The organism is Allobosea sp. 2RAB26 (assembly GCF_052115465.1).
Classification (GTDB): domain Bacteria; phylum Pseudomonadota; class Alphaproteobacteria; order Rhizobiales; family Beijerinckiaceae; genus Allobosea.
The window spans coordinates 1-112,320 of record NZ_JBFRGS010000005.1 but is presented as its reverse complement, the minus strand read 5'-3'; the positions used below and the strand labels follow the sequence as shown (position 1 = coordinate 112,320).

The window sequence follows — 112,320 nt, the reverse complement described above, 5'->3', positions numbered from 1 at the left end:
CGCGTAGCGTAACGCAGATTTAGCGCACTAAATCCACGACGTTCAGCTCTGTCAGATAATGGAATATGCTCTAGGCAGCGGTCTCGAGCCGCAGAAACTCTTCCATCCTTGATATTTCCTCGGAGTCATTTTCTTATTGGATTGGGGCTAGCATTGCTCAGAATATTTAACAGCGCAAGGGGCGCTGAGCAGGCAAGCGCTGCAGGCTGCGCGGATCAGGTCGCAGGCATTGCGTGATGGAACGAAGACGGGCGGAGACCGGTCATGAGTTTTGACGTGGGTGGAAGATTGAAGGAAATCAGGGCGTCTGCCGGGCTTTCGCAACGTGAATTGGCAGCTCGCTCGGGCGTGACGCACAGCCTGATCTCGCTGATCGAGCAGAATCGGAACAGTCCGTCGGTCGCTTCCTTGCGCAAGATTCTCGACGGCATCCCGATGTCGATGGTGAATTTCTTTGACGAGGAGCGCGTGCCGCGCGGCAAGGTCTTCTTCGAGGCCGGCGACCTTCTGGACCTGACATCCCGCCTGCATCAGGTCAGCGGCGGGAGCGGCGAGGGCCGCATGTCGTTCCGCCAGGTCGGCGACGCCAAGGCGCATAACCTGCAGATCCTGCATGAATCCTACGAGGCCGGCGCCGATACCGGCGTGACCATGCTGAAGCACGATTCCCATGAAGGCGGGGTGGTCCTGTCGGGAGAGCTCGAGATCACCGTCGGCGACCAGATCAAGATCCTTGGCGTCGGCGATGCGTATCTCTTCGACAGCCGCACCCCCCACCGCTTCCGCAATGTCGGCGCGACGCGGTGCGAGGTCGTGAGCGCCTGCACGCCGCCCTATCTTTGACGTCCGAGTGCGATCGACCGCGCCTCGCCGGAGCAGAATCCAGGATCGTCGATGGCCGTTTTCAAACGCCTCTGCGCGCGAGATCAAAGGACCTCGGCCGCTTTGCTGCCGCCGCGTTGATCGATCGCGCAGGCGAAGGGCGGCTTGGCAATCTCGTTACTGCTTGAAGCAGGTCTCGCGGTGCCAATTGAGGAAGTGAGGATGCGGACGCTCAACGGGCCGCGCGGGCGCAAATGCGCGGCCGCTTCGGTTCACGAAGGCGCGGATGCCTTCGACGTCGTTCGCATGTCGCGAGACCAGAATGTCCAGGTCATCGGACAGACTGATCAGCCCGCGATCGAACATCCAATGCGCCGTTCCCGAAAGCGCAAGCCCATTGCTGACGATGTCCGGCCCGTTCGCCTCCACGGGGCGAATATGGGCGGCAGCGACCTCGGCACGACCGCCGCCATTGATCAGCCTGAGTCCAGTGATCGCACAGCGCTCACCATAGGCCCGCAGCACCGTTCGGCGAAATGCTCGATCGCGCACGATCCGTGAAAGCGCGATCGTCAACCGCTCTCGGGCTTGATCGAAGACAAAGGGAGCCTGCTCTTCCGCAAGCCCGGCGGCAGCGTTCAGGTCATCGCTTCGCGGCAGGAGTGGCTCCGCATCGTCGAGGCCGAGGGCGAGAACACGGTTGAAGTCGGCCGATGAGATCGGCCGCACTGCGGCTTGTGCTCGCCCCGATATCCGGCCCTCGTCGTTTAGCACGCCGCGCTCGATGACACCGCTCTCGTCAGCGAAGGGGACCGGATTGGCGAAGTCGAGATAGCTGTTAGGCTCGATCACCGCGATGAACATGTCGTGTGCGGCGGGGTCGGGAATGACCTGCTGAACTTTGGCGATGGCAAAGTATCCGCGCGTATTCGCCACTTTGCGCGGCTCGTAATAGACGATCCAGTCACCGACGCAGGCTTGAACGCGACCAAGATATTGCCGCGGGAACTGATATCTCTCAGCCGGGCTGTCATCGTAGATCGAATCGTATCGGTGGATGAAGACGCCAAACCCCATGGCCGTTGATAGCGCTGTGTGACGCCCCGACGCTAGTCTCCTGTCGGGAGCGGCGCGCGAAGAGCGGTGTTGCCGTACCCCTCAATGAAGGCATCGTAGGCCAGCCGGCGGACATCCCTTTGGATGGCAACCAGACCTGAACAGCTGAGCTCTTGGATCTTCAAAGAAAGCCACTGGAAAGTGGCTGGGGGACTAGGATTCGAACCTAGACAACCAGAGTCAGAGTCTGGGGTCCTACCGTTAGACGATCCCCCAACGGCGTGAACGCCTTCGTTGGTGAGGCGCGGTCTAAACAACCCGCGCCCGCATGGCAAGCCCATTGTGAGCAATCTTGTGCATGAAGGCGACGGGGCCACCTGTCAGCCTGTACTCAGCGTCCTCCGCACGCTGTCGCGCCAGCCCATGACCAGCTTTTCGCGCTGGCTTTTCGCCATTCCAGGCACAAAGCGCCGTTCCAGCCGCCAGAGATCGGCAAACCGATCCGGCTCCGGCAACAGCCCTGCATCGAGCCCGGCGAGATAGGCGGCTCCCAAAGCCGTCGTCTCCAGCACCTCCGGCCTGTCGACAGGCAATGCGAGAATGTCGGCGAGCCGCTGCATGGTCCAGTCGGACGCGACCATGCCGCCATCGACGCGCAGCACCGCAGCGCCCTGCCCGGCGTCCGGCCAGTCGGCGCGCATCGCGTCGAGCAGATCGAGCGTCTGATAACAGACGCTTTCCAGCGTCGCCCGCGCCAGCTCGCGCGGACCGCTGTTGCGGGTGAGCCCGAAAATGGCGCCACGCGCCTCGGCGTCCCAATGTGGCGCGCCGAGCCCGACGAAAGCCGGCACCAGGTAGACCGCCTGGGTCGGATCGGCCGCTTCGGCAAGCGGCCCGGTCTCGCTTGCCGTCTCGATGATTCCAATCCCGTCACGGAGCCATTGCACCGCCGCCCCCGCGACGAAGATCGAACCCTCCAGCGCATAGGTGCGCTCGCCACCGAGCTGATAGGCGATGGTGCTGAGCAGACGGTTCTGGGACGCCACCGGCGTCGCACCAGTGTTCAGAAGCGCAAAGCAGCCGGTGCCATAGGTCGACTTCACCATGCCGGGCGTGAAGCAAGCCTGGCCGATCGTCGCCGCCTGCTGGTCGCCGGCCATGCCACGCACCGGGATCGCCGCGCCGAAATGTTCGGGCAGCGTCTCGCCGAACAGGCAGGCGCAATCGCGAACCTCCGGGAGCAATGAGCTGGGAATGTCGAACAGCTTGAGCAGGTCCTCGTCCCAGACGCCGCGCCCGATATCGAACAGCATGGTGCGCGCCGCATTGGTCGCGTCGGTTGCGTGGACGGCTCCACCCGTGAGCCGCCACAGCAGGAAGCAATCGACCGTGCCGAAGGCGAGTTCGCCGGCTTCCGCCCGCCGGCGCGCGCCCGGCACATTGTCGAGCAGCCAGGCGATCTTGGTCGCCGAGAAATAGGGATCGATTCGCAGGCCCGTCCGGCTCGAAACCAGCGAATCATGGCCTCGCTCGCTGAGCTCGGCGCAACGCGGCGCCGTCCGCCGGTCCTGCCAGACGATGGCGCGGTGGATCGCCTGCCCGGTCCTGCGGTCCCAGATCAGCGTCGTCTCGCGCTGGTTGGTGATGCCGATCGCGGCAATGTCCGCGGCTGAGAGCCCGCCCTTGCTGACGGCCTCGCGGCAGGTCGCCAGAACGCTCTCCCACAGATCCTCGGGCTCATGCTCGACCCAGCCCGAGGCCGGAAAATGCTGTGGGAACTCGCGCTGCGCCGATGCCACAGCCCTGAGCGCACCATCGAACAAAATCGCGCGCGACGAGGTCGTCCCCTGATCGATCGCGAGAATATAGCGTGCTCCGGCCATGGCAGCAGTGGTCCTTCCCAGTGGCGGCCCGTCCGATCCGGGCTTTCCCCGAACTTGGCCGAAGCGTGTCGCCGCAGGCAAGCACTCCACCGACAAATGAACAGCGCACAGGTTCCGCTTGGCATCTTCATCAGGCTCTTGTTACGCTTCACCCGAAGCAAGCGGCCGGAGCGTGCAAACCGCGGCCGACGAGGGGTCAAAACACGGTGACGGTCGAGGACCGCCAGGATCGGGATATCGCGCTCGCGGTATCCCCAGGGGTTGATGGCGCCGATCCGCGCCCGATCGGCTCGTCTCCCCTCGGCCCTGCCCCCGTCACGCAAACTTATTTCGCGCCCTCACGCCATCCGGTCGCGACCTATGCCGCCCTCGATCTCGGCACCAATAACTGCCGGCTGCTGATCGCCCGCCCGGCCCAGCATGGCTTTCGCGTCGTCGATGCCTTTTCCCGCATCGTGCGCCTGGGCGAAGGGCTGACAGCGAGCGGGCGGCTTGCCGATGCGGCGATGGACCGGGCGGTCGAAGCCTTGAAGATCTGCAAGAGCAAGATGACCCATCGCGGCGTCAGCCGCGCGCGCCTGGTCACGACCGAGGCCTGCCGGGCCGCCACCAACGGGCTCGACTTCGTCCGCCGGGTCGCTGCGGAAGCCGATCTCGAGCTTGAGATCGTCGACCAGCGGACCGAGGCGTCCCTGGCCGTCACCGGTTGCGCTGCGCTAGCCCATCCCACAGCGGAAGGTGTCATCGTCTTCGATATCGGCGGCGGCTCCACCGAGATCGTCTGGATGGGCGGGCGCTCGCAGGCGCGCGACCCGGCCGGGCGCATCCGCGAATGGGCATCGCTGCCGATCGGCGTCGTCTCTGTCGCCGAGCGCTATGGCGGCGTCGATGTCGGGCGTGAAAAATTCGAGCGCATGGTCGATGATTGCAGCGCTGCCTTGAAGCCATTCGCGACGCGCGCTGCGGCGGCAAAGGACGCCGCCGGGTTCCATCTGCTTGGCACGTCGGGCACCGTCACCACCGTCGCCGGCATCCATCTCGGCCTGCCGCGCTATGACCGGCGCCTGGTCGACGGGCTGTGGATGGACGAGACGGATATCCTCGCCGTCATCGACCGGCTGGTCGATATGGACTATGCCGCCCGCTCGGCCAATGCCTGCATCGGCCGCGAGCGGGCCGATCTCGTGCTTGCCGGCTGTGCGATCTTCGAGGCGATCAGGCGCGCCTTCCCGAGCCGGAAAGTGCGCATCGCCGACCGCGGCCTGCGCGAGGGCATCCTGCTCCGGATGATGCATGAAGATCGCGCCTGGTGGCGCCGCAGGCAGGCATGACGTAAGTCCACGGGAAGGAAGCCCCGTAGCCATGAGCACCACCAAGAGATGAGCACCACCCAGCAATGAGCACCACCAAAGGCGGCACCGGCGCCCGCGATATGCGGGTCAAGGTGAAGAAGGCCGGCAAGCTCAAGCATTCCTCGCAGCTCTGGCTCGAACGCCAGCTCAACGACCCCTATGTCAAGCGGGCGAAGGAGCGCGGTTTTCGTTCGCGCGCGGCGTTCAAGCTCGAGGAAATGGATGACCGCTACAAGTTCCTGAAGACCGGCCAGAAGCTGATCGACCTCGGCTGCGCGCCGGGCGGCTGGTGCCAGGTCGCGGCGCAGCGCATCGGGCTCGAGCGGGGCAAGGGCGCGATCGTCGGCATCGACCTGCTGCACGTCGATCCGATCCCGGGCGTCGATCTCATCGAGATGGATTTCATGGCCGACGAGGCCCCTGCCCTGCTGACCGAGCGGCTCGGCGGCCGGGCCGACGGCGTGATGTCCGACATGGCGGCCAACACCACCGGCCACAAGAAGACAGACCATCTCAAGATCATCGCGCTGGCCGAGGCGGCGCTGGAATTCGCCTATTCGATTCTGGCGCCCGGCGGCTTCTTCCTGGCAAAACTGTTCCAGGGCGGCGAAAGCGCGGAACTGCTGGCCATGCTCAAGCGCGATTTCACTACGGTGCGCAATGTCAAGCCGGCAGCGAGCCGGGCGGATTCCTCGGAGCTCTACGTGCTGGCGACCGGCTATCGTCGCAAGGAACAGCCGGCAGCGGACACCGAGGGCTGATCTGCCTTCCAAATATGCGAGGGGGAGGTCGAGACGGCGCCCCCTGCTTACCCCCTCGCCTGAGCGCTGGAGTTGCCGGCCAGCCCTTCAGTCCAGCGGCTTCTGATCCTCGATTGCCTGGGCCGTTGCCTTGCGCGCGCTGAGCGGTGCGTGACCGGAAACCTCGGCGCCGGCATCGGGGGCAAGCCGCGTCATCCAGAGCGCCGACGAGGCCGAAATCAGCCCGACCAGCACGAAGGCCGGCCAGAAATCATGCGCACCCAGCGCCTTGCCGCCGTTCAGCATGTTCGCCGCCTCCAGCGCGAATGCGCCGATCGTGATCCCGAGGCTGAGCGACAATTGCTGCGCCACGCTGGAGAGGCTGGTCGCGCTCGACATGTCCCGGTTCGAGACATCGGCATAGCTCAGCGCATTGATGCCGGTGAATTGCAGCGAGCGGAAGCACCCACCGATCAGCAGCACGCTGAGCATCAGCCATTGCGGTGTCGTCGGCGTGAACAGCCCGGATGCTGACAGGAAGGCCGATCCGATCAGCGCATTGAAGATCAGGACATGGCGGAAGCCGAACCGCGCGAGGATCGTCTTGGCCAGCGTCTTCATGATCATGGCGCCGGCGGCGGACGCAAACGTGATCAGGCCGGAATGCAGCGCATCATAGCCAAAGCCGAGCTGAAGCATCAGCGGCAGCAGGAAGGGGATCGCCCCGATGCCGACCCGGAAGATCGAGCCGCCGAGCACGCCGATCCGGTATGTCGGGATCTTGAAGAGCGAGAGATTCAGAACCGGATAGGCCGTTCGGCGCGCATGCCAGAGATAGGTCATCAGCGAGGCCAGGCCCGCGATGACGAAGCCGATCGAGGCCTCGATCGGCACCAGATGCCGGCCGCCGGTCGCAAGCCCCAGCATCAGCGCCGCGAAGCCGAAGGCCGACAGCAGGAAGCCCCGGAGATCGAGCGGCGCGACGTCCTCCTCGCGGACATCCTCGAAGAAGCGGCTCGCCAGAACGATGCCGATCAGCCCGATCGGGATATTGATGAAGAAGATCCAGCGCCAGTCGAAATAGGTGGTGATGAAGCCACCGAGCGGCGGCCCGACCACCGGCCCGACCAGGGCCGGCACGGTCAGATAGGCCAGCGCACTGACGAGCTGCGATTTCTCGACGCTGCGCAGGATGACCAGCCGACCGACGGGCACCATCATGGCCCCACCCATGCCCTGAACGAAGCGCGCGCCGACGAAAGCCCCGAGCGAATTCGAGATCGCACACAGGATCGAGCCCAGCATGAAGACGCCAAGCGCCGTGCGGAAAATCGTGCGGGCGCCGTAGCGATCGGCCATCCAGCCCGAGATCGGGATGAAAACCGCGAGGCTGACGAGATAGGAGGTCAGCGCCAGCTTGAGCGCGATCGGGTCCTCGCCCAGCGATTGCGCGATCACCGGCAGCGAGGTCGCAATCACGGTGGAGTCGGTGTTCTCCATGAACAGCGCGCAGGCGACGATCAGGGGCAGGAGTTTGGCGCGTTGCACGGATAAGGAACCTTGCGGCCCGGAGCGGGATCGGAGAGTTTTGTTCTTTGCCACGCCGGATGTGGCATGAACACGGCCATTTTGCCTGGATCGCGAAGAGACGCTCTGCGCCTGTCGCATGAGTCGCGTTATCGCAGCGCAGCATAATCCGCCTCAATTTCGGCTGAGGCCACTAGCGGCGATGCCGCACGCATGATATCGGGCCTCGTCAACTCGGTAGCGGGCGCATGTTGTCGCCCACCCTGAAATGCCCCGCATGGGCTTGGAGTTGGCGATGGCAAGCATCAGTGACACCCTCATCCGCGACGGCCTGACCTTCGACGACGTCCTGCTCGAGCCGGGGCCGTCCGAAGTGATGCCGGCCGACGTCAATATCTCCACCAAGCTCACCAAGACGATCTCGCTCAACCTGCCGATCATCGCCTCGGCGATGGACACGGTGACCGAGGCCAGGATGGCGATTGCCATGGCGCAGGCCGGCGGCCTCGGCGTCGTCCACCGCAATCTGGAGGCCGACCAGCAGGCCGCGCAGGTGCGGCTCGTCAAGAAATTCGAATCGGGCATGGTCGCCAACCCGATCACGATCTTCCCGGACGAGACACTGGGCGACGCGCTTGCTCTGATGCGGCACCATTCGATCTCGGGCATCCCCGTGGTCGAGCGCGGCCCGCAGGGACACAAGGGCAAGCTCGTCGGCATCCTGACCAACCGCGATGTCCGCTTCGCCGACCGCCCCGAGCAGCCCGTCGCCGAGATCATGACCAAGGATCGCCTGATCACGGTGCGCGAAGGCGTGACCCAGGAGGAGGCACGCCGCCTGCTCCACCAGTTCCGCATCGAGAAGCTGCTGGTCGTCGATGATCATTTCCGCTGCATCGGCCTGATCACCGTCAAGGACATGGAGAAGCAGGTCGCCCACCCGCATGCCGCCAAGGACGCGCAGGGTCGTCTCCTGGTTGCAGCGGCAACCACGACCGGCGATCTCGGCTTCGAGCGCTCCGAGCTGCTGATCGACGCCGGTGTCGACATCATCGTCGTCGACACTGCCCATGGCCATTCCGCCAAGGTGCTGGAAGCGGTCACCCGGGTGAAGAAACTCTCCAATACCGTTCAGATCATTGCCGGCAACGTTGCCACCGCGTCCGGTGCGCAGGCTCTCATCGATGCCGGCGCCGACGCGATCAAGGTCGGCATCGGACCGGGCTCGATCTGCACCACTCGCATCGTCGCGGGCGTCGGCGTGCCGCAGCTCACCGCGGTGATGGACGCAGCCTCGGCGGCGAGCAAGGCGGGCATTCCGGTCATCGCCGATGGCGGCATCAAATATTCCGGCGACCTCGCCAAGGCGCTGGCCGCCGGCGCCTCCTGCGCCATGGTCGGCTCGCTGCTTGCTGGCACAGACGAAACGCCGGGCGAAACCTTCCTCTACCAGGGGCGCTCCTACAAATCCTATCGCGGCATGGGCTCGGTCGGCGCGATGGCGCGCGGCTCGGCCGACCGCTATTTCCAGCAGGACATCAAGGATGCCCTGAAGCTGGTGCCGGAAGGGATCGAGGGTCAGGTCGCCTATAAGGGGCCGGTCTCCGGCGTGCTGCACCAGCTCGCGGGCGGCTTGCGGGCTGCGATGGGCTATGTCGGCGGGCGCGATCTTGCGGACTACCAGTCCAAGGCCCGGTTCATCCGCATCACCAGTGCCGGCCTGCGCGAGAGCCATGTCCACGACGTCACCATCGTGCGCGAAAGCCCGAACTACCCGACGCGGTCCTGAGGCCTCGTCGATACCATCGTGACGCCGATTGGCCCTCATCCCGCGAAATTGCCCCAAGAGCATGCTGCGAAAAAGTGGCAACGGTTTTTCGCACTGAGCATGCTCTAAACTATGAGAATCGATCACGTTTTCTGCGTTTGGACGATTTCGTCCAAACGCAGCGTGATCTACCGGCAGCCTACCGGGGTGAGGGCTTTCCTTTGCATGAACAGCGAGAGGCGAGCCGCCCATGACGATCCAATTGGTCTACCCCGCCCTGGCGCAGATCCTGTGGACCTTCGTCGTGCTCGGCATCCTGTTCCAGCGCCGTCGTGTCGCCTTCCGGAACAAGGAGGTTGGGATGGCCGATGTCGCGGTCTCGACCGAGCGCTATCCGGAGCGTGCCCGCCTCGCCGCTGCAAACTATGCCAATCAGTTCGAGACGCCGGTCATTTTCTTCGCGTTGATCATGCTCGCCATGGAGGTCGGCGCGACCGGCACGGTGATTGTTGCCCTTGCCTGGGCCTTCGTGCTGACGCGCGTCGTGCACACCTTGATCCATACCGGGTCCAACCGGGTCCCAGTGCGCGCGGCTGTGTTTGCTCTCGGTGTCGCCTGCCTGTTCTGCATGACGGTCGGCATTGTCGTTACGGTACTTTGACATGCTCGTGCGGCGTGCAATGTTCGCAGACGCACGTCCGCAAGATATACTCTGTCACATCCTCGCTACATCGTGAGACAAACGCTGTTTCGCGCTTGCGCCCAAAACCACCTGCCGGCATGCTAAATGCTTGCGGCTAGGACGGTTTAGGGACGACCGTTCCAAATGGTACAGAGTCTGTCCCGCTCTGGCGCAAGGTTTCGCATGGCTGTCTTGTCTTTCGGGCGCGTTGTTGTCGTGGCCGCCGTCGGCGCGGTCGCAGCTGGCGCGGGTCTCCATTATTCCGGCCGATCAGTCCCTCCTCCGCTCGATCGCATTCCTTACGGAAAGATCATCCCGCCCTATGCCCAGCCGGCCCAGCAGGCCGCAGCTCCATCATCACGCGCTTCGGGACAACAACGCCCGCCCGTGACGATCGTCACGGCCAAGGCTGAACGCCGGCCGATGCCGGTCAGGCTCGACGCGATCGGCACCGTGCAGGCGCTCTCAAGCGTTGCGGTGCGCTCGCGCGTCGATACGCAGATCATCGAGGTCGGCTTCCCCGATGGCGGCTATGTGAAGAAGGGCGACATGCTCTTCCGCCTCGACTCCCGCCTGGCGGAAGCGCTGCTGAAACAGGCCGAAGCGGGTGTCGCCCGCGACAAGGCCTCGCTCGCCTCCGCCGAAGCCGATCTGCGCCGGGCGGAAGAACTCGCCAAGCGCGATTTCGCCACCGACCAGCGTCTCGACACCGCCCGCACCCAGGTCGCGACGCTCAAGGCCAGCGTCCGTGGCGGTGAGGCAGCGGTCGACGCCCTCAAGGTCCAGCTGACCTATTACACCATCACCGCCCCGGTTTCGGGCCGGATTGGCGTAGCCGGCCTCAAGGAAGGCAATATCGCCAAGACCGGCGACAATTCGACCACGCTGGTGACGATCAACCAGATCGACCCGATCTATGTCAGCTTCGCCCTGCCGCAGCGCCAGCTGTCCAGCATCCGCGAAGCGATGAATGCCGGCACGGCCGTGGCGGTTGCCACGCAGCAGGGTGCGAGCCGCGGCGTCGAGGGCAAGATCGCGGTCATCGACAATCTCGTCGATGCGACGACCGGCACGATCCAGATGCGCGCGATCTTCAACAATCCCGACGAGACCCTGTGGCCCGGCGCCCTCTGCCAGGTCCGCCTGACCCTGCGTGTCGAGCCCGATGCGCTGACCGTGCCCCGCGAAGCCGTCCAGAACGGTCAGAACGGCACCTTCGTCTTCGTGATCGAGGACGGCGTCGCCCGCGCCCGCCCGGTCACCGTCGACCGCACCATCGATGACCGCGTCGTACTTGCGTCGGGCCTGAAGGGCGACGAGACGGTGGTCATCGACGGCCAGCTCCTGCTGACCGATGGCGCCCGCGCGGTCGAGCGCAACCGCGGCGGCCAGAGGCCGCCGCCCAACCAGACCTCGCAGCGCGGGAGTGCTGGCTGATGAACCTCCCGGAGGCCTGCATCCGTCGTCCTGTGATGACGACACTCCTGATGGCAACCTTCCTGATCTTCGGGTTTTTCGCCTTCAAACAGCTTCCGGTCGCAGCATTGCCGCGGGTCGATTTCCCGACGATCAATGTCAGCGCGCGCCTGCCGGGCGCGAGTCCCGAATCGATGGCCTCCTCGGTCGCCGCACCGCTGGAGCGCGAATTCGCCTCGATCTCGGGCATCACCTCGATGTCCTCGGTCTCGCAGCTCGGCGCGACCTCGATCACGCTGCAATTCGACCTCAACCGCAATATCGACGGCGCAGCGCTCGACGTGCAGGCCGCGCTGAGCGCCACCGCGCGTCGGCTGCCGCCGGAGCTGCCTTCGCCGCCCAGCTTCAGGAAGGTCAATCCGGCCGACCAGCCTGTGCTGTTCATGGTGCTGACCTCGGCGACGAAACCGCTCTACGAAGTCCATGAATTCGGCGAGAACATCCTGCAGCAGCAGATCTCGCAATTGCCTGGCGTCGCGCAGGTCAACATCTTCGGCGCGCAGAAATACGCCGTGCGCGTGCAGGTCAATCCCGACGCCGTCTCGGCTCGCGGCCTGGCGCTGAGCGATGTCCGCAATGCGATCGCCGCCGCCAACTCCAATTCCCCGGTCGGCACGCTCAATGGCGAGAACCAGCGCCTGACGCTCGGCGCCACCGGCCAGATGGAGCGCGCCGCGGAGTACGGCAACCTCATCATCTCGCAGAAGAACGGCGTGCCGATCCGCCTCGAGGACGTGGCACAGGTCTACGACTCCGTCGAGAACAACCAGACCGGCAGCTGGTTCAACGGGCAGCGGTCGATCATGCTGGCGGTCTATCGTCAGTCCGACGCCAACACCGTCGAGGTCGTCGACAGCATCAAGTCCAGGCTCGAGGCCTATCGCGAGCAGCTTCCGGCCGCCATGGAACTCAATGTCCTGAACGACCGCTCGATCCCGATCCGGGAGGCGGTGGAGGATGTCGAGGTCTCGCTGATGATCGCGATCGCGCTCGTGATCATGGTGATCTTCCTGTTCCTGAAGAGCCTGGCCGCGACGCTGATTCCGACGCTCGCCCTGCCGATATCGCTGGTCGGCACCTTCGCGATCATGCACGCGCTCGGCTATTCGCTCGACAACATCTCGCTGCTCGCACTGACGCTCGCGGTCGGCTTCGTCGTCGATGACGCCATCGTCATGCTGGAAAACATCATCCGGCATATCGAGATGGGCAAGAAACCGTTCCAGGCGGCCCTCGACGGCTCGCGCGAGATCGGCTTCACCATTCTCTCGATCACCATTTCGCTCGTTGCCGTCTTCATTCCCGTCTTCTTCATGGGCGGCGTCGTCGGCAAGGTTTTCACGGAGTTTGCCGGCACGATCGCGGCCGCGATCATCGTCTCGGGCTTCGTCTCCCTGACCCTCACCCCGATGCTCTGCGCCCGGTTCCTCAAGGCGCATGATCACCACAAGAAGCCGAACCTGATCGAACGCGTCTTCGAGGCCGGTTTTCAGGGGATGCTCGGCGCCTATCGCTGGACGCTGGACTGGGTGCTGAAGGCACGCGTCCTGATGCTGATCTTCACGCTGGCGACGGTCTATATCTCGGCGCAGATGTATATCGACATCCCGAAGGGCTTCTTCCCGACCGAGGATACCGGCCTCCTGCGCGCATCGACCGAAGGCCCGCCCGACACGTCATTCGAGGCCATGGCAGCGCGCCAGATCCGCATCGCCGAAATCGTCAAGGCCGATCCGGCAGTCGATTATCTGACGTCGAATATCGGCGGCTTCAATGCCACCAATAACGGCTTCATGTTCATCGCGCTCAAGCCCAAGGATCAGCGCGAGAAGGCCGAGGTGGTGATCTCGAGGCTGAGGCGCGCGACCGGCGACGTGCCGGGTATCACTGCGGTGTTCCAGCAGGTGCAGAACATCAACCTCAACGCCGGCCGCTCGTCACGCGCGCAATACCTCTATTCGCTGCAGGGACCGGACCTGAATGCGCTCTTCACCTATGCTCCGCTGATGCAGCAGCGGCTCGCGCGGCTTCCGCAGCTGCGCGATGCCAATATCGATCTGCAGTTGCGCAACCCGCAGCTCTCGATCGACATCGACCGCGAACGCGCCGCGAGCCTGGGCATTTCCAGTGACCAGATCCGGCAGGCACTGGGCAACGCTTTCGGCTCGCGCCAGATCGCAACGATCTTCACCCCCTCGACCGATTATCAGGTCATCATGGAGGCCAATCGCGCCTATCAGCAGGATCCCGCCGTACTCTCGCGGTTGCTGCTCAAGGCTGCGAACGGCCTGAACGTGCCGCTGGAAACGGTGGCGACGATCAAGCCCAGTGTCGGCCCGCTCGCGGTGAACCGCATATCGCAGCAGCCGGCGGTGACAATCTCGTTCAACACGGCGCCGGGCATCTCGCTTGGCGACGCCGTCAACGCCATCCGCGCGGCCGAGCGCGACGTCAATCTGCCGGCCTCGATCGTGACGAGCTTCGCCGGTTCCGCCCAGCTGTTCCAGGATGCGCTGAAGGGGCAAGGCCTGCTGATCTTCGCCGCAATCCTGGTGATCTACATCATCCTCGGCATTCTCTACGAGAGCTTCATCCACCCGATCACCATCCTCTCCGGCCTCCCCTCTGCCGGCCTCGGAGCGCTGCTCGCCCTGCAGTATTTCAACATGGACCTGTCGGTGATCGCGATCATCGGCATCCTGATGCTGGTCGGTATCGTCAAGAAGAACGCGATCATGATGGTCGATTTCGCGATCGAGCGCCGTAAACAGGGGGACGACGCGTTGACCGCCATCCGCGAGGCGGCGCTTGTCCGCTTCCGTCCGATCATGATGACGAGCTTTGCCGCGATCTTCGGCGTGCTTCCCATCGCACTCGGCGCGGGCGCCGGCGCCGAGCTGCGCCAGCCGCTCGGCATCGCCGTGGTCGGCGGATTGATCGTTTCGCAGCTGCTGACGCTCTACATCACGCCGGTGATCTATTTCTACCTCGACAAGGTCGACACCTGGCTCTCCGGCCGCAGTCGCGGCGAGCGCGAGAGCGTGCCCAGCTCCGCTGTGCCCGTAGCCATCCCGCAGGCGGTGCGCGGCCCGGACCTCTGAGGGCGGTCAAAGCCTCCCTCTCAATCGTCCCTGCGCCACGAGCTTCGCATCTCCTGCAGTTCGTGGCGTATTTCTGCAGAATGCATCAAAGGCAACCTTGCGCCTTAAAGCGGAGAGAACGGCGGCTTGCATAACGCTGGGTGAGTGATCCCTGCCATAAGCAAAGTCGTCGATGTTCCGCATAAGAAATGCCGTGCCGCTGTCGGGCCATACTCCGCCCGGAATCCATCCATCTCCTTCCCGAAGGGCCGCTCTGACGCGGTACGCAGCCATGGTGCTGCTCGGATTGGTTCTCGGAGCGAGCGGCACGGCGCTGACCGTCACCCTCGTTCGGGCTGGCGATGACGCCGGCGTTCGTGCCTTCCATCTTCAGGAAGCAGCGAGACGTGCGCCCATTGCCGCGGCCTTGACCTATGCTCCGGTCAGTTCAGGCTGGAGGCTGCCGCTCTTCGGCTCATACCCAGATGGCCGGATCGAACATCCCCCCGTCCTGCGCGAACGCGGCAAGCCGCGCGATGGAGCGACCGTAAGCACTCTCCGTGCAACGGCCCGTTACGATTCCGGATCAGGCGCCTCCCGCACCATTTGCGTACGGATGTGCGACGGCTATCACATGCCGCTTGGCCATTTGCGATCGCAAGCTGACTGGCCGGCGCATGAGGTCCTTTGCACGGCGATGAATCCCGGCATCCCGGTCAAGGTCTTCCGCGTTCCTGCGGGCGCCGCGGATATCGACGGCGCCGTGGCCTCCGACGGCAGGACCTATGGCTCCCTGCCCGTTGCCTATGGTCACGAGACATCGTCCGACCCGGGCTGCAGGCCCACCGTCCCATCTGCCGGTGATCGTCGTGTCTCTCTTCTGCGGGATTTCACCCTGCGCCCAGGCGACTCGGTGGTGCTTGATGGCAAGGTGACAACCTTCGAGGGCTCTTCCACCTGGCCTTACAACCCGAGGAATTTCCGCGATTTTCGGTCGTCGAACGAACTCAACGCCAATCAACGCCGGATGATCGACGACACGGTCGGCGTTTCCAGCCGTGAAGGCCAGATGCTGGCCCTGCGCCGCGACATGACGGTACGGGAGGCGAAGATCGATGATGCCACCACGATCGAGCTGCGCGGCCGTTTCGAGAGCGGCTCGGGTGAAACCGCAACCGCCTCGAACATGCAGCGCATCGTCATCTCGCCCGAAAGCTGAACCCCTCTCCAGGCATTTTGGCCGGGCGCGCTGCGTTAAGCATCGCGCCCGTTTTGCATGCGCGAACGCCGACGGGCCGTTGATGATTAACGAAAAGTAAACTAAACCCCAAGGGCGGCGGACGAAGAACAAGCGCGAGTGGAGTTGACGCGATGTTTCGTGTCCGTGAGATCCCCGACGGGGAAAACCCGCCATTAGGCAGCCCTGTCTCCGTCGTTGCGCTGGAGCGCAATGCTGACGGCAAGAAACGCGCGGGCCGCTTGGCAGCGATGACTGCGCTTGGCCTTGTGCTCGGAGCGGGTGGCGCGATCGGCACGATCTCGCTCGTCCAGGCTGGCGACGATGCCGGCGTCCGCGACTTTCAGCTCCAGGAAGCGGCGAACCGCCGTGCTATGCGCGCCCCGCAAGCCGGCGCCTATCATGCCCCCATCGCCTATGCGCCCGCGCGTGGCATCTGGAACCTACCCCTTGCGCGCAGCGTACCGAACGGGCGCATCGCGCACCCGCCCGTGGTCTTGAACCCTTTCAGGTCGGTCGAACCTCCGCGTCAGGCGGCCCGGCGCCCCACGACGCAGCACAGCGTTGCACGCCTCGATACCGTCTCCGGCAGTGGACATGGCGCGCGCACCATCTGCGTGCGGCTCTGCGACGGCTTTCATGCGCCGATCGGCAATCTGAATGCCCAGTCTGACCTCGCGGCGCACGACGCCCTCTGCCGAGCCATGAACCCCGGAATCCCGGTCAAGGTCTTCCGCGTTCCCGCCGGTGCCAGCACGATCGACGGCGCCGTTTCGGCAGATGGCAAGACCTATGACTCGCTCCCCGTTGCCTATGGCCACGAGAAATCCTCTGATCCAGCCTGCCGGCCGCCGATTGTCGCCAGCGGCGAGCGCCGCGTCTCGCTGTTGCGCGATATCACGCTTCGTCCCGGCGACAGCGTCGTGCTGGACGGCAAGGTCACGACCTTCACCGGCTCGTCGCAGTGGCCCTATAGCCGGCGCGATTTCGTCGATTTCAGATCGGCGCGGGAACTCAGTGCCGGCGATCGGCGCGGCATCGACGAGCGGGTCGGCATTTCACGCGTCGAAGCGCAGATGCAGGCGCTGCGCCGCAAGCTGCGCACGCGCGAAGCCTCGCTTCGTGACGAGACCGTGATGAGCGATGCAATCGAATTGCGCGGCTCGATCGATCCGCCAACGCGCGGGCCCGTCCGCGTGATCGCCGGGCCGGCGTTCCGGCTTTTGCCTTAGCTCCATCGACTGGCTTCGGCGAGCCGATAACAATCTTGGGCGCTGGTTCGGAGGTGCATCTTCTTTGAATTAATCTAAAGAGACTGCAATTTAGAAAACCTATAAGCAATTGATCTATAACGCTTTTCAATTGACCGCCCTAGCGTCAGGCACTACCGCTCCAGCACCACGAACGTGCAGAGGGCATCTACGCCCGAAGGAGCGAACCATGATCGACAAAACTCGCCTGTCCCTCATCGCCCTGGCGTCCTGCCTGCTCGCTACCCCGGTCCTGGCCCAGAGCGTCAATCTCTACACGACGCGCGAGCCGGCCCTGCTCAATCCCGTCGTCGAGGCCTTCACCAAGGACACCGGCATCAAGGTCAACACGGTGTTCCTGAAGGATGGACTCGAGGAGCGCATCAAGGCCGAGGGCGCAAACAGCCCGGCCGATGTCATGATCATGGTCGACGCCGCGCAGATGATCTCGGCCGCCAATGCCGGCGTCACCCAGCCGATCAAGTCGGCGGCCGTCGACAAGATCGTCCCGGCGCAGCTGCGCGATCCGCAGGACAACTGGGTCACCCTGACCAAGCGCGCCCGCATCGTCGTCGTCTCGAAGGATCGCGTGCCGCAGGATGCGATCACCTATGAGGACCTCGCCGACCCGAAGTGGAAGGGCAAGTTCTGCATCCGCGGCGGTCAGCACCCCTACAACAACGCTCTCTTTGCCGCCTATCTCGCGCGCAACGGCGCCGAGAAGACCGAGGCGTGGCTCAAGGCACTCAAGGCCAACACCGCGCGCAAGCCCGGCGGCGGCGACCGTGAAGTCGCGCGCGACATCCAGTCCGGGCTCTGCGATATCGCAGTGATCAACACCTACTATATCGGCCTGATGAGCACTGCCGCGAACGAGCAGAAGGGCTGGTTCGAGGCGATCAAGCCGCTGAAGACCACCTTCGCCAATGGCGGCACCCATGTGAACATCTCGGGCGCCGCCATCGCCAAACACGCCCCCAATCGTGAAAACGCGGTCAAGCTGATCGAGTACATGCTTGGCGACAAGGCGCAGACCATCTATGCCGACGGCAATTTCGAGTTCCCGGTCAACCCGGACGTCAAGGAAAGCGCCGCTGTGAAGCTGCTCGGCAAGGTCAATGTCGACACCACCCCGCTGACCGAGATCGGCAAGAACCGCAAGGCGGCCGCTGACCTCGTCGACAAGGTCGGCTTCGACAATTGAGCCCGTCTCCCACGGCTGGAGAAATGCGACGGTCGCCACGCGCGTGGCGGCCGTCGAGCCGTTTTGTCTGGGCCTCGGTTGCGGGTGCCGGGCTTGTCGCGCTGCCAGTTCTCGCGCTCGGCCTGACCGCGCTTTCGCCGGCAGCATCGTCGATCTGGCCGCATCTTGTCGCCAATGTCATTCCCGATGCGCTGGCGAACACCGCCATGCTTCTTGCCGGCGTCGGCCTGCTCTGCAGCCTCATCGGCGTCGGCACGGCCTGGCTCGTCACCCAATATGAGTTTCCCGGCCGTCGCGCCTTCGAATGGCTGCTCGTGCTGCCATTGGCGATCCCGACCTATCTGACGGCCTATATCTACGTCGAGTTCCTGGGCTTCCAGGGGCCGCTGCAAACGGCCTTGCGTGCGGTGACGGGCTATCGCAGCCTGCGTGACTACTGGTTTCCCGACCCGCGCAATCTGGCGGGCGCGATCTTCGTCATGGGGATCGTGCTCTACCCTTACGTCTATCTCAGCGTCCGGGCGCTGTTCGGCCTACAGAGCGCGACGATCGTCGAGTCGGCGCGGACGCTCGGAGCCGCGCACGGCACCTTGTTCTGGCGGATTGGCTTGCCCATGGCGCGCCCGGCGCTCGTTGCAGGGTTGACCCTGGCACTGCTCGAAACACTCAACGATATCGGCGCGACCGAATATCTCGGGGTCCGCTCCCTGACCCTGTCGATCTACACGACCTGGCTCAATCGCGGCTCTCTGGCGGGCGCAGCCCAGATCTCCTGCGTGATGCTTCTCCTCGTGGTCGCCCTGATCGCAACCGAGGCGAGACTGCGCGGCGCACGCCGCTTCACGCTCTCGGTGCGCCAGCCCCGTGCCGTCGGCCGCCGGCTCCTGTCCGGGCGCATTGCGCTCGCAGCCAGCGCCGCCTGCGCCCTGCCCCTGCTGCTTGGCGCGCTTCTGCCGATGGGCTTTCTCCTCCAGGAGGTCCTGACGCGCGGCCTGCTGCATCAGTTCGACATGGCCCTGCTGCGCAATCTCCTGAATGCCCTGCTGCTGTCGGCTGGCGCCGCGCTGATCGTGGTGACGCTTGGCCTTTGCATCGTGGCTGCAGGCCGGCTCGGCCGCGAAACCTGGCTGCCGGCGCTCGCGCGCATCGCCTCGCTTGGCTATGCGCTGCCCGGCACGGTGCTCGCGCTTGGACTGCTCGTCCCGCTTGCCGCCTTCGACAATCTCGTCGCCGACACCGTCTCCGCATTGTTCGGCGCCAGTCCTGGTCTCATCCTGATCGGCTCGGGTGCGGCTCTCGTGATTGCCTATGTCGTACGCTTCCTGTCGATCGCGATCTCCGGCATCCAGAGCGGTCTCGCCCGGATCTCGCCGAGGATCGACGATGCCGCGCGCGCCCTCGGCTCAAGCTCGGGCGAGGTGTTGCGGCAGGTGCATTGGCCGCTCGCTCGCCCTGCCATCGCTGCGGCCGCCTTGCTCGTATTCGTCGACTGTCTGAAGGAGCTGCCCGCGACGCTGCTGCTGCGACCGCTGAACGTCGACACGCTCGCAACCATCGTCTACGGACATGCCTCACGCGGCATGTTCGAAGACGGAGCGCTGGCCGCGTTGCTGATCGTGATCGCCGGCCTCTATCCCGCCATCATTCTGGCACGAGCCGGTGGCACGAAGGGGTGACACCGTAAGGCGTTGCGGCTCTCTTTGCCGATCCACAGGTTGTATGCCGGAAATAGGCTCCTCAACTCGACAAGCCGCCCGGCATCGTCATAAACAATTTTAGCTTGACCTCCGGTTCGATTCCGGTTGCAGCCCGGCCGAAGGCCCATGACACGACGCGTTTCCATTCTCGCCTATTCGCTCGCCATCGGCCTGGTGCTGCTTGGCCTGCAATCCTGGGGCGTTGCCGTTGGGCTGGTCGAGCGACATGTCGTTGCCCGCATCGAGGATCGCACCGGCCTCAAGGTGACCAGCCTCGAGCATGCGAGCATCGTCCTTCTGCCTTTGCCGCGGGTCGAGCTCTCGCAAGTCAGCTTCAAGCAACATGACGGCCTGCTCTCCGGCAAGGCGTCGCAGCTCAAGGCCCGCGCCCGCCTGCTGCCGCTTTTGGCAGGGCGCCTCTCCTTCGACCGGATCGATCTGATCTCTCCCCAAATCGATGCCACAGTTTCAGGCAGGGACGATGAGCTCTCGGAATGGCTCGCGCCGCCCCTTGCCTATCTCACCAGCCTCACGAACCAGAGCCGGATCGTGATCATTTCGGGTTCGGTCTTTGCGCGGGCCGAAGGCGCGATCCGCACCATCCTGCGCGATGTCAATCTGATCATCGAGGACCGCGACCCCGAGGAGCCGATCATCGCCTCGGGCTCCGTGACCTGGCGCGGCGTCGCGACCAATCTCAGTGTTGTCTGGCCGGTCGCCGGGGAAAGCGCCAGGCTCTCCTTGTCCGCGACCTCCGAACGGATGAACCTGCGCCTTGACGGCATACGATCCGGCCTGCGCGAGCCGGTCTTCAATGGGCAATTGAGCCTCTCGACGCCGTCGCTCCCGGAACTGTTCGACTGGTTCGGTGAAACGCCCCGCCTCGCGCCTGCCATCGGACAGCTCAGCATCGCCGCTGAAGCCCAGATCAAGGCCAACGAGATCTCGCTCAGCAACGCAAGCGCCATCTTCGACGGGGACCGCCTCGACGGCGCGATCATGCTCGGCGAAGCCGGCCAACGCTGGTCCCTCTCCGGAACACTCGCCGGCGCGACGCTCGATCTTGGCCGCATGACCAATCGGCTCGGCCTGCCCAAACCCGGCACCGGGCTCGCCAACCCGACGCCGCTCGAATTCGAGGCCTGGACGGCCCATGACATCGACCTGCGCGTCTCGGTGGATGCCGCCCGCCTCGGCGGCGCCCGTCTCAGTGATGTCGCGACCCAGTTGCTCGTCAAGAAGGGCCGCTTCGAGGCCGGGTTGCTTCGCGCGACTGCCTATGGCGGCAGCGTCAAGGGCCGCCTGCTTGCGAGTGCGACCCCGAACGCCATCGACGTGAAGCTGCAAGGCAATCTCGACCGGATCAATCTCGGGCAAAGCGCAACCGACCTGCCCGAACTGCCGAGACTGAGCGGGCAAGGCAATCTGCAGTTCGCGCTGGATGGCACGGGCACCACGGCCGAGGCCGTTCTCGCCTCCTTGAACGGAAAGGCGAGCCTCAGTCTGCGTCAAGGCGAGCTTGGCGGCTTTGCTTTCATCGACTTGCTGCGTCGTGCCGAGCGCAATCCTGTGGCGGCCCTGCGGGAATGGCGGCAGGGCAAGACACCATTCGACAGCGCGAGCGCTACGGCGAATGTCGCCGATGGCATCGCGACAATCACTGATGCCCAGATGACGGGCCCGACCTATCGTCTCGCGCTCGCAGGCCAGGCATTCCTGCAGCAAGGCTGGATCGAGATGGCCGGCCAGCTGGCCCAGCAGAGCGGCTCCCTGACGGTGCCCCTCGTCCTGCAGGGCCCGCTCGAAGGTCCATCGCTGGCGCTCAACTCGGAAGCCACCTTGCGTCCTGCCGGCAGCACCCTGCCAAATCTCCTGACGCGCTGACGGTCGCCCGGCTTAGTCAGCACCCGCGCAGATTTGAGCCGCGGCTTGCCCCCGCAGCCTCGCAATTGACCTGTCCACGGACCGGGTGTTTCCTCATCGCAGTCAGCGCGGAAACCACGCCATGCGTGCACCAACGGGATCGATCGTCGGGCTCTGTTCCGCCTCAGCCACCATGTTTGCAATGGGGATGGCGTTCCTCGGCTACTGGGGTGTGCATGAGCCGGTGCCATGGCGGCGGCTCGACATCGTCATCGTCACCCTGGCCTTTGCCGGCTTTGCCTCACTGGGCTCGGTCACCTGGATCGCAACCACACCCGTAGCAGCAGATAGTGACGAGAAGGTCGTACCGGCCCGGCGGGCCTTCGCCCTGGGCGTGTTTGCGATCTGGCTGTCGGTTCTTGTCGCGGTCCTGGCGGCATGACGTCGAGAATGTTCGACATCATGCCTCGGTTGTTCCACAGCCCGAGCTTCAGGTCATTTCAAACCTGAAACAAGCCGGCCTCAGCCTTCCTGAGGAGGCTCGTCCGCAGGCGCAGGGCCTTCGTCCTCGGCCTCGTCGTCCCCTGCATCACCGATGCATTCGACCGAGACGACCTTCTCACCGGCTGCGGTGTTGAACACCGTGACACCCTGGGTCGAGCGGCCGGCAATGCGGATGCGGTTGTCCGGTCCCTTGTCGACCGGCACGCGGATCACCTGCCCGCCATCGGTCACGAGCATGATCTGGTCCGTATCGACCGCCGGGAAGGAGGCGATCAGCTTGCCGTTGCGCTCGTTCACCACCATGGCGACGATGCCCTTGCCGCCGCGTCCGGTGACCCGGTACTCAAAGGACGAGGTGCGCTTGCCGTAGCCCTTCTCGGACACCGTCAGGATGAACTGCTCCGCAGCACCCATCTCGGCATATTTCTCCTGGCCGAGTTCGATATCGCTGGCGGCCTCCTCGCCCTCGCTCGCCTGGACCGGCTCGGCGGTGTCGTCGCCTTCGCCATTCAGGGCCTTGCGGGCAGCAGCGGCGCGCTTGAGATAGGCGGCGCGCTCATCCGGTGTCGCGTCGAGATGGTGCAAGATGGCGAGCGAGATCACCTCATCGCCATCGGCGAGGTTGATGCCGCGCACGCCGGTCGAGTCGCGCCCCTTGAAAACGCGCACTTCCGGCACGGCGAAGCGGATGCACTGGCCGGCCGCCGTGGTCAGCAGCACGTCGTCATGTTCCGAGCAGATCTGGACGTCGACGATGGAGTCTCCCTCGTCGAGCTTCATCGCGATCTTGCCGTTGCGATTGACCTGCACGAAGTCGGAGAGCTTGTTGCGGCGGACATTGCCCGTCCGGGTCGCAAACATCACATCGAGCCGCTCCCAGCTCTCCTCATCCTCCGGCAGCGGCATCACCGTGGTGATGCGCTCATCCTTCTCCAGCGGCAGCATGTTGTTGAGGAACTTGCCGCGAGCATTCGGCGCCGCCAGCGGCAACCGCCAGACCTTCTCCTTGTAGGCCTGGCCGCGCGAGGAGAAGAAGATGATCGGTGTGTGGGTGTCGGCAACGAAGAGCCGGGTGACGAAATCCTCGTCCCGGGTCGACATGCCCGAACGGCCCTTGCCGCCGCGCTTTTGCGCCCGATAGGTCGAGAGCGGCACGCGCTTGATGTAACCGGCATGGGACACGGTCACCACCATGTCCTCGCGCGCGATCAGGTCTTCGTCGTCGAGATCGGAACCCCAGTCCTGGATCACCGTGCGGCGCGGCGTGGCGAAGGCAGCCTTCACCTCGGTGAGTTCGGTCTTGATGATCGACTGGATGCGGGCGCGCGAGCGCAGGATTTCGAGATAATCCGCGATCTCGGTGGCAAGCTTGGCGAGTTCTTCGCCGATCTCGTCGCGGCCGAGGGCGGTCAGGCGAGCAAGGCGCAATTCGAGGATCGCCTTGGCCTGCGCATCGGACAGGCGATAGGTGCCGTCCGGATTGAGCGGATGACGCGGATCGTCGACCAGTGCGATCAGCGGCGCGATATCCTCGGCCGGCCAGTTGCGATCCATCAGCGAGGCGTGCGCAGCGGCCGGGGTCGGCGCGGTGCGGATCAGGCGGATGACCTCGTCGATATTGGCGACGGCGGTGGCAAGGCCGCAGAGCACATGGGCGCGTTCGCGCGCCTTGTTGAGCAGGTAGCGCGTGCGCCGGGAGACGACCTCCTCGCGGAACTCGATAAAGGCCGAGATGAAGTCCTTGAGGTTCAACACCTCCGGCCGACCGCCATTGAGCGCGACCATGTTGGCGCCGAACGAAGTCTGCAGCGGCGTATAACGGTAGAGCTGGTTCAGCACGACATCGGCCATGGCGTCGCGCTTGACCTCGATGACGACACGCACGCCCTCGCGGCTGGATTCGTCACGCAGATCGGAAATGCCTTCGATCCGCTTCTCGCGGACCAGATCAGCGATTTTCTCGACCATCGAAGCCTTGTTCACCTGGTAGGGAACCTCGGTGACGATGATCGCCTCGCGCTCCTTGCGCAGCTCCTCGATATGCGTCTTGGACCGCATCACGATCGAGCCACGACCGGTGTGATAGGCGGAGTGGATGCCGCTCTTGCCCATGATCGAGGCGCCGGTCGGGAAGTCCGGACCAGGCACGATCTCGATCAGGTCGTCGATCGAGAGCTCGGGATCGTCGATCAGCGCGATGCAGGCATCGATCACCTCGCCGAGATTATGCGGCGGAATATTGGTCGCCATGCCGACCGCGATGCCGCCGGCCCCGTTGACGAGCAGGTTCGGATAGCGCGCCGGCAGAACCCGCGGCTCATGCTCCTTGCCGTCATAGTTCGGCTGGAAATCGACCGTGTCGAGGTCGAGATCCTCGAGCAGCGGCATCGCCGCCTTGTCGAGCCTGGCCTCGGTATAACGATCGGCCGCCGCGGAATCGCCATCCATCGAGCCGAAATTACCCTGGCCGTCGATCAAGGGCAGGCGCAGCGAGAAATCCTGCGCCATGCGGACCAGCGCGTCATAGACCGCCATGTTGCCGTGCGGATGGTACTTACCCATCGTATCGCCGACGATGCGGGCGCATTTGGTATAGGGCCGGTCCGGCAGGTTCTTGTTCTCGTGCATCGAGAACAGGATGCGCCGGTGCACCGGCTTCAGGCCGTCGCGGACGTCGGGAAGAGCGCGGCTGACGATCACGCTCATGGCGTAATCGAGATAGCTCTTCTTCATCTCGTCAGTGATGGCGATCGGCTTGATGTCGCCGCCGAAATGCGCGTCTTCCGGCTGGCCGCCGCGCGTGCCGTTGTCGTCTTCGCTCAAGGGATGAGGTCCCGTTTTCTACGATTTTTCAAGCTTCTAGCTATCCGATTCCGCCCCGCGAAGCCAGCAAAAGACGAATCTCTCCAGAGAAATTAAAACCGTTCTTTGTCAACGCATTACGAGTCTTTGACTCACTTTCCGAACCCTCCCACATTGCCGCCATGTTTGACTGGCGCGAGCGCGTGACGGAGCCGGAAAACCGCTCGGCAAATTTCGCTCCTACGCCTAGTGACGCGGGCTCGGCAGCATGCCTAAGCTCCACGATGTTCCTGGAATATCTCACCTCCGCCCTCGTCACACTGCTGGTCACCCTCGATCCGCCGGGTCTCGCACCGATCTTCCTGTCCCTGACGCGCGGCATGTCGGCCGACGAGCGCAGGCAGGTCGCGGTGCGCGCCTGCATCATCGCCTTCGGCATCATGGCCTTCTTCGGACTTGCGGGCGATATCGTGCTGAAGGCGCTCGGCGTCTCGCTGCCGGCCTTCCGCATCGCTGGCGGGCTGCTGCTGTTCTGGATCTCGTTCGAGATGGTGTTCGAGCGCCGCAACGAGCGCAAGCAGGCGACGGCCGAGACCGCAATCACTCTCGACCACATCCGCAACGTTGCCGCCTTCCCGCTCGCCATCCCGCTGATGGCAGGCCCCGGCTCGCTGACCGCGATGATGCTGCTCGCCGGACGCGCCAATGGCGATCTCGCCATGCTCGGCTCGCTGGCGGTCATCTGCGGGCTGGTGATCGCCTCATGCCTCGTGACCTTCCTCATGGCGACGCCGATTGCGCGCCTCCTCGGTGTCACCGGCAATGTCGTTCTGACCCGCCTGCTCGGCGTGATCCTTGCCGCGCTCGCCGTGCAATTCGTCATCGATGGCGTGCGCGCCGTGATCGGAGGCGGTTAGGACGTGCCCCCTTGAAACGGGCATCACCGACATGGCCAGGCTTGCCCGTTCATCGGCGCATGTGCCGCTCATCATCGTTCAAAGGCCCATGCCCTGTGCAGGACCGAGCATGAGACGCTGACGCGCCTCACTTCTCCAGGAAGGCCCGGATCGCCCCTTCGGCCTGCTTCATCGAGATGACGCCGTCGAGATGCCCACGCGAGCCCTGGATGGTGATGTGGGAGATGTCGACGCCGCTCTGCTTCATGCCATCGACCGTGCTGGCGATCGTATCCGCAGTGAAGACCAGATCCTTCGGCTGCGTGATCAGCAGCACCGGCGCCTTGATCTTCGACGCGCCATTGGCGAGCGAGGTTCCGCCAGCGGCAAAAAGCTGGTTGGCCTTCACGAGATAGAGGAAATGGTTCGCGTCTGACAGCTTGGCGCGCGCCTCACCGGCATTGTCGAGAATGCTCTGGACCTGGAACCTGTTTCCGAGCGCTTTGGCGGGGTCCTCACCTTCCTTGGCGGGCCTGCGCCCGAAGGTGCCATTGGTCCAGTCACGGTGGTTCGCCTGCAGCGTCACCACTGCCAGTGCCTTGGCGAGGCCGGCATTGGGCGGGGTGCCACCGTAATAGTCGCCCTTGTTCCAGTTGGGATCGACCAGGATCGGCGCCGCCCAGACATCGAGCCAGGCGATGAGCTGCGCATCGGCTTCTGCCGCGCCGATCACCGGCATCGCCTTGGCGACCATCTCCGGATGGCTTGCTGCCCATTCCCAGGTCTGGAGCGCGCCCATGGATGGGCCGGCGACCAGCGCCAGCTTCCTGATACCCAGGCTCTCGACCAGTGCCTTCTGGACATTGACGAAGTCGCCGACCGTGACGATCGGGAAATCGAGCGCATAGGGCTTCCCGGTATCGGGATTGAGCGAAGCCGGGCCGGTGGTCGTCGTCTTCGGATCGCCGGTGTTGAGGTTCACCAGCGTATCGGAGGACAGGACGAAGTACTTATTGGTGTCGATCGCCTTGCCGGGACCGACAATCGCATCCCAGTAGCCTGGCGCGGCATCCCTTGCGTCGTACTTGCCGGCGGCATGCGAATTACCGGAGAAGAAATGGCAGATCAGGATCGCATTCGACTTGTCGGCATTGAGCGTGCCGTAGCTCTCCCAGCCGACCTTGACGCTCTTGAGTGTGCGCCCGCCTTGCGTCGTGAAGCTCGGCAGCTCGAACACCTTCTTCTCGACCATCAGGTCCTGTGCCGCTGCCATTCCCGCCACCACCATGCAAGCAGCGCCAAGGGCACCTGCGATCCAGTTCTTCATGCCGCTTCCCTTCCCAAGGACAGCCGTCGCGCGGCCTTGGGAAGCATCAGAGCGGATTTCGGGCAGAAGCGGAAGCGGGAAGCCGAGCGCTCAGACCGTTTCGAGCAGCCCCTTGATCAGGGCTCGACGCGGTGCGATCGAGGAGATCAGGGCGTATTCCTCGAGCGTATGGGCGCCATTGCCGTCGATGCCGAGACCATCCAGCGTCGGCACGCCGAGCGCCGCCGTGAAATTGCCGTCGGAACCACCACCGGTCATCGGGCAGTCCTGAAGATCGAAGCCGACCTTCGCCGCAACGCCGCGCGCTGTCTCGAACAACTGCGCGACCGTACTCGACTTCTCATAGGGCGGCCGGTTCATGCCGCCCGTCACCGTGATCTTCACATCGGGATCGCGGGGCGTGAGCCCAAGGATGCGGCTCTCCATCATCTGACCGTCGGCAAGCGTGGTGACGCGCGCATCGACGCTAAACCAGGCATGCTGCGGAATCACGTTCGCCGCCGTGCCGCCGCCGATCAAGGCGACCGACGTGGTGATGCCGCGCGCATAGTCCGTCATGCCCTCGATGGCGAGGATCTGGTGCGCCGCCTCGCGGATGGCGCTGCGTCCGTCAGCATGGCGTGAGCCTGAATGGGCCGGGCGGCCTTCCAGCCTGACGTCGAAGCGGCCGACACCCTTGCGGGCCGTGACAATGCGGCCGCCTTCGCGCGCGGGCTCGGTGACCAGCACCGCCGCCGACTGACGCCCGATATCCTCGATCACCGAACGGGTGGTCGGCGAGCCGATCTCCTCGTCGGGCGTGAACAGGAAGATCATCGGCCGCTTGGCCGAGCCCGCCTTGGCCACATCCTTGAAGGCTTGCAGGGCGAGCCAGGCACCGCCCTTCATATCATAGACGCCAGGACCATAGAGCCTGTCGCCCTCGATCCGGACAGGCAAATCCTTGGCACTCGTCCCAACCGGGTGGACCGTGTCGAGATGCGACATGACCGAAACGGCCTTCTCGCCATTATCAAGCCCGGCCCTCAGGATGACACTGTCTCCGAGGCCGTCGCGCCCCGGCAGGCGCTCGACCGCGATCGGCAGGCCTTCGACCTCCTTGGCGACGAGGTCCATCATGCCGTTCACGCCAGGAGCGTGATGGGTGGGGCTTTCCAGCGCGATCCAGACGGACAGGGCTGAGGCGGCGGGATCTGTGTTGCTCATGAGCGCTGCACATACGCCCGTTGCCCCGGTCCGCACAAGGATTTCACGCGCCAGGGCGGAGATGCCTGCCCCGCATGACGAACCTATCGGGAGGCCCACACCTCGATCTTGACAACCGCGTCGGCCCGGCAAATAACAATATAGTTATATAACCAATTGGTAATTCAATGACACCATCCAGCCGGCTCGACACCACCTTCGCGGCCCTGGCCGATCCGACCCGGCGGGCGATCCTGGCACGGCTCGCGCTGGGTGAGGCTTCGGTGACCGAACTGGCCCAGCCCTTCGCGATGAGCCAGCCGGCCATCTCCAAGCATCTCAAGATGCTGGAGCGCGCCGGACTGATTTCGCGCGGGCGGGACGCGCAACGTCGCCCTTGCCGGCTCGAGCCCCAAGCTCTCGCCGACGCAAATGGCTGGCTCGAAGGCTACCGCCAGTTCTGGGAGACGACCTTCCAGCGCCTCGACCTCCTTCTCGACGAGATGAAGGCCGAGACTGGACAATCCGCCATGAACCCCAAAGGCCTGACCCCCAAAGGAGAGTGACGATGCTGACGACCGCCGATCTGTCCGTCTCCACGCCCAGCGACCGCGAGGTCCTGATGACCCGCCACTTCGACGCACCACGCGAGCTGGTCTTCGAGGCCATGAACCGGCCTGAGCTGCTGAAGAGGTGGTTGAGCGGCCCTCCAGGCTGGTCACTGCAGCATTGCGAGGTCGATTTTCGGGTCGGCGGCAGCTTCCGCCATGTCTGGCACGGACCGGACGGCGCCGTGATGGGTATGGGCGGCATCTACCGCGAGATCGCGCGCCCTGAGCGTATCGTCCGGACCGAACTGTTCGACCAGGACTGGACCGGGGGCGAGGCCATCGCGACGCTGGTTCTTACGGAGCACGCGGGCAAGACCGAACTCACGCTGACCGTACTCTATTCCTCGCGCGAGGCCCGCGACGGCGCGCTCCGGAGCGGCATGAAGGAAGGCGTCGCCGCAAGCTACGGGAAGCTCGACATCCTGTTCGCTAAAAGGCGGCAGGCCGCCTGAGCCATTCCACCTGAGCCGTTTCACCGATCAGTTCCGGAAGCCCTGCACTCGCAGCATTCGGGCGACCGCCCCGTGCCCCCCAAGCAAGAGGAGGAGACGACCATGCAGAAGATCACCCCGTTCCTGTGGTTCGATGGCCAGGCTGAGGAGGCGGCAAAATTCTACACCTCCATCTTCAAGAATTCGAAGCTCGGCGGCGTCTCGCCCATGGCCGCCTCCTTCGAGCTCGAAGGCCTGCAATTCACGGCACTCAATGGCGGCCCACGCTTCAAGTTCACGGAAGCGATCTCGCTCTATGTGAACTGCGAAACCCAGGACGAGGTCGATTACTACTGGGACAGGCTCGGAGACGGTGGACAGATTCAGCAATGCGGCTGGTTGAAGGACAGGTTCGGCGTCTCCTGGCAGGTCATCCCGTCAGTGCTGCCCAAGCTGTTGAGCAGCCCCGAACAGGAGAAGGCCGGCCGGGCCATGCAGGCGATGATGCAGATGCAGAAGATCGACATCGCCGCGCTTCAGAGGGCCTATGACGGCTAAAGCATCGGCCCGAAAAGTAGATTGCGGTTTTCGGGAAAGCCGATGCAAACACAGAAGGTTAGAACATCGGACCGGATGTGATATCCGGTCCGATGTTCTAAGCGGCGCGCAGTCACGGCTAGGCCCGGCGCGCGCGTCAGACGCGCCTGACGTTCCAGAAGGTCGGGAAGCTCCGCGCTCAAGTCCGTTCCTCAGCTTGCGCGACAGCGCAGCTTCAGCCCACTCGTTATTGCGGGTGCCCGATAGACGGTCCTTCGCGCCTGGACGGCGGTCGGGTCTGACTGCTCGAGCGCGAATGAATGCAATCTCGCACCGAGATTCGCGATCTAAGTCATCGAATGCCGCTTGCCGCTCTTGGCAATGATGGAGGGAGAGCCGCCCCGTCCTTCGGATACCAACAAAAAGGCCGCTCCGAACGGGTCGGGAGCGGCCTTCTGATCCTGAGGAGATTGCGATCCGCAAAGCGGTTCGCCCTCGCTTGCCCTAGAACGGGATATCGTCGTCCAGGTGGGTGCTCGACGAACGCCCGCTGCCGCCGCTGGACATGGCCGGCTGGCGCGAGCCGCCACCGCTGCCCATCGGGCTCGAACGCCCGAAGGAACCGCCGCCGCCCGAACGGTCCTCGACCGAACCGCCGCCCTCGCCATACTCGTCAGAACCGCCCTGCCCGCGGCTGTCGAGAATGGTGAGTTCGCCGCGGAAGCGCTGCAGTACGATCTCGGTCGTGTACTTCTCGACGCCCGACTGATCCTGCCACTTGCGCGTCTGGAGCTGGCCCTCGATGTAAACCTTCGAGCCCTTCTTCAGATACTGCTCCGCGACCTTGGCGAGATTCTCGTTGAAGATCACCACCGAGTGCCACTCGGTCTTTTCCTTGCGCTCACCGGACTGCTTGTCGCGCCAGGTCTCGGACGTGGCGATGCGCAGATTGACGACCGGCTCGCCGCTGCCGAGCCGGCGCACCTCGGGGTCGCGCCCGAGATTACCGACCAGAATGACCTTGTTGACGCTACCAGCCATGAGAGGCTCCATTTCCTGCGCACATCTGCAAATCCGATCGACGACCGGAGCCGGACCCTAGCGCCCGCAGACGTCACTATCAACAATGTTCTTGCTTTGTTCAAGTCCGTTTTGCAGAGTTGTCCCCTGTCTTCATCAGGATTCGCGAGGCGGCCGCCGGAGGTCGGACGAGCCTCGGCGGACGGCGGCACCGATCGCCAAACCGGACGCCCTACTCCTGACGCGAATTGTCAGGAGAAAGACAGCAGCCTATCCCGCTGCATGATATTCATGCCTGCCAGACCGCCGTGAGGCTGGCATGGCCGGGCATTTGCCCTATCTCTACGCCTTACCCGAACGGACGCCCCGATGGCCCGCAAGACCTCTTTGGCTGAACAAGCCGCCACGCTTGAGGACATGTTCGACCGCAACCGCGCGGCCGATCCGAATGCACGCGTGATTTCCGTGCGCGGCGCGCGCGAGCACAATCTCAAGAACGTCGACCTGGCGATTCCGCGCGACAAGCTCGTGGTCTTCACCGGCCTTTCAGGCTCGGGCAAATCCTCGCTCGCCTTCGATACGATCTACGCCGAGGGCCAGCGCCGCTATGTCGAGTCCCTCTCGGCCTATGCCCGCCAGTTCCTCGAGATGATGCAGAAGCCCGATGTCGACCAGATCGACGGGCTCTCGCCGGCCATCTCGATCGAGCAGAAGACGACCTCGAAGAACCCGCGCTCGACAGTCGGCACCGTCACCGAGATCCACGACTACATGCGCCTGCTCTGGGCACGTGCCGGCATCCCCTACTCGCCGGCGACGGGCCTGCCGATCGAGAGCCAGACGGTCAGCCAGATGGTCGACCGGCTGCTGGAGCTGCCGGAGAAGACGCGCGGCTATCTGCTGGCGCCCGTGGTGCGCGGTCGCAAGGGCGAATACCGCAAGGAACTGGCCGACTGGCTGAAGCGCGGCTTCCAGCGCGTCAAGATCGACGGCCAGTTCTACGAGATCCCGGACGCTCCCGCCCTCGACAAGAAGTTCAAGCACGACATCGACGTGGTGGTCGACCGCATCGTCATACGCCCCGACCTCGCCGCACGCCTGTCCGACTCGCTGGAACAGGCTCTGGAGCTCGCCGAGGGTATCGCGGTCTTCGAATATGCCGACGAGAAGGAGGAGAGCGGCGAGGCCAGGCGCATCACCTTCTCCTCGAAATTCGCCTGCCCCGTCTCCGGCTTCACCATCCCCGAGATCGAGCCCAGGCTTTTTTCATTCAACAACCCGTTCGGCGCCTGCCCGACCTGCGATGGTCTCGGCCACGAGATGCGCATCGATGCCAATCTGATCGTGCCCGACAATTCCATCTCACTGAAGAAGGGGGCGATCGCGCCCTGGGCCAAGTCGACCTCGCCCTATTACGGCCAGACACTGGACGCGCTCGCCAAGCATTTCGGCTTCTCGATGACCAAGCCCTGGTCCGAGCTGCCGAAGCAGGCGCACGATGCCATCCTGTTCGGCACCGGCACCGAGCCGGTGCGGTTCGCCTATAATGACGGGCTGCGCGCCTATGAGGTGAAGAAGCCCTTCGAGGGCGTCATCACAAACATGGAGCGGCGCTGGAAGGAGACGGAGTCCGACTGGGCGCGCGAGGAAATCGGCCGCTTCATGTCCGAGACGCCCTGCGCCGCCTGCAACGGTTTTCGCCTGAAGCCCGAGGCGCTGGCGGTGAAGATCGCCGGTAGTCATATCGGCGAGATTTCCCGCCTCTCGGTTCGCGATGCGCTGGCCTGGGTCTCCGATCTGCCGCGCCATCTCACGCCGAAGCAGACCGAGATCGCGACGCGCATCCTCAAGGAGATCCGCGACCGCCTGACCTTCCTGCTCGATGTCGGGCTGGAATATCTGACGCTGGCGCGCGGCTCCGGCACGCTCTCGGGCGGCGAGAGCCAGCGTATTCGTCTCGCCTCGCAGATCGGCTCGGGCCTCACCGGCGTCCTCTATGTGCTGGACGAGCCCTCGATCGGCCTGCACCAGCGCGACAATGAGCGCCTGCTCGGGACGCTGCGGCGCCTGCGCGACCTCGGCAATACCGTGATCGTCGTCGAGCATGACGAGGACGCGATCCTGACCGCCGACTACGTCGTCGATGTCGGTCCCGGAGCCGGCATCCATGGCGGCGAAATCGTCTCGAAGGGCACGCCGGAGCAGATCCTGGCCGACCCGAACTCGCTGACCGGCCGCTACCTCACGGGCGAGCTCTCGGTGCCGGTGCCGGCCAAGCGCCGCAAGCCGCAGAAGGGGCGCTCGCTCAAGATCGTCGGCGCCCGGGGCAACAACCTCAAGGACGTATCGGTCGAGATCCCGCTCGGGCTCTTCACCTGCATCACCGGCGTCTCCGGCGGCGGCAAGTCGACGCTGGTCATCGACACGCTCTACAAGGCCGTCGCCCGCAAGCTCAACGGCTCGATCGAGCATCCCGCCCAGCATGATCGCATCGAGGGCATGGAGCATCTCGACAAGGTCATCGACATCGACCAGTCGCCGATCGGCCGCACCCCGCGCTCCAATCCCGCGACCTATACCGGCGCCTTCACGCCGATGCGCGAATGGTTCGCCGGCCTGCCCGAGGCGAAGGCGCGCGGCTATCAGCCGGGGCGCTTCTCCTTCAACGTCAAGGGCGGGCGCTGCGAAGCCTGCCAGGGCGACGGCGTCATCAAAATCGAGATGCATTTCCTGCCCGACGTCTACGTCACCTGCGATGTCTGCAAGGGCAAGCGTTACGACCGTGAAACGCTCGAGGTGAAATACCGCGAGCGCTCGATCGCGGATGTGCTCGACATGACCGTCGAGGAGGCGAAGGACCTGTTCAAGGCCGTGCCCTCGATCCGCGACAAGATGGAAACGCTCTCCCGCGTCGGCCTCGGTTATGTCCATGTCGGCCAGCAGGCGACGACGCTGTCCGGCGGCGAAGCCCAGCGCGTGAAACTGTCGAAGGAACTCTCGAAGCGTGCCACCGGCCGCACGCTCTACATCCTGGACGAGCCGACGACCGGCCTGCATTTCCACGATGTCGCCAAGCTCATGGAAGTGCTGCATGAGCTGGTCGAGCAGGGCAATACGGTGGTGGTGATCGAGCACAATCTCGAGGTCATCAAGACCTCCGACTGGATCATCGACATGGGCCCGGAAGGCGGCGATGGCGGCGGCGAGGTCGTGGCTCAGGGCACGCCCGAAGACGTGGTCAAGGTCAGCCGCAGCCATACCGCCCGGTTCCTCAAGGAGGTGCTGGAGCGCCGACCGCTGAAGAAGCCCGCCAAGGCCCCCGCACAAGCGGCGGAATAGGCTTCGTGGAAACGCCGGTTGGCGCCTTGGTTCGCGTGAAATTGCACGACCGGCCATGTGCCTGCCGGTGATTTCCGGTCGTTCCAATCATCGAGCGCGGATGCGGCCCCTCCGCTCTGCGTACGGCCCGCGGGACGTAAGGCCCGAAGGCTGACGCACCGAGGCGCACAGCCACGTCTCGCAGTCAGGGTAGACCGGCGCCAGTGTGTCCGTAGCCTGCGACGGCAACTTCGCGGAGCGCCGCGTTCCTCAACGATTACGCATCTCGCGACATTCCGCCGACTTTCGCCCCGCCGGGCGATGCCGAAAGCAGCCGCGGGCGCGTGCCGCTGCGCCGCAAGGTCGCACGCGCTTTCCGCCGCCTTGTTTACGCCTCGTTAGGCTTCAGGTTCCATCCCTTGCGAACACAAAAGGAGATGAAGCAATGATGAGACTGGCGATCCCGGCGACCTTCGTATTCCTCGCGGTTTCGACCGGAGCAATGGCGAATCCGGCCAAGCCGCTCGGTCAGTTCAAGAACTGGAATGCCTCGTCTTATGCGAGCGGAAATAGCCAACGTTGCTATATCTCCAGCAACCCGATCGCTGAGAAACCTGCCGAGCTTCGCCATGGCGACGTGTATTTCTTCGTCCAGAGCGGCGAGAGCGCTGGCCGCACGGAGTCGAGTTTCCAGACCGGGTACGACTTCGCCAAGGATTCGACCGTCGAGGTCACGATCGGCGAGGAGCGCTTCCGCATGCTGACCGCCGGCCGCAATGCCTGGCTCCAGCGCGTCGAACGCGAGGGCGAGCTCTTCGCGGCGATGAAGGCTGGCGACGAGATGGTGCTCGCAGCGCGCTCCGCCCGCGGCAACGAGACCAGCTACACCTTCTCGCTGGATGGCGTGACCGCCGCCTCGCGGCAACTGCAGCAATGCAGCTGATGGCGGCAGCCGACGCTCACGGCAGCGAGCCCATCAGGCAGCGCGTCTCGGCGCCGGACCGACATAGGTTGACTGCGGGCGAATGAGCCGACCGCGGGCAACCTGCTCCTGGGCATGGGCGATCCAGCCGATCGTCCGTCCCATTGCGAAGACGCAGGTGAAACTGTCGGGCGGGAATGCGAGCGCTTCGAGCAGGAGGGCGGTGTAGAATTCGACATTCGTCTGCAATGCGCGGTCCGGCTTCCGCTCACGAAGAATAGCCAAGGCGGCCTGCTCGACCGCCTCCGCGTAAGCGAGGCGGCCGGAATCCGTATCGAGCTGGCGTATCGCGCGCTTCAATGCGTCGGCACGTGGGTCACGCACGCGATAGACGCGGTGACCGAACCCCATCAGGCGATCACCGCGCTGCAACGCGGCTTCCAGCCAAGCTCGTGCGTTGCCCACCTCGCCGATCTCGTCGAGCATGTCGATCACCGGCCCGGGTGCGCCGCCATGCAGCGGGCCCTTCAGCGCACTGAGTCCGGCCAGCACGGCCGACCCCAGTCCTGCCTGCGTCGACGCGACGACACGGGCGGCGAAGGTCGAGGCATTCAGTCCATGATCGCAAACCGTGACGAGATAAGTATCCAATGCCGCGGCCTGCGCCGGGCTGGCTGCCTCGCCGCGCATCATCCGCAGGATATCGGCCGAATGGCCCAACCGCCCATCGGGCATGATCGGTGCGAGCCCGCGCTGCAGCCGTATGATCGCCGGCGTGAAGACGGCCGGTGCCGCCAGGAGGCGCAAGGCGGTCGCAGCATCATCGCCATCGGCCAACCGCGCCATCAGCGCGCGAAGCGCTTCGACCGGAGCTCGCCGGACAAGCGTCTCATCGAGACTGGCCACCTCGCCGAACACATCCACCCTGCCCTGGCCGAGCGCAGCTTCGAAGGCATCACCGGGCGGCAATGTGTCGAAGAAGCCAGTGAGCATCAACTGCGCCGCCTCGGCGAAGGTCACGCGGCCGGCAAGGTCGTCGAGACGATGACCCCGGATGACCAGCTGGCCAGCTGCCCCGTCCACATCCGACAGGATCGTCTGTGCTGCAACGACATTTTCCAACCCATCCGACATCAGGCACTCCCTTGAAGAACTGCCTTGAGGATCGGTTCGGACCGAACTAGAATCAATCTTGAACAATAAAATCAATATATGGCAATGAGCGACTGGTTGACCGCGCAGGAGGTGATGACGCGTCTGCAGCTGAAGCCGCAGACGCTCTATGCCTATGTGAGCCGGGGGCGGATCGAAGCACGGGCCGATACCGGCGACCCGCGACGCAGCCTCTACCGCGCCGCCGATGTCGCACGGCTGGAATACCGGAAGTCACGAGGGCGACGAAACGCGGCGATTGCCGAGGACGCCATCGCCTGGGGCGAGCCGGTGCTGGCATCGAGCATCACGACGATCGCGCATGGGCGGCTGTGGTATCGCGGCCAGGATGCCGAAGCCTTGGCCCGGACCGCCCGGCTCGAGGATATCGCACGCCTGCTCTGGGCCTGCGGCGACGCGCGCTTTCCGCCCCAATTCAATATCGTCGGCCCGGGAACCGGCAATCAGCGGATGTTCGCGATGATTGCGGCTCGCGCCGCAGCAGACCCGGTGATCGGCAGCCGGACCCCGAAGGCCTTGTATTTCGAAGCAGCCTCGGTGCTGGACGCACTCGTCGATGCGGTTGCCGGCCGTCCCGGCGAAGGCCCCATTCATGACCGCATCGCGCGCGCCTGGGGTTGCGACCCGACGGGCGCCGATTTCATTCGCACCTGCCTCGTCCTGCTGGCGGACCATGAGCTGAACGCATCGACCTTCGCGGTCCGCGTCACCGCTTCGACACGGGCGTCGCTCGCTGCCTGCGTCCTGGCAGGCCTGTCCGCGCTGTCAGGCCCCTTGCACGGCGGCATGTCGGCCCGGGTTCGCGCCTTCTTCGGCGAAGCGCGGCGGGAGGGTGTCGAGGCCGCGGTCCAATCGCGGCTGGCACTCGGAACGCCGGTGCCGGGGTTCGGGCACCCGCTCTATCCCGAAGGGGATCCCCGGGCGCGGGGGCTGCTGTCGGCTTTCCCTCTTCCCGCCGAATACCAGGAGATCCGTCGCGTCACGGAAGCGATCACCGGCGACGTTCCGAACATAGACTTTGCCTTGACGGCCCTGGCTTCCACACTGGGCCTGCCGCAGGACGCCCCCTTCCAGATTTTCGCTGCGGCACGGTGCACCGGCTGGATCGCCCATGCCCTGGAGCAGTTTCAGACTGGCCGCCTCATCCGGCCGCGAGCGCGCTATGTCGGGGTGGCGCCGGGCTCGGCGTGACCCGAAACGGAGGTGCCCGCTAGAGCACACCGTGCCGTTCGAAAACCGAGCGCAAGCTCGCGCCGGCGAGAAGCTCCTCGCGCGTCGTGTCCTCTGCCTCGATCTTGGCAAGGGCGAGCTTCACCACCTCCTCGGCAATGCGCTGAGGCACGACCACCACGCCATCGGCATCACCGAAGATGAAGTCACCCGGCTCAACCCTTGCTCCGCCGACTTCGACGGCCTCGTCGACCGCCATCATCTCAGCCCGCCCCCTGGTGTCGAGCGGGCCGATGCCGCCATGGAAGAGCGGGAAGCCGAGCTCGCGGATGCGGCGCACGTCGCGAACCAGCCCGTCGGTCAGGCAGCCGGCGGCGCCGCGCACCATCGAGGCCGTGGTCAGGAGCTCGCCCCAGGGCGCGATCCGGTCGGTCGGCCCGTCGCAGGCCAGCACGGCAATCTCGCCGGGTTTCAGGCTGTCGATCAGATCCATCTCGAGCGCGTAGGGATTATGGCCCTCGGCAAGGTGATAGCGCTTCATGTAGAGCCCCGTCCGGGCGAAGCCGCAGAGCATCGTCGCGTCGTCGAGTGGCCGCACGAACGGTTTCACCGCCTGGTTGGGAAAGCCGAGCTGATCGAGCACGTCGGAAAGGACAGCGGAGTACAGCCTGCCCTTCAAGGTTTCCAGGTCAGGCAGGACGGTCAAGGCTGACATCGCGATCTCCTCATGCGGTGCCAGCTTCCGTCCGCCATTCCGGAGCGTCAAGCCGCTCGGAGTTCTGCTCGTGGAACAGGGCGGATTCCATTCGACAGAAAATCGCTCTGGCGGATCTATAGCTGCGACTGGATCGGCAAGAGGCCGACGATGAACGCCAGCGCGCGGCGGGACGGGCTTGCATCCGGCTCATGTCCGAGACGCCGCGGCTTGCCGTCGCGCATGCCGTTCCAGTGCAGGCCGCCATCCTCGAGCGAGAGCTCGTAACTGACTTCAGGCGCCGTATCAGCCCTGAAGAGCTGCCGCATCTCGGCCACCAGTGCGGGTTGTTCGAACAGCACCCCCATCTCGGTGTTCAGCGAGGCCGAGCGCGGGTCGAAATTGAACGAGCCGATGAAGCCGGTCTTCCGATCGACCGTGAATGCCTTTGTGTGGAGGCTGGCGCCGCTCGAGCCGAATACGGAGATCTGCTGCCGGCTCGCATAGCGCTGCAGCTCGTAGAGACGCACGCCTCCCTTCAACAGACGCTCGCGGTACTGGGCATAGGCCCCGTGGACTGCAGCGACATCCGTCGCCGCCAGCGAGTTGGTCAGGATCGCGACATCGACCCCCCTTGCGACCAGACCGCTCAACTGCGCCGTCCCGTCGCTGCCGGGAATGAAATAGGGAGACGTGATCTCGAGCACATCCCGGCTGGCGGCGATGCTGGGCATGAGCGCGCCCAGCAACCAGTTCTCCCGCTTGCCGCCGAAAGCCTTCTCGGGTGGATCCGAAATGATCTTGGCCTCGCGTGCCCAGTGGATCTTCTCGGAGAGATTGAGCGTGTCCGTCAGCGACATGCGCTCGCGGACACGCTCGATATAGGGACGCGCGCGAGCGCTCTTGAGCAGCTTCGCGAGTGCGTTGCGCAAGCGCGCCAGCTTCGGTTGCCGCCAGGTCACCAGGGCATCGATCGGGATCACCACGTCGCTGTTCCAGAAGGCGTCGAAGACAGCTTCCGTCTGCTTCACCGCGGCTCCGACGAGCAGAACGTCGAGGTCTTGGAAGTTGGAGGATTTGGCAGCGGCGAAATATTCATTGCCGATGTTGCGGCCACCGACGATTGCCAGCCGACCATCGCTGATCCAGGCCTTGTTGTGCATCCGCCGCGTCACGGAGACCGCGCGCAGCACCATCTCGATGCCGCGCCGCAAGCCACCGCGCCGAGCCCGGCTCGGATTGAACAGTCTGACCGAGATGTTGGGATGCCCATCGAGCGAGAGATAGGCACCGTCCAGCCCGCGGGTGTTGATGTCGTCGATCAGCAGCCTCACCCGCACGCCACGATCGGCGGCAGCCAACAATTCGTGGGCGAGAAGCAGTCCGGTCAGATCGTTTTTCCAGACATAGTACATAAGGTCGAGGCTGCGCCCGGCACTGCGGGCCGCAACCGCCCTCGCCGCAAAAGCGTCGAGATTTTCAGAGAGCAGCAGGAGGCCGGTTTCGTTCTCGCGCCCGGCGACGAGCTGCGAGAGGATCCTGTCCAGCAGCGTCTCGTCATCGGCGACGGCCAGGGCGCTGGACGGCGGCCCCTTCGCACGCCGGGCGAAATGGCCATAGGAATAGGTTGCGATGGCCGATGCCAGGGCGAGCAGGCCAGCGAATGCAACGATGATCAGGAGCAGGTGCATCATGGTCGAGGAGAGGCCGGGTCGTCGCAGCGAGGAGCCACCAGGGCACTCGCGGCGAAGGTTGGATCCATCTCTCCTCTGCTAGATCTGGACGACAGATGAACGACCGCTTGCCGGACACAGTATCGAGAACAGCCCGGGACAGGTTGAACAGACTGCATTACGAATCGTTCTGTTACAAACAAACCTCTGCCCATCACCCTTCCGCCTAACGCCTCAGGAAACCGTTGTTCATGTTCCGGAAACGTCGGCTCCCGCGGGGGCTCAAATCCCTCGGACCGCTGATGGCCACGGCTTTGCGGCAACAGCGCAAATCCTATTCCAACGGCGATCACCGCGCGAGCCGCGGCAACACGCTGGTCGCCTCCTATAACATCCACAAATGTGTGGGCCGCGACCGGCGTTTCAATCCTTGGCGCACGATGAACGTCATCAAGGAGATCGATGCGGATGTGATCGCGCTGCAGGAAGTCGATCAACGCTTCGGAGAGCGCCTGGGACTGCTCGACCTTCACGCGCTGGAGCGTGAATGCGGGCTCACGGCCGTGCCGCTCCGGGCCACCCGCAACGGGCATGGCTGGCATGGCAATCTGGTGCTGTTCCGAGACGGCGTGGTCGACAGGGTCGAGCAACTCGTGCTGCCGGGTGCCGAGCCTCGCGGCGGCCTGGTCGTCGACCTGACATTGCGCGCCGGTCCGGTACGGATCATTGCCGTGCATCTTGGCCTGCTGCACCGCTCGCGGACGCGCCAGGTCCGGAGCATCCTCGCAGCCTCGGAGCCTCCCGACGGCCGCCCGGTCGTGGTGATGGGCGATTTCAACGAGTGGCGGATCGGCAGGCACTCGTCCCTGCAGGAGCTTCATCCGGATTTTGGACCGCTCGACGGTGCCGTGGCGAGTTTCCCGACGCGCTTTCCGGTCTGGTCGCTCGATCGCATCATCGCCAACCCGCATGATCTGGTTTCGCTCATCGAGGTTCACGACAGCCCTCTCGCCCAGATCGCCTCCGATCATCTGCCGATCAAGGCCGCGCTCAGCCTCGGACAGGCGGCTCGCCCCGAGCGTTCCCCCTCCCCGGGCGTGGTGACGGCTGGCCGGATAGAGCACGCCGCCCAGAGGCCGGGCGTGAAGAGCCCCGTTTGAAGAACGGCTCCGGGGGCTCGCCCGTGACGCCCCGCCCCCTGGACTGAGCAACCATCATCAGCAAGAATCGCCTGTATCGCTGGGTAAGCACCCCCGCCATGCATCCGGGCGCGCCGCCTGCGGTGGCATCATCCGACATCTGACGCTAGCTTGCACAACAATCGGTCGCTCAGCCCGTCACGCGGTTGGCACCATGCAAGGGGCGAGAGGACTTCATGACTGCGACAGCCACCGAGCCGGCAGCGTTGATCGAGGATGCGGTTGAACTGCGGACGCATATCGGCCCGGTCAACCCGATCGCCGACAGCAAGGTGCTGAAGCATCTTGATCAGTTCTGCTGCGACTTTATCGCGCTCTCGCCCTTCCTTGTCATCGCCAGCGGTGACGGTGCAGGTGGTGCCGATGCCAGCCCGCGCGGCGATGCACCCGGCTTCGTCAGGGTCCTCGACGACAGGACATTGCTCATCCCGGACCGGCGTGGCAACAACCGGGTCGACACCTTTGGCAACATCCTCGCGTCGCCCGGCATCGGCCTGATCTTCATGGTACCCGGCATCAACGAGACGCTGCGGGTGAACGGCCGTGCCAGAGTCACACGCGAGCAGGGTCTGCTGGAACCCTCGACCGTCCAGGAACGCACCCCCGTCACCGGCATGCTGGTCGAGATCGACGAAGCCTATTTCCATTGCGGCAAGGCGTTGATCCGTTCGAAGCTCTGGGACCCCGCGACGCAGGTTCCGCGGCACAGCTTCCCTTCGCTCGGCCGCATCGTGGCTGAACAGACCAAGGCGATCGGAGTGGCGGAAGCCGAAGCGAATCTCGCGGAGGGTTACAAATCGCGACTTTATTAGAGTTCAAGCGGCGGGAGCTGCGGGATGCTTAGGGACAGGCGCCGCTTGATCGTCAAAGCTCGCTCGGCCCTGTTCGCCGGCCTGGTCGGGATCTGCTCGCCTGTCATTCCGGCGAGGTCTAAAGTCGCTGGCCCAGATTTCTGGGCCGTCACCGGCGTTGCCGGACATGATGTCCTCGCCCTGCGCGCAGCGCCGAAGCCGTCAGCCGCCAGAACGGGGGTGGTTCCGTCCGACGGCCGACGGCTGCAGAATCTTGGCTGCACCGGCGTGCCATCTCTGGCGGAATGGCAGCGAATGAGCCCGAAGCAGCAACGGGTGGCTCGGGCCGGGCGATGGTGCAAAGTCCGCTACAACGGCCGCACGGGTTGGGTCCGGGGGAAATTTCTGCGCGAGGACGGCGGTTAAGGCAGCGGCCGGGGCTTGCGGTTTTCGGGAAAGCCGCCGCAAACACAGAAAGTTAGATCATCGGACCGGATACGAGATCCGGCCCGATGATTGGGACCGCTCGGCCACCGCCTTGAATGAAGCGGCCGAAGCTGCCGGGCGGGCGCCAGGGGGCACACCACCCGGCGTAGCCGACGTCAGCTGCGCTGCGAGTCGAGCTGCTCCTGGTTCTTCTCGACCTCCTGCGCCTTCATGTAGCTCTCGATCAGGAGTTGATAGGGCGGGAAGATCCTCGTGTAGACCTCCGCCCATTGCTGGGCGTCGTCGCGATGCCAGGTCTTTTGGAGCTCCGAGGCAACGGCCGCCGTGTCCATCGGCACGACCCCGGCCTGGACGACACGAGCAAGCGTGATCTCCTGCGCCATCTTCGAATAGGTGCCGGACGCGTCGATGACCGCGAAGACCTTGTAGCCATCGGCAACCGCGCTGATGCTCGGGAAGGCCATGCAGACGCTGGTAATGGTGCCGGCGATGATGAGCGTCTTGCGCCCGGTCGCTTTCACCGCAGCGACGAAGTCCGGATTGTCCCAGGCATTGATCTCGCCGCGACGCGCCACATAGGTCGCATGCGGAGCGTTCTGGTGGATCTCCGGAATCAGCGGACCATTCGGCCCCTGCGGCACCGAGGCCGTGGTGATCACCGGCATCTTGCTCAGCGTTGCCATCCTGGCCAGCGCAGCGGCATGGGCGCGCAGCGTCGTCATCGGCATGTCCGCGACGGTCTGGAACAACCCGCTCTGATGGTCGATCAGCAGCATCACGGCATCGTCGGGATCGATGACCGGCCGCTGGCCGTTGAAGTTCGCGATATTCGCAAAGGTGCTCATGGCTATCCTCATGTGATCTGGATTGATGCGGTTGCGAAGCCGGTCACTTCGACGCCTTCACCGCGCTGTAGCTGGAAATCAGATTGCGATAGTCGGGGATGTGGTTGGAGAAGAGCGCCCCCAGGCCTTCGACATCGTTGCGCCAGTCGCGATGCAGCTCGCAGGCGACACCGAACCAGGTCATCAGCTGCGCCCCGGCTTCCGACATGCGATCCCAGGCCGAGTGCCGGGTGATCTCGTTGAAAGTGCCCGAGGCGTCGGTCACAACGAAGACCTCGTAGCCCTCGGCCAACGCCGAGAGCGCCGGAAATGCCACGCAGACCTCGGTCACCACGCCCGCAATGATCAGTTGCTTGCGCCCGGTCGCCTTGACCGCCTTCACGAAATCCTCGTTGTCCCAGGCGTTGATCTGGCCCGGGCGCGGGATAAAGGGGGCCGAGGGGAAGATCTCCTTCAGCTCCGGAACCAGAGGTCCGTTCGGCCCATCCTCGAAGCTCGTCGTCAGGATGGTGGGCAGCTTGAAGTATTTGGCGAGGTCGGCGAGCGCCAGGACATTGTTCTTGAACTGATCGGGGCCGATATCGCGAACGAGCGACAGCAGGCCGGCCTGATGGTCGACAAGCAACACCGCAGCATTGTCCTTGTCCAGGCGCGTATAGGGCTTGGTCATTGTCATGATCCTTGCTGGTCTTGTGGTTCCGCTATTGGGGCGGCGATGGCGCCGCCCCTCCAGGGCCCCGGCGCGGACATCCGGAGCCTCCTGTCCTCAGCGCCCGTCCGCCGCCTGCGGGATGGCGCCGAACCGGCCGCTCTGGAAATCGATCATCGCCTGACGGATCTCCTCGGCCGTGTTCATGACGAAGGGGCCATGCATGACGACCGGCTCGACGATCGGCGCGCCGCTGACGATCAGCACCGCGGCATCGCTGTCGGCCTCCAGGGTCACCTCGCCACCCAGACGGTCGAACAGGATGAACTGTGCTTCCCGCGCCTTGTCCGCGCCATTGATCAGGATGTTGCCGCGCAGGACGACGACGCCGAGGGTGTGGCCTTCCGGAAGGACGAGCGAAGTTGCCCCGTCACGCAGCAGCTGCAGGTCCCAGATATTCATGGGCGTGAACGTATGCGCCGGCCCGACATGTCCCTGGTAATTGCCCGCGATCACCCTGAGCGTACCCGCCCCATCGGGCAGCTTGACTGCAGGGATCTCCTTGTCGAGCAGCGTCTGGTAGCCGGGAGCTGCGCTCTTGTCCTTGGCCGGTAGGTTGACCCAGAGCTGAACCATCTCGAGCGTGCCACCCTTGCGGGTGAAGGCTTCCGAGTGGAACTCCTCATGCAGGATTCCTGACGCAGCCGTCATCCACTGCACGTCGCCAGGGCCAATCAGACCGCCCTTGCCGGTTGAATCGCGATGCTCGACCTCCCCCTGATAGACGATGGTCACCGTCTCGAAGCCCCGATGCGGGTGCGTGCCGACACCACGGGGCTGAGCGGCCGGCGCGAACTGTGCCGGCCCGGCATAGTCGAGCAGCAGGAACGGACTGACATGCTCGCCCTGACCGGCATGCGAGAACATCGAGCGGACGGGAAAGCCATCCCCGATCCAATGGGGATGCGGGCTGCTGAAGACCCCGAGAACCTTTCTCATTGCGTTTCTCCTTGGGAGCGTTGCAAAGGCGTTGCGTTGGCCAGGAGAATAGAAATGAGACAAAATGGCCGGTAGACGGCATTATCTCGCCACTGTGTCCTATCAGAAGGACAATGGAGCATCCGATGCAGGACCTGAACGATCTCTATTTCTTCGCTCAGGTCGTCGACCATCAGGGTTTCGCTGCGGCAGCCCGAGCGCTGGGAATGCCGCGTTCGCGGCTGAGCCGCCGGCTGGCGCTGCTTGAGGAGCGACTGGGCGTGCGTCTCGTGCAGCGCTCGACGCGGCGCTTCGCCGTCACCGAGATCGGCCGCGAGTATTATCGCCATTGCGTCGCGATGCTGGTCGAGGTCGACGCCGGCCAGGAAGCGATCGAGCGGGCCCGGGCCGCACCCCAGGGCATCGTGCGCGTCGCCTGCCCGTCAGCCGTGCTCTATTTCCAGATCGGCGGCATGGTCGCCCGCTTCCTTGCCGCCTGGTCCAAGGTCGAGGTGCAACTGGAAAGCACCAATCGGCGCGTCGACGTCATTCGCGAAGGCTTCGACATCGCCATCCGGGTTCGTTTCCCCCCACTGGAGGAAAGCGAGCTGGTGATGAAGGTTCTGGCCGAGAGCACCCAGCGGCTGGTCGCCGCGCCCCGCGTGCTGAAAGACCTCGCACGGCCTCTTGTTCCCGCCGACCTCAGCGCATTGCCCAGCCTGTCCTGGGGAGATCCGCATCAGGAGCATGAATGGCGCCTCAGCGGGCCCGGCGGCGCCACGGCGATCATCCGCCACACCCCTCGGCTGGTCACGGAGGACATGGTCGCGCTGCGGCTTGCCGCGCTCGAGGGCGTTGGCGTCGTCCAACTCCCGACCATGGTGGTCCAGGACGACCTGCAAGCGGGAACGTTGGTCGAGGTCCTGCCGCACTGGACGCCGCGGGCCGGCATCATCCACGCCGTTTTTCCGTCGCGACGTGGTCTCCTGCCATCCGTCCGTGCCTTGCTTGATGTCCTGGCCGCCGAATACGCGGTGCTTGACCGGGCTGAGAAGGAGGCCTTCGCCGTCGCGGGCGGGCTGTGATCCCGCAATGCCCGGATCGCATCAATTCGCCGAGGGTCGATCGATCGCCGCACGCAGCAACAAATAGAGCACCAATGCGTTCAGCAGGTGCCAGAGCCAATGCGTGCCGAAGGGGACGCTCTGGCACAGAACCTGGTCCAGCGTGCGCAAAGACCAAACCGGCGAGGCCGAGCAGACGTGCCGCCGCATCGCCCTCACCGCGCATCCGCACCGCGAACGCGACCCCAAACAGCGCCAGCACGAAGGAGGCATATCCGCCGGAGCCGCGCATGCCGGGCGGCAGCAGCGCGCCGAGCCTCGACACGAGCAGGAAGGACGCAAGCAGGAAGACCAGTGTACCGCCGGCCGCGACCGCTGGCCGCGCCCCCATGAAACGGACGAGAGCCAACCCGAAATAGGAGAACGCGAAGAACTGGATCGGAAGCATATCGGCCAGCAGCGTCCAGCGTTGCGGCATGGTGTGGAACAGGAACGAGCCGATACCGATCATGACGACGAGAGCAATCAGCGCGGCAGCTGGCCAGTCGCGCCGACCCGAGCGCCGATAGAGCAGAAGGCCCGCGATCGCGGCCAGGAGGAAGGCGCCATTGCTGAGCGCGTTCATCGGCTCTGCCCAGAAGGCCTGGCTGGCGCGTTCGCAGTAGCCAAAGGACATGATCGCTTGTGACGGCAACAGCAGCTTCTCCAGCGTCAGCCCAGCTTGCCACAGCGCCCCGGCGACGGCGACGCAAGCGCGACATTGCGGCGCAACATAAACCTTGACGCAAGAGCGTGACGACCGCGGAGAACCGGCCCGTGCTGGGCTTTTCCGTTTCGAGTCAGGCGCGCATGGCAAAACACTGCATATCGCCCAATTGCGCGCCACACCGGAATCGACCCCTCGATGGCGAACCGAAACGGCCTACAATTTAGGCACTCGACGGTGCTTGGTTAATAGTTTCCTACGCAACAGACGCGGGGCGTGGCAAAAATGTAAAGGGCTGGTTAAATCGCCATGCGCAAATCGCATAACGGAACTGATATCCTGCCCCTCCAATTAGCAGCCAGCCTCCCTTATATGCAGTGCACAACGAATTCATCGTTGTCGGGCCAGAAATGACCCGGCACCCAGGAGCCAAACCAATGTTCGTCACCATGATTGCTGCTAAAATCCGCGCCTATCTTCGCTATCGCGAAACCGTCCGTGAACTCTCGCGTCTGACCGACCGTGAGCTGGACGATCTCGGCCTGTCCCGCTCGGAAATCCAGTACGTCGCCCGTTCGCACGCTGCCTGATTACTGTCCGCGCCTACCGAGATCATAGTTTCTCCTGGACCTGCGTCCTCCCCGCGGTCCGGTCGAAGAGCGAATGCCCGCCTCCTCCCAGGCGGGCATTTTGCGTTTCAGGGCTGCGTCACTGACGCCTCTCTCTTGACCTTCGGCCCGCCTGCGGACACATCGCAGGCATGAGCACGAAACCAGTCCATGTCATCGGCGGCGGCCTCGCCGGTTCTGAAGCCACCTGGCAGATCGCGGAAGCCGGAGTCCCGGTCGTCCTGCACGAGATGCGCCCTGTTCGCGGCACCGACGCGCACAAGACCGAGGGGTTGGCGGAGCTCGTCTGCTCCAACTCCTTCCGCTCGGACGATTCCTCGTCCAACGCCGTCGGCCAATTGCATTGGGAGATGCGCCGGCTCAGCTCGCTGATCATGGCCAAGGGCGATGCCCATCAGGTCCCGGCCGGCGGAGCCCTCGCGGTCGACCGCGACGGCTTCTCGCAGGCGGTCACCGCCGCATTGGAAGCCCACCCGCTCGTCACCATCGAACGTGGCGAGATCGCCGGTCTGCCACCGGCAGACTGGGACAATGTCATCATCGCGACCGGCCCCCTCACCTCGCCGGCGCTCGCTGACGGGATCAAGTCCCTGACCGGCGAGACCGAACTCGCCTTCTTCGACGCCATCGCCCCGATCGTCCATTTCGACTCGGTCGACATGAACCAGGCCTGGTTCCAGTCGCGCTACGACAAGGCCGGCCCCGGCGGCACCGGCGCCGACTACATCAACTGCCCGCTCGACCGCGACCAGTACGAGGCCTTCATCGACGCGCTGCTGGCGGCCGAGAAGACCGAGTTCAAGGAATGGGAGGGCACGCCCTATTTCGATGGCTGCCTGCCGATCGAGGTCATGGCCGAGCGCGGGCGCGAGACGCTGCGCTGGGGGCCCATGAAACCGGTCGGCCTGACCAACAAGCACAACCCGACAGTGAAGGCCTATGCGGTCGTGCAGCTGCGCCAGGACAATGCGCTCGGCACACTGTTCAACATGACAGGCTTCCAGACCAAGCTGAAATACGGCGAGCAGGCTGCCATCTTCCGGATGATCCCCGGGCTGCAGAATGCCGAATTTGCTCGCCTGGGCGGCATCCACCGCAACACGTATCTCAACTCGCCGAAGCTGCTCTCTCCGTCCCTGCAGCTCAAGGCCGATACGCGCCTTCGCTTCGCCGGACAGATCACCGGCTGCGAAGGCTATGTCGAGAGCGCCGCCATTGGCCTGCTGACCGGACGCATGGCCGCGGCCGAGCGGCTCGGACGCCCGCTCGAACTGCCCCCTGCGACGACGGCGCTTGGCGCATTGGTCAACCACATCACCGGCGGGCACATCGTCACCATCGACGAGGGGCCGCGCTCCTTCCAGCCGATGAACATCAATTTCGGCCTGTTCCCGCATATCGAGGACGCACCCAAGACGGGACCGGACGGCAAGCGCCTGAAGGGCCCTGCCAAGAGCGTGGCCCGCAAGCAGGCGCTGACGGCACGCGCGAAGGAGCATCTCGATATGTGGGCGGGCGCCGCTGCGGCTGAGGCGGCAGAGTAGAGAGCCTTCGGCGTGGGGTAATCCATTCCAACCTTCTCCTTCCGGGAGAGGGTTTTTTCTCGGCCGACGCGGCGTCCTGCGAATTATTGCTTCGGCCCGAAACGTGGATTGCGGCTTTCGGGAACGCCGATGCAAACGCGCGCGATCTAACCCCGCATTGCCTTTCGGGCTGCGCGCCAGAGAATCCATTGCCGCTGCCAGGCTGGTAGCGTGATGATGCTCCGGAACGGATCGTAGCCGTTGCGCTCCATCTTCCTCAGATAGGTTTCGACCAGCGCGACCGGCAGGAAGGCCGGAACGAGCGTAGGCGGAATAGTCTCGCGCAGCTCCCGCAGCTTGGCGAGGTGCTTGCGCGCGATCGCCCGGAGTTCCTTCAGGCTATAGAGCACGCCGGGCCCGCCGCGCCCCCGCACGATGTCGTCGCGGATTACACCGTTTTGGGCGAGAATCTCCGCCGGCACGTAGACCTGGCCAGCCGCCGCATGCCAGGGGAAAGCGCGCAACAATCCGGTCAGCGCATAGGCGACGCCGGCATGGCCGCAAGCCGCCGCGCCACCCGGATCACGCCCCTCGGCCAGGATGATCGACGCAAGCCGGAAGAGCGCACTTGCCGTTTCTCCGGCATAGCCCTCGAGATCGCCGAGAGAGGGCATCGGATCGTCATAGAGATCGAAGATGCGCGCCTCGATCAGCCCGGTCAGCGGCGCGATCGGCAGGCGGTAATGCAGAATGGTGTCGAGCAACGCGGCGGCAACAGGATGCGAATGCACCTCGCCCTTGGCGTCACCCTCCAGCAGGTCGCGCCACCATTGCAGCCTGACCTCGCCGGGCAGCGGCTCGCTCACCGCGGCGCGAACCCTCGCGATCTCGTGGCTGAAGGCATAGAGCGCGAAAAGACCGGGCCGCACGGCCTCCGGCGCGTACAGACTGGCGATATAGCGATCGTGATCGGCCTCGCGCACCAGTGCGGCACAATGAGCATAAGCCTCCGGCAGGGCCTCGGGCAGCGTCTCGCGGCGATCGTCAGTTCTGGTCGTCATGCGGATCGTCCCGCCCAGGCAGTCGCCTCACAGGCGCGGCCTTGGATCAAGTGTCAGTCTAGGCCAGGCAAGGCCGGGCTGGCTACGCCCCACGAGCATGATCGCCGCGCGCCCTGCTACTCAACCGCGATCAGCGCCGCCGCTACACGCCGGTCTTCGCCGACGAGAACATTGTAGGTCCGCGCCGCAGCCCCCGTCGCCATACCCTCGATGGTGATGCCGGCCGCGCGAAAGCGCTCGCGCAAGGCTGCGGGCACGAAGGCGATGTCGTGTCCGGCGCCGATCAGCAGGAAGTCGATCGTATCGGCAGCATCGAGAACGGGCTGGAGGCTCTCGATCGTCACCTCCGCGAAAGACGAGACCGGCCAGATATGGACTCCAGCCGGCAAGGCCAGGATCGAGCCGCGATGGCTCATATCGGCAAACCGGAACCCGCCCGCTCCGAAGGCATCGATCTGATGCCGCCCGGGAACGAAACCTTCAAAGCGTGGCATGATCAGGGCGCTCCGCCCGCTCAGCTCGCCTTCGGCTTGGCTCCGGCCGGAACCTTCTCTTCGACATCCGCATCAAGGCGCCCGGCGCGCACATCGAGATAGAGCAGCACGGGTGTCGAGATGAACATCGCCGAATAGGTGCAGACCACCACGCCGAAGAGCATGACGAGCGCAAAGCCTTCAATCGCCGTGCCGCCGAAGAGCACCAGCGCGATGAGCGAGAGAACGGTCGTCGTGGCGGTCATTGCGGTGCGCGACAGCGTCGAGTTGACCGAGAGGTCGAGCAGTTCCTGGACCGGCATGGTCTTGTAGCGGCGCAGCAATTCGCGCGTGCGGTCGAACACCACCACGGTCTCGTTCAGCGAGTACCCGACGATCGTCAGAATCGCCGCGATCGAGGTCAGGTTGAATTCGAGCTGCGTGATCAGGAAGAAGCCGACGGTCAGCACGATATCGTGCAGGGTGCCGACGATCGCGCCGATCGCAAGCTGCATCTCGAAGCGGAACCAGAGATAGATCAGCACGCCGACAATGGCGAGCACGACGCCGAGCGTACCGGCCTGGACTAGCTCGCCCGACACGCGCGGACCGACGGTCTCGACCCGACGGAAATCATGCGTACCCGCGAAAGCCTCGCGTGCCTTCGCGACCACGGCCTGCTGGGCCGTTTCGCCGCCGGGCTGCAGCGCAAAGCGCATCGAGATGTCGCCGGCGCTGCCGAATTCCTGGACCTCGACTTCGCCGAAGCCGAAACCATTGGCCGTATGGCGGACCGAGGCGATCTCGGCCTTGCCGGCCTTGGACTGCATCTCGATCAGCGTACCGCCGCGGAAGTCGATGCCGAAATTCAGCCCCACCGTGAGGAAGAGCACCAGGACGAGAATCGAATAGGCCGCCGAGAACGGATAGCTGAAGCGCCGGAAGCGGACGATCTTGAAACGGGTATTGTCGGGAACGATGCGAAGCAGACGCATGCGCGTATCTCCTGTCGGGTCGGCAGCGTCAGAACGGAAGGGCCTTGGGCCGAGCCCAGCGATACCACAGCGCGATCAGCATCCTGGTCAGCGTCACGGCCGTGATCACGGTCGTCAGAATGCCCAGGATGAAGACCACGGCGAAACCGCGCACCGGTCCCGAACCCAGTGAGAACAGCGCAACCGCTGCGATCAGCATGGTGACGTTCGAGTCGATGATCGTCGCAAAGGCTCGTTGGAACCCAGCTTCGAGCGCCGAGACCAATGAGCGGCCCATATGCGATTCCTCGCGCATTCGCTCATAGATCAGCACGTTGGAATCGACCGCCGTGCCAATGGTGAGCACGATGCCGGCGATGCCCGGCAAGGTCATGGTTGCCCCGAGCAACGACATCAGTCCGAAGATCAGGCAGACATGGACGAGCAGCGCCACGCTCGCGATGACCCCGAAGACCCCATAGGTCAGGACCATGTAGAGGATCACGAGCGCGGTCGCGATCAGCGTCGCCATCTTGCCCGCCTGGATCGAGTCCTGACCAAGGCCCGGGCCGACGGTGCGCTCCTCGACGATCGTCATCTTGGCCGGCAGGGCGCCGGCGCGCAGCAGGATCGCCAGGTTGTTCACGGACTCAACCGTGAAATTGCCAGAGATCTGGCCAGAGCCGCCGGTAATCGGCGACTGGATGACCGGGGCCGAGATCACCTTGTTGTCGAGCACGATTGCCAGCGCCCGCCCGAGATTCTCGGTCGTCGCCTGGCCAAAGCGCTGGGCGCCACGGATATTGAAGCGGAAATTGACGATTGGCTGGCTAGTGCGCTGGTCGAAGGCAGGCTGCGCGTCGATCAGGTCTTCGCCCTCCACGATGACCTGACGGCTCACCGGCACAAGCTGACCGCCGGCGTCCTGCGAGGGCAGCAGGTCGACATCACCGCTGTTCTGGTCGGCGACCATGCGGAACTGCAGTTTGGCGGTGTCGCCAAGGATGTGCTTCAGCCGTTGCGGGTCCTGCAGGCCCGGTACCTGGACAAGAATGCGATCAAGTCCCTGGCGCTGGATATTTGGTTCGGTGGTGCCGAGCGCGTCGACGCGTCGGCGTAACACTTCCATGGCCTGCTCGACGGCACGACGCACGCGCTCATTGGCCCCCGCCTCTGTCAGCTGGAGCTGAACGAGGCCGTCAGGCTGCTCGGAGACCTCGATCGACTGGGTGCCCGAAGGACCGAAGGCGCCGAGCGTACCGACCGGTTGCGCCAGCTCGCGAAGCTTCGGCATCAGCTTGGCACGGTCGCTTGCCTCCGGCACACGCACCTGCACGCCACGCGCGGTCAGGCCGATACCGCCCTGAAAGGCGATGCGCTCCTCGCGCAGGATGCGCCGCATATCGTCGCGAAGCTGCGTCACCTGCGTCTTGATCAGGTCCGCCCTGTCGATTTCAAGCAGAACATGCGAGCCGCCCTGCAGATCGAGGCCAAGCGTCACGGCATGGATCGGCAGCAGGAACCGCGGAATCCAGGACGGGGCGCCCTGCTCGATCGCCTTTCGGGTCTCGGGCGAAAACAGGTTCGGCAAAGCCAGCCCGCAACCGAAGAGCAGGACGAGGAGAACCGCGATGACCTTGCGGGCCTGGAAACGAAGCATCTGCGTGAACAGCCTTGTTGTCGCGCGCCGACCCCGTCAGGGCCGGGACGCCATTCAGCTCTTGACCGGCTCGCTCTTGGAGCGGACGTCCTGGATCATGCCCTTGACCAGCCGGACGCGAACGCCATCGGCAATCTCGGCCTCGATCTCGCCGTCGTCGATCACCTTCGAGACCTTGGCCACGATACCGCCCGAGGTCACGACCGTGTCACCACGCCGCACGTTCTTGATCATTTCCTGATGCGTCTTCACCCGCTTCTGCTGCGGGCGGATGATCAGGAACCACATGATCACGAAGATCAGCACGAACGGAACGAAGCTCATCAGCATTTCGGGCGTTCCGCCGCCGATACCTTGGGCAAATGCAGGGGTAATCACAAAAAGGCTCCTTCACAGCGGCGGCGCGGGCGCGCCTGCCGTCGATGCGGTTGCGGCTTCGTCAGGTCAAAAATCGCGCGGACTATAGCCAGAGACGCCGTTAAATCAATTGTTGGCGCGGCGACGAACCGACCGCGTCGCTTCACCTATGAGCTTGCCGGCATGCGCGCAATGGCCTTGTCCGATTCAGCTTGGCATATTCCATAGAGTTCGTTCCGAAGAATGGCTGTCATGGCTCTCTGACAGGAAACCCCGAACATTGAGCCGCGCCTCCCCTGGGTCGCCTGGCTCGACGTCTCAGCTTGAACACCGCTCGCGCGATAGGCTTTGTCCCGATGACCACCGGCTCTCCCGATCTGAACCTCGAAACTCTCCTCCGCATCGCCTCGGCGCTGGAGCGCCTCGCGCCGCCGGCGCGAAGGGCAGCGGACCTGACGGCCGCCGACGCCTTCGTCTGGCATCCGGCGGCGGCGGACCTGGCTCCCGTCGCGAGGGTCAACCGGGTCGAACTCTCGCTGCTGCGTGGCGTCGACCGGGTCCGAGACACGCTGGCAGAGAACACGGAGCGCTTCGCCCATGGACTGCCTGCCAACAACGTATTGCTCTGGGGCGCGCGAGGCATGGGCAAGTCGTCGCTGGTCAAGTCGGTCCATGCCGACACCAACAAGCGCCTAGCCGGCAAGGCCCTGCCCCTGAAACTGATCGAGATCCACCGCGAGGACATCGAGAGCCTGCCGGCTCTGATGGCCATGCTGCGGCAGGACAAGCACCGCGCCATCGTCTTCTGCGACGACCTCTCCTTCGATGGCCAGGACACCTCCTACAAGTCGCTCAAAGCGGCGCTGGACGGTGGCGTCGAGGGCCGCCCGGACAATGTCGTATTCTACGCCACCTCGAACCGTCGCCACCTGCTGCCGCGCGACATGATGGAGAACGAGCGCTCGACGGCGATCAACCCCGGCGAGGCCGTCGAGGAGAAGGTCTCGCTCTCGGACCGCTTCGGCCTCTGGCTCGGCTTCCACAAGTGCAGCCAGGACGAGTACCTGGAGATGATCAACGGCTATGTCAGCCATTTCAGCCTGACGATCGCACCCGATGAGCTTCGTCGCGAAGCGCTGGAATGGGCGACCACACGCGGATCGCGTTCGGGGCGCACCGCCTGGCAGTACATCCAGGACCTGGCGGGCCGGCTCGGCCAACGGCTCGACGGCTGAGCCGCGCAAGACCATCGCCGCGGGCGGCATGCCCGCGGCCTGATGGAAATAAGCCGGTGTTCTCCGGTGGATAGACGGCGTTCCGGATTCAATCTGGCAGCGTCGCCAGGCTCGGGCCGGATGTTCGGCGCCATGGGGGCGTAGGCCGAGCCACAGAATGAAAACGGCGGGACGGCCTTTCCTGGGACCGTCCCGCCTTGTTTCGATCAGCGGGGTCTCGCGGGAACTGATCGAAGGTGAATGCTTCTACGTGTCTCCGGACGGAAGTGAGAGCTCAAACCCTGAGGCGGCGTCAGACCAATTCTGGATCAGTTGTTCAGGTAGGGAACCGGATCGACCGGCGACGATCCCTTGCGCAGCTCGAAATGCAGCTGCGGCGAAGAGACGTTGCCGCTCTGGCCCGATTTGGCGACGACCTGGCCGCGCTTCACCGTCTCGCCGCGCTTCACGTTCAGCTCGCCGTTATGGGCGTAGGCCGAGACGTAGCCGTTCGGATGGCGGATGAGCACGAGATTGCCGTAGCCCTTGAGTTCGCTGCCGGCATAGGCGACGACGCCGCCTTCAGCCGCCTTGATCGGCGTTCCCTCAGGCACGGCGATGTTGATGCCCTCATTTGACCCCTTGCCGCCATAGCCGGCAATGACACGGCCGCGGGCCGGCCAGCGGAAATCGGCCTTGGCGGAGGCATCCTCCTCCTTCGGCAGGCTTGCGGTGGTCTTGGGATCGGGCGTCGGCTCCGGAGCCGACTTCGGCACGGCGCTGACCTTCTCTTCGGCCGGAGCGCTGGCAACCACGACCGGCTTGGTCTTCGTCGGAGTCGGCGTCGCGACAGGAGCAGGCGTCGGCGCCTTCGCCTCGACCACCGGCTTCGTCTTGGCCTTGGCTTCGGCCTTCACCTTGGCCTCGGCGGCGAATTTGGCGCGGGCGTCACGCATGGCCTGTGCATCGGCCACAGCCTTTGCCTTGGCGTCGGCCGCAGCTTGCGCCTTGGCTTCGGCAGCGGCCTGGGCCTTCGCCTTGGCGTCGACCGGCACCGCAGCGACGCGTGCCGGCACCACAGGCGCACGCGGCGCCGCCACTGGAGCGGGGCCAGGCACGAAACGCGGCGCTTCGGTGCGCGCATCGCTCTGCGGCGACGCCACCTGGGCCATCTGCTGCGGCGCAGCACCACCACCGGCATTGTAGACCGGGATCGTCAGCCGCGAGCCGGGAGCAACGTTCGCGCTCGAAAGCCCGTTCGCCGACATCAGCGCTGAACGCGGCACGCCGTAGCGCGAGGAGAGGACATCGAGCGTTTCGCCCTGGGCGACGACGATCGGCGTGCCACCCTGGGCCGACCAGCCATTGGCGCTACCGACGACAGGCGCCGGAGCTGCGCTACGCAGCGCAACGGCCGATTGCGGCGGCGGCAGGGGCTGGGCGCGGACCGCCCCGACAGACGGAGCCGGCGAAGACATCGGCGCGCTGGCGCTGCGCCCGATCGAGCCGGTCGTTGCCGGATCACGCATGGCAGGCGCCTGCGCGGTCCTGAAGGGATTGCTGAAGGGTGCCTCAGTGAAGCGCATCGTGTCCGACGAACACGCGCTGACACTCAAGGCGAGCGCGCAGACCGTCGACAGGCGAAGGGCAACGCTGGACTTGAATCCGACTTGGCTACGCATGGACAAGATACTCGCGAACAACGCAACTCGATGAAGGGGATTAAAGCCCCGTTCAGGTTACGAAAACGTTTCGCGCGTGCTTTGCCTCTTCACATTTTTGAGCCGGGGCCGGCTTTCTTCAGCCGCGGTTCAGAGTGCCCGGGCCAAGCCCGGGATCAGCGGCGGCAGGCGCAGGACCGGGCCGAGCGCATGATCATAGGCACTGTCATCCGTCCGCGTGACCACCACCCGACGTGATACGCCTTCAACCCTGAGCGCCCCGACCAGCCGCCCGCCGACCGAAAGCCGCGCCAGCAGGGCCTCGGGAACGGAATGGGTGACGCCATTGACCAGGATTCGGTCGAATCGGCCGAGCGTTCGGTCCGGCTGGAAACCGTCAGCGTGCCGGAGATCGACCATTTTTGCGTAGCCGCTGCCGCCGATGCGCTCATGGGCAGCAAGCGCAAGCGTGCGGTAGCGCTCCAGCGAGACCACCTCTCCGCCCATGGCGGCAAGCAGAGCCGAGACATAGCCGGAGCCGGTGCCGACCTCGAGCACACGGGCGGAGGGCTCCATCTCCAGGGCACTGACGAGATTCGCCACCGTATGCGGGGCGGTCATCGTCTGCCCGCAGGCGAGCGGCACGGAAACGTCCTGGCGGGCGAGGTCGGCAAAGCGGGTCGGCGCGAATCGCTCGCGCGAGACCTTTTCCATCGCCCGGAGCACGGCGAGATCGCGCACGCCCCGTGCCCTCAGCGATAGCAGGAATGCGACGGTTCGCTCACCCTCGCTGCCAGGCGCCTCCTCGGCCTCGCTCATCGCCGCCCCCAATTACCCCCGGTTCGGAATCAGGCAAAAACCTGTGCGAATCGGGTCAGCGTCGGCTCATGCGTGAGGTCGAGTTCGAGCGGGGTGATCGAGATCTTCTGCTCGGACAGCGCCCTCAGATCGGTGCCGTTGGCGGGCTCCTTCCGGCTGCGCTGGAAGGCGATCCAGAAATAGGGATTGCCGCGTCCGTCATGGCGGGGCTCGAGCCGCACCAACTCCTGGTCGCGCCGGCCCTGGACCGTCACCGCCACGCCCGCAACCTCGCTCGGCGCGACATTCGGGAAGTTGAGGTTGAACAGCACGCCCTCGGGAATCCCCTCCTCCAGCAGCCGGCGGATGATGCCTGGAGCATGGTGCTCGGCGCAGTCCCAGTGGATCTGGTGCCGCCCGTCCGGCCCGTAGGCCTGGCTGACCGCGATCGAGGGAATGCCGAGCAGCGTACCCTCCATCGCCGCTGCGATGGTGCCGGAATAGGTCACGTCCTCGGCGACGTTCTGGCCGCGGTTGACACCGGACAGCACGAGGTCGGGCCGCGCATCGAGCATGATCGAGCGCGCCGCCATGATCACGCAATCGGTCGGCGTGCCGGCGACGGCGTAACGCTTGTCCGAGATCTTGCGCTGGCGCAGCGGATTGCTGAGGGAGAGTGAATGCGCGACGCCCGACTGGTCCGTCTCGGGCGCCACGACCCAGACATCGTCCGACAGTTGCGCCGCGATGCGCTCCAGCACCGCAAGGCCTTCGGCATGGATGCCGTCATCATTGGTGACGAGGATACGCATGGAGTCAGGCCGCCTTCTCGATGCGGGTCACCCCGCGCATGTAGGGAACCAGCGCGTCGGGTACCGTGATCGAGCCGTCGGCGTTCTGGTAGTTTTCCATCACCGCGATCAGCGCGCGGCCGACCGCCGTGCCCGAGCCGTTGAGGGTGTGCACGAAGAACGGGCCCTTGCCGTCCCGTGTCTTGTAGCGCGCGTTCATGCGCCGGGCCTGGAAATCGCCGCAGACCGAACAGGACGAGATCTCGCGATAGGTCTTCTGCCCCGGCAGCCAGACCTCGATGTCCCAGGTCTTCTGGCTGGCAAAGCCCATATCGCCGGTGCAGAGCGTCATCACCCGATAATGCAGGTCGAGCTTCTTCAGGATCGCCTCCGCCGAGGCGAGCATGCGCTCGTGCTCCTCGCGCGACTTTTCCGGCAGCGTAATCGAGACGAGCTCGACCTTCTCGAACTGGTGCTGGCGCAGCATGCCGCGCGTATCGCGCCCGGCCGAGCCGGCTTCGGCCCTGAAGCAGGGGGTCAGCGCGGAATAGCGACGCGGCAACTCCTCCTCGGAGAGGATCGATTCGCGCACGAGATTGGTAAGCGGAACTTCGGCAGTGGGGATCAGCCAGTGATCCTCGCCCGCCCGGAACTGGTCGTCGCGGAATTTGGGCAGCTGCGCGGTTCCGAACATCGCCTCATCCCGCACCATCAGCGGCGGGTTGACCTCGGTATAGCCGTGCTCCTCGGTATGGGTATCGAGCATGAACTGGCCGATCGCGCGGTTGAGCCGCGCCAGCCGCGCGTTCAACACGACGAAGCGCGAGCCCGAGAGCTTGGCCGCCGTCTCGAAATCCATCTGGCCGAGCGCTTCGCCGAGCTCGAAATGCTCTTTCGGCTGGTTGACGCCAATGAGACGCTTGCCCTCCTCCGGCTTGGTGCCATGGACATGCAGCACGACGTTGCCGTGCTCGTCGGCGCCCTCGGGGACATCGGCATTCGGTATGTTGGGGATCGCCGCGAGCTGTTCGCTCAGAGCTTCGACGGCCGCCTTCTCCTCCGCTTCGAGCGCCGGCTGAGCATCCTTCAGCGCCGCGACCTCGGCCTTCAGCTTGTCGGCAAGCGCGACGTCCTTCGCGCCCATCGCCTTGCCGATCTCCTTGGAGAGCGCATTGCGGCGTTCCTGCGTGGCCTGTGCCTTGGCGATGGCCGAACGACGGGAATCGTCGAGCGCAAGCAGCGAGGACGAGAGCGGCGCAAGGCCCCGCCGCTTCAGCCCGGTATCGAACGCCTCGGCGTTCTCGCGAATCCATTTAATGTCGTACATCGCTGCTCAACCTATCGCGCATCCCAATCGATGCGCGCGAGCCGCGATCGGATCAGGCTTCGCCTGCTTCCTCGGCCGCTTTCGCAGCCTGCCGCTTCTTCTCGACATAGCGCACCGAGAACACCGAAAGCTCGTAGAGGAGCAGCATCGGCACGGCAAGCATGAGCTGGGAGATCACATCCGGCGGCGTCAGCACGGCGGCGACCACGAAGACGAAGACGATGGCGTAGCGCCGCTTGTCCTTGAGGAAGGCCGAATCGATAATTCCGGCCTGACCGAGCAGGGTCAGGATCACCGGCAGCTGGAACGAGATGCCGAAAGCGAAGATCAGCGTCATGATCAGCGAGAGATACTCACTGACCTTCGGCAAGAGCGCGATACCGGCCTGCCCGTCCGTCGCCGCCTGCTGCATGCCGATCGAGAACTTCATCAGCACGGGCATGGCGAAGAAAAAGACCAGCGCGGCGCCAAGGCAGAAGAAGATCGGCGTCGCCGCCAGATAGGGCGCGAAGGCCTGTTTCTCGTTCTTGTAGAGGCCCGGCGCCACGAACTTGTAGACCTGCGTGGCGATCACGGGAAAGGCGAAGAAACCTGCGCCGAAAGCCGCCACCTTGATATGGGTGAAGAGCAGTTCGAGCGGGCCGGTATAGATCAGCTGCGCGTTGCCATTCGGCCCGGCCGCCCAGACATAGGGCTGCACCAGCACGTTGTAGATCTGCGTCGAGAACGCGAAGCAGATGAAGAACATGATCAGGAAGGCGATCAGCGACTTGATCAGCCGCGCCCTCAGCTCGATCAGGTGCTCGATCAGCGGTGCGCGCGAGGCCTCGATGTCGTCCTCGCCTTCCCTCGGGTTGGCGACGCTCATGCCGGGCTCCCTTCATCCGGCTCACTGACCTTGGCCTTCTTGGTCGAAGCGCGCTTGCGCGGCGCCTTCGGCTTGACCTCGGGTTCAGGCTCCGGTTCCGCAATCGGCGCGGGCTCGATGACGATTTCGGGCAAGGGCTCAGGCCCCGGCAAGGCCGCGAGCGTAGCCTCCGCTTCCTTCAGCGCCGCGTCGTCGCGGGCACCGGAGGCGGGTGTGCTGAAATCGTCCTTGATCGGATCAATCGGTTTGAAATCGGTATTGAGCGCGCTCTGCACCGAACCACCGACATCCTCGACCTGCTTCTTCAGATCGTCCAGTTCAGCTTCGCGCATCGCGTCGTTGAACTGGGTCTGAAACTCGCCGGCCATACGGCGAATCTTGCCGATCGCCTGCCCGGCGGTCCGCATGGCTTTCGGCAGATCCTTGGGGCCGATCACGACGAGCGCAACCGCCCCGATCAGCATCAATTCGCTCCAGGCGATGTCGAACATCGACGGCTCGTCCTCTCAACCCCTCGCCGCTCGCTGGCGGCGCGGCGTCAGGCCTTGTGTTCGGCCTTCGCCGTGGCGGAATTGGCAGGCTGCGCGTGATCGATGATCTTCGGGTCAGCCGTGGTCGCAGCAGGCGGCGGCGTGGTCGGCTCGTCTTCGGCCATGCCCTTCTTGAACGACTTGATACCCTTGGCGACGTCGCCCATCAGTTCGGAAACCTTGCCGCGCCCGAACAACAGCATCACGATGACGCCGACGACGATCCAGTGCCAGATACTGACGCCACCCATGGCAAACTCCTCCGAATTCCAGTGCGGCGCAGGCTCCCCACCCGCGCCAAGTGCTTGTGCCGGAACCTATGTGTCCCCCGAGGCGAACACAAGAACTTCGTCCGACTGAATATCGATACCGATGTCCTCGCCTTCCCGGATCGAGCCCGGCAGCGAGACCCGTCCGACCAGCGGCTTTTCAAGCCCGCCGACGGCCAGCAGCAAATGGTCGACCTCACCCAGAAAGCGCCGCATCACCACGCGCGCCGGCAGGCAGAACCCCTTTGGCACCAGCCTGATCGCATGCGGCCTGACGCAGACCACGGCCTCCTGCCCATCGGCAAGGCCCGGTGCCGCAAATCTCCCGACCGGCGTCTCCACCGCGCCACGCTCGGCTATGCCGCTGATCTCGGTAAAATCGCAGAAAAATCGGGCCGCAAAGAGGCTGACGGGCCTCCGGTAGAGCTCCTCGCCAGTCCCGATCTGGACGATCCGCCCCGATCGCATCAGCACGATCCGATCGGCGATCCGCATTGCATCCTCGGGATCGTGCGTGACGATGATCGAGGTTGCCCCGGTTTCCTGCAGCAATGCGGCGGTTTCGTCCCGCACCACATCGCGCAAGCGCCGGTCGAGATTGGAGAAGGGCTCGTCCATCAGGAGCACGCCGGGGCGCGGCGCCACCGCTCGCGCCAGCGCCACGCGCTGCTGCTCCCCGCCTGAAAGCATATGTGGATAAGCCTCGGCCAGATCCGCGAGGCCGACACGGGCAATGGCACGCAGCGCCGTCGCCTTCGCCGAGGCATCGTCATAGCCGCGCAGACCGAAGCGGACATTCTCGAGCACATTGAGATGCGGGAACAGCGCGTAATCCTGGAAGACCAGACCAACGCCGCGCTTCTCCGGCTCGACGAAGGCGTCGGGAGCCGAAACGTCCTGACCTTCGAGCAGCACTTTGCCCGAGCTGGGCCGTTCGACGCCCGCCGCGAGGCGGAGCAGCGTCGTCTTGCCGCAGCCCGATTGCCCAAGCAGAGCCACGATTTCACCCGGCGCGATCGCGAGCGTCACGTCCTCGAGCGCCGTCACATCACCGAAGCGCTGGGTGACGCCTTCGAAGGCGAGCGACATTGGAATGGCTGCGCCCGCTGTCCCGCGCCTGCCCCAACTCAGCCACCGCGCCACGCCCTCGCTACGCGCCAAAGAATGCTCCATCGAAACCACGCGTCATCCCGGCGAAGCGCGGCGGAGAACCGGCACCCATGCCGAACCTCGGTCGCAAGCGCGCGGCCATGGACCCCATGGATCCCTGCGGTCGCCCGGGACGACAATCAGGGACTGTCCCCCGATTTCACTCGTCCGGGGTGTGGGGCGGCCCGTCGCCGTCGTCAAGCGGGGTAAAGAGGTCCCCAAGCGGATCCTCGTCCTCCTGCAGGTCGAGACCATCATCGGGGATTGGCACGGTCAGGTCCTTCGAGAGCCGCCCCTCGATGAAGCCCGAGCCCTTCAGTTCGTCCAGGCCAGGGAGGTCGTCGATGCGGTCGAGCCCGAAATGATCAAGGAAGCCCGGCGTCGTGCCGTAGGTCACAGGCCGGCCCGGCGTCCGACGCCGCCCGCGCAGCCTGACCCACCCGGCTTCGAGCAGGATGTCGAGCGTACCTTTGGCGGTGGCAACGCCCCGGATCTCCTCGATCTCGGCCCGTGTCACCGGTTGATGATAGGCAATGATCGCCAACACCTCGAGCGCCGCCCGCGACAACTTGCGCGGCGGCTCCGCCTCGGCCGCCAGCAGGTAGCCGAGGTCCGGTGCGGTCCGAAACGCCCATTTTCCGGCGACCTGCCGCAGATTGACGCCACGCGTCGCGTAGATGTCTGTGAGTCGGGCAAGGAGCTGCCGTACGGCGACGCCGGACGGCACGGAATGGCTGAGTTCCTCTTCCGAGAGCGGTGCAGCCGATGCGAAGAGCAGCGCCTCGACGATGCGCAGCGACTGGGCGAAGAGCTGCGCCTCGCTCCCCTCGTCATCGTCGATCCGCTCAGGCGCCGCAGACATCGTCACCGAGCCATCATAGCGGCAGGGTCGGCGGCCGCGCCGAGCGCCGCCGGATATAGAGCGGCGTGAAGGCACCATCCTGGCGCAGATCGAGAATTCCCTCGCGCACCATCTCCAGCATGGCAGACAGCGCGGAGGCACGAACGGTCGCGCGCATTTCGCTTTGCGACAGCCCGTGGCTCGCCATGTAGCGGGTCAGGTAGGGGTCGATCGCCGTCCAGTCCGCCGCCTCGCCGACCAGTCGCTGCAGGACCTCCCGCGCCTCGACCAGGGACCAGACCATGCGATGCCCGACGGAGATATGGCTTTGCGCCCGCTTCTGGCGCTGCTGGCCATAGGCCGAGAGCAGATCGTAGAGTTCGGCCTCCCAGACCGGGCGGGCGCCGGCAACGATCGGCTCCGGCGCACCACGGGCGAAGACGTCCTGTCCCAGCCTTTCCCGGGACGCCAGCCGCCGCGCCGCCGCGCGGATCGCCTCCAGCCGGCGCAACCGCAAAGCCAGCGCCGTCGCCAGATCCGCGGCACTCGGCTCCTCTCCCTTCGGTGGTTCGGGCAAAAGCAACCGCGACTTCAGATAGGCGAGCCAGGCCGCCATCACGAGATAGTCCGCGGCAAGCTCAAGCCTGAGCGCTCTCGCCTGCTCGACGAAGGCTAGATACTGCTCGGCAAGCGCCAGGATCGAGATGCGGTGCAGATCGACTTTTTGCCGCCGGGCCAGGTCGAGCAGCAGGTCGAGCGGGCCTTCATAGCCGTCGACATCGACGAGCAGCGCCGGCTCGCCGTCAGTGCGCGCCGGCCTGGCCTCGTCCTCGAACGGCAGTTCGGCGTCCATTCCCGCCGCGTCCCCAAGCTGTCACCCCTGAGAACGCAGGTTCCGACTATCGGCCGCCCAACGCAAGGGCGCTGGTCAACTGGGCGCGCGCAGCCTCCACATCGAGCGGTTCGGGCTCATGCCGGATCCGGGCGAGCGCCATCGCGGCGCGGCGGGCCCGTGCCCCCGTCATGTCCGGCACAGCGCCGGCAACGGCGATCATCTCCTCCATGATGCCGTGGCAATGCAACACGACGTCGATCCCGGCGCGGATCGCCGCCCGCGACTTCTCGGCGAAGCTGCCTGAGAGCGCCTTCATCGAGATGTCGTCGGTCATGATCAGGCCGTCGAAGCCGAGTTCGCCGCGCATGATCTCTTTGACGACCCGACGCGAAACCGTGGCCGGATGCCCTTGATCGAGTGCCGTGAACACGACATGTGCCGTCATTGCCATCGGCATGTCGGCGAGATGTCGGAACGGCCGGAAATCATGCCCGCGCAGCGCCTCGAGCGAGGCGTCGACGACCGGCAGGTCATGATGGCTGTCGGCCCGCGCCCGGCCGTGGCCGGGCATATGCTTGACCACGGGGATCACCCCGCCCGCCAGGAGTCCCTCCGCCGCCGCGCGGCCGAGGCGCGCGACCATGTCGGGGTCATGGGCATAGGCGCGGTTGCCGATCACGTCATGGCTGCCGGAGACCGGCACGTCGAGTACCGGCAGGCAATCGACATCGATGCCGACGGCCTTGAGATCATGCGCCATCAGCCGTGCCGAGAGCCGCACGATCTCGCGCTGTTGCACGGGGTCGTTGATCCCAAGGAAGGCTTGCGCCGGCGGATAGGCCGGCCAGTGCGGTGGCCCCATCCGCTGCACCCTGCCACCCTCTTGGTCGATCAGGATCGGCGCATGCCAGCCCACGGCCTCTCGCATCTGCGCGGTCAGCGCCGCGGTCTGTTCCGGAGTCTGGGTGTTGCGTTTGAAGACGATAAAGCCCCAGGGCCTGGCATCGCGGAAGAAGGCGCGTTCGTCAGGGGTGAGGCTGGTGCCGAGGCAACCGGCAATGAAGGCGCGGGATTTCATGAAGCAGGCCCGAGGCGGATTGCAAAGCAGCGGAAGCCGTCTTGTCGCATGATTCCCGCTCTGGCGCCTTAACGGAAGAAGCCCGGGACCAACTGGCCCCGGGCTTCGCTCTCGACCTATTTGGCAGAGCCCAGGAGGCTCAGCACATCGAGGCTCAGCGCATCTGCTGCGCCATGCCGGCGTTGAACGCGTCGAAGGGCAGTTCTGCGACACGGAACCAGAGCTGTTCCTTGCGCCAGTAAGGCAACCACGAATCATAGAAGGTCCTGAAGGCCGGATTGCTGGCCGCAAGCTCGCCATAGAGCGCCTGCGCTTCCTTGAAGGCGGCGACCATCACGTCCTGCGGAAACGGCCTGAGCTCAGCGCCGCTGGCGACGAGGCGCAGCAGGGCGTCGGGATTGCCGTGGTCATATTTCGCGACGCAAAGCGCGTTGGCCTCGGCGCAGGCCGCTTCCACGATCGCCTTGTACGAAGCGGGCAGCGCGTTCCACTTCTCCAGGTTCACGATGAAGCTGACATTGGCGCAGCCCTCCCAGAAGCCGGGATAGTAGTAGTACTTGGCGACGCGCTGGAAACCGAGCTTCTCGTCGTCGAGCGGACCTGAGAATTCGGCTGCGTCGATCGTGCCGCGCTCCAGCGCAGGATAGATATCGCCACCGCCGATCTGCTGCGGCACGACGCCCAGCTTCGCCAGGATCGTGCCACCGAGGCCGGCAATCCGGAACTTCAGGCCCTTCAGATCCTCGACCGTCTTGATCTCCTTGCGGAACCAGCCACCCATCTGCGCGCCGGTATTCCCCGAGGGGATGGTGTGGAGGTTGTAGGTCTTCATGAAGGCGCGGCAGAGCTCGAGCCCACCGCCCTGATAGAGCCAGGCATTGTGCTGGCGGGTGTTCAAGCCGAAAGGCAGCGAGGTCTCGAAGGCGAAGGCCGGGTTCTTGCCGATGTAGAAACTCGACAGCGTGCTGCTGCACTCGACGGTACCGTTCTGGACCGCATCGAGCGCCTGCAATGCCGGCACGATCTCACCCGGCGCGAAGACCTGGATCTGGAACTGGTTGTCCGTCGCTTCCGCGACGCGCTTGGCGATCTGCGTGCTGATGCCGAACAACGTGTCGAGGCTCTTCGGGTAGCTCGAGGTCAGGCGCCAGCTGACCTTCGGCTGGGCCTGCGCGATGGCCGGCGCAGCGATGGTCACGCCACCGGCTGCGACTCCGGCGCCTGAGGCCTTGACGAAAGTACGGCGATCCATGGATGTCCTCCTGAGTTCGGTGTCATCGTTTCAGGGCATGCCCTACCCGGATTCGACGCGTGCGTCTTTGACCGCGATCCCGGACGCCCAGCCCCTGCCAACACAGCACGACATAACACCGCCCCCTGTCCGCGACACACGGCAAAGGAAAACCGCCGGTGGCAGAAGCCACCGGCGGTCTGATCATCTCGAAGTTGGCAATCAGTTCTTGGCGATGAAGCACTGGCCGCCGGCAGCCTGAAGCTGCGTGCACATCGTTGCCGCATCCTCGCGGGAATACGGCCCGATGCGCAGGCGATAGACGGTCTTTCCGCCAGCGAGATCCGTCTTCTTGACGATCGGCGACTGGCCGCCGAGCTGGCCAGGATATTTGCGCTGCAGGGCCGCGAATGCGGCGCGTGCCTCCGCTTCGCTGCCGGGAGCAGCGAGCTGCACGGCAAAGTCGCCGGTGCCGCTACGGATCGCGGCGGTCGCCGGAGCAGGCGTCGCAGCGGGAGCCGGTGTCGGAGCAGCACTTGCAACACGCACCGGCGCGGCAGGGGTGGTCGCCGGCGCAGGTGTCGCGACGCGCTCCTGAGCCTTCGGAGCCTCAGGCGCCACGGCCGGCGTAGCAGCCGTACGCTGCCGCGGCGGATTAGTGCTCGCGGTCGAGGATGGATTGAGCGGCAGGTTCCCGCCGAGCCTGGTTGGCGCTGCGCCGGTCGCGAGCCCTGACGCACCGTTGCTATAGGCCGCGCTCGCGCCGGGCGGAGGCGCCGGCGTGCCATCGGGACGGATCGAGACGGTACGCACCCGGCGCGGCTCGCCAAGGCCTGGTACGCTGGACGTTGCGATCAGACCAGCTTCGGCCGGCGAGACGGAGCCGCGCTCAGGAGCCGCCGGAGCCTGGGCCAGCGGATTGCCATTGGCGCCTGCCTGCGGCGTCGAGCCGAGCCCCGGCATGACCATCCGGCCCGGCATCGTGCGTGCCGCCTGCTGGATATCGACCGGCTGCTCCTCCCGGCTGACGACCTTGGTCGGGTTCGACGGGCTGTCCCCAGCACGCTCGTAAATCTGCTTGTTCTGATTCGGAATCTCGGCGCCGCCGGGATTGGTTGGCGCAACCTTGCTCGGGCCGCCATCGGCCGCGATGACCGGCGGCTGGCCGTCGCTTGTCACGGACGGACCGCGCAGGCCCATATAGCCGCCGACGCCGATCACTGCGACGGCAATCGCGGCAGCGGCAGCCCAAAGGCCCTTGCGCGAGCGCCGCGGCGGCAGATCCTGATAATCATCTTCGGCCATCAGCGGCGGCTCGGGATAGTCCGCCTGCGTGTCGTGGCCGTAATCCTGATATTGCGCGTTGCCACGCTCCTCGTCGAGGTCACGCGCATCATGCGCGGCAGGCCGGGCGGGCTCCGAACGTGCAGCGCGATAGGGCTCCGGCTGTTCGACCGGCGTCGGAACATAGACCGCAGCCTGCCGGACCGGTTCGGCGGCAGGTGCCGGGCGGGCGATATCCCCGCGGCGAAGCAGCGCCTCGAACTCATCGAGCGCCCCCAGCATATCGGCCGGCGGCTGTGCATTGTTGGCGGCAACAGGCTGCTGAGCCGGTGCCTGAGCAAAAGAAGGCTCCTGGCGCTGCCGGGCGCCCGGCCAGGCTGCAGCGGCGGCCGCTTGCTGCTGCACCGGAGCGGCAGCGGCCCGCGGCGAGAAGAGTTCCTTCAGGGGGTCATCCTGACCGACGATTCGGGTCAGCTCGACAAGCGGGTCGACAGACGCCCCTGCCTTTGGAGGCTGAGCCGCGCCGCGCAGCTGACGCTCGAGGTCATCGAGGTCGAGGGCGAAACGGTTCCTAGCTGGCTCACTCATGGTATGATCCATTCCAGCGCTGTCGGCGCCCGAATGGAACGCCGAACTCTACGCAAGGTCAATCTGACCGACTTTGCGCGCCGCCGGCGATCCTGGCCGTCAACGCATTTCTTCCGGCGCCGCAACCCCGACGACAGCCAGACCGGAGGCAAGGACGCTGCGCACCGCGTGCACGAACGCCAGTCTTGCTACCGTGGATTCTCGATCAGTTTGATTAACGAACCGTAATTGCGGCGAGTCTTTGCCCTTGTTCCAGAGCGAGTGGAACGCGCTCGCCAGCTCATGGACGAAGAATGCCACGCGATGCGGCTCATGTGCGCTGGCCGCTGCATCGATCATTCTTGGATAGGCAGCGATCATCTTGATGATGCCGATCTCCGCCTCGTCAGTCAGGCGCGACAGGTCCGCCTGCGCCAGCACCGCGGGCGACAGATCGATGCCCGGGAACGCCTCGCGCGCCTGCCGGAAGATCGAAGCGCAGCGTGCATGGGCATACTGGACGTAGAAGACGGGATTGTCCTTCGACTGCTCGACGACCTTGGCGAGATCGAAATCGAGCGTCGCGTCGTTCTTGCGGAAGATCATCATGAAGCGCACCGCATCGCGGCCGACTTCGTCGATGACTTCGCGCAGCGTCACGAAATCCCCGGAGCGCTTCGACATGCGCACCTGCTCGCCATTGCGCAGCAGCCGCACGAGCTGGCAGAGCTTGACGTCGAGCGAGCCCTCGCCATGCGTCACCGCCTTCACCGCAGCCGACATGCGCTTGACATAGCCGCCATGATCAGCGCCCCAGACATCGATCATCTCGGCGAAGCCGCGAACGAATTTCGACCGGTGATAGGCGATGTCATTGGCGAAATAGGTGTAGCTGCCGTCCGACTTGAGCAGCGGCCGGTCGACATCGTCGCCGAACAGCGTGGCCCGGAACAGGGTCTGCTCGCGGTCTTCCCAGTCCTCGTCCTTCTGCCCCTTGGGTGGCGGAAGCCTGCCTTCATAGATCAGGTCGCGCGAGCGCAGGTCCTCGATCGTCTCGCGCACGGCATCGATATTGCCGTCGACCGCCTGAAGCGAGCGCTCCGAGAAGAAGACGTCGTGAACGACCCCGAGTGCAGCGAGATCGTCCCGGATCATCGCCATCATGCCATCGATCGCGGCAGCGCGCACCGCCACCAGCCATTCGGACTCGTGCTTGCCCCGCAGGCTCTCGCCATAGGTCTTGGCCAGGCTCTCGCCGACCGACTTGAGATAGTCGCCGGGGTAGAGTCCCTCCGGGATCGCCCCGATCTCCTCGCCCAGCGCCTCGCGGTAGCGCAGGAAAGCGGAGCGGGCGAGTACATCGACCTGCGCGCCGGCATCGTTGATATAGTACTCGCGGCTGACCGCGTGGCCGGCAAAGGCGAGCAGGCTCGACAAGGCATCGCCGAAGACAGCGCCGCGCCCGTGGCCGACATGCATAGGCCCGGTCGGATTGGCCGAGACATATTCCACATTGATCTTCGGATCGGGCCGGAGCGCACCGCGGCCGTGATCCAGTCCGGCCTCGATCGCGGATTTCAGAATCCCCGTGAAGACGGCCGGCTGCAGCGTCAGGTTGATGAAGCCCGGCCCCGCGATCTCGGCCTTCGCCACGTCCGGATCACGCGCGAGCTCATCAACCAGCAAGGCTGCCAGAGCGCGTGGGTTGGTGCCGGCCTCCTTGGCGAGCACCATCGCGGCATTGATCGCAAGATCGCCATGGGCCGGGTCCCGCGTCGGCTCGACGACGACACGGGCGAAGGACAGCCCGGTCGGGATGGCGCCGCGATCTGCAAGCAGGGTCAGGGCGCTGTTGATGCGCGCGGAAAAGGTCTCGAACAGGTTCATTGCGACCGCAAGAATACGAAAACTGGAAGGAAGAAGTGCCCGGGCCTATCGCAGCGACGGGGTCGCGTCAAACAGGCGGCGATGCTCGTCGAGCGCGTACCAGTCGGTCATACCGGCAATATAGTCGGCAATCCGGCGGGCCTTGCGGGGCTCGTCGAGCTCCGTCATCCCAGCCGCCCAGTCGGGCGGCATCGCCTGCGGCGCCGCAGCAAAGCGCGTGAAAAGGTCGCGCACCACGTCGGCTGCCTGCTGGCGAATGACCCCGACCCGTGGGTGCCGGTACATGTTGGGATAAAGGAAGGCCTTGATCTGGCGATCGGCCGTCGTGATCGTCTCCGAGAAGGCGACAACCGGCGCTCCCGCCCGGCGGATCGCATCGGCATCAGTTGGCGCCAGCGCGGCAATGAGCTCCTCGGAGCGCCCGATCACATCCTCGACGAAGCGCGTGATCACCCGGCGCACCAGCTCGTTCGTGGCGCGGGATGTCTCGAGGCCAGGATGCAACCGCTCGATCTCGTCGAGCAGATCCGCCAGGAACGGCACGACGCGAAGCTCCGCATGCCCGAACAGCCCTGCCCGCAAGCCATCATCGATGTCATGGGCGTTGTAGGCGATGTCGTCGGCGAGCGCGGCGACCTGCGCCTCCGCAGAGGCATGGCTGTCGAGCCAGAGATCCTGCCGCTCCTGATACTCGACGATCGCCGCTGGGACACCAGTCTTCGCATAGCGGGCAGTCGGCACGCCGTCGGGGCCGATCAGCGGGCCGTTATGCTTGACCAGCCCTTCCAGCATCTCCCAGCTGAGGTTGAGCCCGTCGAAACCGGCATAGCGATGTTCAAGCCGGGTCACGATTCGCAGCGTCTGGGCGTTGTGGTCGAAACCACCGAACTTGTGCATGCAGGCATCGAGGGCATCCTCACCGGTATGCCCGAACGGTGTGTGGCCAAGGTCATGCGCCAGCGCCAGAGCCTCGGCCAGATCCTCGTCGAGGCCGAGCGCCCGGGCGAGTGCGCGCGCGATCTGCGCCACCTCGATCGTATGCGTCAGGCGGGTACGGTAATGATCTCCCTCATGCGAAACAAAGACTTGCGTCTTGTGCTTCAAACGGCGGAAGGCTGTGGAATGAATGATCCGGTCGCGATCGCGCTGGAAATGGCTGCGCGTCGGTGACGCCGGCTCCGCGATCAGGCGGCCGCGGCTCTGGCTCGAACGACAGGCATAGGCCGCGCGCCAGCGGTCGCCGGGCTCGCGGTCGGATGAAGGGCTCTGTGGCTGCGGCATGGCGGACCTATCGACGCCCCCTGCTTGTACAGGCGCTGCGGCGCAATTACCTTCGCAGACAACAAAGGTGCAAGGAGCATCTGCCTATGACGACCGATCTTCAGGTCAATCCGCGTGGCATCGCCGTCACCGGCAAGGCCGCGAATCGCATTCTCGCGGTGATGGCGAAGGAGCCGCCCGGCTCGATGCTGCGCGTCAGCGTCGCCGGTGGCGGCTGCTCGGGCTTCCAGTACATCTTCGATGTCGACCACGAAAAGGCGCCGGGCGACCTCGTGATCGAGCGCGACGGCGCAACCGTCCTGATCGACGAGACCTCGCTGGACCTGCTCGAAGGCTGCACGATCGATTTCGTCGATGATCTTGTCGGCCAGTCCTTCAAGATCACCAATCCGAACGCGACCAGCTCCTGCGGCTGTGGGACGTCGTTTGCGCTCTAGCGGGTCGGCAATGGGCAGCAGGGCCTGATGACGGGCCGTGCCTGACGCCATTCTCCCGAAGCAGCTGACGATTCTCGGCGAAACGCGCAGATCACCTCGGGCGCGAGAGGCGAGTTCATGGCCGCCGCTGTCCGACGCCGGGCGCTCGGCGCCCACAAAAAGGAAAAGGCGCCCTGACGGCGCCTCTTCCTTGGTCTGCGATCTGATTGTCGGCGCTCAGTGCGAGCTGATCGCGCCGCCCTGCTCCAGCCTGATCTCGGCCGCCATCAGGCCCTTCGGTCCAGGTCCGTAGCGCACCAGCACCGTCTGGCCGGGGATGAGCTCCACGATGCCGTAGCGGCGCAAGGTTTCCATATGGACGAATATGTCCGGAGCGCCCTCGCCCTTCGAGACGAAACCGAAGCCGCGCAGGCGATTGAACCACTTCACCACCATGCGCTCGAGCCCGCTCGTCGGAGCAACCGAGACATTGGTGCGTGCCAGCGGCATCTCCGCCGGATGGCGCCCGGCCGAGGTATCGATCGACATCACGCGCACCGCCTGACGTCCGCGCGCCTTCGCGATCGCTTCCAGAACGATGCGGGCCCCTTCGGCGATGGCGTTGAAGCCATCGCGCTTCAGGATGGTGACATGGACGAGCACGTCGGCACCGCCATCCTCAGGAACCACGAAACCGTAGCCCTTGCTGACATCGAACCACTTGACGTAGCCCACGACCTCGACGCTTGCGTCGTGATCGAAGCCTTCGCCTCCGTCCAGCCGCATGATGCGGTTGAGTGATTGAATCGGACCGACCGGTGGCCGCCCGCTCTCACCGAACTCGTCGGACATGTCCCGCTCATCTCCGCGCGAACTGTTTGATTCGTGCCGATACGATACCATCGGTTCGAAGGCGCGATACAGCCGGCTTGGCGTCATCCACATCATCGCGATGGACACCGCGGCAGATTGGCAACGCTTTTGGCGCGCTCAGCCTGCCAGCCGGCCAAGCGCGGGGCCGATCTCGGCCCGCACCACGAGATCGGCGATCGCGTCGGGCTCCGTCGGTTCGCGATTGATGATCACGAGCTTCGCTCCATTGCGCTTGGCGATCGCCGGAAACGTCGCAGCCGGAAACACCACCAGCGACGAGCCCGCAACGAGGAAGAGATCCGCCCGCATGGTCAGCGCATGCGCCCGTCGCATCGCCGCTTCCGGCATGGCCTGGCCGAACGAGATCGTCGCTGACTTCACGATGCCGCTGCAGATGATGCAGCGCGGCGGCTCTCCGCTTGCCTCGAAGGCCGGGCGGATCGCGGCCAGTTCATGCCGCCAGCCGCAGGTCAGGCAGGTGGCATAGGTGCCGTTGCCGTGCAGTTCGATGATCCTGTCCTCGGGGATGCCGGAATCCTGATGCAGCCCGTCGATATTCTGCGTGATCACTCCGGGAGAGCGACCCTGGGCCACCAGATTTGCAAGTGCCTTATGGCCGCGATTGGGCATCGCACCGGCAAAATGGTCATCCATCGCGAACTTGCGCCGCCAAGCTTCGACGCGGGCCTCGCGGCTGGCAACGAAAGCGTCGAACGGGATCGGTCTGTGGATCATCCAGGGCGAGCCGGGCGACCGGAAATCCGGCACGCCGGATTCGGTCGAGATCCCGGCTCCGGTGAAACTGACGATCACGGCAGCGCGGTCGAGCAGCGCGTGGAGTTCGTCGATCGCGTCGTTGGTCTCGTCCTGCATGGGCCCACTCGTCCGCCTTTGCCGCTGCCTATATGAGCGCTGCCCCGTGCTGCGGCCAAGCCGATTGACGCGGAGCCGGACGCGCCTCAAAGCTGCCGTCATGCTCCAGACTGTCCGCCCCACGCTGAACCCCGACCTTCTCGACACCGGCACGCCGCCGATCCCGCAGGCGCAGGGCTGGGCTCGTTCCTATGACGGCCGCTCCGGCCCGCTGATCGATCTTTCGCAGGCTGTGCCAGGCTCGCCACCACCCACGTCCCTGCTGCAGCGCCTAGGCGAGGCCGCCGCCCTGCCCGATCTGACACGCTATGGCGCGATCACCGGCGATCTTTCGCTGCGTGAAGCCTATGCCGCCGAGATCGGCAGGATCTATGGCACTCCATTTGCGCCGACCGAGATCGCCATCACCTCCGGCTGCAATCAGGCCTATGTCGTGACCATGATGGCGCTCGCCCGGGCAGGCGACAATGTGCTGCTGCCGACGCCTTGGTACTTCAATCACGAGATGACGCTGACAATGCTCGGCGTCGAAGCGCGCCCGCTCCCCTGCGATCCGGCTTGCGGCTTCGTTCCGGATGCCGAGCAGGCGGAAAGCCTGATCGATGCGAAGACCCGCGCGATCGTGCTGGTGACGCCCAACAATCCGACCGGCTCGGTCTATCCGCCCGAGACCATTGCGGCCTTTGCCGCGCTCTGCGCGAGGCGCGGAATCTGGCTCGTCATTGACGAGACTTATCGCGACTTCCTGCCGGACGGAGTGAAGGCGCCGCATGAGATCTTCGCGACAAGCGGCTGGCGGGATTCCGTGATCGGCCTCTACAGCTTCTCAAAGGCCTATGCTGTGCCAGGCTGGCGCCTTGGCGCCATCACCGCCGGAGAGGCGGTCGTAGAGCAGATCGGCAAGGTGCTGGACTGCGTCCAGATCAGCCCCGTGCGGGCCGGCCAGCAGGCGGTTGCCTGGGGCATCGACGGCATTCGCGGCTGGCGCGAGACCAACCGTGCCGAGATCAATGCGCGGGCCGGCGCCTTCCGTGCCGCGATGGCGCCGCTGAACGGCTGGCAGGTGCTCGCAGCCGGGGCCTATTTCGCCTATGTCGCGCATCCATTCGCAGACGTGCCCGCGGCAGAGGTGGTGCGGGCCCTGGTCGGGGAGCGTGGCGTGCTCGCCCTGCCCGGCCCCTATTTCGGCCCCGGGCAGGAACAGCATCTGCGCATCGCCATCGCCAATGTCGGCAAGGAACGGATCAGCGAGATCGGCGAACGGCTCGCGGGCTTTACGCTCTGAATGAAACTCGGGGGGCATCCCGGGTGGCCGATGGGCGACCGGGACGACCATTGGCCAGAACCTTACCGAAGCAGGGCGGCGTAGCGCTCGCGATAGGCGTAGAACAGCAGACCACCACTGACGATCAGGATGAGTGCGACCGGCAGGCCTTGCGGATTGATGGTGAGGTGGAACAGCACGATCACGGCCATCACCGGCACAATCAATGCGAGCCCCAGGGCCGGCACGATATTGAGAAGCAGGCTGAGCGCCCCGACAAGATTGACGCTTTTCAGAAAGGGCCAGAAGAAGCCGGAATTCTGCAGAGCGAGCTCGAATTCCATGCCCTTCGGCGAAGTCGGCGGATGGATCAGATGGCTCCCCGTCGCCAGGAACCAGAAACCGTCGACTGCGCTGACCAGGAAGATCAGGCCGAGCAAAAGCCGCGGCACGGTGACAAGCAGAATGTGCTTCATGAGAGCGCCCCCCAGCGCTTTCGTCTTGGATAGCGCGGCCGATGGAACCGCGCTCCCCTCCTGTCAAAGGACTGCGATCACATCGTTGCGCCGATCTGCCAGGGCACGAACTCGGCATCGCCATAGCCGAGCTGCTCGGATTTGGAGCGCTCGCCGGACGCAACGCGCAGCAGCGTCTCGAAAATCTCGCGGCCCTTCTCCTCCAGCGTCACGCCATCGAGGATGTCCCCGCAATTGATATCCATGTCGTCGATCATCTTCTCGTAGATCGGCGTATTGGTGGCGAGCTTGACCGAAGGTGTCGGCTTGCAGCCATAGGCCGAGCCACGCCCGGTAGTGAAGGCGAGGATATTGGCGCCTCCCGCGACCTGCCCCGTCGCCGCGACCGGGTCGTAGCCAGGCGTGTCCATGTAGACAAAGCCCTTCGATTTCACCGGCTCGGCATAGTGATAGACGGCCGCCAGCGTCTTGGTGCCGCCCTTCGCCGCCGCACCCAGCGACTTCTCCAGGATCGTGGTGAGCCCGCCCGCCTTGTTACCCGGCGAGGGGTTGTTGTTCATGCTCATGCGGGCGCGCTCGGTATACTCCTCCCACCACTTGATCACGCCGACGAGCTTCTCGCCGACCTCGCGCGTTGCAGCGCGGCGGGTGAGCAGGTGCTCGGCTCCGTAGATTTCGGGCGTCTCGGACAGGATCGCCGTGCCGCCATGCTCGACCAGGATGTCGACGGCAGCGCCCAGCGCCGGATTGGCCGTGATGCCGGAATAGCCATCGGAACCGCCGCATTGCAGGGCAAGCGTCAGCTCCGAGGCGGGTACCGTCTCGCGCACGGCGCGGTTGGCGATCGGCAGCATCACCTTCAGCGCCTCGATGCCGGCGGCGACGCTCTTCCTGGTGCCGCCCGTCTCCTGAATCGTCATGGTGCGGAAGATGTCGCTCTCCTCGACGCCATAGGCTTCCTTCATGCGCTTGATCTGAAACCCTTCACAGCCGAGGCCGACGACCAGCACCGCCGCCATGTTGGGGTTGCAGGCATAGCCCCAGGTCGTGCGCTTCAGGACCTCGAAGCTCTCGCCATTGTAGTCGATGCCACAGCCGGTGCCGTGGGTCAGCGCGATGACTCCGTCGACATTGGGGTAATCGGCCAGAATGCCCGAGCGCTTGATCTCCTCGGCCATGAAGCGCGCGACCGAGGCCGAGCAGTTCACCGAAGTGAGGATGCCGACATAGTTGCGCGTGCCGGCCCCACCGCCCTTGCGGCGAAACCCCTCGAACGTCGCCTGCTGCTCGACCGGCAGCACGAATTCAGGCTTCGCCTCGGCACAGAAATCATAGTCGCGCTCGAAGGCGTGGAAGCCGGTATTATGCTCGTGCACCCATTCGCCAGGCGGGATGTCGACCGTGGCAAAGCCGATGATCTGGCCGAATTTGCGGATCGGCTCGTCCCTGGCAATTGGGGCCAGTGCGACCTTGTGGCCGCGCGGAATGCGTTTCAGGGCGACGACACCCGCTGCGGTGACGCCTGCATCGATCGGATCGACCGCGACCGCGACATTGTCGGCGGCATTGAGCTTCAGCGTACGCGGCGGCAAGACCTTGTCGAGCATGAGAGGAACCGTCTGCTTGGGGGTGGCGACCCAGGGCCGCGCTCGTCCAAGACATGCGCCTGTCCTGCGCTTTTTTCAATCGGTTGAAAGTAAGCCCGGCCTTGCATGCGACGCCGGATCGTCAGGCCGGCCTATCGCTCGACCGAAACACTGAGCTGCATGGTCGGGTGGATGCCGCAATAGAGCTCATATATGCCGGCCCGCGTGAACGGGAGCGTCACCGACTGGCCGGGCTCCTGCGCTCCGGAGTTGAACGGCTTGGGACCGGTGTCCAGCCGCACATTATGGGTACGGACATCGTCATTGTTGATCGTCAAGCTCTGGCCGGCATGCAGCTTAACGGACGAGGGCTGGAACATCCTGTTCTTCTGCGAGATCGTCGTGCCCAGGTCCGCAACCGCCAGCTCAGCAGGCCGGGCAGCGCTGAGGGCAGAAACCGGTGCGGGCGGATTTTCGCTCGACAGCGTCGCCAGGAAGGCCAACAGCGCGGCGCGCTCCTCCGACGTCAACCCGATCGGCTTGATATCCGGCGAGAGGCTCGGCCGCTGCACGACACCGTGCTCATAGTGTTCGAGCACGGCATCCAGCGTCGGCAGCGAGCCGTCATGCATATAGGGCGCGGTCCAGGCCAGCTCCCGCAGCGACGGAGTCTGGAACGCATGATCGGCTGCTCTCAGATCGATGATCTTGCCGCGCCCGAGATCACTCCCCGGCAGACCGACATCGTGAAAGGCACGATCGGTGAAAGCCCAGCCGGAGTGGCAATTGCTGCAGCCGGCCCTGCCGGTGAAGAGCGCAAAGCCCCCCTGTTCTTCGCTGGTGAGGGCGGTCTCGTCGCCTTCGACCCAGGCATCGAAGCGGGTCGGCGGCGAGACCAGGCTTCGAACATAGGTCGCGAGCGAGGCGCTGATCTGGTCAGGCCCGATGCTCCGGCTACCGGGAAACGCGCTCGCGAAGGCCTTGCGATAGTCAGGCCTGCGCGAGAGCTTGACGGCGATATGCGGCAACGTCTCGGCCATCTCGAGCGGGCTCTCGATCGGGCCGTGCACCTGCTCCTCGATCGTGCGCGCCCGCCCATCCCAGAAGAAGGCTGCGCCCCAGGCGAGGTTCCACAGATGCGGTGTATGACGTGCCAGCGGCACCAGTGCCACGCCCTTCCCGATCGCAACGCCGTCGGTGAAGCCGAGCGCCGGGTCATGGCATGTCGCGCATGAGACCGTGCGGTTCGAGGACAAGGCCGGATCGCCGAACAGGCGCCGCCCGAGCTCAAGCTTGGCGGGGTTGAGCGGGTTCGAGGCACGGAACGGCACGGCGCTGGGACGTCGATAGCTCGCGCGCGCAGCGGTCAGCCCTGCACCCGTTGCGGATTGGGCGGGCTCCACCGCCTGCGAGCCACCGATCAGCGCGAGCGCGGCAGTGGTCGCGCCGGCGAGAAAGGCGTTCAAAAGGGAGGCCGACAGGGCCATCGCCGTGCCTCAGCGCAGGAAATTCCCAGCCTGGAGCTCAACCCGAGCGATATCGCCGCGCACGGCGCTGGTATCCTTGACCGGCTTCTTCGGTGCGACCGCCGTCGGCCACGCCTTCTTGAGTTCGGCAAGCGCAGCCTGCAATTCCTTGAAGGCAGTCGCGTCCTTGGCGGCAAGCTCGCCGGCAACCGCATCGATCATCGCAGCCGAATGCCAGACGAAGCCGCGCGAGTCCTGATACTCGACCGCCTTGGCGATACGGCCCTTCTCGATGGCGTTGCCATATTCGTCGGCGGCGACCTTCAGGGTCTCGAGCGCAAGGCCCTGACGCCGCTGCTCTTCAGCCGCTACGAGCCCGGCCATGCCTATGGCAGCCATGTCGACGACGCCCTGATGGGCGGCATGCGCACCGACGTCTCGTTCACCCTCTTCCTGGCCGACCCCGCGACTTATGAAGGCGGCGAACTGGTGATCGAGACCACGTCGGGCGACGAGGCGATCAAGCTCCCGGCCGGTTCGCTCATCGCCTATCCCTCGACCACGCTGCACCATGTCGCGCCCGTGACCAAGGGCGAACGGATTGCTGCCGTCGGCTGGGCTCGCAGCTTCATCCGCGACGCAAGCCAGCGCGAGATCCTGTTCGATCTCGACCGGGCCCGTCGCGCACTGTTCGGCCGCGAGGGCAAGACGCCCGAGTTCGACCTGATCTCCAAATCGGTCGCGAACCTCACCCGGATGTGGGCGCAGGACTGACTAGATCATTGGACCGGATATCGTATCCAGTCCAATGATCTAACCCTTTGTTTTGCATCGACTTTCCCGAAAGCCGCAATCCACTTTTCGGGCCGATGCCTTAGCGGGTGCCAGCACCCGGAGTTCCCGTCGCCGCCAGGCCGGCAAGCGTCTCGTCGACGATCGCATCCTTGGCCAGTGCCACCGACACGACCAGCGGGTGCTCATCCGCCCCGGGCTCTTCCAGCGCCGCGAACTGGCTGTCGAGCAGCGCCGGCGGCATGAAATGGTGCTGGCGCGCCGCCATGCGCTGGCCGATCAGCTCCCGCGAGCCCTTGAGATAGACCAGCGCGACATCCGGCCGGTCACCGATGATGACGCGGCGATAGGCACGTTTCAGTGCGGAACAGGTGACGATTCCGTTCTTGCCGGTCGCGCGCAGCTCGTCGATCCAGGCCGCGATCGCCGCCAGCCAGGGCTTGCGGTCCTCATCGTTCAACGGCGTACCGCTCGACATCTTGGCGACGTTCTCGGGCGGGTGGAAGGAATCCGCATCACGAAACGGCCAGCCCAACCGCTCGGCCAGACGCTCGCCGAGCGAGGTCTTGCCGGAGCTGGCGACGCCCATGACGACGATGACGGCCGGCATCTGCCCATGCGGGAAAGCGCTCATGACGCTCACGGCTTCTTCGGCTCGACATGCCCGCCGAACCCGGCGCGCATCGCCGAGAGCACCTTCTCGGCGAAGGTGTGGTCCTTGCGCGACCGGAAGCGGGTGTAGAGCGAGGAGGTCAGCACCTCGGCCGGCGTCGCGGTCTCCACCGCGGCCTGCACCGTCCAGCGCCCCTCGCCCGAATCCGAGACATGCCCGGTATAGGCAGACAGCTCCTCGTCGGCGGCCAGTGCCTCGGCCGTGAGATCGAGCAGCCAGGAGGTCACGACCGAACCGCGCCGCCAGACTTCGGCAATCTCCGCGACATCGAAATCGAAGCCGTATTCGGGTGGCAGACCGTCCTTGGCCGAGGCATTGCGCAGCAGGTCGAACCCTTCGGCGAAGGCCTGCATCATGCCGTATTCGATGCCGTTATGGACCATCTTGACGAAATGGCCGGCACCGACCGGGCCGCAATGCAGATAGCCCTGCTCGGATGCCGGGTTGCGGCCCTCGCGGTGCCGGCTCTCTGGAATGTCGCCCTTGCCAGGGGCCAGCGCCTTGAAGATCGGCTCCAGACGGTCGAAGCCCGCCTTGTCGCCACCGACCATCAGGCAATAGCCGCGCTCCAGCCCGTGAACGCCGCCGCTGGTGCCGATATCGAGATAGTGCAGCCCCTTCTCTGCGAGCTCCTGCCCGCGCCGGACATCGTCCTTCCAGAAGGCGTTGCCGCCATCGATCAGTGTGTCGCCGGGCTGGACGTGGGCCGCGAGTTCGCTGAGCGTCGCCTCGGTGATCTCGCCGGCCGGGAGCATCACCCAGATCGCCCGCGGTGCCTTCAGCTTCGAGACGAGATCGGCGAGATCGGCGGCAACCACCGCGCCTTCACTTGCCAGCGCCGCGCCGGGCTTGGGATCACGGTCGTAGACCACGCATTCGTGCCCGGCCTTCATCAGCCGGCGGACGATATTGGCTCCCATGCGGCCGAGGCCGATCATTCCAAGCTGCATAGCAAAGGCTCCTGCCGGGGATCCTGAACCGGCTTTGGGAGCGCTTCATGCCTCGTGCAGCGGGTTGGAGCAAGCGGAACCCGGCAGGGGTCAGCCGCGCTGCAGCGCCCGCCAGCGTCCGGGGGGCACGCCATAGGCGCGGCGAAACTGGCGGGTCAGATGGCTCTGGTCGGCAAAGCCGCAGGCCATCGCCACCTCGACGAGCGAGGTGCCGCCGAGCAGGAGCCTGCGCGCCTGCTGAAGCCGGCGCATCACGAGATAGTTATACGGGCTGGTGCCGAAACAGGCGCGAAAATGCCGGGCCAGAGTGAAGCGATCGAGGCCGGCAATGGCTTCGAGTTCGCGGGAGGCCACCACCTCGTCGCGATGGGCGTCGAGATATTGGCGGGCTCGCTCAGCGGCAGGCCGGTCGAGCGCGTGTCCCGTCGGCCGCGCAGCCGATGGATCGAGCGCGAGCAACGCTTCGGCGAGCGGCAGCAGGATATCCTCGGCGGCGATCTCGTCGAGCGGCGCATCAAGATCGCGCAAGGCATGGGCTACCGCGCGAACGAGCCGCGCATCCTGCGAAACTGCGGTCGAGACGAAGGGCAAGGCGCAGCCCTGCGCTCCCAATGCCTCCCGGATCAGTCGCGGCTCGACATAGAGCATGCGGTAGCTGAACCCCTCCGGAATCCCGGCGCGCCCGTTATGGATCTCGTCGGGATGCAGCACGATCGCATGCCCGCTCAGGCTGTCGCACCGGCTGCCGCGATACTCGAAGCTCTGCACCCCGGACAGCGTCTGCCCGAACGCATAGGTGTCATGGCGATGCGGATCATAGGCAAAGCCGCGGAAGAACGCTTCCATCCGCTCGATGCCGTCTATGCCCGAGCCCGTGCGCACCCAGTCGGCGCCCTCCGGCCCGCACGATCGTTCAAGACGAGCCTTCCCGGCTTCGGTTAGCGATTGGGTCATGCGTTACGATACCAAGATCGCCATCGTGGTACGCGAGAATCTCGCTCCCTGGCAAAAACTCAATGTTGCGAGCTTCCTGGCCGGAGGGCTGGTCGGCGCTTCGCCCGAACTCGCGGGCGAAGCCTATCGCGACGGCTCCGGCCGTTTCTACGGCCCTCTGATCCGCCAGCCCGTCCTGATCTTTGCGGCGGCAGGCGAGCAGTTGAAGCAGGTTTTGGAGCGCGCCCGCGCCCGTGGCGTGCGCCCGCATCTCTATACCAGCGAGCTGTTCACGACCGGCAACGACAGCGACAACCGGGCCGCCGTCGCCGCCCTGCCGACCGAAGCGCTCGATCTCGTCGGGCTGGCGCTCCACGCCGAACGCAAGGAAATCGACAAGATCGTCAAGGGCTTGACCCTTCACACCTGAATCAATCTCTGAACCTGTGCTCCGTCGAGCTCGCCCATCGCACCCGACAACACGATCTCGCCGCGATCCATCACGAACATCGTGTCGGCGAGTTCGCGCGCGAAGTCGAAATATTGCTCGACCAGCACGATCGCCATGTCGCCGCGCTGGCGCAGATAGTCGATGGCACGGCCGATATCCTTGATGATCGAGGGCTGGATGCCCTCGGTTGGTTCGTCGAGCACCAGCAGTTTGGGTCGGGTGACCAGCGCCCGCGCGATGGCGAGTTGCTGTTGCTGGCCTCCCGAGAGGTCTCCGCCGCGTCGTCCCAGCATGGACTTGAGCACGGGGAATAGGTCGAACAGGTCATCCGGGATGAAGCGGCTGCGGCGTGGCAACGGCGCGAACCCGGTTTCTAGGTTTTCCTTGACGCTCAGCAGCGGAAAGATCTCGCGCCCCTGGGGCACGAAGCCGATGCCGGCCCGCGCCCGATCCTCGCTGCGCAAGCTCGAGATGTCCTCGCCCGCAAAGCTGATGCGCCCGCCGCTGATCGGCTGCTGGCCGACGATGGCGCGCATCAACGAGGTCTTGCCAACGCCGTTGCGGCCCATGACGCAGGTGACTTTGCCGGGTTCGGCGGCAATCGAAACCCGGCGCAGGGCCTGCGCCGCGCCGTAATGCAGGTCGATGGCTTCGACGTTCAGCATCGTCCGATGTCCAGCCGCTTCGCCTGATCGAACAACCGGTTCCCATGTTTCCCGATCATGCTCACCGCCCCAGATAGACTTCGACGACGCGCTCATTGGCGCTGACCTGATCGAGCGGCCCTTCGGCCAGCACCGCACCTTCGTGCAGCACGGTGACCTTGACGCCGAGTTCGCGGATGAACCCCATGTCATGCTCGACCACGATCACCGAATGGTCCCTGGCAATCTCCTTGAGCAGCACCGCCGTTTCGGCCGTCTCGCCATCGGTCATGCCGGCGGCCGGCTCGTCGACGAGCAACAGCTTCGGGTCCTGAGCCAGGAGCATGCCGATCTCGAGCCACTGCTTTTGCCCGTGCGAGAGTGAACCGGCGAGACGGCTGCGCGCATCCCCCAATTTGATGATGCCGAGAATATTGTCGACGCGCTTCTGGTCGGTTGCCGCCGTCTTCCAGAACAGGGTTCTGGCCACCGTGCGTTGCGATTTCAGCGCCAGCAGGATGTTGTCCTCGATGCTGTGGAAGTCGAACACGGTCGGCTTCTGGAACTTGCGGCCGATGCCGAGATTGGCGATTGCGGCCTCGTCGAGCCTGGTCAGGTCGACCGAGCCGCCAAACATCACCGTCCCCTCGTCCGGCCTGGTCTTGCCGGTGATGATATCCATCATCGTCGTCTTGCCGGCGCCGTTGGGCCCGATGATGGCCCGCATCTCGCCCGGCGCGATCACCAGCGAAAGCCCGCGGATCGCCTTGAAGCCGTCGAAGGAGACGCTGACGCCATCGAGATAGAGCAGTGAGGAGGTGAGCGCTGCATGGGCCGGGATCATGCGCGTCACTCCGCCGGGGCCGGTTCGGCCAGCGGGGCGGCTGGCTCGCGCTTGCGCCGCCTCCCCCACCAGTCCTGCGCCGTGCCGAGAATGCCCTTGGGCATGAACAGGGTGACGAAGACGAAGAGGGCTCCGAGCGCGAAGAGCCAGTAGGGCGCCATGAAGCCGGAGGTGAAGACCGTCTTGGCGTAGTTCACCACGACCGCGCCCAGCGCCGCGCCGACCAATGTGCCGCGCCCGCCAACCGCGACCCAGATCACGGTCTCGATCGAGTTGGCCGGAGCAAATTCGCTGGGGTTGATGATGCCGACCTGCGGCACGTAGAGCGCGCCTGCGACGCCAGCCATGCAGGCCGAGACGGTGAAGACGAAGAGCTTGAAACGGTCGACCCGGTAGCCGAGGAAGCGCGTGCGCGATTCGGCGTCGCGGATCGCGATGACGACCTTTCCGAGCTTGGAATCGACAATGCCGCGGGCGATCAGGAAGCCGGCGATCAGCATCACGCAGGTCATCGCAAACAGCGCCGCGCGCGTCGCCTGCGCCTGCACGTTGAAGCCCAGGATGTCCTTGAAGTCGGTCAGCCCGTTATTGCCGCCAAAGCCCATGTCGTTGCGAAAGAAGGCCAGCAGCAGCGCATAGGTCAGCGCCTGGGTGATGATCGAGAGATAGACGCCGGTGACGCGGGACCGGAAGGCGAACCAGCCGAAGACGAAGGCGAGCAGCCCCGGCACCACCAGCACCATCAGCATGGCGAAGGGGAAGGAGGAGAAGCCGTACCAGTACCAGGGCAGTTCGTGCCAGTTCAGGAAAACCATGAAGTCGGGCAGGATCGGATTGCCATAGACGCCGCGCGAGCCGATCTGGCGCATCAGATACATGCCCATCGCATAGCCGCCGAGCGCGAAGAAGGCGCCGTGGCCAAGCGAGAGAATGCCGCAATACCCCCAGACGAGGTCGAGCGAGATCGCGAGCAGCGCATAGCAGAGGTATTTGCCCCAGAGCGACATGGTCGAGGTCGGGACATGAAGGACCGAGTTCTCCGGCAGCAGCAGATTGGCGAGCGGGACCAGCACCGCCAGTGCGACCAGAAGTCCGAGGAAGATGAGGCCGCGCTTGTCCAGCCCCTGGATGAGAAAGCGGGTGATCATGCCTCCACCGCCCGGCCCTTCAGCGCAAACAGGCCGCGCGGGCGCTTCTGGATGAACAGGATGATGAAGACGAGCAGTGCGATCTTGCCGAGCACCGCGCCGGCATAGGGTTCGAGCAGTTTGTTTGCGACGCCGAGCGTCATCGCGGCGACGAGCGTGCCCCAGAGATTGCCGACGCCGCCGAAGACGACAACCATGAACGAGTCGATGATGTAGCCTTGGCCGAGATTGGGGCTGACATTGTCGATCTGCGACAGCGCAACGCCGGCCAGCCCCGCCACGCCGGAGCCGAGCCCAAAGGTCAGCGCATCGATCCGGCCGGTGCGAATCCCCATGGCCGCCGCCATCCGCCTGTTCTGCGTCACTGCGCGCATCTGCAACCCCATCGGCGTGAGCTTCAGGATGGCCAGCAGGGCGGCGAAGACGAGCCCGGCGAAGACGATGATCCAAAGCCGGTTCCAGGTGATCGCAAGCCCGCCGATCTCGAAGACCCCCGCCATGAAGGCCGGTGCCCCGACCTCGCGATTGGTCGGACCGAAGGCGGTGCGGACCGCCTGCTGCAGGATCAGGCTGATGCCCCAGGTCGCGAGCAGCGTCTCCAGCGGCCGTCCGTAGAGGAAGCGGATGACGCCGCGCTCGATCGCGACACCGACCAGCCCCGCGACGAGAAAGGCCGCCGGTAGCGCAATGGCGAGCGAATAGTCGAACAGGCCTGGAATGCGGGCGCGGATCACCTCCTGGACCACGAAGGTGGTATAGGCGCCGAGCATCACCATCTCGCCATGGGCCATGTTGATCACGCCCATCACGCCGAAGGTGATGGCAAGCCCGATCGCGGCGAGCAGCAGGACAGAGCCGAGCGAAAGCCCGTACCAGAAATTCTGCGCCGCGCGCCACAGGGCGAGCTTGCCCTCGATCTCGGAGATCGCCCGCACCTGCGCCTCCTTCAGCGACTGGGGAACGTCGCCCGGCAGGGAGCGCAAGGTCGCCAATGCATCCTGGTCGCCACGCTCGCGCAGCACATCGATCGCGCCGAGTCGGTCGAAGGGCTGTGCGTCGGCCTTGCTGATCAGGATCGCCGCCTGCGCCTGGCGCAGCGCGATCCTCGCCCGATTGTCGGTCTCCTTGGCGATGGCGCCATCCAGGACCGGCAGCACCGAGGCGTCGCGCGATTTGAAGACCGCCTCGGCGGCGGCGGCGCGCCGGGCCGGATCGGGATTGAGCAGGCCGAGCCCACCCAGCGCCGCCTGGATCACGCGCCTGACATTGTTGTTGAGCCTGACAGCGCTGACACCTGCCGGCTCGGCAGGGAGCGGCTGGCGGGTCCGCGCATCGCTGAAACCGCCTGCCCCGGTCCTGATCGCGACCGTCCCGCCGCCCGCGAGCAGCCGCCCCTCGGCGAGCGCCTCGATGATCACGGCCGCGTTCGGATGAGCGGTCTGGACCAGAATCTCGACCGCCCGCGCCGTGTCGGAAAAGCTGTCCGCCCCCAGCCGGGCAAAGGCCTCGTCGGCGCTCTGGGCGAAGGCCACGCCCGGCGCGAGCAGGAGAGCCGTCGCGACCACGATCATGCGCAGCAATCTGGACAGGAGAAGCATCGGCTCGCTCTTCATGACGCGCTCAGATCGGGACCTCAGCTCTCATCCCGGGAACCGCGCAGACGGAACCTCGGGGATGCGCGCTGCCTTGCTTGCGAGAGCCGCCGCAGGTCGCGGCAGAAAATGAGGGGCGGCCGGGCGCTATTCGCCCGTGCCGCCCCTCCCCCTCATGACCTCACGCGCCGCCGCACTTGCTGGTCTTGACGTTGAAATTGCCGCATTTCTTCTCAACCCAGTCGCCGACCAGATCCTTGGAGCCATCGAGTTCTTTCGACCAGGCGTCGCCGGGCACGAGGCCTGTCTTCGAGACGACGTCGAACTGGCCATCGGCCTTGATCTCGCCGATCAGGACCGGCTTGGTGATGTGATGGTTGGGAAGCATCGTCGAGACGCCGCCGGTCAGGTTCGGCGCCTCGATGCCGGGCAGTGCATCGATGACCTTGTCCGGATCGGTCGACTTGGCCTTCTCGACCGCCTTCACCCACATGGCGAAGCCGATGACATGGGCTTCCATCGGATCGTTGGTGACCGCCTTGTCGTTCTTCTTGAAGGCCTTCCACTGCTTGATGAAGGCGTCATTCTCCGGGGTCTTCACCGACTGGAAGTAATTCCAGGCGGCGAGATGGCCGACCAGCGGCTTGGTGTCGATGCCTGCAAGCTCTTCTTCGCCGACCGAGAAGGCTACGACGGGAATGTCGATCGCCTTGATGCCCTGGTTGCCGAGCTCCTTGTAGAAGGGCACGTTGGCGTCGCCGTTGATGGTCGAGACCACCGCGGTCTTCTTGCCGGCCGAGCCGAATTTCTTGATGTCCGAGACGATCGTCTGCCAGTCGGCGTGGCCGAACGGCGTGTAGTTGATCATGATGTCCTCGGCCTTGACGCCCTTGGACTTCAGATAGGCCTCGAGGATCTTGTTGGTCGTGCGCGGATAGACGTAGTCGGTGCCGGCGAGCACCCAGCGCTCGACCTTCTCTTCCTTGGCAAGGTAATCGACGGCCGGGATCGCCTGCTGGTTCGGCGCGGCGCCAGTGTAGAACACGTTGCGCTCACTCTCCTCGCCCTCGTATTGCACGGGATAGAACAGAATCGAGTTCAGCTCCTTGAAGACGGGCAGAACCGATTTGCGCGACACCGAGGTCCAGCAGCCGAAAACGGCGGCGACCTTGTCCTTGTTGATCAGTTCGCGCGCCTTCTCGGCGAAGAGCGGCCAGTTCGAGGCCGGGTCGACCACGACGGCCTCGAGCTTCTTGCCGAGCACGCCGCCCTTCTTGTTCTGCTCCTCGATGAGCATGAGCATGACGTCCTTCAACGTCGTCTCGGAGATCGCCATCGTGCCCGAGAGAGAGTGGAGGATGCCGACCTTGATGGTCTCCTGCGCAGCGACCGGCAGGAACGACCCCAGGAATGTTGCGCCCGCCAGTGCGGCGCCCAATACGACGCGACGAGTAGTATTCACGGCCTGATCTCCCGAACACTTTTGTTGGCGCGCTCCCCTCGAGCGCTGACTGGCCTTGCCGGCCTGTTCAGGAAGGTTCGCAAGCGACGTGCCAACCGGGGAAAGCACGCAAATCCGTGTCATCAGGACGAAATCGAAGACAATTTCTGCCAATCACCTCGCGCCGCACGCAACGATGCTGCAATCGCGAAGGGACTGCTCATTTTTTAGACAGAAACCGTGCCTGCCCTTTTTGCAGCCCGCACGCCCGCACAGTCGAGCCCGGAAACGCAGTGGTTTCGACGAAGGGGACAGCGTAAATTTTAGCATTTACGAAGTAAGGAGAATCGCCTTAGCCTCTCTCTTGTCGGTAACAACTGAAAGGAGGTGATCCAGTGTCTCATTGTCATCAACCGCTGGTGCAAGGCGGGCGGACCTGGACTCATTCCCTGTGGGAGTCTTGTTCCGCGTGAGTTTTCGCACCTTCAGGTCCGGTTCGCCGGGCCGCGGTTCGACAATGGAAGGGCTGCCCGAAAGGGCGGCCCTTCTCGTTTCCGGGAGCAGCCCTGCAGTCCCGGTTCTGGCGCAGCAGCTCCGGACGTGGCACAGAGGCCACGTGTTTCTTCATTCTCATTCCCATCAGACGAGTTTAGCCCGTGTCATCGCTCGCGCCTGAACCGAGCCGCGAGGCGATTCTCGACTTCATCGAGAGCGAGCGCCTTGCCGGCCGCGAAGTCGGCCGCCGCGAGATCGCCAAGGCTTTTGGCCTTTCGGGCGGAGGCAAGATCTGGCTGAAGCGCATGCTCAAGGATCTCGCCGAGGAAGGCGAACTCGGCGGCGACGGCAAGGACAGGCCGGTTCATCCGCGCGGCGCCCTGCCCCCCGTGCTGCTATGCGAGATCAAGGCCCGGGATCGTGACGGCGACCTTGTTGCCGCCCCGCTCGAATGGAACGAGGCCGATGAAGGCGCTCCGCCCAGGATCCTGGTGGAACGCCCGCGCGAAATCCGCTCGCGCAAGCTCGCCTCCGCCGCTGCCGGGGTCGGCGATCAGGTTCTGCTCAAGCTCACCCGCCTCCGGGGCATGGACGGCTTCGCCTATTCCGGCCGCGTGCTCAAGATCATGGGCAAGGGCAAGGCGCAGGTGCTCGGCATCTTCCGCGCCCTGCCCGACGGCTCGGGCCGGCTGATCCCGGTCGACAAGAAGGCCCAGGGCCGCGAGGCGCTGATCCCCAAAGGACAGACCGGCGATGCTCAGGACGGGGACCTTGTCTCGGTTTCGCTGCGGCGCGAAGGCCGCTTCGGCCCGCCGGAAGCGCGGGTGCGCGAACGGCTGGGCTCGCTGAAATCCGAGCGCGCCGTCAGCCTGATCGCAATCCATACCCACGGCATTCCCAACGAGTTCTCCCCTGCGACATTGGCGGAGGCAGAAGCCGCCCCGCACGCCAGCACAGCTGGCCGCGAGGATTGGCGCGCGCTGCCGCTGATCACCATCGATCCCGCCGACGCCAAGGACCATGACGACGCAGTCCATGCTGCGCCCGACACCGACCCGGCCAATGAAGGCGGCTATGTCGTCACGGTCGCGATCGCCGATGTCGCATCTTACGTCCGCCCGGGTTCCGCGCTCGACCGCGAGGCGCTGGAGCGGGGCAACTCGGTCTATTTCCCCGACCGCGTCGTGCCGATGCTGCCCGAGCGCATCTCCAACGATCTCTGCTCGCTGCGCGGCGGCGAGGACAGGCCGGCACTCGCCGTCCGCCTCATCCTGAAGGCCGACGGCTCGAAGAAGAGCCATAGCTTCCACCGCATCCTGATGCGCTCGGCGGCGAAGCTCTCGTATCAGCAGGTTCAGGCCGCCATCGACGGCAAGCCGGACGACCTGACCGGCCCGATCCGCGAAAGCGTCCTGATGCCGCTCTGGGCGGCCTATGGCGTCGCCTCCCGCGCCCGCGATCAACGCCAGCCGCTCGACCTCGATCTGCCCGAGCGCAAGCTGATCCTCAAGCCCGACGGCTCCGTTGACCGTGTCATCGCGCCCGAGCGGCTGGCCGCGCACCGGCTGATCGAGGAGTTCATGATCCTCGCCAATGTCGCCGCCGCCGAGACATTGGAGAAGGCTGGCAGTCTACTGATCTATCGCTGCCATGACGAGCCGTCGCTCGAGAAGATGCGGGCACTCGGCGAAGTGCTGGCCTCGGTCGGCATCAAGCTGCCGAAGGATGGCGCACTGCGCCCCGTGCTGTTCAACCGCATCCTCGCCATGATCAAGGGCTCGGAGAACGAGCTCTTCCTGAACGAGGTGATCCTGCGCACCCAGGCACAGGCCGAATATGTCGCCGAGAACTACGGACATTTCGGGCTCAACCTGCGCCGATATGCCCATTTCACCTCGCCGATCCGGCGCTATGCCGACCTCATCGTGCATCGTGGCCTGATCTCAGCCTTGAAACTCGGCGATGACGGACTGCCCAAAGCGATCACGCTCGCCGAACTGCGCGAGACCGCGACCCGGATCTCAGCCGCCGAGCGCCGCGCCATGGCGGCCGAACGCGAGACCACCGACAGGTTGATCGCCCATTTCCTTGCGGACCAGATCGGCTCGAGCTTCGACGGACGCATCGGCGGCGTGAACCGGGCCGGCCTGTTCGTGAAGCTCGACGGCACCGGAGCAGACGGTTTCATCCCGGCCTCGACGCTGGGCGGAGACTATTATCGCTACGACGAAGCGGCGCATGCTCTGACAGGCGAGCGCACAGGCGAGAGCTGGCGCCTCGGCGATCGTGTCCATGTCCGCCTCGTCGAAGCCGCCCCCGTCGCCGGCGCGCTACGCTTCGAATTGCTCTCCGAGGGTCGGCGTGTGACATCGGGCCACTCTGGCAAAAGCGGCCCGAGGCGACCATTGTCCGGCCGAGCCAAGGGCAAGCCCCCCTTCGGCAAGGCGAAGCCGGGCAAGAGGCGATGATGTCGGTTCAGGTTCACAGTTCCATCGACCAGCCGGTCGAGCGCGACTGGCGTTTGGCGATCCGCCGCGGCCTGATGTGCCGCTGCCCCCATTGCGGCGAAGGCCGGCTGTTCCGGAGCTTCCTGAAGTCCGTCGACCGCTGCGAGGCATGTGGCGAGGCGCTGCACCACCAGCGTGCCGATGATCTGCCGCCCTATATCGTCATCACCATTGTCGGCCACGTCATCGTCGGCGGCCTGGTGCTGGTCGAGAAATATGCGGAATGGCCGATGTGGTTGCATATGGCGGTCTGGCTGCCGCTGACACTGTTCCTGTCGCTCGTGCTGATGCAACCGGTCAAGGGCGGGGTCATCGGCCTGCAATGGGCCATGCGCATGCATGGCTTCGACAACGCACCTCCCCTGCCCGAGCGCCAGCCCGGCACATCCATGGCATCCCGGCAATGAACGACAACGCCGTCATCCTGACTCAGGCAGAGCGCAGCCGGACCGCGACCAACACCCGGCCGCATGACGCTGCGACGATGTTGATCCTCGATCGGAGCGGCGCAGCCCCCCGGGTGCTGATGGGCAAACGCCACCTCGGACACAAGTTCATGCCTGGCAAATTCGTCTTCCCGGGCGGACGCGTCGACGCCGGCGATCGGCGCATGGCAGCAACCGGCGCGATTCCGCAGATCTGCGAGGACCGGTTGGCCAAGCGCACAGTGCGCCCCAGCCCGAACAAGGCCCGAGCGCTGGCCATGGCCGCCATCCGCGAGACCTTTGAGGAGACCGGCCTGCTCTTCGGCTCGGATGAGTTCGGAGTGCCCGAGAATCCCCCGGAAGGCACCTGGACCGAGTTCGCCAGCCATGGCGTCTATCCCGATCTCAGCGCCGTAACCTTCGTCGCGCGTGCCGTCACACCGCCGCGGCGCCCGAAGCGCTTCGACACGCGTTTCTTCGTCGTCGACTACGATGCGCTCGGCGGCAGCGTCGAGGGCGTCACCGGCCCTGATTCCGAGCTGATCGAACTGGTCTGGGTCAATTTTGATGAAGCGAGGCAGCTCGACCTGCCGACGATTACCCAGGTCATCATCAAGGAAGTCGAGGCCAGGATAGCAGCCGGCTTCAGCCCGTATCTCCCGGTGCCCTATTTCTGGGAGAAGAACCTGAATTTCGTGCGCGAGGAACTCTGACAGGTTGCCCCTGAGGCAAACTGTTCGCTCCGTCCGGGCATTCTTTCTTGACTTCGCCACTGGCTTGCGGCATCTCCCCGGGAACGGTTTGCCGGGTTCCCCCGGCCATTTTGTTTTATGAGGGCCAGACCGCGGCCCGCCAGGCTCGAGGACGGAACCCATGGCCAAGGCCGTGACCATCAAGATCAAGCTGCTGTCGACGGCGGATACCGGCTTCTTCTACGTGACGAAGAAGAACTCCCGCACGATGACCGAAAAGATGTCGAAGAAGAAGTACGACCCGGTCGCGCGCAAGCACGTCGAGTTCAAGGAAACCAAGATCAAGTGATCCTGGTCGCCTTTTCGGCATAACCAAAGTTCAAGGAACCGCCCGTGATCCGGGCGGTTCTTTTTTGCCTACGATTCGGTCCTGTTCAGAACACCTGTCTGGGCACGAACAGGCAGAACGGCTTCTGCGACGGAGCAATCACGCTACCGGTCAGGGTTCCACCCCGCCGGCAAATATGAAAGCGGCCATCCAGGGACGCACGCGTCGCCCCCTCAGGGATGAAATAGCCGTCATAGGTCAGGTAGCCGCCGGGCACGATCCGGGGATCCGGCTCGCGCGCGTCCACATCCTGGCCCATGGGCCAGCAGTCTTGGTCGCTGCAACAATCGTATGGATACCAGCTATGTGCATGGACAAGCCCTCCGCCCGGCAGAAACGCCGCGAGGCAGAGCGCCAATGCGAGAATACGCATGGGTCGCTCCCCGTTTGAGGATCTCAGGCCAGCCTCTTCTGCCCCGGGTCCCACCGGAGTCGAATCTCCAAGAGAGTATCACGAACTGGCGCAGGCGGGGATGCGCATGCTGCATCGCAGCATAAACACATTCCAGCGAGCTTGACCGGCAGAAATTGCAGCCCGCGCCCAAGTCTTCCGCCGACCTTCGGGGCTTGCCGAATGGCTCCGCTCCCCCCATTTTCGACGCGGACAATCTCCAGTCGCGATGCGGAGTTTCGTGTGAGCAGCGGTGACAAGAAGGCGGCACGTCCCGCCAGGCCGCACGGCGCCGTGCGTGAATTCCTGAAGCTGATCGTCGAACTCGATTCCTCGCGCTTCGCGTCGAGCAGAATCAAGGCTGGGCTGATGCTGCTTGGCCTGCTCGCGGCTTTCGGCCTGTTCGGCTACGCCGTCGCGGCCGGGCTGTCGCACTATCTCTGATCGCGCGCCTGGGGGAGTGGTGGCCGGCCGGCTGCGGTTCTGATGAGGCCAGATGTCCCGCGGCCGACCGACCGAGCCCATCGGATTCCCAGGAGATGCGGCGGACCTGAGCTCCCGAGGGGCATATCGGGCAGCCCAAGGCGGGCTGCGTTGGAAATAACCCTACGCACCCGCCTTTCGATTGCAATTGAATCAGATCGATTCTCGAATCTTCATCGATGGTTAACCCTACCTGGAAAGGTTTACAGGGTTGGTTTACGCCGCACTGGCGACGATCACGCGGTTCCGGCCGCTTTCCTTGGCGCGGTAAAGCGCATCATCCGCCCGCTTCATCATCTCGGCCGGCGAGAGATCGCCGGCGCGCCGGCTGGCGACGCCGATTGAAACGGTGACGCCGATCGTCCGTGAGTTGCGCTGGATGGTGAAGGGCTCGACCTCGACCTTCTCCCGGATTCGCTCGGCCACGGCGAAGGCCGCATCCAATGTCGTATCCGGCAGTACGACGACGACCTCCTCGCCCCCCAGGCGGGCGACGAGATCGATGCCGCGCGTGCAGGCGCGCACCCGGTCCGCGAACTCGCGCAGCACCTCGTCGCCGGCGTCATGCCCCCAACTGTCGTTGACGACCTTGAAGCGGTCGACATCGAGGACGAGCATGGCAAGCGACCGGGCTCTGAGTGCCGATTCGTCGAAAAGGGTGCTGAGGCGGCTGTCGAGATAGCGCCGATTATGCAGCCCGGTGAGCTGATCCATCACCGCCATTTCCATGGAGGACTGGACACTGTCGCGCAGGCGCTCGGTGAAGCGCTTGCGACGAATCTGCGTGCGCACCCGCGCCAACAGCTCGTTACGGTCGACCGGACGCATCAGGAAATCATGTGCACCGATCTCCAGCCCGCGCAGGATGCGAGCGCGGTCCTCGGCCTCGCCGAGCAGCAGCACCGAGACGTTGCGGGTCCGCTCCAATGAGCGCAGTTGGCTGCACAGCCTGAGGCCGTCATGGTTCTGCAGGTCGAGACTGACAAGGATGGCTTCGAAATCGCCCTCGGCCGCCTTGGCGAGAGCCAGGTTCGGGTCTGCCTCGACCTCGACGCTGTGAAACGTCGACAGCGCGCTGGAGAGCCGCTCGGAAGCCGTGGGACGATCTTCGATCAGCAGGACGCGGCCGTTCAGCCCGGTCTCGGACGCCGCTGCAGCCAGCGGGTCGGCGATACCGAGGCGCCGCGATGCGATTGCCCGGTGGCGCAATTCGTCGGTGACCGACTTCAGCCGCACCAGGCTGCGCACCCGGGCGAAGAGGGCGGCATCGTCGATCGGCTTGGTCAGAAAATCATCGGCTCCGGCATCGAGCCCTTTCAGCCGGTCGCTCGGCTGATCGAGTGCGGTCACCATCACGACCGGGATATGGGCGGTGGTCGGGCTGTTCTTCAGCCGCCGGCAGACCTCGAACCCGTTCAAGCCCGGCATCATGACGTCGAGCAGCACGATATCCGCCTCGCCGCGCTCGCAGATCGCCAGGGCGTCGACCCCGTTGAGGGCCGTCGTCACGTCAAAATATTCCGCCGACAGCTTGGCCTCGAGCAGCTTCACATTTGTGAGGATGTCATCGACGACCAGGACACGCGCAGACATGGAGCCGCTCCCGCCGCTCAGGCCGCGCCGGCATAGGCGCGTACCGTTTCCAGGAACTTGGCAACCGAGATCGGCTTCGAGAGATAGGCCTCGCAGCCGCCCTCCCGGATCCGCTCCTCATCTCCCTTCATTGCGAAGGCGGTCACCGCGATCACGGGAATGGATTTGAGCGTGTCGTCTTCCTTGATCCACTTCGTGACCTCCAGACCCGAGACTTCGGGAAGCTGGATATCCATCAGGATCAGATCGGGATGATGGGCGCGCGCCAGCTCGATAGCCTCGATGCCATCGGCCGTCTTCAGCGTCGCATAGCCATGCGCCTCGAGAAGATCGTTGAAGAGCTTCATGTTGAGCTCGTTGTCCTCGACGATCAGGACCGTCTTCGTCATGCCGTTCCCCTGTTTCGCCTCGGAAGGCGTCGGTCTATTCCAGGCTTTCCAAGCCGACAGCTCCGTTCGATGATCATCCTAGCACGCCAGCCGTTGACGAAACGCAAACCTGATCCTGGACCCGACAACCGACCATGCCACGCTCGATCGCTTCACCCGATGCTGAAACCCTTGCCCTGCGCGCATTGGGCTTCCTCGCTGCCGATTCCGCGCGAATCGCGCTATTTCTGGCCGCAACAGGGCTTGGGCCGGAGACATTGCGGGCAGCAGCCGGCGAGCCCGGCTTCCTGGTCGCAGTGCTCGATCACCTTCTCGGCAACGAATCGCTCCTGCTCGAATTTGTCGGAAATTTAAGCCTGAATCCGGAAATCATTGGGCAGGCGCGGGAAACCCTCGCTGGCCCCCATCACGGTGACGATGCTTGACAGAAGAGCGTGACCGTCCGCGCCAAGCGCCTGCGTTCTGCCGCGATTGCCTCACTGACAACGACGGCGCGGCGGGAGCCTCACGCCGCTGTCGCGCCTGCGGCTCGCCGCGCCTGATCTGCCACCCCGAACGGGACAGCCTGAGCCTCGCTCATATCGACTGTGACGCCTTCTACGCCGCGGTCGAGAAGCGGGACGATCCGTCCCTGCTCGACAAGCCGGTGATCATCGGCGGCCGCAAGCGCGGCGTCGTCTCCACGGCCTGCTATATTGCCCGCACATACGGTGTGCGTTCCGCCATGCCGATGTTCCAGGCCTTGAAGGCCTGCCCGGAAGCCGTCGTGGTGAAGCCCAACATGGCGAAATATGTCGCTGTCGGGCGCGAGGTCAGGCAGCTGATGCGGGAACTGACCCCTCTGGTCGAACCGTTATCGATCGACGAGGCCTTCCTTGATCTCTCGGGCACCGAGCGGCTGCATCACGCCAGCCCGGCCATCACGCTGGCGCGCTTCGCCAGGCGGATCGAAGACGAGATCGGCATCACCATTTCCGTCGGCCTGTCCTACGCCAAGTTCCTGGCCAAGGTCGCCTCCGACCTCGACAAGCCGCGCGGCTTTTCCATCATCGGCCGCGGTGAAGCCGTCGCCTTTCTCGCGGACAAACCCGTCAGCCTGATCCCGGGCATCGGCAAGGCAAGCGCAGCCAAGCTGGCCGAATCCGGCTTTCGTCTGATCGGCGATTTGCGGGACGCGCCGACACAGGCGCTGTTCCGGCTCGCCGGCAAGGACGGACCGCGGCTGAAGAACCTCGCCAATGGCATCGACGCCCGCAAGGTGACGCCGGATCACGAGACCAAGAGCGTCTCCAGCGAAACCACGCTTGATGTCGACCTCTCCCGGTTCGACGAGCTGGAGCCGATTCTCTGGCGGCTGTGCGAGAAGACCTCGAAGCGCCTCAAGGCCCAGGAGCTTGCCGGGCGAACCGTCACCTTGAAGCTGAAGACGGCAGAGTTTCATTCGATCACGCGTGCGAGCCGCCTGCCCGAACCAACGCAGCTCGCCGGGCGCCTCTTTGCGGCCGGACGCGAACTGCTGAAGCGCGAATGCACCGGGCAGCGCTACCGGCTGATCGGCATCGGCGCGAGCGATCTCACCGGCCCCGAGGAGGCCGACCATGGCGACCTCGCCGACGTTGCCACGCCGCGTCTCAAGGCCATGGAGGGCGCGCTCGACAAGCTCCGCGCCCGCTTCGGCGATGATGCGATCGGAAAAGGCCTGAGCCTGCGCAGCCCGGACCAACCGCCATCGGGGACCAAGTCTACTTCGCACAATCCTGATGAGGCAGAAGATCCAGACGCGTGAGCGTGCCGCGCAACGCGAAACTGCCATAGTCCATCCGGACCGCGCCGGTGACACCATTCTCATACAGTTCGAACGAGATCGAATAGGCCGGCGTGACCTCGCCTGAACCGACCTTGTAATAGGATACGGTGACCGGCCAGCGTGTCAGTTTCTCGAATTCCGGGCGCCTCAAGGGCGCCTCGCTCGGCGGCGTTTCGATGTGCTTGCCGATGACGGAGAGCGTGTCATAGACCTCCTTGCCACTATTGGCGCCGTCATAGAGCCGCACGCTAAAGGTGTTCTGGCCCGCTCGCGCCGCCAGGATCAGCGCTTTCATCTGCGCATTGGGGAACAACGCGTCGCCGGCCTCACGATGCGTCTCCGCCTTGGGAGCGGTCAGCTTGACCTCATAGCCGTCGGCTCCCGACTTCTTCGCAGTGCCGTCGACGACTTCGGTCGGCGCGCCACTTGCGGAACTCTCGGTCTTAAAGCGGTAGCTCTGGCCGTCTCCTGCTTCGAAGCTCGTCGTCCGGGCATCGATCGTGCGCGGCCCGCCCTCACTGGTGAGCTGGGTCACCTGCCGGAAGGAGAGTGCATAACCCTCGCAGGCATCGCCGGTGAAGTCGAATGCAATGCGCCCGCGAGCCGCCTCGATGTTCTTGGCCGGTTTCCCATCGTCGAGCATGAGATCGTAGACTGCGCGGTGCGGCACCAGGACGACGCGATCCCCTGGTTTGGCCTGCGCCAGAGCGGCCGTTGGCAATGCCATCAGCAGGAGCGTCGCAGCGCCCGCCGAGCCAAGGAGACCGAAACCGATTCTGTTCATTTGCCCGCCGCCTTGCTGCACCTGATCGCTGAGTCTAGTGCAATGCGGCAATGGCGCAAACAAGGCGCATATCGCGGCGAGCTACGCCCATGGCACAACCCCGCTTGGCAGGCCCCGCGCTTGCGGCTTACCCGGCCATCGGCCATGTAGGAATCCTGCGTCGCCGCAGCTCTGGGCCGAGGCCCAGGCGGGCCACCGCGCAGATGATCCGACTCGACCGAGCGCCAGGAGCCTGACCCGATGAGCGAAATCGAAGCCAACCTCGCTGCACTGGGCATCACCCTGCCCGCTCCCGCTGCGCCCGTGGCGAACTATGTGCCCTATGTCATCACCGGCAACCTGCTGGTGATCTCCGGGCAGATCTGCTTTGGCCTCGACGGCAAGCTCTCCGACAAGCACAAGGGCAAGCTCGGCGCCGAGATCTTCAACGAAGCCGGGCTCGAGGCCGCGCGTCTCTGCGCGATCAACGTGCTGGCGCAGGCCAAAGCCGCGCTTGGCGGCGATCTCGAGCGCATCAAACGCTGCGTCCGGCTTGGCGGATTCATCAACGCGACCCCGCATTTCTCGGCGCTTCCCGCGATCATGAACGGCGCGTCCGACCTGATGGTCCAGGTTCTCGGCGATCGCGGCCGCCATGCCCGCTCGACCGTCGGCGTCGCCGAACTGCCGGCAGATGCCGCTGTCGAGGTCGAGGCGATGTTCGAGATCGCCTGATGAGCGCGCGTCCTTCCCTCGACTGGCTGGTCGCGCGGCCGATCGCGCATCGCGGCCTGCACGACCTCGCCGCCGGCCTGATCGAGAACAGCATCTCGGCGGCAGACGCCGCCATTGCCGGCACCTTCGGCATCGAATGCGACATCCAGCTCAGCGCCGATGGCCAAGCCATGGTGTTTCACGATTTCGTGCTCGATCGGCTGACGGCTGAGACCGGCAATGTCAATGCCAGGACGGCGGATGCGCTTGCCGCGATTTCATTGAAGGGCAGCAGCGACAGGATTCCGACCCTCGACGCGTTTCTTGATCGGATCGCCGGCCGCGTGCCGCTGGTGATCGAGGTCAAGAGCCGCTTCGACGGCGATCTCGCGCTGACGCGACGCGCAGCCGAAATCGTCGCCAGGCGCTCCGGTCAGCCGATCGTCTTCAAGTCCTTCGATCCGACGATCGTCACTGCCCTGCGCGAGCTCGCTCCGGCGATCCCGCGCGGCATCGTGGCCATGAACGAATATGCCTATTCCGACTATGACCGGCTCGACGCGCGCCAGAAGCACGCGCTCGCGAACCTGCTGCATTTCGAGGAAAGCCGCCCCGATTTCCTGTCCTGGAAGGTCTCGGATCTGCCAAGTGCCGCCCCGTTCCTCTGCAACAAGGCACTTGGCCTGCCGCTGATGAGCTGGACGGTGCGCACCCCCGAGGATCGGGAAACAGCCCGCGCTCACGCCGACCAGATGGTCTTCGAAGGGTTCCGCCCTTGAGTGCAGGTCGCGACCGCAACGACCTGCGGGTCCGGGTCGCGACCTCGTTGAAATCCGTGCCGGCGGAAGCCTGGGACGCCTGCGCCAACCCGCATGCGGCCAGCGTGCCTTCGCCTGCACGACTTGAATCAAGCTGCGAAGCAACCGATTCACTTTCTCAACACGACACAGATAACCCCTTCGTCTCTCACGCCTTCTTGAGAGCCCTGGAAGAAAGCGGCTGCGTCGGCGGCCGCTCCGGCTGGTCTCCCGCCTATCTCCTCGTCGAGGACGGCGACGACCGGCTGCTCGCGGCGGCACCGAGTTTCGTGAAGGGTCACAGCCAGGGCGAATATGTCTTCGATCATGCCTGGGCCGACGCCTATGAACGGGCCGGCGGGCATTATTATCCCAAGCTCCAGGTGGCCGCGCCTTTCACCCCCGCAACGGGTCCCCGCCTGCTCGCGGCGGACGGGCCGCGCACCGGCGAAGCACGCGCCGGCCTGATCGCCGGGCTGGACGCACTGCGCGACCAGACACGCTCCTCCTCGATCCACGTCACCTTCGCGCAGGAGCCCGATCTCGGTGCACTGATCGAGGCGGGCTATCTCGAGCGCCACGATCTCCAGTTCCACTGGGGCAATGACGGTTTCGCGACCTATGACGATTTCCTCGCCACCCTTGCCTCGCGCAAGCGCAAGGCGCTGAAACGCGAGCGGCGTGAGGCGCTTTCGGTCGGCATCACGGTGGAGGTTCTCAGCGGCTCCGGCCTGACCGAGGCGGTCTGGGATGATTTCTTCGCCTTCTATCAGGATACCGGCTCGCGCAAATGGGGCCGGCCCTATCTGAACCGGCGCTTCTTTTCACTGGTCGGGCAAGCACTGGGCGAGCGCATCGTGCTGGTCATGGCCCGCCGCGCCGGGCGCTATATCGCAGGCGCCATCAATTTCCGCGGAGCGAACACGCTCTATGGCCGCAACTGGGGCTGCATCGAGGACCACCCCTTCCTTCATTTCGAGCTCTGCTACCACCAGGCGATCGACTACGCGATCGCACATGGGCTCGCCCGCGTCGAAGCCGGCGCCCAGGGCGAACACAAGATCGCGCGCGGCTATCGCCCCGTCATCACGCGCTCGGCCCATCACCTCGCCGATCCCGGTCTGCGCCGCGCGGTTTCGGCCTATCTCGGGACCGAGCGCGAGCATATTGCAGCCGCCTGCGCGGCGCTCGCGGCTGAGAGCCCGTTCCGCAGGGATGGACGCACAGATGAAGCGTGACAGCGGCGGCGCCCATCCTGCGCGAGAGGTCACATTCTGCGACGACGCAGTGCTCAGCTATGATCGTAGCCGCACCGCCTTCGCGTCCGGGGAGCCGCTGCTGCTCGACGACGCCTATCGCCTCGCCCACTTGCCGCTGGTTGCCCCGCATCACCCGGGCGTGATCGCAAATCTGCCGGGGCGCTTCTACGACATGGGACGGCACCCGTCGGTCTTCTCGCTCGTGCTGCCGGTCGACGATGCCGCGCTGCGTGCCTCGCCCGCGTTCATCGCCATGGAATCCGAGCTGAAGACCGCGCCATTCGCCGCAAAGATCGCCTGGGATATCCTGCCGAGGCGCGCCGAGCGCCTGCACGCCACCCTCTGCGGCTCGCTTGGCACGGACGTTCCGCCGTCCATCGATCCCGCTGCTCGAGCAGCGCTCGGCGATCTCGGTCGCCTCACCGTCGAACTGCGCGGCCTGTTCTCCGGAAACGTCAATCGTGGCCGGCTCTATCTGCGCGCCTATCCGGAGCAGCGCGACGGCCAGAACGTCTTTCATGCCATTCAATCTGCGCTCGGTCGGCAGCAGACCGATCTCTATGTCGTCGGCCTCTACAATCTGACCGACGACCTTTCCCCCGCCGAGGCCGCCGCGCTCGCCGGTATCGTGGAGCGCTGGTGGCATCGCCCGCTCCTGCGTTTCGAGGCGCGCGACCTCTGGCTGCTTGGCGCGCGCGACGATCTCGTGCTGGATGCCGCAATCATCGAGACGCTGTCTCTTGACGCTGGGCGGCAGCGCACCTCACCCTGACAGTATCTTTCCCGTAGAACGGACCGGCCAACGATGACCGCCTATGATTCTGCCAATGTCTTCGCCAAGATCCTGCGCGGCGAGCTGCCCAGCCACAAGGTCTATGAGGACGACGAGACCGTCGCCATCATGGACATCATGCCCCGTGCCGACGGGCACGTCCTTGTCCTCCCCAAGGCCGCCTGCCGCAATGTGTTCGATGCGCCGCCGGACGCGCTCAAGGCAGTGGCGCTGACGACCCAGAAGCTCGCCCATGCCGTGAAGAGCGCCTGCGCAGCCGACGGCATCACCATCCAGCAGTTCAACGAGCCGGCTGGCGGCCAGGTCGTGTTCCACCTGCATGTCCATGTCATGCCGCGCTGGGACGGCGTTGCGCTTCGCCCCCATACGGGTGCGATGGAGGCGAATGACGTGCTTGCTGCGAACGCCGAAAAAATCCGGGCCGCGCTAAAAAATATCTGAAGGCATGTCACAGGCGTCGGGCCTGCCTCGTCTTGCTTCCATCAGACACAGATGGAGAAGTTCATGCCCCAACGCCTCAATGTCTTCCAGGTTGCTCCGGCCGCGGTCAACGCCGTCCTGGGAATGCAGAACTATGTCGAAGAGTGCGGGCTGGAGCACAGCCTGCTCGAACTGGTGAAGATGCGCGCATCGCAGATCAACGGCTGTGCCTATTGCCTGCACATGCACTCGGCCGATGCGCGCAAGGCCGGCGAGACCGAAGCGCGGCTCTATCTGCTGAGCGCCTGGCACGAGTCGGAACTCTACACCCCGCGCGAGCGCGCTGCCCTGCGCTGGGCCGAGGCGTTGACGCGCTTGTCCGAAGCCAGTGCGAGCGACGAGGCCTTCTCCGAATTGCGCGAGCATTTCAGCGAAGCCGAAGCGGTCAATCTTTCGGTCGCGATCGGAGCAATCAACACCTGGAACCGCATCAATGCCGGCTTCCGAGCCCGGCACCCGCAGGATCGCCAACGGTCCGCGGCTGCCTGAGGCCGCCTCGCGCAGGGATCCTGCGCAAGAAATCCGAGAGTCCGCTGTCGCGGGCTCTCGCTCACCTGCGAGATGGCATTCATGACCCTGCAGACCGCGTTCGAACAGCATCGGCGCTTCCTGACCCGACTTGCGTATCGAATGCTGGGCTCCGTCAGCGACGCCGAGGATATCGTCCAGGATGCCTGGCTGCGCTGGCACGAGGCCAGTCGCGACGAAATCTCGAACCCTCGCGCCTATCTCGCCCAGGTAGTGACGCGGCTCTGCCTCGATCAGATGAAATCGGCCCGCAGCCGCCGCGAATTCTATGTCGGGACCTGGCTACCGGAACCGCTCGTCGAAAGACTCGGCAGCGCCGAGGTCGCCGATGACGAGCTCGATGCCCCCATCGCCCTGATGCTGGCTCTCGAACGCCTGTCTCCACTGGAGCGGGCGGCTTTCCTTCTGCACGACATCTTCGACATGGACTTCACTGAGATCGCCGCAATGCTGGAGCGCAGCGAGGCCGCCTGCCGTCAGCTCGCCAAGCGCGCACGCGACCATGTCCGGCTCGACACGCCGCCGCGCAACAAGGTTTCCCGGGAGGAGGCCGCGCGCTTCGCCGAGGCCTTTTTCAAGGCGTCACATCAATCCGACCCGACGATGTTGCAGCGTCTGCTCGCCGAGGATGTCGTCCTGCACAGCGATGGCGGCGGCAAGGTCCAGGCCGTGTTCAAGCTGATCTTCGGCGCGGACAAGGTCGCTCGTTTCTTTGCGCGCCTCTCCCACGCACTGACCCAGCGCAACGTCTCGACGACCAGCTATGAACCTGTACTGATCAATGGCCTGCCCGGCTATGTCAGCCTGGAGAACGGCCAGACCCTGCAGGCAACGGCGCTCGACATCCGCGACGGGCTGATCCACGCCATCTACGTGGTCCGCAATCCCGACAAGCTGCGCCATCTTCAGCAGCCTGGTCCCTGAGGGACCTGTCAGGCCGCCTGGCTCAGCATCCAGCCGCCGCCGATCAGCACCGCCTCGCCGACAATGACGGCGAGAAAAACGCGCCGTCGGTCGAACAGGACGATGGCCAGCGTCGCCGCCAACGCTCCGACGCGCAAGGAGAGCGGCAAGGCCGCGAGCGCGCCTGGCGGCGCGATGATCAACTTGGCGACGACCCCGGCGAGCAACGCCGTCGCCACCGCCCTCACCCATTCCAATGCGGGCGAATCGGCGTTGATGCGCCGCGCGAAGGCGACTGCGAGCCAGCGCCAGATCTCGGTCGGCAGGAAAGCGAAGAGCAGCAGCGCGAGATAGGGCCAGAATGGGCCGTCGAGCAGCGGGATCGGCTGTGTCATGCGCGCCGCGCCCCGATGCGCCGCACGGCAAAGGCGATGCTGCCGCCGATCAGGCCGGAGACGATCAGGTCGAAGCCGCTGCCCATCAGACGGTCGAAGATCGGCGCCAGCGCAAGGCCAAGCCCCATCGCGATGAAGTCCCCGCGGTGACGGATACCGGCAGCGATCGATGCGAGGAAGAAGATCGGGGTCAGGCAGAGCAGCCCGGCAGCAAGCGGAAGCGGAAGCGCTCCAACGAGGTAATAGCCTGCATAGGTGCCCGCTGCGCTCACCATCATGCAGGCATTGGCGAAGCCGAGGAAATAGGCCACGCGCTGGTGCGGCGCGATCCCCGGCAGGCGGCGCAGGCCCTCGGTCCAGGCGGTAACGGCAACGTAATGCGCGAGCAGCAGCTGCATCGCGATGCCTTGCCCCGGCCGGCGCAGCAGCGGCAGGATCGCCACCGTCATCGGCAGGAAGCGCAGCGAGGCAAAGCCGATCGCAAGCGCGATCGCGCTCCACGCAGCCCCCGCCGCGATCGATGCGAAGAAGATCACCTGCGACGGCCCGGCCCAGACCAGCATGGTCGAGAGCACAGCGACATCGACGGGATAGCCGACATCGCGCGCCAGCGAGCCGACACCGACGAGTCCAAAGCCGACAACCCAGGCCGGCAGCGACAGCGCATCGCGTATCCCGGCCAGCGCGGTGCGCTGCCAGCTCCAGTCGGCCGATACGCTCATGAGAGATTCTGCACGCCTGACGGGTCGGTCACTCGAAAAGCCGCACCGGCCTGAGATGGCCGGGCGGGACCCGTTCTAAACGCTCGCGCGCGGGAAGCCGACATCCGGCATCGCGCGGTCACCCTTGCACAGCCAGCAAAGGCAAGGGGTGGCTCTCAGGTGCCACCCTTCATCACGATGCCGATCAGCTCGTTGCCGAAATCGATGATTTCCTTCGGCACGCCGCCAACCGACTTGATACCGAGATAGATCAGATAGCCGAAGGCCGGCACGAGGATCCAGCCGAGGATTTCCTCGAACAGCACGCGCCGCCGGCGGCGGCGCGCACGCTTCTCGAACCAGCCAAGTTTTTCCTTGGCAGGCTGTACCGGGGCTTCGCCGCTGGTCTGGAGCGCGGCAGCTTGGGTCTTGCGTCGAAAGAACACGGTCTCAGGCCTTCGTCAGCGGGACCTTCGGCACGGTACGAATGGCGCGTTGCGCCGCCTTGGGCGGCTCGGCCGGGCCACCGCCCTTGCCGTCTCCGCCGCCCTTCGGCGCCCGGCGTGTGCCGGGCGTGCCCGGCTTCGCTGAGCCCTTCGCCTTTGCCCGCGGCGTGCGCTTCTCGGCCGCCGCCGCCACGTCCTTCTCCGGCTTGGGCTTGACCGGCCCGTCGGGGAATTCGAGCCCCAGCACCTTGATGCCGGTCTCGGACTGAACGACGACGACCTTGACCGCCCCACCACCCTTCAGGCGCCCGAACAGGACCTCGTCGGCGAGCGGTGTCTTGATCGTCTGCTGGATCAGGCGAGCCATCGGCCTCGCCCCCATCGCCTCGTCGTAACCGTTCTCGACCAGCCACTCGCGCGCTTCGTCGGTGAGCTCGATCGTGACATTGCGATCGGCGAGCTGAGCTTCGAGCTGGAGCACGAACTTGTCGACGACACGCGCCACCACCGTCTTCGGCAGATGGCTGAAGGAAATTACCGAATCCAGCCGGTTGCGGAACTCCGGCGCGAACAGGCGGTTCACCGCCTCGGTATCGTCCCCCTCGCGCTTGGCCCGCGTGAAACCATAGGCTGCGCGTGCCATGTCGGCGGCACCGGCATTGGTCGTCATGATCAGGATGACGTTCCTGAAATCGACCTGCTTGCCGTTATTGTCGGTCAGCTTGCCGTGATCCATCACCTGCAACAGGATGTTGAACAGGTCGGGATGGGCCTTCTCGATCTCGTCGAGCAGCAGCACCGAATGCGGATGCTGGTCGACCTGATCGGTCAGAAGCCCGCCCTGATCGAAGCCGACATAGCCGGGAGGTGCGCCGATCAACCGCGAAACCGTGTGGCGCTCCATATATTCCGACATGTCGAAGCGGATCAGCTCGACGCCGAGCGACGCGGCGAGCTGGCGCGCCACTTCGGTCTTGCCGACGCCCGTCGGGCCGGCAAACAGGTAGCAGCCGATAGGCTTTTCGCCATCACGCAGGCCGGCACGGGCCAGCTTGATCGAGGACGACAGCGCCTCGATCGCCTTCTCCTGGCCGTAGACCGTGCGCTTCAACGTGTTCTCGAGATTGCGCAGAACCTCGGCGTCGTCCTTGGAGACGGTCTTGGCCGGGATACGCGCCATGACCGCGACCGCAGCCTCGATCTCCTTCACGCCAATGGTCTTCTTGCGCTTGCTCTCGGTCAGCAGCATCTGCGAGGCGCCGGTCTCGTCGATCACGTCGATCGCCTTGTCCGGAAGCTTGCGGTCATGGATGTAGCGCGCCGACAGCTCCACCGCCGCCTTGATGGCGTCATTGGTGTAGCGGAGCTTGTGGAACTCCTCGAAATAGGGCTTCAGCCCCTTCAGGATCTCGATCGTGTCCGGCACCGACGGCTCGTTGACGTCGATCTTCTGGAAGCGACGCACCAGCGCCCGATCCTTCTCGAAATACTGACGGTATTCCTTGTAGGTCGTCGAGCCGATGCAGCGCAGCGTACCCGAAGCCAGCGCCGGCTTCAGCAGGTTGGAGGCATCCATCGCCCCACCCGAGGTCGCGCCAGCGCCGATCACCGTATGGATCTCGTCGATGAACATGATCGCCTTGGGATGGGCCTCGATCTCCTTGATCACCTGCTTGAGGCGCTCTTCGAAATCGCCGCGATAGCGCGTGCCGGCCAGCAGCGTGCCCATGTCGAGCGAGAACACCGTCGCGTCCTCGAGAACCTCCGGCACCTCTCCGCGGATGATCTTCAACGCGAGCCCTTCGGCGATCGCGGTCTTGCCGACGCCGGGGTCACCGACCAGCAGCGGATTGTTCTTCTGCCGGCGGCAAAGGATCTGGATGGTGCGCTGCACCTCGGCCTCGCGGCCGATCAGCGGGTCGATGCGCCCGTCACGCGCCTTGCGGTTGAGGTTGACGCAATAGGCCTCGAGCGCGCTTTCCTTCTTCTTCTTGTCCTTGTCGGCATCGTTGCCCTGGTCGGCCCGCGACTCGCGCTGCTGCTGCTCGGGCTCTTCCTCGCTGCCGCGCACCGGCCGGCTCTCGCTCGCGCCGGGGCGCTTGGCGATGCCATGGCTGATGTAATTGACCGCGTCGTAACGGGTCATGTCCTGCTCCTGCAGGAAATAGGCGGCATGGCTCTCGCGCTCGGCGAACATCGCGACCAGCACATTGGCGCCGGTCACCTCTTCGCGACCGGAGGACTGGACATGGATGACCGCGCGCTGGATCACGCGCTGGAACCCGGCTGTCGGCTTGGAATCGTCGCGGCCATCGGTGACGAGATTGCTCAGCTCGGCATCGATATAATCGACGAGATTGCGCCTCAGCATGTCGAGATCGACGCTGCAGGCGCGCATGACGGCGGCAGCGTCCTGATCATCGACCAGGGCGAGCAGCAGATGCTCCAGCGTGGCGTATTCGTGATGACGCTCATTGGCGAGCGCCAGAGCCCGGTGAAGCGCCTGTTCGAGACTGCGCGAGAAACTCGGCACTGATGCGCTCCTATTCCGCTTTCAGGAGGATGATCGAATCCAAGACTACTTCTTCTCCATCACGCATTGCAGAGGATGCATGTGCTTGCGCGCCAGGTCCATCACCAAGGTGACCTTTGTCTCGGCGACCTCGTAGGTGAAGATCCCGCATTCGCCGACGCCGTTCTGATGCACATGCATCATGATCTGGGTCGCTTCGGCGCGGTCCTTGTTGAAGAACCGCTCGAGCACATGCACCACGAATTCCATCGGGGTGTAGTCGTCGTTGAGCAGGAGCACGCGATAGAGATTGGGCTTGCGTGTCCTGGTCCGCGTCAGCACGGCGGTGCCGGCCCCTTCGCGGCCACCGCCATCGACGGGAGAACTTGGGCGTTTCGGCCGATCGGCCATTGAGAGCGGCGCGCGCAGGTCTTCGCCGTCGCCCCGAGGCCCCGCTTTCGTTCCGCTTCCCATGGTCGCCGCTGTCTTCAAAGCTATCGTCCTGACGCTTCACCGCAGATAATGCGCCGCAAGAGAATTTACAGGCCTCTCCTCCCCTTCGCCAGTCCGTTCCATGCAGGTGGGGCACAAGCATGGCGGGCACGAAGGAATTTGTGGATGACACAGGCCGAAGGCCCCGCCACCGCATGTCCATGATTGGGAACAAGCAACCAGCGTGCCGGATCAGCGGCAGGAACTCGTCTCAACGAGACCGTCACGGAGCGCCCTCCCGGCCGAGGTCCGAGGAAATTGTCCGCCTGATATCCTGATATGTTGAAACCGGGCGCGACGGGCCGGGCCGCGCCCCTGGGCGCCCCGCGGCGTTCAGCCGCCGGCCTCGAACTTGGCCTTGTAGGCAGCCGCCTGGGTCAGGGAATCGATGCCGAAGCTGACCAGGCCGACCGCGGCGCGGCCTGCGACAGCCCTGACGACCGCGGCACCCGGCTCGACGCCGAAGCCTCCGCAGAGCTCGATCAGTTCGACGCCCTCGGCGATCAGGGACAGAGCAACGTCAGGGGCCGCTTCGGGCGTCGGCACGAAGACGATCGTCAGGCGCTCCGAGGCCGTTTCCCGCACGATACGATCGATGGCAGGGTCGCTGCCGTCCATGAGGATCATCGAGGCCCAGATATTCACAGCAGGTTCTCCCGGTCATTGGGGTGCGTTGCTGCCTGTACGGTCCAGGCAGAGTTTCCAGCAGATCGCTTGTGCTCCGGCAACGAGCCGCCACAGGAGCATCGCGGCCAATTGAATGCCCTAACGGAAGGGCAAATCAATGGAAAGCACGCCTGCGCTCTGCTCCCCCGGCCTGCGTTGCCCTGGCGATCAGCTGCTCGCCGGCCCGCTCTCCGGGACAGCCCATCGGCCCGCTACGAAGCGCCCCTTTCGGCCAGGCCGAGGCAGGCCCGCCCTTCGCCGTCATGGAAGAGGCGAATGCCATTGCGCTCGAACACGTCCCGGACCTTCCGCAGATTTTCCGACCGGACGCCCGCCGTTGAAGTTTCCATGCGGCGAATGGTGGAGAAGGAAACCTGCGCTTCCCTGGCAAGCGTAGGCGCCGACCAGTTCAGGAGCGCGCGCGCCGCCCGCACCTGCGCGGCGTGCAGCGGTGCCGTCTGCCGCGGTTGCGGACGGGCGTCGTGTTCATAGGTCGTGCAGCCAATCCACTCCCGGATCTCCCCGCTGGGTCCGCGCACCGGGAGCGCTCGTCCGGTGAGGGTGACATAATCCCCTTTCACGGTCCGGACCCTGATCGTGGCCTGATATTCCTTCTCCGTCGCGACCGCAGACTTCCAGGCTTCGAGGAAGGTCCTTCGATCATCCGGGTGAATGGCCGCCAGTTCATCCCAGTTCCTGGCTTCCGCCGGTGACTACCCCGTGAGCTTCGACCACTCCGTCGTCTCGACCAGCTTTCCATTCGGATAGGCGCGCCAGACGTGATCACCCAGCAGGCGAGAGAGCGCCTGCCGCCACATCGTCTCGAGATCGAGCGTCGTCATGAGCTCCTGAACATCGGTGACGTCCGTGATGACGCCGAACATCGCGACAGGGCGGCCGTTTCGATCGAAATGAGCCTGCCCCTTGCTGCGCAACCATCTCAGGCTGCCATCAGGGCGAATGATCCGAAACGTCCGGTCCTGGAGCCGCTTGTCTGCCGCGAGCCCGATGGCATTGCTGAAGTCCAGCTGGTCGTCCGGATGCACCAGGGACTGATAGAGATCGATCGTTGGCACCACCGCCGCGGCGTCCAGGCCGAGGATCCTGAACAGTCCGGTGGACCAGGTGACCTCGGATGTGTCGAGATCCCAGCTCCAGGTGCCAATGCTGAACTTGTCCTCGATCACCCGGAGCCGCATGTCGGGCGAACTCAGTAGTCGCTTGGATGTTGGCATCGCTGGCTGCTTCGATGGTCGACGGGCGGTATCGGCGGCTTGCTACGTTCTGCTGTGAATAGAGCTCTCACCGAGAGGGCGGAAGAAGAATATCGGAACTTAGGAGACAATCAGCTCTCTTCCGGATGCGATCACATTCCAACTTTCATGACTGAGGCATGAATATGAGGGATCAATCTGATTATTTTCTCCATTCGGGGCGAGAAAAAGAACACAATATGCTCACGCCACGCTCTGATTGAATATTTAATGCTCTACTTTACTGGGCTCGAACCAAAACAAGGAAATCGTCGATTCAGGTTGGAGTGTTACTGCTGAACCACGGTGAGATGCGAGGCGCGAAACAGCATGAGCAGGACGTCGCCGCGACGTGAAGCATGGTTGCGATGGCGAATTGTTGGACACTCGGGACTCCCCCCACACGGAGGGGGCTCAGCGCACAGGTCGAAGTGACGGACGGCAACCGCACGCAGCATGCCCGCTTCCGGGATGGTCGCGGCCCGGCGCGCGAAGCGGATGCCGCCTGGCTGGCCGATGATGGCACCCCACTCGGCTGGCAGCCCACCCACTGGCGCCGAGCAGCACCGCGGCCACCACAGAGAGTATTCGAGCTGGATTAGCGGAGCGGTCCTTGCCGGGGGCCTCCCTGCGCGAAGCTGATGCGCCGCTCGCGAGAATCCGGCCTGGAAATCCGCCCCTTTGAACTGTGCCTGGAATGCAACGTTCCGCAGAGTTAATCGGCGATGAACGGTGGTTCGTTGCCTGCCTCACACCAGAGGCTATGGTGCGGACTCGGCCGGGGGGCAATTGCGTGTCATCAGCAGCGGGACTGGACGAGGTGTCGCGAGGCGTCGCGCTGCGGCGGCCTTGTGTTGCGCGGTCACGTCCTGCCATGCTCGCCCTTCTCACCTTCGCACTGGCTGCGCCGGCTCTGGCCGATGGCGGAGCGGGCGGCGGAGGGGACGGCGCAGGCGGTGGCGACAATCTCACCCTTCCCGGTGACAGCGGGAACGTCGGCGGTAGCGGCGGGGGCGGCGGCGGGGGCGGCTCCGGCATAACCGGCGGCTCAGGCGGCAGAGGCAACGCCGGTATCGGCGGCACCGGCGGAATCGGAGGAGCCACCGCGGGAGCTGCGGGACAGGACGGGCAGGATTCCAACGGCGCTGGCGGTGGCGGCGGTGGCGCTCATGGCAGCGTGGATGTGGCGGCTCCCACCGGCAGCGTCTCAGGCGGCAATGGCGGCAATGGCGGCGATGGCCTCGCGGGAAGCGGCGGCGGTGGCGGCGCCGGCGGATATGGCGCGGTGATATCCGGCACCGGTGCGCTCGGCTTGCTCACGTCGACAACGACGGGCGGCAATGGCGGCAATGGTGGCAGCGGTCACTCGGAGGCCGGCAATGCCGGCAGCGGCGGCATCGGCTTGGCAGTGACCGGCGCAGCCGGCACGTCGCTCACGATCGGTGCCGGTGTCAGGGGCGGCGACGGCGGAGCTGGAGGGAACAGCACCGGCGCGACAGGCGGAAGCGGCGGCTCTGGCGGCGCCGGCCTGATCGGTTCCACTGGTACCAGCTTCGTGGTCAATGGCGCGGTGCGTGGTGGAGACGGCGGCGCCGGCGGCTCCGGCATCGTCCCGGGCTCTACCGGCCAGGCAGGAGCCGGCATCTCCGGTCAAAGCCTGAGCATCACGCTGGGCGCGAGCGGCTCGATCTCCGGCGGTCTGGATGGCGGCGGCGCCCGTGGAAACGCTCTCGCGCTATCCGGCAACAGCAGCCTGACGGTCGCGACGGCCGGCACCGCCAATCTCACCGGCAACATCGCTCTCGGCGCCGGCACGTTGACGCTCGACCAGAGCAACGGCGTCGACATCACCATCGCCAACGCGGTGACCGGCACGGGCGCACTCGCCAAGACCGGCTCCGGCACGGTCACCCTTTCCGGCAACAACGACTACACGGGCGCAACAAGTATCCTGGGTGGGCGCCTGGTCGCCGACTCTTCGACCGCGTTCTCGGCGAACTCACATTACGGGGTCGCGGCTGGGGCGACGATGGAGATTGCAAGCGCTGCCGGGTTCGGCGCCACGGTGGGTGCGCTGTCGGGAGCGGGCAATGTCGTCATCGGCAGTGGCACCATGCTGAGCATCGGCGCCAAGCCCCTCGCAACTATCTTCTCAGGCCAGATCTCCGGTCCGGGCTCTCTCTCCCTTGATGGGCCTGGCACGCTGTCGCTGACCGGCTCGAACAACAGCATCGAGGGACTGCTTCTCCTTTGCGGCTGCTCGAACCCGACACTCGAAATCAATGGCGGGTCGCTGAGCGTCGGCGATCCGGCGGGGGGCTTCGGTAGCGTCGCTGTGGCCGGCGGCACCTTGCGGGTCGTCAATGGCGGCAGGCTGCATATGGTCGATCCGTCCGGGCTTCTCGCCATGCAGTCGAACATGGAGGTTTCCGGCCCGAATTCCCTGGTGACCGTGGAAGGTTTCACGGGGATCGGTGGCCCGAGCAACGTCGGCCTTTCGATCAGCGCCGGCGCCGCCATGGAGAGCAGGGCCGAGGCCGCTATCGAAGGCATCGGGGCGTCGACGACCGTCACGGTGACAGGGCCCGGCTCGAGCTGGACGGTCGGCCGCACTCTGTTCGTCGGCGGCTTTTCCTTCGGCGGCACTGGTGCCTTGACCATCTCGGCCGGAGGCACCGTCAACTCCTCCGGGCCGCTCTGGATCGGCTCGGACCCGGATCCGTCGCTCGGATTTGCCCGCGCCAGTGTCAGCGTGACAGGCGCCGGTTCCGTGCTGAACGCGAATGGCGGCCTGCTCGTCGGCTATCCCGGCTGTGGCTGCGGCGATTACACCGGTGCTCTCACTGCGGCTGACGGCGGCACCGTCAATGCCGGCGCAGGCCTGCAGATCGGCCACCTTGGCACGCTCGCGATCGGCGCCGGCGGGCTTGCCGGCACGATCGTTACACCGGCGATCGTCAATGACGGCGCCATCGTCGCGGATTTTGTCGATACCGCCACGCTCGCCGCAAACATCTCGGGCACGGGGACGCTGACCAAGCAGGGTTCCGGCCGGCTCATTCTGACGGGGAACAGCAGCTATACCGGGGCGACCTCGGTGCTGTCGGGCCTGCTCACGGTCAACGGCTCGCTGACGGGCTCCGCCATCATGCTGGCCGG

General features: G+C 65.0%; 106 protein-coding genes, 1 tRNA gene and 1 pseudogene. 47 read left to right on the top strand and 61 right to left on the bottom strand.

The genetic code is table 11. The features are described 5' to 3' along the window. Window positions 1–264 precede the first annotated feature (264 nt). Window positions 265–843 carry a cupin domain-containing protein gene (locus tag AB4118_RS10970; protein WP_441489744.1) on the top strand — a complete coding sequence of 193 codons (579 nt, stop codon included), beginning with the start codon at window positions 265–267 and terminating at the stop codon, window positions 841–843. Window positions 844–999: 156 nt separating this feature from the next. Here AB4118_RS10970 and AB4118_RS10965 read toward each other — a convergent pair whose 3' ends face one another. The 3 genes from AB4118_RS10965 to glpK form a co-directional block, all read right to left on the bottom strand. Next, window positions 1,000–1,899 (bottom strand): HNH endonuclease, encoded by a 900-nt coding sequence (locus tag AB4118_RS10965; protein ID WP_441489743.1) that lies wholly within the window; start codon window positions 1,897–1,899, stop codon window positions 1,000–1,002. Window positions 1,900–2,080: 181 nt separating this feature from the next. Beyond that, window positions 2,081–2,154 (bottom strand) — tRNA-Gln (locus AB4118_RS10960). A gap of 104 nt (window positions 2,155–2,258) precedes the next feature. Then, window positions 2,259–3,761, bottom strand: coding sequence for a glycerol kinase GlpK (glpK, locus tag AB4118_RS10955; RefSeq protein ID WP_441489742.1), 1,503 nt, complete (start codon window positions 3,759–3,761; stop codon window positions 2,259–2,261). Window positions 3,762–3,967: 206 nt separating this feature from the next. Here glpK and AB4118_RS10950 point away from each other — a divergent pair, with 206 nt between their 5' ends. Both AB4118_RS10950 and AB4118_RS10945 read left to right on the top strand, forming a co-directional pair. Continuing rightward, window positions 3,968–5,092, top strand: a complete 1,125-nt coding sequence (locus AB4118_RS10950; protein ID WP_441489741.1) for a Ppx/GppA phosphatase family protein — start codon at window positions 3,968–3,970, stop codon at window positions 5,090–5,092. A 65-nt stretch (window positions 5,093–5,157) separates the two neighbouring features. Further along, the gene (locus AB4118_RS10945) at window positions 5,158–5,874 is read left to right on the top strand and encodes an RlmE family RNA methyltransferase (RefSeq protein WP_113515802.1); all 717 of its coding nucleotides are present in this window, start codon (window positions 5,158–5,160) and stop codon (window positions 5,872–5,874) included. Window positions 5,875–5,961: 87 nt separating this feature from the next. On the opposite strand, the gene AB4118_RS10940 is transcribed toward AB4118_RS10945, so the two are convergent. Next, window positions 5,962–7,401, bottom strand: coding sequence for an MFS transporter (locus AB4118_RS10940; RefSeq protein ID WP_441489740.1), 1,440 nt, complete (start codon window positions 7,399–7,401; stop codon window positions 5,962–5,964). A gap of 274 nt (window positions 7,402–7,675) precedes the next feature. Here AB4118_RS10940 and guaB point away from each other — a divergent pair, with 274 nt between their 5' ends. The 10 genes from guaB to AB4118_RS10890 all read left to right on the top strand — a co-directional run bounded on the left by guaB (window position 7,676) and on the right by AB4118_RS10890 (window position 22,079). Then, window positions 7,676–9,169 (top strand): IMP dehydrogenase, encoded by a 1,494-nt coding sequence (guaB, locus tag AB4118_RS10935; protein WP_441489739.1) that lies wholly within the window; start codon window positions 7,676–7,678, stop codon window positions 9,167–9,169. Between the two features lie 229 nt (window positions 9,170–9,398). Continuing rightward, window positions 9,399–9,809 carry an MAPEG family protein gene (locus tag AB4118_RS10930; protein WP_441489738.1) on the top strand — a complete coding sequence of 137 codons (411 nt, stop codon included), beginning with the start codon at window positions 9,399–9,401 and terminating at the stop codon, window positions 9,807–9,809. Window positions 9,810–10,013: 204 nt separating this feature from the next. Further along, on the top strand, window positions 10,014–11,267 hold the full coding sequence (locus AB4118_RS10925; RefSeq protein ID WP_441489737.1) for an efflux RND transporter periplasmic adaptor subunit: 1,254 nt from the start codon (window positions 10,014–10,016) through the stop codon (window positions 11,265–11,267). Then, window positions 11,267–14,407, top strand: a complete 3,141-nt coding sequence (locus AB4118_RS10920) for an efflux RND transporter permease subunit (protein WP_441489736.1) — start codon at window positions 11,267–11,269, stop codon at window positions 14,405–14,407. Before AB4118_RS10925 ends, AB4118_RS10920 begins: the two co-directional genes overlap by 1 nt. A 271-nt stretch (window positions 14,408–14,678) precedes the next feature. Further along, window positions 14,679–15,605 carry a DUF2865 domain-containing protein gene (locus AB4118_RS10915; protein ID WP_441489735.1) on the top strand — a complete coding sequence of 309 codons (927 nt, stop codon included), beginning with the start codon at window positions 14,679–14,681 and terminating at the stop codon, window positions 15,603–15,605. 152 nt (window positions 15,606–15,757) lie between these two features. Beyond that, window positions 15,758–16,855 (top strand): DUF2865 domain-containing protein, encoded by a 1,098-nt coding sequence (locus AB4118_RS10910; protein ID WP_441489734.1) that lies wholly within the window; start codon window positions 15,758–15,760, stop codon window positions 16,853–16,855. A 208-nt stretch (window positions 16,856–17,063) separates the two neighbouring features. Next, a complete protein-coding gene (locus tag AB4118_RS10905; protein ID WP_441489733.1) occupies window positions 17,064–18,077 on the top strand; it encodes an extracellular solute-binding protein in 1,014 nt (337 codons plus the stop codon). Window positions 18,078–18,100: 23 nt separating this feature from the next. Continuing rightward, entirely contained in the window at window positions 18,101–19,753 is a 1,653-nt protein-coding gene (locus AB4118_RS10900; protein WP_441489732.1) for an ABC transporter permease, read from the top strand. A gap of 147 nt (window positions 19,754–19,900) precedes the next feature. Continuing rightward, a complete protein-coding gene (locus tag AB4118_RS10895; RefSeq protein ID WP_441489731.1) occupies window positions 19,901–21,658 on the top strand; it encodes an AsmA family protein in 1,758 nt (585 codons plus the stop codon). A gap of 121 nt (window positions 21,659–21,779) precedes the next feature. Continuing rightward, window positions 21,780–22,079 carry a hypothetical protein gene (locus AB4118_RS10890; protein ID WP_113515792.1) on the top strand — a complete coding sequence of 100 codons (300 nt, stop codon included), beginning with the start codon at window positions 21,780–21,782 and terminating at the stop codon, window positions 22,077–22,079. Between the two features lie 80 nt (window positions 22,080–22,159). Here AB4118_RS10890 and gyrA read toward each other — a convergent pair whose 3' ends face one another. Beyond that, the gene (gene gyrA, locus AB4118_RS10885) at window positions 22,160–24,874 is read right to left on the bottom strand and encodes a DNA gyrase subunit A (RefSeq protein ID WP_441490034.1); all 2,715 of its coding nucleotides are present in this window, start codon (window positions 24,872–24,874) and stop codon (window positions 22,160–22,162) included. A gap of 353 nt (window positions 24,875–25,227) precedes the next feature. Here gyrA and AB4118_RS10880 point away from each other — a divergent pair, with 353 nt between their 5' ends. Then, window positions 25,228–25,860, top strand: coding sequence for a MarC family protein (locus tag AB4118_RS10880; protein ID WP_441489730.1), 633 nt, complete (start codon window positions 25,228–25,230; stop codon window positions 25,858–25,860). Window positions 25,861–25,987: 127 nt separating this feature from the next. Here AB4118_RS10880 and AB4118_RS10875 read toward each other — a convergent pair whose 3' ends face one another. After that, window positions 25,988–27,166 carry an E22 family MetX-like putative esterase gene (locus tag AB4118_RS10875; protein WP_441489729.1) on the bottom strand — a complete coding sequence of 393 codons (1,179 nt, stop codon included), beginning with the start codon at window positions 27,164–27,166 and terminating at the stop codon, window positions 25,988–25,990. Window positions 27,167–27,256: 90 nt separating this feature from the next. Further along, complete coding sequence (locus AB4118_RS10870; RefSeq protein ID WP_441489728.1) at window positions 27,257–28,372, bottom strand: M20 family metallopeptidase; 1,116 nt, start codon at window positions 28,370–28,372, stop codon at window positions 27,257–27,259. Between the two features lie 167 nt (window positions 28,373–28,539). Here AB4118_RS10870 and AB4118_RS10865 point away from each other — a divergent pair, with 167 nt between their 5' ends. The 3 genes from AB4118_RS10865 (at window position 28,540) to AB4118_RS10855 (ending at window position 29,951) form a co-directional block, all read left to right on the top strand. Further along, entirely contained in the window at window positions 28,540–28,917 is a 378-nt protein-coding gene (locus AB4118_RS10865) for an ArsR/SmtB family transcription factor (protein WP_441489727.1), read from the top strand. Window positions 28,918–28,919: 2 nt separating this feature from the next. Beyond that, the gene (locus AB4118_RS10860) at window positions 28,920–29,414 is read left to right on the top strand and encodes an SRPBCC family protein (protein ID WP_441489726.1); all 495 of its coding nucleotides are present in this window, start codon (window positions 28,920–28,922) and stop codon (window positions 29,412–29,414) included. Window positions 29,415–29,516: 102 nt separating this feature from the next. After that, window positions 29,517–29,951 (top strand): VOC family protein, encoded by a 435-nt coding sequence (locus tag AB4118_RS10855; protein WP_441489725.1) that lies wholly within the window; start codon window positions 29,517–29,519, stop codon window positions 29,949–29,951. A 483-nt stretch (window positions 29,952–30,434) separates the two neighbouring features. Here the strand turns inward: AB4118_RS10855 and ssb are convergent, their stop codons facing one another. Continuing rightward, entirely contained in the window at window positions 30,435–30,971 is a 537-nt protein-coding gene (ssb, locus tag AB4118_RS10850; protein ID WP_441489724.1) for a single-stranded DNA-binding protein, read from the bottom strand. Window positions 30,972–31,367: 396 nt separating this feature from the next. Here ssb and uvrA point away from each other — a divergent pair, with 396 nt between their 5' ends. After that, window positions 31,368–34,289, top strand: coding sequence for an excinuclease ABC subunit UvrA (uvrA, locus tag AB4118_RS10845; RefSeq protein ID WP_441490033.1), 2,922 nt, complete (start codon window positions 31,368–31,370; stop codon window positions 34,287–34,289). 424 nt (window positions 34,290–34,713) lie between these two features. Then, window positions 34,714–35,211: an invasion associated locus B family protein gene (locus AB4118_RS10840; RefSeq protein ID WP_441489723.1), complete on the top strand. Its 498-nt coding sequence runs from the start codon at window positions 34,714–34,716 to the stop codon at window positions 35,209–35,211. Between the two features lie 33 nt (window positions 35,212–35,244). Here AB4118_RS10840 and AB4118_RS10835 read toward each other — a convergent pair whose 3' ends face one another. Then, the gene (locus tag AB4118_RS10835; RefSeq protein ID WP_441489722.1) at window positions 35,245–36,324 is read right to left on the bottom strand and encodes a citrate synthase/methylcitrate synthase; all 1,080 of its coding nucleotides are present in this window, start codon (window positions 36,322–36,324) and stop codon (window positions 35,245–35,247) included. 84 nt (window positions 36,325–36,408) lie between these two features. On the opposite strand from AB4118_RS10835, the gene AB4118_RS10830 reads away from it, so the two are divergent. Beyond that, window positions 36,409–37,554 (top strand): citrate synthase family protein, encoded by a 1,146-nt coding sequence (locus AB4118_RS10830; RefSeq protein WP_441489721.1) that lies wholly within the window; start codon window positions 36,409–36,411, stop codon window positions 37,552–37,554. A 19-nt stretch (window positions 37,555–37,573) separates the two neighbouring features. Here the strand turns inward: AB4118_RS10830 and AB4118_RS10825 are convergent, their stop codons facing one another. Further along, window positions 37,574–38,248: an RraA family protein gene (locus AB4118_RS10825; protein ID WP_441489720.1), complete on the bottom strand. Its 675-nt coding sequence runs from the start codon at window positions 38,246–38,248 to the stop codon at window positions 37,574–37,576. A 116-nt stretch (window positions 38,249–38,364) separates the two neighbouring features. Further along, a complete protein-coding gene (locus tag AB4118_RS10820) occupies window positions 38,365–39,918 on the bottom strand; it encodes a phospholipase D family protein (protein WP_441490032.1) in 1,554 nt (517 codons plus the stop codon). Window positions 39,919–40,202: 284 nt separating this feature from the next. On the opposite strand from AB4118_RS10820, the gene AB4118_RS10815 reads away from it, so the two are divergent. From AB4118_RS10815 to AB4118_RS10805, 3 genes are all read left to right on the top strand, one after another. After that, window positions 40,203–41,060: an endonuclease/exonuclease/phosphatase family protein gene (locus tag AB4118_RS10815; protein ID WP_441489719.1), complete on the top strand. Its 858-nt coding sequence runs from the start codon at window positions 40,203–40,205 to the stop codon at window positions 41,058–41,060. 215 nt (window positions 41,061–41,275) lie between these two features. Beyond that, window positions 41,276–41,911: a pyridoxamine 5'-phosphate oxidase family protein gene (locus AB4118_RS10810; protein ID WP_441489718.1), complete on the top strand. Its 636-nt coding sequence runs from the start codon at window positions 41,276–41,278 to the stop codon at window positions 41,909–41,911. A 24-nt stretch (window positions 41,912–41,935) separates the two neighbouring features. Further along, window positions 41,936–42,316: an SH3 domain-containing protein gene (locus AB4118_RS10805; protein WP_441489717.1), complete on the top strand. Its 381-nt coding sequence runs from the start codon at window positions 41,936–41,938 to the stop codon at window positions 42,314–42,316. A 176-nt stretch (window positions 42,317–42,492) separates the two neighbouring features. On the opposite strand, the gene AB4118_RS10800 is transcribed toward AB4118_RS10805, so the two are convergent. The 3 genes from AB4118_RS10800 to AB4118_RS10790 form a co-directional block, all read right to left on the bottom strand. Beyond that, the gene (locus tag AB4118_RS10800; RefSeq protein ID WP_441489716.1) at window positions 42,493–43,182 is read right to left on the bottom strand and encodes an isochorismatase family protein; all 690 of its coding nucleotides are present in this window, start codon (window positions 43,180–43,182) and stop codon (window positions 42,493–42,495) included. 43 nt (window positions 43,183–43,225) lie between these two features. Further along, complete coding sequence (gene ycaC / locus AB4118_RS10795; protein WP_441489715.1) at window positions 43,226–43,852, bottom strand: isochorismate family cysteine hydrolase YcaC; 627 nt, start codon at window positions 43,850–43,852, stop codon at window positions 43,226–43,228. A gap of 96 nt (window positions 43,853–43,948) precedes the next feature. Next, window positions 43,949–44,830: a pirin family protein gene (locus AB4118_RS10790; RefSeq protein ID WP_441489714.1), complete on the bottom strand. Its 882-nt coding sequence runs from the start codon at window positions 44,828–44,830 to the stop codon at window positions 43,949–43,951. Window positions 44,831–44,955: 125 nt separating this feature from the next. Between AB4118_RS10790 and AB4118_RS10785 the strand changes: the two genes are divergently transcribed. Then, window positions 44,956–45,894 carry a LysR family transcriptional regulator gene (locus AB4118_RS10785; RefSeq protein WP_441489713.1) on the top strand — a complete coding sequence of 313 codons (939 nt, stop codon included), beginning with the start codon at window positions 44,956–44,958 and terminating at the stop codon, window positions 45,892–45,894. Between the two features lie 370 nt (window positions 45,895–46,264). Here AB4118_RS10785 and AB4118_RS10780 read toward each other — a convergent pair. After that, window positions 46,265–46,498: pseudogene (locus AB4118_RS10780) on the bottom strand (ceramidase domain-containing protein); the annotation flags it as partial. A gap of 518 nt (window positions 46,499–47,016) precedes the next feature. Between AB4118_RS10780 and AB4118_RS10775 the strand changes: the two are divergent. Beyond that, window positions 47,017–47,169, top strand: a complete 153-nt coding sequence (locus AB4118_RS10775; RefSeq protein WP_113515780.1) for a DUF1127 domain-containing protein — start codon at window positions 47,017–47,019, stop codon at window positions 47,167–47,169. A 170-nt stretch (window positions 47,170–47,339) separates the two neighbouring features. Beyond that, window positions 47,340–48,752, top strand: coding sequence for a methylenetetrahydrofolate--tRNA-(uracil(54)-C(5))-methyltransferase (FADH(2)-oxidizing) TrmFO (gene trmFO / locus AB4118_RS10770; RefSeq protein ID WP_441489712.1), 1,413 nt, complete (start codon window positions 47,340–47,342; stop codon window positions 48,750–48,752). A 146-nt stretch (window positions 48,753–48,898) separates the two neighbouring features. Here the strand turns inward: trmFO and AB4118_RS10765 are convergent, their stop codons facing one another. The 5 genes from AB4118_RS10765 to yajC all read right to left on the bottom strand — a co-directional run bounded on the left by AB4118_RS10765 (window position 48,899) and on the right by yajC (window position 53,229). Further along, entirely contained in the window at window positions 48,899–49,792 is an 894-nt protein-coding gene (locus tag AB4118_RS10765) for a phytoene/squalene synthase family protein (protein WP_441489711.1), read from the bottom strand. Between the two features lie 116 nt (window positions 49,793–49,908). Next, entirely contained in the window at window positions 49,909–50,286 is a 378-nt protein-coding gene (locus AB4118_RS10760; protein ID WP_441489710.1) for an Mth938-like domain-containing protein, read from the bottom strand. Between the two features lie 20 nt (window positions 50,287–50,306). Beyond that, window positions 50,307–51,260, bottom strand: coding sequence for a protein translocase subunit SecF (secF, locus tag AB4118_RS10755; RefSeq protein WP_441489709.1), 954 nt, complete (start codon window positions 51,258–51,260; stop codon window positions 50,307–50,309). Window positions 51,261–51,288: 28 nt separating this feature from the next. Further along, window positions 51,289–52,899, bottom strand: coding sequence for a protein translocase subunit SecD (secD, locus tag AB4118_RS10750; RefSeq protein ID WP_441489708.1), 1,611 nt, complete (start codon window positions 52,897–52,899; stop codon window positions 51,289–51,291). A gap of 54 nt (window positions 52,900–52,953) precedes the next feature. Then, the gene (gene yajC / locus AB4118_RS10745; protein ID WP_441490031.1) at window positions 52,954–53,229 is read right to left on the bottom strand and encodes a preprotein translocase subunit YajC; all 276 of its coding nucleotides are present in this window, start codon (window positions 53,227–53,229) and stop codon (window positions 52,954–52,956) included. A gap of 383 nt (window positions 53,230–53,612) precedes the next feature. Here yajC and AB4118_RS10740 point away from each other — a divergent pair, with 383 nt between their 5' ends. Further along, a complete protein-coding gene (locus AB4118_RS10740; protein WP_441489707.1) occupies window positions 53,613–54,491 on the top strand; it encodes an ATP-binding protein in 879 nt (292 codons plus the stop codon). Window positions 54,492–54,799: 308 nt separating this feature from the next. Here the strand turns inward: AB4118_RS10740 and AB4118_RS10735 are convergent, their stop codons facing one another. Further along, window positions 54,800–55,999 carry a peptidoglycan DD-metalloendopeptidase family protein gene (locus AB4118_RS10735; RefSeq protein WP_441489706.1) on the bottom strand — a complete coding sequence of 400 codons (1,200 nt, stop codon included), beginning with the start codon at window positions 55,997–55,999 and terminating at the stop codon, window positions 54,800–54,802. Here AB4118_RS10735 and AB4118_RS10730 point away from each other — a divergent pair. Further along, window positions 55,998–56,186 carry a hypothetical protein gene (locus AB4118_RS10730; protein WP_162768161.1) on the top strand — a complete coding sequence of 63 codons (189 nt, stop codon included), beginning with the start codon at window positions 55,998–56,000 and terminating at the stop codon, window positions 56,184–56,186. The two genes, AB4118_RS10735 and AB4118_RS10730, sit on opposite strands and share 2 nt — an antisense overlap. Window positions 56,187–56,281: 95 nt before the next feature. On the opposite strand, the gene AB4118_RS10725 is transcribed toward AB4118_RS10730, so the two are convergent. The 14 genes from AB4118_RS10725 to AB4118_RS10660 form a co-directional block, all read right to left on the bottom strand. After that, the gene (locus AB4118_RS10725; protein WP_441489705.1) at window positions 56,282–56,950 is read right to left on the bottom strand and encodes a protein-L-isoaspartate O-methyltransferase family protein; all 669 of its coding nucleotides are present in this window, start codon (window positions 56,948–56,950) and stop codon (window positions 56,282–56,284) included. A 29-nt stretch (window positions 56,951–56,979) separates the two neighbouring features. After that, entirely contained in the window at window positions 56,980–57,741 is a 762-nt protein-coding gene (surE, locus tag AB4118_RS10720; protein ID WP_069880263.1) for a 5'/3'-nucleotidase SurE, read from the bottom strand. Window positions 57,742–57,745: 4 nt separating this feature from the next. Further along, complete coding sequence (gene serS, locus AB4118_RS10715; RefSeq protein WP_441489704.1) at window positions 57,746–59,047, bottom strand: serine--tRNA ligase; 1,302 nt, start codon at window positions 59,045–59,047, stop codon at window positions 57,746–57,748. Between the two features lie 52 nt (window positions 59,048–59,099). Then, window positions 59,100–59,915 (bottom strand): twin-arginine translocase subunit TatC, encoded by an 816-nt coding sequence (gene tatC / locus AB4118_RS10710; RefSeq protein WP_113515768.1) that lies wholly within the window; start codon window positions 59,913–59,915, stop codon window positions 59,100–59,102. Beyond that, window positions 59,912–60,406: a Sec-independent protein translocase protein TatB gene (gene tatB / locus AB4118_RS10705; protein ID WP_441489703.1), complete on the bottom strand. Its 495-nt coding sequence runs from the start codon at window positions 60,404–60,406 to the stop codon at window positions 59,912–59,914. The genes tatC and tatB overlap by 4 nt, the downstream gene beginning before the upstream one ends. A gap of 47 nt (window positions 60,407–60,453) precedes the next feature. After that, a complete protein-coding gene (locus AB4118_RS10700; RefSeq protein WP_043232977.1) occupies window positions 60,454–60,696 on the bottom strand; it encodes a twin-arginine translocase TatA/TatE family subunit in 243 nt (80 codons plus the stop codon). A 66-nt stretch (window positions 60,697–60,762) separates the two neighbouring features. Beyond that, complete coding sequence (locus AB4118_RS10695; protein ID WP_441479260.1) at window positions 60,763–61,803, bottom strand: ABC transporter ATP-binding protein; 1,041 nt, start codon at window positions 61,801–61,803, stop codon at window positions 60,763–60,765. A 220-nt stretch (window positions 61,804–62,023) separates the two neighbouring features. Beyond that, entirely contained in the window at window positions 62,024–62,725 is a 702-nt protein-coding gene (gene scpB / locus AB4118_RS10690; protein ID WP_441490030.1) for an SMC-Scp complex subunit ScpB, read from the bottom strand. 13 nt (window positions 62,726–62,738) lie between these two features. Beyond that, the gene (locus tag AB4118_RS10685; protein WP_441489702.1) at window positions 62,739–63,557 is read right to left on the bottom strand and encodes a segregation and condensation protein A; all 819 of its coding nucleotides are present in this window, start codon (window positions 63,555–63,557) and stop codon (window positions 62,739–62,741) included. Window positions 63,558–63,603: 46 nt separating this feature from the next. Further along, the gene (nagZ, locus tag AB4118_RS10680; RefSeq protein WP_441489701.1) at window positions 63,604–64,617 is read right to left on the bottom strand and encodes a beta-N-acetylhexosaminidase; all 1,014 of its coding nucleotides are present in this window, start codon (window positions 64,615–64,617) and stop codon (window positions 63,604–63,606) included. A gap of 154 nt (window positions 64,618–64,771) precedes the next feature. Beyond that, window positions 64,772–65,869, bottom strand: a complete 1,098-nt coding sequence (locus AB4118_RS10675) for a TRAP transporter substrate-binding protein (RefSeq protein ID WP_441489700.1) — start codon at window positions 65,867–65,869, stop codon at window positions 64,772–64,774. 201 nt (window positions 65,870–66,070) lie between these two features. Beyond that, complete coding sequence (locus AB4118_RS10670; protein ID WP_441489699.1) at window positions 66,071–67,720, bottom strand: SPOR domain-containing protein; 1,650 nt, start codon at window positions 67,718–67,720, stop codon at window positions 66,071–66,073. Window positions 67,721–67,819: 99 nt separating this feature from the next. Then, window positions 67,820–69,586, bottom strand: coding sequence for an arginine--tRNA ligase (argS, locus tag AB4118_RS10665; protein WP_441489698.1), 1,767 nt, complete (start codon window positions 69,584–69,586; stop codon window positions 67,820–67,822). Between the two features lie 45 nt (window positions 69,587–69,631). Beyond that, window positions 69,632–70,867, bottom strand: a complete 1,236-nt coding sequence (locus AB4118_RS10660) for a deoxyguanosinetriphosphate triphosphohydrolase (RefSeq protein ID WP_441489697.1) — start codon at window positions 70,865–70,867, stop codon at window positions 69,632–69,634. Window positions 70,868–70,953: 86 nt separating this feature from the next. Between AB4118_RS10660 and AB4118_RS10655 the strand changes: the two genes are divergently transcribed. Continuing rightward, on the top strand, window positions 70,954–71,304 hold the full coding sequence (locus AB4118_RS10655) for a HesB/IscA family protein (RefSeq protein WP_441489696.1): 351 nt from the start codon (window positions 70,954–70,956) through the stop codon (window positions 71,302–71,304). A 216-nt stretch (window positions 71,305–71,520) separates the two neighbouring features. Here AB4118_RS10655 and AB4118_RS10650 read toward each other — a convergent pair whose 3' ends face one another. Beyond that, entirely contained in the window at window positions 71,521–72,135 is a 615-nt protein-coding gene (locus AB4118_RS10650) for a cold-shock protein (protein ID WP_441489695.1), read from the bottom strand. Window positions 72,136–72,273: 138 nt separating this feature from the next. Next, the gene (locus tag AB4118_RS10645) at window positions 72,274–73,029 is read right to left on the bottom strand and encodes an SIR2 family NAD-dependent protein deacylase (protein ID WP_441489694.1); all 756 of its coding nucleotides are present in this window, start codon (window positions 73,027–73,029) and stop codon (window positions 72,274–72,276) included. A 100-nt stretch (window positions 73,030–73,129) separates the two neighbouring features. Between AB4118_RS10645 and AB4118_RS10640 the strand changes: the two genes are divergently transcribed. Next, on the top strand, window positions 73,130–74,314 hold the full coding sequence (locus AB4118_RS10640; protein WP_441489693.1) for an aminotransferase: 1,185 nt from the start codon (window positions 73,130–73,132) through the stop codon (window positions 74,312–74,314). Window positions 74,315–74,376: 62 nt separating this feature from the next. Here AB4118_RS10640 and AB4118_RS10635 read toward each other — a convergent pair whose 3' ends face one another. From AB4118_RS10635 to AB4118_RS10620, 4 genes are all read right to left on the bottom strand, one after another. Beyond that, window positions 74,377–74,769 carry a hypothetical protein gene (locus AB4118_RS10635; RefSeq protein WP_441489692.1) on the bottom strand — a complete coding sequence of 131 codons (393 nt, stop codon included), beginning with the start codon at window positions 74,767–74,769 and terminating at the stop codon, window positions 74,377–74,379. Window positions 74,770–74,846: 77 nt separating this feature from the next. After that, entirely contained in the window at window positions 74,847–76,376 is a 1,530-nt protein-coding gene (locus tag AB4118_RS10630; protein WP_441489691.1) for a UxaA family hydrolase, read from the bottom strand. 131 nt (window positions 76,377–76,507) lie between these two features. After that, window positions 76,508–77,842 (bottom strand): cytochrome c peroxidase, encoded by a 1,335-nt coding sequence (locus AB4118_RS10625; RefSeq protein WP_441489690.1) that lies wholly within the window; start codon window positions 77,840–77,842, stop codon window positions 76,508–76,510. 9 nt (window positions 77,843–77,851) lie between these two features. After that, entirely contained in the window at window positions 77,852–78,220 is a 369-nt protein-coding gene (locus AB4118_RS10620; RefSeq protein ID WP_441490042.1) for a hypothetical protein, read from the bottom strand. Here AB4118_RS10620 and AB4118_RS10615 point away from each other — a divergent pair. Continuing rightward, the gene (locus AB4118_RS10615) at window positions 78,125–78,595 is read left to right on the top strand and encodes a Fe2+-dependent dioxygenase (RefSeq protein ID WP_441490029.1); all 471 of its coding nucleotides are present in this window, start codon (window positions 78,125–78,127) and stop codon (window positions 78,593–78,595) included. The two genes, AB4118_RS10620 and AB4118_RS10615, sit on opposite strands and share 96 nt — an antisense overlap. A 100-nt stretch (window positions 78,596–78,695) precedes the next feature. Here the strand turns inward: AB4118_RS10615 and AB4118_RS10610 are convergent, their stop codons facing one another. From AB4118_RS10610 to AB4118_RS10600, 3 genes are all read right to left on the bottom strand, one after another. Continuing rightward, a complete protein-coding gene (locus tag AB4118_RS10610; RefSeq protein WP_441489689.1) occupies window positions 78,696–79,247 on the bottom strand; it encodes a gluconokinase in 552 nt (183 codons plus the stop codon). A gap of 5 nt (window positions 79,248–79,252) precedes the next feature. Continuing rightward, the gene (gene gnd, locus AB4118_RS10605) at window positions 79,253–80,236 is read right to left on the bottom strand and encodes a phosphogluconate dehydrogenase (NAD(+)-dependent, decarboxylating) (RefSeq protein WP_441489688.1); all 984 of its coding nucleotides are present in this window, start codon (window positions 80,234–80,236) and stop codon (window positions 79,253–79,255) included. Between the two features lie 90 nt (window positions 80,237–80,326). Further along, window positions 80,327–81,190, bottom strand: a complete 864-nt coding sequence (locus tag AB4118_RS10600; RefSeq protein ID WP_441489687.1) for an AraC family transcriptional regulator — start codon at window positions 81,188–81,190, stop codon at window positions 80,327–80,329. Here AB4118_RS10600 and AB4118_RS10595 point away from each other — a divergent pair. Further along, window positions 81,189–81,599 (top strand): DUF2000 family protein, encoded by a 411-nt coding sequence (locus tag AB4118_RS10595; protein WP_441489686.1) that lies wholly within the window; start codon window positions 81,189–81,191, stop codon window positions 81,597–81,599. The two genes, AB4118_RS10600 and AB4118_RS10595, sit on opposite strands and share 2 nt — an antisense overlap. Here the strand turns inward: AB4118_RS10595 and urtE are convergent. From urtE to urtA, 5 genes are all read right to left on the bottom strand, one after another. Further along, window positions 81,590–82,285, bottom strand: coding sequence for an urea ABC transporter ATP-binding subunit UrtE (urtE, locus tag AB4118_RS10590; protein ID WP_441489685.1), 696 nt, complete (start codon window positions 82,283–82,285; stop codon window positions 81,590–81,592). The two genes, AB4118_RS10595 and urtE, sit on opposite strands and share 10 nt — an antisense overlap. A gap of 61 nt (window positions 82,286–82,346) precedes the next feature. After that, window positions 82,347–83,108 carry an urea ABC transporter ATP-binding protein UrtD gene (gene urtD, locus AB4118_RS10585; RefSeq protein ID WP_441489684.1) on the bottom strand — a complete coding sequence of 254 codons (762 nt, stop codon included), beginning with the start codon at window positions 83,106–83,108 and terminating at the stop codon, window positions 82,347–82,349. Window positions 83,109–83,113: 5 nt separating this feature from the next. Next, complete coding sequence (gene urtC / locus AB4118_RS10580) at window positions 83,114–84,256, bottom strand: urea ABC transporter permease subunit UrtC (RefSeq protein ID WP_441489683.1); 1,143 nt, start codon at window positions 84,254–84,256, stop codon at window positions 83,114–83,116. After that, window positions 84,253–85,869: an urea ABC transporter permease subunit UrtB gene (urtB, locus tag AB4118_RS10575; RefSeq protein ID WP_441489682.1), complete on the bottom strand. Its 1,617-nt coding sequence runs from the start codon at window positions 85,867–85,869 to the stop codon at window positions 84,253–84,255. Before urtB ends, urtC begins: the two co-directional genes overlap by 4 nt. Before the next feature lie 160 nt (window positions 85,870–86,029). Continuing rightward, window positions 86,030–87,310: an urea ABC transporter substrate-binding protein gene (urtA, locus tag AB4118_RS10570; RefSeq protein ID WP_441489681.1), complete on the bottom strand. Its 1,281-nt coding sequence runs from the start codon at window positions 87,308–87,310 to the stop codon at window positions 86,030–86,032. A 635-nt stretch (window positions 87,311–87,945) separates the two neighbouring features. Here urtA and rnr point away from each other — a divergent pair. The 4 genes from rnr (at window position 87,946) to rpmG (ending at window position 91,757) form a co-directional block, all read left to right on the top strand. Beyond that, window positions 87,946–90,252 (top strand): ribonuclease R, encoded by a 2,307-nt coding sequence (gene rnr / locus AB4118_RS10565; protein ID WP_441489680.1) that lies wholly within the window; start codon window positions 87,946–87,948, stop codon window positions 90,250–90,252. Continuing rightward, window positions 90,252–90,698 (top strand): DUF983 domain-containing protein, encoded by a 447-nt coding sequence (locus AB4118_RS10560; RefSeq protein WP_441489679.1) that lies wholly within the window; start codon window positions 90,252–90,254, stop codon window positions 90,696–90,698. The genes rnr and AB4118_RS10560 overlap by 1 nt, the downstream gene beginning before the upstream one ends. Beyond that, on the top strand, window positions 90,695–91,429 hold the full coding sequence (locus tag AB4118_RS10555; protein ID WP_441489678.1) for an NUDIX hydrolase: 735 nt from the start codon (window positions 90,695–90,697) through the stop codon (window positions 91,427–91,429). The genes AB4118_RS10560 and AB4118_RS10555 overlap by 4 nt, the downstream gene beginning before the upstream one ends. Window positions 91,430–91,589: 160 nt before the next feature. Further along, window positions 91,590–91,757 (top strand): 50S ribosomal protein L33, encoded by a 168-nt coding sequence (gene rpmG / locus AB4118_RS10550; RefSeq protein ID WP_038367996.1) that lies wholly within the window; start codon window positions 91,590–91,592, stop codon window positions 91,755–91,757. 85 nt (window positions 91,758–91,842) lie between these two features. On the opposite strand, the gene AB4118_RS10545 is transcribed toward rpmG, so the two are convergent. Beyond that, complete coding sequence (locus tag AB4118_RS10545; RefSeq protein ID WP_244523503.1) at window positions 91,843–92,169, bottom strand: cytochrome P450; 327 nt, start codon at window positions 92,167–92,169, stop codon at window positions 91,843–91,845. 261 nt (window positions 92,170–92,430) lie between these two features. On the opposite strand from AB4118_RS10545, the gene AB4118_RS10540 reads away from it, so the two are divergent. Next, a complete protein-coding gene (locus AB4118_RS10540; RefSeq protein ID WP_441489677.1) occupies window positions 92,431–92,631 on the top strand; it encodes a hypothetical protein in 201 nt (66 codons plus the stop codon). Window positions 92,632–92,886: 255 nt separating this feature from the next. Here the strand turns inward: AB4118_RS10540 and AB4118_RS10535 are convergent, their stop codons facing one another. Beyond that, entirely contained in the window at window positions 92,887–94,263 is a 1,377-nt protein-coding gene (locus tag AB4118_RS10535) for a PleD family two-component system response regulator (RefSeq protein WP_441489676.1), read from the bottom strand. A 17-nt stretch (window positions 94,264–94,280) separates the two neighbouring features. Further along, a complete protein-coding gene (locus tag AB4118_RS10530; protein WP_043232944.1) occupies window positions 94,281–94,652 on the bottom strand; it encodes a response regulator in 372 nt (123 codons plus the stop codon). 134 nt (window positions 94,653–94,786) lie between these two features. Here AB4118_RS10530 and AB4118_RS10525 point away from each other — a divergent pair, with 134 nt between their 5' ends. Beyond that, complete coding sequence (locus AB4118_RS10525; protein ID WP_441489675.1) at window positions 94,787–95,077, top strand: DUF3572 domain-containing protein; 291 nt, start codon at window positions 94,787–94,789, stop codon at window positions 95,075–95,077. Continuing rightward, window positions 95,074–96,438: a DNA polymerase IV gene (locus AB4118_RS10520; RefSeq protein ID WP_441489674.1), complete on the top strand. Its 1,365-nt coding sequence runs from the start codon at window positions 95,074–95,076 to the stop codon at window positions 96,436–96,438. Before AB4118_RS10525 ends, AB4118_RS10520 begins: the two co-directional genes overlap by 4 nt. Here AB4118_RS10520 and AB4118_RS10515 read toward each other — a convergent pair. Further along, on the bottom strand, window positions 96,395–97,243 hold the full coding sequence (locus AB4118_RS10515; RefSeq protein WP_441489673.1) for a cell envelope integrity EipB family protein: 849 nt from the start codon (window positions 97,241–97,243) through the stop codon (window positions 96,395–96,397). The genes AB4118_RS10520 and AB4118_RS10515 overlap by 44 nt on opposite strands. 240 nt (window positions 97,244–97,483) lie before the next feature. Between AB4118_RS10515 and AB4118_RS10510 the strand changes: the two genes are divergently transcribed. The 7 genes from AB4118_RS10510 (at window position 97,484) to AB4118_RS10480 (ending at window position 102,717) form a co-directional block, all read left to right on the top strand. After that, entirely contained in the window at window positions 97,484–97,957 is a 474-nt protein-coding gene (locus AB4118_RS10510) for a RidA family protein (protein ID WP_441489672.1), read from the top strand. Next, the gene (locus AB4118_RS10505) at window positions 97,957–98,715 is read left to right on the top strand and encodes a glycerophosphodiester phosphodiesterase family protein (protein WP_441489671.1); all 759 of its coding nucleotides are present in this window, start codon (window positions 97,957–97,959) and stop codon (window positions 98,713–98,715) included. The genes AB4118_RS10510 and AB4118_RS10505 overlap by 1 nt, the downstream gene beginning before the upstream one ends. Then, window positions 98,712–99,971 (top strand): GNAT family N-acetyltransferase, encoded by a 1,260-nt coding sequence (locus AB4118_RS10500; protein ID WP_441489670.1) that lies wholly within the window; start codon window positions 98,712–98,714, stop codon window positions 99,969–99,971. Before AB4118_RS10505 ends, AB4118_RS10500 begins: the two co-directional genes overlap by 4 nt. Next, window positions 99,961–100,764 carry a hypothetical protein gene (locus AB4118_RS10495; RefSeq protein ID WP_441489669.1) on the top strand — a complete coding sequence of 268 codons (804 nt, stop codon included), beginning with the start codon at window positions 99,961–99,963 and terminating at the stop codon, window positions 100,762–100,764. Before AB4118_RS10500 ends, AB4118_RS10495 begins: the two co-directional genes overlap by 11 nt. 33 nt (window positions 100,765–100,797) lie before the next feature. Next, window positions 100,798–101,226, top strand: coding sequence for an HIT family protein (locus AB4118_RS10490; RefSeq protein ID WP_441489668.1), 429 nt, complete (start codon window positions 100,798–100,800; stop codon window positions 101,224–101,226). Between the two features lie 63 nt (window positions 101,227–101,289). Next, the gene (locus AB4118_RS10485) at window positions 101,290–101,754 is read left to right on the top strand and encodes a carboxymuconolactone decarboxylase family protein (RefSeq protein WP_441489667.1); all 465 of its coding nucleotides are present in this window, start codon (window positions 101,290–101,292) and stop codon (window positions 101,752–101,754) included. An 81-nt stretch (window positions 101,755–101,835) separates the two neighbouring features. Further along, complete coding sequence (locus AB4118_RS10480) at window positions 101,836–102,717, top strand: sigma-70 family RNA polymerase sigma factor (RefSeq protein ID WP_441489666.1); 882 nt, start codon at window positions 101,836–101,838, stop codon at window positions 102,715–102,717. Window positions 102,718–102,725: 8 nt separating this feature from the next. Here AB4118_RS10480 and AB4118_RS10475 read toward each other — a convergent pair whose 3' ends face one another. The 8 genes from AB4118_RS10475 to AB4118_RS10440 all read right to left on the bottom strand — a co-directional run bounded on the left by AB4118_RS10475 (window position 102,726) and on the right by AB4118_RS10440 (window position 109,143). Continuing rightward, on the bottom strand, window positions 102,726–103,091 hold the full coding sequence (locus AB4118_RS10475) for an AzlD domain-containing protein (protein ID WP_441489665.1): 366 nt from the start codon (window positions 103,089–103,091) through the stop codon (window positions 102,726–102,728). Beyond that, window positions 103,088–103,813, bottom strand: a complete 726-nt coding sequence (locus AB4118_RS10470) for an AzlC family ABC transporter permease (RefSeq protein WP_441489664.1) — start codon at window positions 103,811–103,813, stop codon at window positions 103,088–103,090. Before AB4118_RS10470 ends, AB4118_RS10475 begins: the two co-directional genes overlap by 4 nt. Window positions 103,814–103,968: 155 nt before the next feature. Then, a complete protein-coding gene (locus tag AB4118_RS10465) occupies window positions 103,969–104,238 on the bottom strand; it encodes a hypothetical protein (RefSeq protein ID WP_441489663.1) in 270 nt (89 codons plus the stop codon). 4 nt (window positions 104,239–104,242) lie between these two features. Further along, a complete protein-coding gene (gene clpA / locus AB4118_RS10460) occupies window positions 104,243–106,771 on the bottom strand; it encodes an ATP-dependent Clp protease ATP-binding subunit ClpA (RefSeq protein ID WP_441489662.1) in 2,529 nt (842 codons plus the stop codon). Between the two features lie 45 nt (window positions 106,772–106,816). Continuing rightward, window positions 106,817–107,161 (bottom strand): ATP-dependent Clp protease adapter ClpS, encoded by a 345-nt coding sequence (gene clpS, locus AB4118_RS10455; protein WP_043233033.1) that lies wholly within the window; start codon window positions 107,159–107,161, stop codon window positions 106,817–106,819. 414 nt (window positions 107,162–107,575) lie between these two features. Further along, window positions 107,576–107,887 (bottom strand): DUF6506 family protein, encoded by a 312-nt coding sequence (locus tag AB4118_RS10450; RefSeq protein WP_441489661.1) that lies wholly within the window; start codon window positions 107,885–107,887, stop codon window positions 107,576–107,578. A 233-nt stretch (window positions 107,888–108,120) separates the two neighbouring features. Then, window positions 108,121–108,582: a PAS domain-containing protein gene (locus AB4118_RS10445; protein ID WP_441490028.1), complete on the bottom strand. Its 462-nt coding sequence runs from the start codon at window positions 108,580–108,582 to the stop codon at window positions 108,121–108,123. A 39-nt stretch (window positions 108,583–108,621) separates the two neighbouring features. Beyond that, window positions 108,622–109,143, bottom strand: coding sequence for a PAS domain-containing protein (locus AB4118_RS10440; protein WP_441489660.1), 522 nt, complete (start codon window positions 109,141–109,143; stop codon window positions 108,622–108,624). A gap of 892 nt (window positions 109,144–110,035) precedes the next feature. Between AB4118_RS10440 and AB4118_RS10435 the strand changes: the two genes are divergently transcribed. Next, on the top strand, window positions 110,036–112,320 hold a 2,285-nt coding region (locus tag AB4118_RS10435; RefSeq protein ID WP_441489659.1), incomplete at its 3' end, for an autotransporter outer membrane beta-barrel domain-containing protein.

Excerpts from the sequence above, each read along its gene's own strand:
- scpB (WP_441490030.1), bottom strand. The coding sequence starts at position 62,725 with ATGTCTGCGGCGCCTGAGCGGATCGACGATGACGAGGGGAGCGAGGCG.
- AB4118_RS10650 (WP_441489695.1), bottom strand. The coding sequence starts at position 72,135 with ATGTCCGACGAGTTCGGTGAGAGCGGGCGGCCACCGGTCGGTCCGATT.
- yajC (WP_441490031.1), bottom strand. The coding sequence starts at position 53,229 with ATGCTGATGAGCTTCGTTCCGTTCGTGCTGATCTTCGTGATCATGTGG.
- AB4118_RS10810 (WP_441489718.1), top strand. The coding sequence starts at position 41,276 with ATGACTGCGACAGCCACCGAGCCGGCAGCGTTGATCGAGGATGCGGTT.
- urtE (WP_441489685.1), bottom strand. The coding sequence starts at position 82,285 with ATGCTGAACGTCGAAGCCATCGACCTGCATTACGGCGCGGCGCAGGCC.
- clpS (WP_043233033.1), bottom strand. The coding sequence starts at position 107,161 with ATGGCCGATCGGCCGAAACGCCCAAGTTCTCCCGTCGATGGCGGTGGC.
- AB4118_RS10740 (WP_441489707.1), top strand. The coding sequence starts at position 53,613 with ATGACCACCGGCTCTCCCGATCTGAACCTCGAAACTCTCCTCCGCATC.
- AB4118_RS10860 (WP_441489726.1), top strand. The coding sequence starts at position 28,920 with ATGCTGACGACCGCCGATCTGTCCGTCTCCACGCCCAGCGACCGCGAG.
- surE (WP_069880263.1), bottom strand. The coding sequence starts at position 57,741 with ATGCGTATCCTCGTCACCAATGATGACGGCATCCATGCCGAAGGCCTT.
- AB4118_RS10635 (WP_441489692.1), bottom strand. The coding sequence starts at position 74,769 with ATGAAGCACATTCTGCTTGTCACCGTGCCGCGGCTTTTGCTCGGCCTG.
- AB4118_RS10835 (WP_441489722.1), bottom strand. The coding sequence starts at position 36,324 with ATGTCGGATGGGTTGGAAAATGTCGTTGCAGCACAGACGATCCTGTCG.
- AB4118_RS10905 (WP_441489733.1), top strand. The coding sequence starts at position 17,064 with ATGATCGACAAAACTCGCCTGTCCCTCATCGCCCTGGCGTCCTGCCTG.
- rpmG (WP_038367996.1), top strand. The coding sequence starts at position 91,590 with ATGGCCAAGGCCGTGACCATCAAGATCAAGCTGCTGTCGACGGCGGAT.
- AB4118_RS10895 (WP_441489731.1), top strand. The coding sequence starts at position 19,901 with ATGACACGACGCGTTTCCATTCTCGCCTATTCGCTCGCCATCGGCCTG.
- AB4118_RS10470 (WP_441489664.1), bottom strand. The coding sequence starts at position 103,813 with ATGAGCGTATCGGCCGACTGGAGCTGGCAGCGCACCGCGCTGGCCGGG.
- AB4118_RS10600 (WP_441489687.1), bottom strand. The coding sequence starts at position 81,190 with ATGACCCAATCGCTAACCGAAGCCGGGAAGGCTCGTCTTGAACGATCG.
- AB4118_RS10830 (WP_441489721.1), top strand. The coding sequence starts at position 36,409 with ATGAGCGACTGGTTGACCGCGCAGGAGGTGATGACGCGTCTGCAGCTG.
- urtC (WP_441489683.1), bottom strand. The coding sequence starts at position 84,256 with ATGATCACCCGCTTTCTCATCCAGGGGCTGGACAAGCGCGGCCTCATC.
- AB4118_RS10700 (WP_043232977.1), bottom strand. The coding sequence starts at position 60,696 with ATGGGTGGCGTCAGTATCTGGCACTGGATCGTCGTCGGCGTCATCGTG.
- AB4118_RS10660 (WP_441489697.1), bottom strand. The coding sequence starts at position 70,867 with ATGCCGCAGCCACAGAGCCCTTCATCCGACCGCGAGCCCGGCGACCGC.
- AB4118_RS10675 (WP_441489700.1), bottom strand. The coding sequence starts at position 65,869 with ATGGATCGCCGTACTTTCGTCAAGGCCTCAGGCGCCGGAGTCGCAGCC.
- AB4118_RS10440 (WP_441489660.1), bottom strand. The coding sequence starts at position 109,143 with ATGCCAACATCCAAGCGACTACTGAGTTCGCCCGACATGCGGCTCCGG.
- AB4118_RS10820 (WP_441490032.1), bottom strand. The coding sequence starts at position 39,918 with ATGCACCTGCTCCTGATCATCGTTGCATTCGCTGGCCTGCTCGCCCTG.
- AB4118_RS10725 (WP_441489705.1), bottom strand. The coding sequence starts at position 56,950 with ATGAGCGAGGCCGAGGAGGCGCCTGGCAGCGAGGGTGAGCGAACCGTC.
- glpK (WP_441489742.1), bottom strand. The coding sequence starts at position 3,761 with ATGGCCGGAGCACGCTATATTCTCGCGATCGATCAGGGGACGACCTCG.
- AB4118_RS10530 (WP_043232944.1), bottom strand. The coding sequence starts at position 94,652 with ATGACGAAGACGGTCCTGATCGTCGAGGACAACGAGCTCAACATGAAG.
- AB4118_RS10790 (WP_441489714.1), bottom strand. The coding sequence starts at position 44,830 with ATGAGAAAGGTTCTCGGGGTCTTCAGCAGCCCGCATCCCCATTGGATC.
- AB4118_RS10515 (WP_441489673.1), bottom strand. The coding sequence starts at position 97,243 with ATGAACAGAATCGGTTTCGGTCTCCTTGGCTCGGCGGGCGCTGCGACG.
- AB4118_RS10910 (WP_441489734.1), top strand. The coding sequence starts at position 15,758 with ATGTTTCGTGTCCGTGAGATCCCCGACGGGGAAAACCCGCCATTAGGC.
- uvrA (WP_441490033.1), top strand. The coding sequence starts at position 31,368 with ATGTTCGACCGCAACCGCGCGGCCGATCCGAATGCACGCGTGATTTCC.
- AB4118_RS10485 (WP_441489667.1), top strand. The coding sequence starts at position 101,290 with ATGCCCCAACGCCTCAATGTCTTCCAGGTTGCTCCGGCCGCGGTCAAC.
- guaB (WP_441489739.1), top strand. The coding sequence starts at position 7,676 with ATGGCAAGCATCAGTGACACCCTCATCCGCGACGGCCTGACCTTCGAC.
- AB4118_RS10930 (WP_441489738.1), top strand. The coding sequence starts at position 9,399 with ATGACGATCCAATTGGTCTACCCCGCCCTGGCGCAGATCCTGTGGACC.
- AB4118_RS10555 (WP_441489678.1), top strand. The coding sequence starts at position 90,695 with ATGAACGACAACGCCGTCATCCTGACTCAGGCAGAGCGCAGCCGGACC.
- AB4118_RS10840 (WP_441489723.1), top strand. The coding sequence starts at position 34,714 with ATGATGAGACTGGCGATCCCGGCGACCTTCGTATTCCTCGCGGTTTCG.
- AB4118_RS10815 (WP_441489719.1), top strand. The coding sequence starts at position 40,203 with ATGGCCACGGCTTTGCGGCAACAGCGCAAATCCTATTCCAACGGCGAT.
- urtD (WP_441489684.1), bottom strand. The coding sequence starts at position 83,108 with ATGATCCCGGCCCATGCAGCGCTCACCTCCTCACTGCTCTATCTCGAT.
- AB4118_RS10890 (WP_113515792.1), top strand. The coding sequence starts at position 21,780 with ATGCGTGCACCAACGGGATCGATCGTCGGGCTCTGTTCCGCCTCAGCC.
- AB4118_RS10870 (WP_441489728.1), bottom strand. The coding sequence starts at position 28,372 with ATGAGCAACACAGATCCCGCCGCCTCAGCCCTGTCCGTCTGGATCGCG.
- AB4118_RS10880 (WP_441489730.1), top strand. The coding sequence starts at position 25,228 with ATGTTCCTGGAATATCTCACCTCCGCCCTCGTCACACTGCTGGTCACC.
- AB4118_RS10505 (WP_441489671.1), top strand. The coding sequence starts at position 97,957 with ATGAGCGCGCGTCCTTCCCTCGACTGGCTGGTCGCGCGGCCGATCGCG.
- AB4118_RS10495 (WP_441489669.1), top strand. The coding sequence starts at position 99,961 with ATGAAGCGTGACAGCGGCGGCGCCCATCCTGCGCGAGAGGTCACATTC.
- AB4118_RS10855 (WP_441489725.1), top strand. The coding sequence starts at position 29,517 with ATGCAGAAGATCACCCCGTTCCTGTGGTTCGATGGCCAGGCTGAGGAG.
- AB4118_RS10730 (WP_162768161.1), top strand. The coding sequence starts at position 55,998 with ATGGCAGGCGCCTGCGCGGTCCTGAAGGGATTGCTGAAGGGTGCCTCA.
- AB4118_RS10970 (WP_441489744.1), top strand. The coding sequence starts at position 265 with ATGAGTTTTGACGTGGGTGGAAGATTGAAGGAAATCAGGGCGTCTGCC.
- tatC (WP_113515768.1), bottom strand. The coding sequence starts at position 59,915 with ATGAGCGTCGCCAACCCGAGGGAAGGCGAGGACGACATCGAGGCCTCG.
- AB4118_RS10765 (WP_441489711.1), bottom strand. The coding sequence starts at position 49,792 with ATGACGACCAGAACTGACGATCGCCGCGAGACGCTGCCCGAGGCCCTG.
- trmFO (WP_441489712.1), top strand. The coding sequence starts at position 47,340 with ATGAGCACGAAACCAGTCCATGTCATCGGCGGCGGCCTCGCCGGTTCT.
- AB4118_RS10475 (WP_441489665.1), bottom strand. The coding sequence starts at position 103,091 with ATGACACAGCCGATCCCGCTGCTCGACGGCCCATTCTGGCCCTATCTC.
- AB4118_RS10735 (WP_441489706.1), bottom strand. The coding sequence starts at position 55,999 with ATGCGTGATCCGGCAACGACCGGCTCGATCGGGCGCAGCGCCAGCGCG.
- AB4118_RS10525 (WP_441489675.1), top strand. The coding sequence starts at position 94,787 with ATGCCACGCTCGATCGCTTCACCCGATGCTGAAACCCTTGCCCTGCGC.
- AB4118_RS10620 (WP_441490042.1), bottom strand. The coding sequence starts at position 78,220 with ATGGCTGCCATAGGCATGGCCGGGCTCGTAGCGGCTGAAGAGCAGCGG.
- AB4118_RS10775 (WP_113515780.1), top strand. The coding sequence starts at position 47,017 with ATGTTCGTCACCATGATTGCTGCTAAAATCCGCGCCTATCTTCGCTAT.
- gyrA (WP_441490034.1), bottom strand. The coding sequence starts at position 24,874 with ATGAAGAAGAGCTATCTCGATTACGCCATGAGCGTGATCGTCAGCCGC.
- AB4118_RS10625 (WP_441489690.1), bottom strand. The coding sequence starts at position 77,842 with ATGGCCCTGTCGGCCTCCCTTTTGAACGCCTTTCTCGCCGGCGCGACC.
- AB4118_RS10670 (WP_441489699.1), bottom strand. The coding sequence starts at position 67,720 with ATGAGTGAGCCAGCTAGGAACCGTTTCGCCCTCGACCTCGATGACCTC.
- AB4118_RS10760 (WP_441489710.1), bottom strand. The coding sequence starts at position 50,286 with ATGCCACGCTTTGAAGGTTTCGTTCCCGGGCGGCATCAGATCGATGCC.
- AB4118_RS10920 (WP_441489736.1), top strand. The coding sequence starts at position 11,267 with ATGAACCTCCCGGAGGCCTGCATCCGTCGTCCTGTGATGACGACACTC.
- AB4118_RS10545 (WP_244523503.1), bottom strand. The coding sequence starts at position 92,169 with ATGCGTATTCTCGCATTGGCGCTCTGCCTCGCGGCGTTTCTGCCGGGC.
- secF (WP_441489709.1), bottom strand. The coding sequence starts at position 51,260 with ATGCGTCTGCTTCGCATCGTTCCCGACAATACCCGTTTCAAGATCGTC.
- AB4118_RS10865 (WP_441489727.1), top strand. The coding sequence starts at position 28,540 with ATGACACCATCCAGCCGGCTCGACACCACCTTCGCGGCCCTGGCCGAT.
- AB4118_RS10800 (WP_441489716.1), bottom strand. The coding sequence starts at position 43,182 with ATGAGCACCTTTGCGAATATCGCGAACTTCAACGGCCAGCGGCCGGTC.
- AB4118_RS10945 (WP_113515802.1), top strand. The coding sequence starts at position 5,158 with ATGAGCACCACCAAAGGCGGCACCGGCGCCCGCGATATGCGGGTCAAG.
- AB4118_RS10610 (WP_441489689.1), bottom strand. The coding sequence starts at position 79,247 with ATGAGCGCTTTCCCGCATGGGCAGATGCCGGCCGTCATCGTCGTCATG.
- AB4118_RS10560 (WP_441489679.1), top strand. The coding sequence starts at position 90,252 with ATGTCGGTTCAGGTTCACAGTTCCATCGACCAGCCGGTCGAGCGCGAC.
- AB4118_RS10685 (WP_441489702.1), bottom strand. The coding sequence starts at position 63,557 with ATGGACGCCGAACTGCCGTTCGAGGACGAGGCCAGGCCGGCGCGCACT.
- secD (WP_441489708.1), bottom strand. The coding sequence starts at position 52,899 with ATGCTTCGTTTCCAGGCCCGCAAGGTCATCGCGGTTCTCCTCGTCCTG.
- AB4118_RS10655 (WP_441489696.1), top strand. The coding sequence starts at position 70,954 with ATGACGACCGATCTTCAGGTCAATCCGCGTGGCATCGCCGTCACCGGC.
- urtB (WP_441489682.1), bottom strand. The coding sequence starts at position 85,869 with ATGAAGAGCGAGCCGATGCTTCTCCTGTCCAGATTGCTGCGCATGATC.
- AB4118_RS10900 (WP_441489732.1), top strand. The coding sequence starts at position 18,101 with ATGCGACGGTCGCCACGCGCGTGGCGGCCGTCGAGCCGTTTTGTCTGG.
- AB4118_RS10695 (WP_441479260.1), bottom strand. The coding sequence starts at position 61,803 with ATGTCGCTCGCCTTCGAAGGCGTCACCCAGCGCTTCGGTGATGTGACG.
- AB4118_RS10630 (WP_441489691.1), bottom strand. The coding sequence starts at position 76,376 with ATGCTCGACAAGGTCTTGCCGCCGCGTACGCTGAAGCTCAATGCCGCC.
- AB4118_RS10640 (WP_441489693.1), top strand. The coding sequence starts at position 73,130 with ATGCTCCAGACTGTCCGCCCCACGCTGAACCCCGACCTTCTCGACACC.
- argS (WP_441489698.1), bottom strand. The coding sequence starts at position 69,586 with ATGAACCTGTTCGAGACCTTTTCCGCGCGCATCAACAGCGCCCTGACC.
- AB4118_RS10535 (WP_441489676.1), bottom strand. The coding sequence starts at position 94,263 with ATGTCTGCGCGTGTCCTGGTCGTCGATGACATCCTCACAAATGTGAAG.
- AB4118_RS10480 (WP_441489666.1), top strand. The coding sequence starts at position 101,836 with ATGACCCTGCAGACCGCGTTCGAACAGCATCGGCGCTTCCTGACCCGA.
- AB4118_RS10825 (WP_441489720.1), bottom strand. The coding sequence starts at position 38,248 with ATGTCAGCCTTGACCGTCCTGCCTGACCTGGAAACCTTGAAGGGCAGG.
- ycaC (WP_441489715.1), bottom strand. The coding sequence starts at position 43,852 with ATGACCAAGCCCTATACGCGCCTGGACAAGGACAATGCTGCGGTGTTG.
- AB4118_RS10915 (WP_441489735.1), top strand. The coding sequence starts at position 14,679 with ATGGTGCTGCTCGGATTGGTTCTCGGAGCGAGCGGCACGGCGCTGACC.
- AB4118_RS10595 (WP_441489686.1), top strand. The coding sequence starts at position 81,189 with ATGCGTTACGATACCAAGATCGCCATCGTGGTACGCGAGAATCTCGCT.
- AB4118_RS10490 (WP_441489668.1), top strand. The coding sequence starts at position 100,798 with ATGACCGCCTATGATTCTGCCAATGTCTTCGCCAAGATCCTGCGCGGC.
- serS (WP_441489704.1), bottom strand. The coding sequence starts at position 59,047 with ATGTACGACATTAAATGGATTCGCGAGAACGCCGAGGCGTTCGATACC.
- tatB (WP_441489703.1), bottom strand. The coding sequence starts at position 60,406 with ATGTTCGACATCGCCTGGAGCGAATTGATGCTGATCGGGGCGGTTGCG.
- ssb (WP_441489724.1), bottom strand. The coding sequence starts at position 30,971 with ATGGCTGGTAGCGTCAACAAGGTCATTCTGGTCGGTAATCTCGGGCGC.
- AB4118_RS10785 (WP_441489713.1), top strand. The coding sequence starts at position 44,956 with ATGCAGGACCTGAACGATCTCTATTTCTTCGCTCAGGTCGTCGACCAT.
- AB4118_RS10875 (WP_441489729.1), bottom strand. The coding sequence starts at position 27,166 with ATGAAGAACTGGATCGCAGGTGCCCTTGGCGCTGCTTGCATGGTGGTG.
- AB4118_RS10805 (WP_441489717.1), top strand. The coding sequence starts at position 41,936 with ATGCTTAGGGACAGGCGCCGCTTGATCGTCAAAGCTCGCTCGGCCCTG.
- nagZ (WP_441489701.1), bottom strand. The coding sequence starts at position 64,617 with ATGAAATCCCGCGCCTTCATTGCCGGTTGCCTCGGCACCAGCCTCACC.
- AB4118_RS10645 (WP_441489694.1), bottom strand. The coding sequence starts at position 73,029 with ATGCAGGACGAGACCAACGACGCGATCGACGAACTCCACGCGCTGCTC.
- AB4118_RS10925 (WP_441489737.1), top strand. The coding sequence starts at position 10,014 with ATGGCTGTCTTGTCTTTCGGGCGCGTTGTTGTCGTGGCCGCCGTCGGC.
- AB4118_RS10965 (WP_441489743.1), bottom strand. The coding sequence starts at position 1,899 with ATGGGGTTTGGCGTCTTCATCCACCGATACGATTCGATCTACGATGAC.
- gnd (WP_441489688.1), bottom strand. The coding sequence starts at position 80,236 with ATGCAGCTTGGAATGATCGGCCTCGGCCGCATGGGAGCCAATATCGTC.
- AB4118_RS10510 (WP_441489672.1), top strand. The coding sequence starts at position 97,484 with ATGAGCGAAATCGAAGCCAACCTCGCTGCACTGGGCATCACCCTGCCC.